This window comes from Pseudomonas serbica (assembly GCF_028823535.1).
Lineage (GTDB): Bacteria > Pseudomonadota > Gammaproteobacteria > Pseudomonadales > Pseudomonadaceae > Aquipseudomonas > Aquipseudomonas serbica.
In genome coordinates this window covers 113,532-227,704 of the sequence record NZ_JAQIYM010000011.1, presented here as the reverse complement: position 1 = coordinate 227,704, position 114,173 = coordinate 113,532, and the positions used below count along the sequence as shown (strand labels likewise).

The 114,173-nt window shown below is 60.6% G+C and carries 107 protein-coding genes, 1 tRNA gene and 1 pseudogene (2 of these 109 cut by a window edge); 48 read left to right on the top strand and 61 right to left on the bottom strand.

The features are described 5' to 3' along the window. Positions 1-1,710: the 5' portion of a sensor domain-containing diguanylate cyclase gene (locus NQL71_RS19900; RefSeq protein WP_046816193.1), read on the bottom strand. Its footprint begins 690 nt before the window's first position; only the first 1,710 of its 2,400 coding nucleotides appear in the window; the start codon lies at positions 1,708-1,710; its stop codon lies off the left edge, out of view. A 106-nt stretch (positions 1,711-1,816) separates the two neighbouring features. On the opposite strand from NQL71_RS19900, the pseudogene NQL71_RS19895 reads away from it, so the two are divergent. Next, positions 1,817-1,897 (top strand): annotated as a pseudogene (locus NQL71_RS19895) (outer membrane lipoprotein carrier protein LolA); the annotation flags it as partial. Between the two features lie 19 nt (positions 1,898-1,916). Here the strand turns inward: NQL71_RS19895 and rlmKL are convergent. Further along, positions 1,917-4,187: a bifunctional 23S rRNA (guanine(2069)-N(7))-methyltransferase RlmK/23S rRNA (guanine(2445)-N(2))-methyltransferase RlmL gene (gene rlmKL / locus NQL71_RS19890; protein WP_274643140.1), complete on the bottom strand. Its 2,271-nt coding sequence runs from the start codon at positions 4,185-4,187 to the stop codon at positions 1,917-1,919. 530 nt (positions 4,188-4,717) lie between these two features. Here rlmKL and rmf point away from each other — a divergent pair. Continuing rightward, positions 4,718-4,933 carry a ribosome modulation factor gene (gene rmf, locus NQL71_RS19885; RefSeq protein WP_003223300.1) on the top strand — a complete coding sequence of 72 codons (216 nt, stop codon included), beginning with the start codon at positions 4,718-4,720 and terminating at the stop codon, positions 4,931-4,933. A 191-nt stretch (positions 4,934-5,124) separates the two neighbouring features. Here the strand turns inward: rmf and NQL71_RS19880 are convergent, their stop codons facing one another. Then, positions 5,125-6,144 carry a quinone-dependent dihydroorotate dehydrogenase gene (locus NQL71_RS19880; protein WP_077185604.1) on the bottom strand — a complete coding sequence of 340 codons (1,020 nt, stop codon included), beginning with the start codon at positions 6,142-6,144 and terminating at the stop codon, positions 5,125-5,127. A 229-nt stretch (positions 6,145-6,373) separates the two neighbouring features. Here NQL71_RS19880 and NQL71_RS19875 point away from each other — a divergent pair, with 229 nt between their 5' ends. The 5 genes from NQL71_RS19875 (at position 6,374) to cobA (ending at position 12,153) form a co-directional block, all read left to right on the top strand. After that, the gene (locus NQL71_RS19875) at positions 6,374-7,585 is read left to right on the top strand and encodes a CmpA/NrtA family ABC transporter substrate-binding protein (protein WP_046816191.1); all 1,212 of its coding nucleotides are present in this window, start codon (positions 6,374-6,376) and stop codon (positions 7,583-7,585) included. A 15-nt stretch (positions 7,586-7,600) separates the two neighbouring features. Then, entirely contained in the window at positions 7,601-8,176 is a 576-nt protein-coding gene (locus NQL71_RS19870) for an ANTAR domain-containing response regulator (protein WP_008056396.1), read from the top strand. 271 nt (positions 8,177-8,447) lie between these two features. Then, complete coding sequence (locus tag NQL71_RS19865; RefSeq protein WP_077185574.1) at positions 8,448-9,659, top strand: nitrate/nitrite transporter; 1,212 nt, start codon at positions 8,448-8,450, stop codon at positions 9,657-9,659. Between the two features lie 7 nt (positions 9,660-9,666). Next, positions 9,667-11,337: a bifunctional protein-serine/threonine kinase/phosphatase gene (locus NQL71_RS19860; protein ID WP_274643139.1), complete on the top strand. Its 1,671-nt coding sequence runs from the start codon at positions 9,667-9,669 to the stop codon at positions 11,335-11,337. A gap of 51 nt (positions 11,338-11,388) precedes the next feature. Continuing rightward, positions 11,389-12,153 carry a uroporphyrinogen-III C-methyltransferase gene (cobA, locus tag NQL71_RS19855; protein ID WP_046816188.1) on the top strand — a complete coding sequence of 255 codons (765 nt, stop codon included), beginning with the start codon at positions 11,389-11,391 and terminating at the stop codon, positions 12,151-12,153. A 65-nt stretch (positions 12,154-12,218) separates the two neighbouring features. Here the strand turns inward: cobA and NQL71_RS19850 are convergent, their stop codons facing one another. The 8 genes from NQL71_RS19850 to ppsA form a co-directional block, all read right to left on the bottom strand. After that, positions 12,219-13,250: an OmpA family protein gene (locus NQL71_RS19850; RefSeq protein ID WP_046816187.1), complete on the bottom strand. Its 1,032-nt coding sequence runs from the start codon at positions 13,248-13,250 to the stop codon at positions 12,219-12,221. Positions 13,251-13,357: 107 nt separating this feature from the next. Beyond that, complete coding sequence (sigX, locus tag NQL71_RS19845; protein WP_075949123.1) at positions 13,358-13,948, bottom strand: RNA polymerase sigma factor SigX; 591 nt, start codon at positions 13,946-13,948, stop codon at positions 13,358-13,360. Between the two features lie 90 nt (positions 13,949-14,038). Continuing rightward, positions 14,039-14,863, bottom strand: a complete 825-nt coding sequence (locus NQL71_RS19840) for a mechanosensitive ion channel family protein (protein WP_034147984.1) — start codon at positions 14,861-14,863, stop codon at positions 14,039-14,041. 2 nt (positions 14,864-14,865) lie between these two features. Further along, the gene (locus NQL71_RS19835) at positions 14,866-15,114 is read right to left on the bottom strand and encodes a hypothetical protein (protein ID WP_046816186.1); all 249 of its coding nucleotides are present in this window, start codon (positions 15,112-15,114) and stop codon (positions 14,866-14,868) included. 63 nt (positions 15,115-15,177) lie between these two features. Further along, positions 15,178-16,173, bottom strand: a complete 996-nt coding sequence (gene cmaX / locus NQL71_RS19830) for a divalent cation transporter CmaX (protein ID WP_046816205.1) — start codon at positions 16,171-16,173, stop codon at positions 15,178-15,180. A 34-nt stretch (positions 16,174-16,207) separates the two neighbouring features. Then, positions 16,208-16,699, bottom strand: coding sequence for a ribonuclease E activity regulator RraA (gene rraA, locus NQL71_RS19825; RefSeq protein WP_046816185.1), 492 nt, complete (start codon positions 16,697-16,699; stop codon positions 16,208-16,210). A 137-nt stretch (positions 16,700-16,836) separates the two neighbouring features. Then, positions 16,837-17,826 carry an alpha/beta fold hydrolase gene (locus NQL71_RS19820; RefSeq protein ID WP_274643138.1) on the bottom strand — a complete coding sequence of 330 codons (990 nt, stop codon included), beginning with the start codon at positions 17,824-17,826 and terminating at the stop codon, positions 16,837-16,839. A 94-nt stretch (positions 17,827-17,920) separates the two neighbouring features. Then, positions 17,921-20,296 carry a phosphoenolpyruvate synthase gene (gene ppsA, locus NQL71_RS19815; protein WP_274643137.1) on the bottom strand — a complete coding sequence of 792 codons (2,376 nt, stop codon included), beginning with the start codon at positions 20,294-20,296 and terminating at the stop codon, positions 17,921-17,923. A gap of 174 nt (positions 20,297-20,470) precedes the next feature. On the opposite strand from ppsA, the gene ppsR reads away from it, so the two are divergent. Then, positions 20,471-21,289, top strand: coding sequence for a posphoenolpyruvate synthetase regulatory kinase/phosphorylase PpsR (gene ppsR / locus NQL71_RS19810; RefSeq protein WP_008048584.1), 819 nt, complete (start codon positions 20,471-20,473; stop codon positions 21,287-21,289). Between the two features lie 115 nt (positions 21,290-21,404). On the opposite strand, the gene prpD is transcribed toward ppsR, so the two are convergent. From prpD to NQL71_RS19780, 6 genes are all read right to left on the bottom strand, one after another. Further along, the gene (gene prpD, locus NQL71_RS19805; protein WP_046816182.1) at positions 21,405-22,889 is read right to left on the bottom strand and encodes a 2-methylcitrate dehydratase; all 1,485 of its coding nucleotides are present in this window, start codon (positions 22,887-22,889) and stop codon (positions 21,405-21,407) included. Positions 22,890-23,004: 115 nt separating this feature from the next. Next, entirely contained in the window at positions 23,005-24,195 is a 1,191-nt protein-coding gene (gene prpF / locus NQL71_RS19800) for a 2-methylaconitate cis-trans isomerase PrpF (RefSeq protein ID WP_274643136.1), read from the bottom strand. A gap of 67 nt (positions 24,196-24,262) precedes the next feature. Further along, the gene (gene acnD / locus NQL71_RS19795; RefSeq protein WP_274643135.1) at positions 24,263-26,857 is read right to left on the bottom strand and encodes a Fe/S-dependent 2-methylisocitrate dehydratase AcnD; all 2,595 of its coding nucleotides are present in this window, start codon (positions 26,855-26,857) and stop codon (positions 24,263-24,265) included. Between the two features lie 204 nt (positions 26,858-27,061). After that, positions 27,062-28,189: a bifunctional 2-methylcitrate synthase/citrate synthase gene (prpC, locus tag NQL71_RS19790; protein WP_046816179.1), complete on the bottom strand. Its 1,128-nt coding sequence runs from the start codon at positions 28,187-28,189 to the stop codon at positions 27,062-27,064. Between the two features lie 42 nt (positions 28,190-28,231). Beyond that, on the bottom strand, positions 28,232-29,122 hold the full coding sequence (gene prpB, locus NQL71_RS19785; protein ID WP_046816178.1) for a methylisocitrate lyase: 891 nt from the start codon (positions 29,120-29,122) through the stop codon (positions 28,232-28,234). Further along, positions 29,119-29,835: a GntR family transcriptional regulator gene (locus NQL71_RS19780; protein WP_178134434.1), complete on the bottom strand. Its 717-nt coding sequence runs from the start codon at positions 29,833-29,835 to the stop codon at positions 29,119-29,121. Before NQL71_RS19780 ends, prpB begins: the two co-directional genes overlap by 4 nt. Positions 29,836-30,138: 303 nt before the next feature. Here NQL71_RS19780 and rloA point away from each other — a divergent pair, with 303 nt between their 5' ends. The 4 genes from rloA to pabB all read left to right on the top strand — a co-directional run bounded on the left by rloA (position 30,139) and on the right by pabB (position 34,729). Next, positions 30,139-30,675, top strand: coding sequence for a retropepsin-like aspartic peptidase RloA (rloA, locus tag NQL71_RS19775; protein WP_046816176.1), 537 nt, complete (start codon positions 30,139-30,141; stop codon positions 30,673-30,675). Positions 30,676-30,680: 5 nt separating this feature from the next. After that, entirely contained in the window at positions 30,681-32,216 is a 1,536-nt protein-coding gene (gene rloB / locus NQL71_RS19770) for an osmotic stress tolerance membrane protein RloB (protein WP_046816175.1), read from the top strand. After that, positions 32,216-33,202 (top strand): alpha-L-glutamate ligase-like protein, encoded by a 987-nt coding sequence (locus tag NQL71_RS19765; protein WP_077185570.1) that lies wholly within the window; start codon positions 32,216-32,218, stop codon positions 33,200-33,202. The genes rloB and NQL71_RS19765 overlap by 1 nt, the downstream gene beginning before the upstream one ends. A gap of 189 nt (positions 33,203-33,391) precedes the next feature. After that, complete coding sequence (pabB, locus tag NQL71_RS19760) at positions 33,392-34,729, top strand: aminodeoxychorismate synthase component I (protein WP_046816173.1); 1,338 nt, start codon at positions 33,392-33,394, stop codon at positions 34,727-34,729. Between the two features lie 84 nt (positions 34,730-34,813). On the opposite strand, the gene thrH is transcribed toward pabB, so the two are convergent. Next, complete coding sequence (gene thrH, locus NQL71_RS19755) at positions 34,814-35,431, bottom strand: bifunctional phosphoserine phosphatase/homoserine phosphotransferase ThrH (protein ID WP_046816172.1); 618 nt, start codon at positions 35,429-35,431, stop codon at positions 34,814-34,816. Positions 35,432-35,594: 163 nt separating this feature from the next. Between thrH and NQL71_RS19750 the strand changes: the two genes are divergently transcribed. From NQL71_RS19750 to NQL71_RS19740, 3 genes are all read left to right on the top strand, one after another. Beyond that, complete coding sequence (locus tag NQL71_RS19750) at positions 35,595-36,335, top strand: phosphoadenylyl-sulfate reductase (RefSeq protein WP_046816171.1); 741 nt, start codon at positions 35,595-35,597, stop codon at positions 36,333-36,335. A gap of 498 nt (positions 36,336-36,833) precedes the next feature. After that, positions 36,834-38,375, top strand: a complete 1,542-nt coding sequence (locus NQL71_RS19745; RefSeq protein ID WP_077185568.1) for an NCS1 family nucleobase:cation symporter-1 — start codon at positions 36,834-36,836, stop codon at positions 38,373-38,375. Positions 38,376-38,431: 56 nt separating this feature from the next. Next, the gene (locus NQL71_RS19740) at positions 38,432-39,160 is read left to right on the top strand and encodes an aspartate/glutamate racemase family protein (RefSeq protein ID WP_274643134.1); all 729 of its coding nucleotides are present in this window, start codon (positions 38,432-38,434) and stop codon (positions 39,158-39,160) included. A 116-nt stretch (positions 39,161-39,276) separates the two neighbouring features. Here NQL71_RS19740 and NQL71_RS19735 read toward each other — a convergent pair whose 3' ends face one another. Next, positions 39,277-40,200, bottom strand: coding sequence for a LysR family transcriptional regulator (locus tag NQL71_RS19735; RefSeq protein WP_274643133.1), 924 nt, complete (start codon positions 40,198-40,200; stop codon positions 39,277-39,279). A gap of 126 nt (positions 40,201-40,326) precedes the next feature. Here NQL71_RS19735 and NQL71_RS19730 point away from each other — a divergent pair, with 126 nt between their 5' ends. Further along, the gene (locus NQL71_RS19730; protein WP_046816167.1) at positions 40,327-41,073 is read left to right on the top strand and encodes a 3-oxoacyl-ACP reductase family protein; all 747 of its coding nucleotides are present in this window, start codon (positions 40,327-40,329) and stop codon (positions 41,071-41,073) included. 27 nt (positions 41,074-41,100) lie between these two features. Here the strand turns inward: NQL71_RS19730 and NQL71_RS19725 are convergent, their stop codons facing one another. From NQL71_RS19725 to NQL71_RS19685, 8 genes are all read right to left on the bottom strand, one after another. Next, the gene (locus tag NQL71_RS19725) at positions 41,101-41,799 is read right to left on the bottom strand and encodes an HAD-IA family hydrolase (protein WP_274643132.1); all 699 of its coding nucleotides are present in this window, start codon (positions 41,797-41,799) and stop codon (positions 41,101-41,103) included. Between the two features lie 627 nt (positions 41,800-42,426). Next, positions 42,427-42,645, bottom strand: a complete 219-nt coding sequence (locus tag NQL71_RS19715; protein ID WP_046816165.1) for a hypothetical protein — start codon at positions 42,643-42,645, stop codon at positions 42,427-42,429. Between the two features lie 107 nt (positions 42,646-42,752). After that, positions 42,753-43,220, bottom strand: coding sequence for a glycine zipper domain-containing protein (locus NQL71_RS19710; RefSeq protein WP_046816164.1), 468 nt, complete (start codon positions 43,218-43,220; stop codon positions 42,753-42,755). Between the two features lie 113 nt (positions 43,221-43,333). Then, complete coding sequence (locus NQL71_RS19705) at positions 43,334-43,702, bottom strand: hypothetical protein (protein WP_046816163.1); 369 nt, start codon at positions 43,700-43,702, stop codon at positions 43,334-43,336. 392 nt (positions 43,703-44,094) lie between these two features. Next, the gene (locus NQL71_RS19700) at positions 44,095-44,283 is read right to left on the bottom strand and encodes a hypothetical protein (RefSeq protein WP_046816156.1); all 189 of its coding nucleotides are present in this window, start codon (positions 44,281-44,283) and stop codon (positions 44,095-44,097) included. Positions 44,284-44,426: 143 nt separating this feature from the next. Next, positions 44,427-44,747 carry a YbjQ family protein gene (locus NQL71_RS19695; protein ID WP_046816155.1) on the bottom strand — a complete coding sequence of 107 codons (321 nt, stop codon included), beginning with the start codon at positions 44,745-44,747 and terminating at the stop codon, positions 44,427-44,429. Then, positions 44,744-44,968 carry a hypothetical protein gene (locus NQL71_RS19690; protein ID WP_143512462.1) on the bottom strand — a complete coding sequence of 75 codons (225 nt, stop codon included), beginning with the start codon at positions 44,966-44,968 and terminating at the stop codon, positions 44,744-44,746. Before NQL71_RS19690 ends, NQL71_RS19695 begins: the two co-directional genes overlap by 4 nt. 199 nt (positions 44,969-45,167) lie before the next feature. After that, positions 45,168-45,257 (bottom strand) — tRNA-Ser (locus NQL71_RS19685). Positions 45,258-45,566: 309 nt separating this feature from the next. Between NQL71_RS19685 and NQL71_RS19680 the strand changes: the two genes are divergently transcribed. The 3 genes from NQL71_RS19680 (at position 45,567) to NQL71_RS19670 (ending at position 48,300) form a co-directional block, all read left to right on the top strand. Continuing rightward, positions 45,567-46,256: a crotonase/enoyl-CoA hydratase family protein gene (locus NQL71_RS19680; RefSeq protein WP_274643130.1), complete on the top strand. Its 690-nt coding sequence runs from the start codon at positions 45,567-45,569 to the stop codon at positions 46,254-46,256. 204 nt (positions 46,257-46,460) lie between these two features. After that, positions 46,461-47,183: a lysophospholipid acyltransferase family protein gene (locus NQL71_RS19675; RefSeq protein ID WP_274643129.1), complete on the top strand. Its 723-nt coding sequence runs from the start codon at positions 46,461-46,463 to the stop codon at positions 47,181-47,183. A gap of 145 nt (positions 47,184-47,328) precedes the next feature. Next, positions 47,329-48,300, top strand: a complete 972-nt coding sequence (locus NQL71_RS19670; RefSeq protein WP_046816152.1) for a magnesium and cobalt transport protein CorA — start codon at positions 47,329-47,331, stop codon at positions 48,298-48,300. A 52-nt stretch (positions 48,301-48,352) separates the two neighbouring features. Here NQL71_RS19670 and NQL71_RS19665 read toward each other — a convergent pair whose 3' ends face one another. The 3 genes from NQL71_RS19665 to NQL71_RS19655 all read right to left on the bottom strand — a co-directional run bounded on the left by NQL71_RS19665 (position 48,353) and on the right by NQL71_RS19655 (position 52,545). Further along, complete coding sequence (locus NQL71_RS19665; RefSeq protein ID WP_274643128.1) at positions 48,353-49,075, bottom strand: amidotransferase; 723 nt, start codon at positions 49,073-49,075, stop codon at positions 48,353-48,355. 95 nt (positions 49,076-49,170) lie between these two features. Then, positions 49,171-51,315 carry a 3-hydroxyacyl-CoA dehydrogenase NAD-binding domain-containing protein gene (locus tag NQL71_RS19660; protein ID WP_248687702.1) on the bottom strand — a complete coding sequence of 715 codons (2,145 nt, stop codon included), beginning with the start codon at positions 51,313-51,315 and terminating at the stop codon, positions 49,171-49,173. Between the two features lie 24 nt (positions 51,316-51,339). Then, positions 51,340-52,545 carry an acetyl-CoA C-acetyltransferase gene (locus NQL71_RS19655; RefSeq protein WP_274643127.1) on the bottom strand — a complete coding sequence of 402 codons (1,206 nt, stop codon included), beginning with the start codon at positions 52,543-52,545 and terminating at the stop codon, positions 51,340-51,342. 618 nt (positions 52,546-53,163) lie between these two features. Here NQL71_RS19655 and NQL71_RS19650 point away from each other — a divergent pair. Next, positions 53,164-53,964 carry a c-type cytochrome gene (locus NQL71_RS19650; RefSeq protein ID WP_166618650.1) on the top strand — a complete coding sequence of 267 codons (801 nt, stop codon included), beginning with the start codon at positions 53,164-53,166 and terminating at the stop codon, positions 53,962-53,964. 177 nt (positions 53,965-54,141) lie between these two features. On the opposite strand, the gene NQL71_RS19645 is transcribed toward NQL71_RS19650, so the two are convergent. The 7 genes from NQL71_RS19645 to NQL71_RS19615 form a co-directional block, all read right to left on the bottom strand. Next, positions 54,142-54,951 carry a transglutaminase family protein gene (locus tag NQL71_RS19645; protein WP_077185559.1) on the bottom strand — a complete coding sequence of 270 codons (810 nt, stop codon included), beginning with the start codon at positions 54,949-54,951 and terminating at the stop codon, positions 54,142-54,144. After that, complete coding sequence (locus NQL71_RS19640; RefSeq protein WP_046816145.1) at positions 54,948-55,898, bottom strand: alpha-E domain-containing protein; 951 nt, start codon at positions 55,896-55,898, stop codon at positions 54,948-54,950. Before NQL71_RS19640 ends, NQL71_RS19645 begins: the two co-directional genes overlap by 4 nt. 12 nt (positions 55,899-55,910) lie before the next feature. Then, entirely contained in the window at positions 55,911-57,320 is a 1,410-nt protein-coding gene (locus NQL71_RS19635; protein WP_046816144.1) for a circularly permuted type 2 ATP-grasp protein, read from the bottom strand. Positions 57,321-57,677: 357 nt separating this feature from the next. After that, a complete protein-coding gene (locus tag NQL71_RS19630; RefSeq protein ID WP_046816143.1) occupies positions 57,678-58,022 on the bottom strand; it encodes a ribonuclease E inhibitor RraB in 345 nt (114 codons plus the stop codon). Between the two features lie 217 nt (positions 58,023-58,239). Beyond that, a complete protein-coding gene (locus tag NQL71_RS19625) occupies positions 58,240-58,473 on the bottom strand; it encodes a hypothetical protein (RefSeq protein ID WP_046816142.1) in 234 nt (77 codons plus the stop codon). A gap of 86 nt (positions 58,474-58,559) precedes the next feature. Further along, a complete protein-coding gene (locus tag NQL71_RS19620; protein WP_008061810.1) occupies positions 58,560-58,751 on the bottom strand; it encodes a PLDc N-terminal domain-containing protein in 192 nt (63 codons plus the stop codon). 81 nt (positions 58,752-58,832) lie between these two features. Next, complete coding sequence (locus tag NQL71_RS19615) at positions 58,833-59,363, bottom strand: hypothetical protein (protein ID WP_046816141.1); 531 nt, start codon at positions 59,361-59,363, stop codon at positions 58,833-58,835. 178 nt (positions 59,364-59,541) lie between these two features. Between NQL71_RS19615 and NQL71_RS19610 the strand changes: the two genes are divergently transcribed. Next, on the top strand, positions 59,542-61,023 hold the full coding sequence (locus NQL71_RS19610; protein WP_248686146.1) for a methyl-accepting chemotaxis protein: 1,482 nt from the start codon (positions 59,542-59,544) through the stop codon (positions 61,021-61,023). Between the two features lie 120 nt (positions 61,024-61,143). Beyond that, positions 61,144-61,509, top strand: a complete 366-nt coding sequence (locus NQL71_RS19605; protein ID WP_046816139.1) for a DUF962 domain-containing protein — start codon at positions 61,144-61,146, stop codon at positions 61,507-61,509. A gap of 13 nt (positions 61,510-61,522) precedes the next feature. Here the strand turns inward: NQL71_RS19605 and NQL71_RS19600 are convergent, their stop codons facing one another. The 3 genes from NQL71_RS19600 to NQL71_RS19590 all read right to left on the bottom strand — a co-directional run bounded on the left by NQL71_RS19600 (position 61,523) and on the right by NQL71_RS19590 (position 63,657). After that, complete coding sequence (locus tag NQL71_RS19600; protein WP_274643126.1) at positions 61,523-62,320, bottom strand: acyl-CoA thioesterase; 798 nt, start codon at positions 62,318-62,320, stop codon at positions 61,523-61,525. Between the two features lie 238 nt (positions 62,321-62,558). Beyond that, on the bottom strand, positions 62,559-63,317 hold the full coding sequence (locus tag NQL71_RS19595; protein WP_046816137.1) for a CHAD domain-containing protein: 759 nt from the start codon (positions 63,315-63,317) through the stop codon (positions 62,559-62,561). Positions 63,318-63,378: 61 nt separating this feature from the next. After that, entirely contained in the window at positions 63,379-63,657 is a 279-nt protein-coding gene (locus NQL71_RS19590) for a hypothetical protein (protein ID WP_046816136.1), read from the bottom strand. 217 nt (positions 63,658-63,874) lie between these two features. Here NQL71_RS19590 and NQL71_RS19585 point away from each other — a divergent pair, with 217 nt between their 5' ends. Then, on the top strand, positions 63,875-64,915 hold the full coding sequence (locus NQL71_RS19585; protein WP_046816135.1) for a patatin-like phospholipase family protein: 1,041 nt from the start codon (positions 63,875-63,877) through the stop codon (positions 64,913-64,915). 115 nt (positions 64,916-65,030) lie between these two features. Here the strand turns inward: NQL71_RS19585 and NQL71_RS19580 are convergent, their stop codons facing one another. From NQL71_RS19580 to kdpF, 6 genes are all read right to left on the bottom strand, one after another. Further along, positions 65,031-65,729 (bottom strand): response regulator, encoded by a 699-nt coding sequence (locus NQL71_RS19580; RefSeq protein WP_046816134.1) that lies wholly within the window; start codon positions 65,727-65,729, stop codon positions 65,031-65,033. A 68-nt stretch (positions 65,730-65,797) separates the two neighbouring features. Further along, complete coding sequence (locus tag NQL71_RS19575) at positions 65,798-68,443, bottom strand: DUF4118 domain-containing protein (protein WP_046816133.1); 2,646 nt, start codon at positions 68,441-68,443, stop codon at positions 65,798-65,800. A gap of 96 nt (positions 68,444-68,539) precedes the next feature. After that, entirely contained in the window at positions 68,540-69,085 is a 546-nt protein-coding gene (kdpC, locus tag NQL71_RS19570; RefSeq protein WP_046816132.1) for a potassium-transporting ATPase subunit KdpC, read from the bottom strand. A gap of 141 nt (positions 69,086-69,226) precedes the next feature. Next, entirely contained in the window at positions 69,227-71,290 is a 2,064-nt protein-coding gene (kdpB, locus tag NQL71_RS19565; protein WP_410454546.1) for a potassium-transporting ATPase subunit KdpB, read from the bottom strand. Between the two features lie 4 nt (positions 71,291-71,294). Further along, entirely contained in the window at positions 71,295-73,004 is a 1,710-nt protein-coding gene (gene kdpA, locus NQL71_RS19560) for a potassium-transporting ATPase subunit KdpA (protein WP_046816130.1), read from the bottom strand. A gap of 8 nt (positions 73,005-73,012) precedes the next feature. Further along, positions 73,013-73,102, bottom strand: coding sequence for a K(+)-transporting ATPase subunit F (gene kdpF / locus NQL71_RS19555; RefSeq protein ID WP_007899818.1), 90 nt, complete (start codon positions 73,100-73,102; stop codon positions 73,013-73,015). Between the two features lie 356 nt (positions 73,103-73,458). Here kdpF and NQL71_RS19550 point away from each other — a divergent pair, with 356 nt between their 5' ends. Continuing rightward, positions 73,459-73,626, top strand: coding sequence for a DUF2897 family protein (locus NQL71_RS19550; RefSeq protein ID WP_020796133.1), 168 nt, complete (start codon positions 73,459-73,461; stop codon positions 73,624-73,626). 60 nt (positions 73,627-73,686) lie between these two features. Here the strand turns inward: NQL71_RS19550 and NQL71_RS19545 are convergent, their stop codons facing one another. The 3 genes from NQL71_RS19545 to NQL71_RS19535 form a co-directional block, all read right to left on the bottom strand. Further along, positions 73,687-74,691 (bottom strand): GNAT family N-acetyltransferase, encoded by a 1,005-nt coding sequence (locus NQL71_RS19545; RefSeq protein WP_274643125.1) that lies wholly within the window; start codon positions 74,689-74,691, stop codon positions 73,687-73,689. An 87-nt stretch (positions 74,692-74,778) separates the two neighbouring features. Further along, entirely contained in the window at positions 74,779-75,573 is a 795-nt protein-coding gene (locus NQL71_RS19540; RefSeq protein WP_178134213.1) for a substrate-binding periplasmic protein, read from the bottom strand. 88 nt (positions 75,574-75,661) lie between these two features. Beyond that, complete coding sequence (locus tag NQL71_RS19535) at positions 75,662-76,285, bottom strand: TetR/AcrR family transcriptional regulator (protein ID WP_046816128.1); 624 nt, start codon at positions 76,283-76,285, stop codon at positions 75,662-75,664. A gap of 178 nt (positions 76,286-76,463) precedes the next feature. On the opposite strand from NQL71_RS19535, the gene NQL71_RS19530 reads away from it, so the two are divergent. From NQL71_RS19530 to ppnP, 8 genes are all read left to right on the top strand, one after another. Then, positions 76,464-78,266, top strand: a complete 1,803-nt coding sequence (locus NQL71_RS19530; protein WP_274643124.1) for an acyclic terpene utilization AtuA family protein — start codon at positions 76,464-76,466, stop codon at positions 78,264-78,266. Between the two features lie 12 nt (positions 78,267-78,278). After that, entirely contained in the window at positions 78,279-79,148 is an 870-nt protein-coding gene (locus NQL71_RS19525) for an SDR family oxidoreductase (protein WP_274643123.1), read from the top strand. A gap of 3 nt (positions 79,149-79,151) precedes the next feature. Then, entirely contained in the window at positions 79,152-80,765 is a 1,614-nt protein-coding gene (gene atuC, locus NQL71_RS19520; protein ID WP_166618643.1) for a geranyl-CoA carboxylase subunit beta, read from the top strand. An 84-nt stretch (positions 80,766-80,849) separates the two neighbouring features. Next, positions 80,850-82,007, top strand: coding sequence for a citronellyl-CoA dehydrogenase (gene atuD, locus NQL71_RS19515; protein WP_077185554.1), 1,158 nt, complete (start codon positions 80,850-80,852; stop codon positions 82,005-82,007). Further along, the gene (locus tag NQL71_RS19510; protein WP_274643122.1) at positions 82,004-82,801 is read left to right on the top strand and encodes an enoyl-CoA hydratase/isomerase family protein; all 798 of its coding nucleotides are present in this window, start codon (positions 82,004-82,006) and stop codon (positions 82,799-82,801) included. The genes atuD and NQL71_RS19510 overlap by 4 nt, the downstream gene beginning before the upstream one ends. Positions 82,802-82,919: 118 nt before the next feature. Beyond that, the gene (locus tag NQL71_RS19505) at positions 82,920-84,881 is read left to right on the top strand and encodes an acetyl/propionyl/methylcrotonyl-CoA carboxylase subunit alpha (RefSeq protein WP_274643121.1); all 1,962 of its coding nucleotides are present in this window, start codon (positions 82,920-82,922) and stop codon (positions 84,879-84,881) included. Between the two features lie 71 nt (positions 84,882-84,952). Further along, complete coding sequence (locus NQL71_RS19500; protein WP_077185551.1) at positions 84,953-85,495, top strand: 3'-5' exonuclease; 543 nt, start codon at positions 84,953-84,955, stop codon at positions 85,493-85,495. Between the two features lie 69 nt (positions 85,496-85,564). Continuing rightward, positions 85,565-85,849 carry a pyrimidine/purine nucleoside phosphorylase gene (ppnP, locus tag NQL71_RS19495; RefSeq protein WP_045058110.1) on the top strand — a complete coding sequence of 95 codons (285 nt, stop codon included), beginning with the start codon at positions 85,565-85,567 and terminating at the stop codon, positions 85,847-85,849. Between the two features lie 67 nt (positions 85,850-85,916). Here the strand turns inward: ppnP and NQL71_RS19490 are convergent, their stop codons facing one another. Next, entirely contained in the window at positions 85,917-86,723 is an 807-nt protein-coding gene (locus tag NQL71_RS19490) for an MOSC domain-containing protein (protein ID WP_166618639.1), read from the bottom strand. Between the two features lie 203 nt (positions 86,724-86,926). Further along, a complete protein-coding gene (locus tag NQL71_RS19485) occupies positions 86,927-87,862 on the bottom strand; it encodes a chemotaxis protein CheV (protein WP_274643120.1) in 936 nt (311 codons plus the stop codon). A gap of 448 nt (positions 87,863-88,310) precedes the next feature. Here NQL71_RS19485 and NQL71_RS19480 point away from each other — a divergent pair, with 448 nt between their 5' ends. The 3 genes from NQL71_RS19480 (at position 88,311) to NQL71_RS19470 (ending at position 90,797) form a co-directional block, all read left to right on the top strand. Continuing rightward, positions 88,311-88,781 (top strand): hypothetical protein, encoded by a 471-nt coding sequence (locus tag NQL71_RS19480; RefSeq protein WP_046816118.1) that lies wholly within the window; start codon positions 88,311-88,313, stop codon positions 88,779-88,781. 466 nt (positions 88,782-89,247) lie between these two features. Continuing rightward, a complete protein-coding gene (locus NQL71_RS19475) occupies positions 89,248-90,141 on the top strand; it encodes a sensor histidine kinase (protein ID WP_166618649.1) in 894 nt (297 codons plus the stop codon). Then, entirely contained in the window at positions 90,138-90,797 is a 660-nt protein-coding gene (locus NQL71_RS19470) for a response regulator (RefSeq protein WP_046816116.1), read from the top strand. Before NQL71_RS19475 ends, NQL71_RS19470 begins: the two co-directional genes overlap by 4 nt. On the opposite strand, the gene yegS is transcribed toward NQL71_RS19470, so the two are convergent. Continuing rightward, entirely contained in the window at positions 90,781-91,698 is a 918-nt protein-coding gene (gene yegS, locus NQL71_RS19465; protein WP_046816115.1) for a lipid kinase YegS, read from the bottom strand. The two genes, NQL71_RS19470 and yegS, sit on opposite strands and share 17 nt — an antisense overlap. A gap of 214 nt (positions 91,699-91,912) precedes the next feature. On the opposite strand from yegS, the gene NQL71_RS19460 reads away from it, so the two are divergent. Continuing rightward, the gene (locus NQL71_RS19460) at positions 91,913-92,224 is read left to right on the top strand and encodes a hypothetical protein (RefSeq protein WP_046816114.1); all 312 of its coding nucleotides are present in this window, start codon (positions 91,913-91,915) and stop codon (positions 92,222-92,224) included. Between the two features lie 63 nt (positions 92,225-92,287). Here NQL71_RS19460 and NQL71_RS19455 read toward each other — a convergent pair whose 3' ends face one another. Both NQL71_RS19455 and moaB read right to left on the bottom strand, forming a co-directional pair. Continuing rightward, on the bottom strand, positions 92,288-93,514 hold the full coding sequence (locus NQL71_RS19455) for a molybdopterin molybdotransferase MoeA (protein WP_274643119.1): 1,227 nt from the start codon (positions 93,512-93,514) through the stop codon (positions 92,288-92,290). Next, on the bottom strand, positions 93,498-94,037 hold the full coding sequence (moaB, locus tag NQL71_RS19450; protein ID WP_046816112.1) for a molybdenum cofactor biosynthesis protein B: 540 nt from the start codon (positions 94,035-94,037) through the stop codon (positions 93,498-93,500). Before moaB ends, NQL71_RS19455 begins: the two co-directional genes overlap by 17 nt. Positions 94,038-94,118: 81 nt before the next feature. Here moaB and mobA point away from each other — a divergent pair, with 81 nt between their 5' ends. Both mobA and NQL71_RS19440 read left to right on the top strand, forming a co-directional pair. Continuing rightward, positions 94,119-94,721: a molybdenum cofactor guanylyltransferase MobA gene (gene mobA / locus NQL71_RS19445; protein WP_274643118.1), complete on the top strand. Its 603-nt coding sequence runs from the start codon at positions 94,119-94,121 to the stop codon at positions 94,719-94,721. A gap of 75 nt (positions 94,722-94,796) precedes the next feature. Then, a complete protein-coding gene (locus tag NQL71_RS19440; protein WP_046816110.1) occupies positions 94,797-95,018 on the top strand; it encodes a YgdI/YgdR family lipoprotein in 222 nt (73 codons plus the stop codon). A 75-nt stretch (positions 95,019-95,093) separates the two neighbouring features. Here NQL71_RS19440 and NQL71_RS19435 read toward each other — a convergent pair whose 3' ends face one another. From NQL71_RS19435 to NQL71_RS19415, 5 genes are all read right to left on the bottom strand, one after another. Continuing rightward, positions 95,094-95,372 (bottom strand): PA2433 domain-containing protein, encoded by a 279-nt coding sequence (locus NQL71_RS19435; RefSeq protein ID WP_046816109.1) that lies wholly within the window; start codon positions 95,370-95,372, stop codon positions 95,094-95,096. Positions 95,373-95,472: 100 nt separating this feature from the next. Next, complete coding sequence (locus NQL71_RS19430) at positions 95,473-96,363, bottom strand: pseudouridine synthase (RefSeq protein ID WP_274643117.1); 891 nt, start codon at positions 96,361-96,363, stop codon at positions 95,473-95,475. Between the two features lie 71 nt (positions 96,364-96,434). Next, on the bottom strand, positions 96,435-96,752 hold the full coding sequence (locus NQL71_RS19425) for a transcriptional regulator (RefSeq protein WP_046816107.1): 318 nt from the start codon (positions 96,750-96,752) through the stop codon (positions 96,435-96,437). Positions 96,753-96,922: 170 nt separating this feature from the next. Continuing rightward, complete coding sequence (locus tag NQL71_RS19420; RefSeq protein ID WP_046816106.1) at positions 96,923-97,159, bottom strand: glutaredoxin family protein; 237 nt, start codon at positions 97,157-97,159, stop codon at positions 96,923-96,925. Between the two features lie 73 nt (positions 97,160-97,232). Then, the gene (locus NQL71_RS19415; protein WP_077185545.1) at positions 97,233-98,441 is read right to left on the bottom strand and encodes an ammonium transporter; all 1,209 of its coding nucleotides are present in this window, start codon (positions 98,439-98,441) and stop codon (positions 97,233-97,235) included. A gap of 327 nt (positions 98,442-98,768) precedes the next feature. Between NQL71_RS19415 and NQL71_RS19410 the strand changes: the two genes are divergently transcribed. The 9 genes from NQL71_RS19410 (at position 98,769) to NQL71_RS19370 (ending at position 110,597) form a co-directional block, all read left to right on the top strand. After that, entirely contained in the window at positions 98,769-99,083 is a 315-nt protein-coding gene (locus tag NQL71_RS19410) for an ElaB/YgaM/YqjD family protein (RefSeq protein WP_046816104.1), read from the top strand. A gap of 2 nt (positions 99,084-99,085) precedes the next feature. Further along, positions 99,086-99,475 carry a phage holin family protein gene (locus NQL71_RS19405; protein WP_046816103.1) on the top strand — a complete coding sequence of 130 codons (390 nt, stop codon included), beginning with the start codon at positions 99,086-99,088 and terminating at the stop codon, positions 99,473-99,475. Beyond that, on the top strand, positions 99,472-99,816 hold the full coding sequence (locus NQL71_RS19400; protein WP_248686160.1) for a hypothetical protein: 345 nt from the start codon (positions 99,472-99,474) through the stop codon (positions 99,814-99,816). The genes NQL71_RS19405 and NQL71_RS19400 overlap by 4 nt, the downstream gene beginning before the upstream one ends. Before the next feature lie 129 nt (positions 99,817-99,945). Further along, positions 99,946-101,109, top strand: coding sequence for an EAL domain-containing protein (locus tag NQL71_RS19395; RefSeq protein WP_046816101.1), 1,164 nt, complete (start codon positions 99,946-99,948; stop codon positions 101,107-101,109). Between the two features lie 68 nt (positions 101,110-101,177). Further along, entirely contained in the window at positions 101,178-102,506 is a 1,329-nt protein-coding gene (locus NQL71_RS19390) for a deoxyguanosinetriphosphate triphosphohydrolase (RefSeq protein WP_077185543.1), read from the top strand. Positions 102,507-102,684: 178 nt separating this feature from the next. Continuing rightward, positions 102,685-103,092, top strand: coding sequence for a response regulator (locus NQL71_RS19385; protein ID WP_046816099.1), 408 nt, complete (start codon positions 102,685-102,687; stop codon positions 103,090-103,092). Positions 103,093-103,308: 216 nt separating this feature from the next. Continuing rightward, entirely contained in the window at positions 103,309-103,935 is a 627-nt protein-coding gene (locus NQL71_RS19380) for a response regulator transcription factor (RefSeq protein WP_046816098.1), read from the top strand. Positions 103,936-103,943: 8 nt separating this feature from the next. Then, a complete protein-coding gene (locus NQL71_RS19375; RefSeq protein ID WP_274643116.1) occupies positions 103,944-107,603 on the top strand; it encodes a transporter substrate-binding domain-containing protein in 3,660 nt (1,219 codons plus the stop codon). A 48-nt stretch (positions 107,604-107,651) separates the two neighbouring features. Continuing rightward, complete coding sequence (locus NQL71_RS19370; RefSeq protein ID WP_274643115.1) at positions 107,652-110,597, top strand: HD domain-containing phosphohydrolase; 2,946 nt, start codon at positions 107,652-107,654, stop codon at positions 110,595-110,597. Here NQL71_RS19370 and msrC read toward each other — a convergent pair whose 3' ends face one another. Both msrC and NQL71_RS19360 read right to left on the bottom strand, forming a co-directional pair. Further along, on the bottom strand, positions 110,598-111,080 hold the full coding sequence (msrC, locus tag NQL71_RS19365; RefSeq protein ID WP_077185679.1) for a free L-methionine (R)-S-oxide reductase MsrC: 483 nt from the start codon (positions 111,078-111,080) through the stop codon (positions 110,598-110,600). Next, a complete protein-coding gene (locus NQL71_RS19360) occupies positions 111,077-111,967 on the bottom strand; it encodes an ATP-binding protein (RefSeq protein WP_046816094.1) in 891 nt (296 codons plus the stop codon). Before NQL71_RS19360 ends, msrC begins: the two co-directional genes overlap by 4 nt. A 117-nt stretch (positions 111,968-112,084) precedes the next feature. Between NQL71_RS19360 and NQL71_RS19355 the strand changes: the two genes are divergently transcribed. After that, a protein-coding gene (locus NQL71_RS19355; RefSeq protein WP_248686162.1) for a hybrid sensor histidine kinase/response regulator crosses the window boundary here: on the top strand, positions 112,085-114,173 show its 5' portion. It continues 275 nt past the right edge of the window; only the first 2,089 of its 2,364 coding nucleotides appear in the window; its start codon is at positions 112,085-112,087; its stop codon lies off the right edge, out of view.

Sequence of the window (114,173 nt, the reverse complement as noted above, 5' to 3'; positions counted from 1 at the left end):
AGTATCCTGAGGATGAATCCGCGTGAAGATCGCTTCGGCGTTGAGCAGCAACACATCGGGCTCCAGCTCATAGATCTCGCGGATGCCGTCGCTGGCGTAGATCACGCTGAAACGCCCGTCGAACTCCATCTTGAACTGGTAGATCCCTCCGGGCACATGGGCACTGAGCTTCTTCAGCAACAGGTCCCGTGCAGCCAGGGCCTCATGCACACGCTTGCGTTCGGTGATGTCGATGCAGATCGCCAGGTGCCCAACCCACAGGCCCTGCTCATCGAAGACGGGAGTCGCCAGCATGTTGACGATCAGATGCCTGCCATCGCACCGCACCAGCGTCCACTCCCGCCCCTCATGGCCGCCCTCCACACGCCCCTCGACCAGCATCGCATGGCAAGTCGGTACCGGCTTGCCGTAACGCGCGCTCAGTTCTGCCGAGCGTATCGCGAGCTCCCGGGGCAAGTGCAGGTTTTCCAGGGTCATACGCCCTACCACTTCGGCGACGGTATAACCGAGCATCTGTTCAGCGCCGGCATTGAAGGTGCTGATAACCCCGCGCAGGTCCGTGGCGATGATGGCAACCTGGGTCGCGGCATCCAGCACCCCGCGCAACTGGCCATGGGTGCCGCGCAGCTCCTGCTCGCGGGCGCGCAGTTCCTCGGTCCTTTGCTCGACCATTTTCAGCGCCCGTTGCCGCTGACTGACCAGTACATAGAGCAAGGCGCTGAGCAACACGCTGAGCAGGCCACCGAGCACGACCAGCGTGGTCACTGAAGAGTGATTGGCCTTGAGGAAAGCCTCGCTGGGCTGGATGTCGACCTGATAATCGTGATCGGCCAGGCGTAACAGGCGCGTCGCAGACAAGTCGCTGGCCGCCGCCGGGTTGGGCGACTGAAACAGCACCTCATGCTGCTCATCAACCGACAGGTCGAGAATGCGCACCGAGAGATAATCACGCCCCGCCTCCGGCAACCCGTCCGCCAGCAACTGACGCATGCTGATCACCGCCATCACATAACCGAACGGTTTGCTCGTGGCGTCGGCGGCGCCACTGCGCAGCATGACCGGGGCCACCAAGAGTACGCCTCGCGCATAAGCCGGCTCGATATTGACCAGGTGCATCGGTTGCGACACGGCCATGCCCCGGCGTTGATCGGCCCGCTCCAGCGCGGCGCGGCGCAACGGCTGGGCCAGCAAGTCATAGCCCAGCGGCGCGCCGAGGTTGCTTTGAGTCTGGCTGTACAGCACCGCCACGTACTCATCCCGCTCACCGGCCAATCGCAGCTGCCCATCGGCACTCAGTTCGCGCAGAGTGAACTCATCCAGGCCCTCCTCGCGCGCCCGACGCTCGAACGCTGGCCGCTGGTCTCGGGTGACCCGCTCGGCGAACGAGTACGCCTGGGTCCGGTGCAACAGGGGTTGGGTGTAGCCGTCGAATTCCGCGCGGGAGACCGCATCGGAGTTGGCAAAGAACCGACGCAGGCCATCGAGGCGCTGCTCCTGATCCTGGAAACGTTCTTCGATACGGCTGTAGCGTTCGCTGGCCAGCAACTGGAAGCGTTGCCGCAATTGATGGTGAAACAGGTTAAGCGTCGACCAGGCGAGCATCGCCGTGAGAATCCCGCCGACGAGCAAGACCATGAGCGCGATCAGCCCGGCCGAGACATCTTCTCTGAAAAAACCCAGGATCTTGGGGCGCACGGCGTGCAACGACATAGACGCAACTCAGAACGCCATGTGCGGGAAAGCCCATTGGCCATGAGTTGAGTTATAGCTATTAGCCACTAATTTGACCAGTACCGTAGGAGCGAGCCTGCTCGCGATGGTCGTCAACGATAACGCTGAAAACCTGACGCCCCGCGGCGCTCTCAGGTTCATCGCGAGCAAGCTCGCTCCTACAGTGGACCAGACCCGTGGATCATTCAGCGAGCGGTGATTTTCCACGCGCGATGGATCTTGGCGTTACGGGAAAAGTCCGCATCGATGGTCTGGGCAGTGATCTCTTCGATCGCGTAGCGCTCGATCAGGTTGGGCTCGAGTTCGAACTTGCGGAAGTTGTTGGAGAAGTACAACACCCCGCCCGGTGCCAGGCGCGCCATGGCCAGGTCGATCAGTTGCACCTGGTCACGTTGCACGTCGAAGATCCCTTCCATGCGCTTGGAGTTGGAGAAGGTCGGCGGGTCGATGAAAATCAGGTCGTACTCTTCACGACAGGCTTCCAGCCAAACCATCACATCACTCTGCTCCAGGCGGTTCTTGTCGGAGAAACCGTTCAGCGACAGGTTGCGACGCGCCCAGTCCAGGTAGGTTTTCGACAGGTCGACGCTGGTGGTACTGCGCGCGCCGCCCTTGGCCGCATGGACACTGGCGGTGGCGGTGTAGCAGTACAGATTGAGGAAACGCTTGCCCTCGGCCTCTTTCTGGATACGCATGCGCATCGGCCGGTGGTCGAGGAACAACCCGGTATCGAGGTAATCGGTGAGGTTGACCAGCAGCTTCACCCCGCCTTCGTTGACCTCGACGAACTTGCCTTGGGCCGCCTGGCGTTCGTACTGTTTGGTACCGCTCTGACGCTCGCGACGCTTGACCACCACGCGGCTCTTGTCGACGTTCAGGGCCTGGGGGATCGCCGCCAGGGCGTCGAACATGCGCGCCGAGGCCTTCTCCGGATCAATGGATTTCGGCGCGGCGTATTCCTGGACGTGGACCCAGTCGTGGTACAGGTCGATGGCCATGGAGTATTCCGGCATGTCGGCATCGTAGACGCGATAACAGTCGATGCCTTCACGCTTGACCCACTTGCCCAGCGCCTTGAGGTTTTTCTGCAGGCGGTTGGCAAACATCTGCCCGCCTTCGCTCAGGCGTGGCTGCTCGATCACTGGCGCCGGGGCCGGCGTCGGTTTGATCGGGTTGCCGTTCTTGTTGTACTGGCGCTCTTGCGGCTCACTCGGCGCCTGATCGTAGGCCGCCTGTTCACGCTCGGCCTGACGCTGTTCCGGAGTACGCCGTTCGCCGGTGACGAATTGATCCGGCAACACCTTGATCAGCAACAGCTTGCACGGCAAGGCGCCGTTCCAGAACGAATACTGTTTGTGGCTGCGGATACCCATGCGCTTGCCCAGGTCCGGAGCGCCGGTAAACACTGCGGCTTCCCAGTTGAGGCAGGCCTGACGCAGGCGTTCACCGAGGTTCTGGTAGAGGTAGAGCAAGCTCGCCTCGTCGCCCAGGCGCTCGCCGTACGGTGGGTTGCAGATCACCAGGCCTTTCTGGTTCTGGTCCGGACGCGGCTCGAAGGTCGCGACTTCGCCTTGATAGATCTTGATCCACTCGCTCAGGCCGGCACGTTCGACGTTGTTGCGACCCGGCTGGATCAGGCGCGGATCGGCTTCGTAACCGCGAATCCACAACGGTGGCTTGGCCAGGCCGGCCGCCGCACGCTCACTGGCTTCTTCATGGAGTTTTTTCCACAACGCCGGCACATGGCCGAGCCAGGCGGTGAAACCCCATTGCTCGCGGCGCAGGTTCGGCGCGATGTCGGCAGCGATCATCGCCGCTTCGACCAGAAAGGTGCCCACCCCGCACATCGGGTCAGCCAGGGCGCCACCTTCCGCTGCAATACGCGGCCAGCCGGAACGGATCAGGATCGCCGCTGCCAGGTTTTCCTTCAGCGGTGCCGCACCTTGCTGCAGGCGATAGCCGCGCTGGTGCAGGCTATGGCCGGACAGGTCGAGCGAAAGGATCGCTTCACCGCGATCCAGGCGCAGATGGATGCGCAGGTCCGGGTTGAGCTTGTCGATGGACGGACGATCGCCCTGCGGGGTGCGCAGTTTGTCGACGATGGCGTCCTTGACCTTCAAGGCGCCGAAGTGGGTGTTGTCGATGCCTGAGCCGTGACCGCTGAATTCGACGGCCAGGGTGCCGTCATTGAGCATATGGTCTTGCCACTCGATGTCCAGCACGCCGTGGTACAGGTCTTCGGCGTCTTTCATCGGGAAACGCTTGAGTACCAGCAGTACCCGGTTGGCCAGGCGCGACCACAGGCACAGACGGTAAGCGGTTTCCATGGTGGCCATGCCACGCACGGCAGACGTGTGCTCACGCGCTTCCTCAAGGCCAAGCCCGACGGCTTCCTCGATGAGCAGGCCTTCAAGGCCTTTAGGGCAAGTGAGGAAGAGTTCGAAACGATCGGACATGAGAATTCGGAGCCTTTGCTGAGTGGACCGGCAACGCATTGCCGGACCGGTTTTCAATCAGGCGCTTTTCTCGAAGAGCGCCCGCGTGGCACGAAGGTGTGCCGGTTCCACCCTTGCTGCCCGGGTTAAATGAGCTTAGATGCAAGGACAGATAAAAAAGTTGATGCAACAAAATGACATAAGTCGACCCTTCGTCGAATAGTCCGTCCCGGCAACGGGAGGCATTCTCAGCAAAGGATTAACCTGATCATCCAACGCAGGGCCGATCATACCGGGGTTTGATCAATAAAGACGCCACAAACATCATGTTACTTAGTGCCATACCACCTTAACGGTTACGTCCTTATGACAAAACGATCATTCCCTCGATGTGACGCATTGGTTAGAACTCAACACAGGTTGGCGCCGCAATGACGTCAACACCTTGGCTCGTCACGCCGGCAACGAGCCCCCAACGGCAGAGTTTTTTCTGCCAGACCTCGATTGAGGTCGACGCGATAAATACAGTCAACAAGTGAGGGCAACACCCTATGAGAAGACTTAAGCGTGATCCGTTGGAAAGAGCATTTTTGCGCGGATATCAATATGGCGTTGGTGGTAAATCCCGTGAGCTTTGCCCATTTACTCTACCGTCGGTACGCCAAGCCTGGATTAACGGCTGGCGAGAAGGACGCGGCGACAACTGGGACGGTATGACCGGCACTGCGGGAATCCACAGACTCAACGAACTTCACGCCGTCGGCTAACACAGGGCAGACACTCCGACACACAATCTGATTATGTAGCGAATTAACCACGCACGTCCCATCCGGACGGCGGGCTACGGCCCAGGGGCTCCTTTAAAGGGGCCCTTTTTTATGCCTGTAATTCGAGACCCGGCTTGCTGGCGATGGCGTCCTTGAGATCGTCATCGCCGGCAAGCCGGCTCCTATAGGGATCAGCGCAGGGCAGCGATGGCGTCTACCGACTCGCGGATGAGCGCCGGGCCCTTGTAGATAAAGCCGGAGTAGATCTGCACCAGGCTTGCACCGGCGTTGATCTTCTCGGCGGCGTGTTTGCCTTCGGTGATGCCACCCGCTGCGATGATCGGCAAGCGGCCACCCAGCTCCGAAGCCAGAACCTTCACGGTGTGGGTGCTCTTGTCACGCACCGGTGCGCCGGACAGACCACCCGCCTCGTCACCATGCTCCATGCCTTCCACGCCCACGCGGCTCAGGGTGGTATTGGTGGCGATGACCGCGTCCATTCCGGTTTCGATCAACGCCTGTGCAACCTGAGCGGTTTCTTCGTCGGTCATGTCCGGCGCAATCTTGATCGCCAGCGGCACGTGCCTGCCGTGGCGCAGCGCCAGCTCGGCCCGACGCGTGGCGAGGTCCGCCAGCAGTTGCTTGAGCGAGTCACCGAACTGCAGGCTGCGCAGGCCCGGGGTATTGGGCGAGCTGACGTTGACCGTCACATAGCTGGCATGGGCGTAGACCTTGTCCAGGCAGATCAGGTAGTCGTCGACCGCGCGTTCGACCGGGGTGTCGAAGTTCTTGCCGATATTGATGCCCAGCACGCCCTTGTACTTGGCGGCTGCCACGCGGGCCAGCAGGTGATCGACGCCCAGGTTGTTGAAGCCCATGCGGTTGATGATCGCCTCGGCCTCCGGCAGACGGAACAGGCGCGGCTTCGGATTGCCCGGTTGCGGGCGCGGGGTAATGGTGCCGATTTCGACAAAACCAAAACCCAGTTGCGCAAAGCCGTCGATGGCGGCGCCATTCTTGTCCAGGCCGGCGGCCAGGCCCACCGGGTTCGGGAACTCCAGGCCCATGACATTCACCGGCAGTCTTGCCGGGGCCTTGCACAGCAAACCGTTGAGCCCCAGGCGTCCGCCCGCGCCGATCAAGTCCAGGGACAGATCGTGAGAGGTTTCCGGGGAAAGTTTGAACAACAGCTGACGGGCCAGGGTGTACATGGGCGGGCTTGACTCGATTGGCGGCGAAATGAGGCGGCGATTATACCCGCGCATCGGGGTCGCAAGCGAGGCGCGCGACAAAATCAGCGGGCGCTGGCATATGCCTTGCACCAGCACAGGCATCAGCACGCAGGCCAACGGCGGAATGCGTGTCAGGACAATGGCGTCGTCAGCCGGCCCTGCTCATAAGGGATCCGGGACGACGTTTTTTTTGGAAGGTGCGAAATCGATGAACGAACCCTCAACCGGCCCCCTGGCCTGGGTCAATGGCAGCGATGCCCCGGAAAAGACCGAAATCAACCTCGGCTTCATGGCCCTGAGCGACTGCGCTTCGGTCGTGGTCGCCGCCACCCAGGGCTTCGCCCAGCCCTACGGACTGACCTTGAACCTCAAGCGCCAATCGTCCTGGGCCAACCTGCGGGACAAACTGGTCAGCGGTGAACTCGATGCCGCCCACAGCCTCTACGGCCTGATCTATGCGGTACACCTGGGCATTGGCGGCGTGGCCTCCACCCCTATGGCGGTGCTCATGGGCCTGAACCAGAACGGCCAGAGCATCAATCTCTCCCACGGCTTGCAGGCCGCTGGCGTGACCAGTCCTGAAGCACTGGACCGTCACGTGCACCAAAGTCGCCCAAAACTGACCTTCGCCCAGACCTTTCCGACCGGCACCCATGCCATGTGGCTTTATTACTGGCTGGCCAGCCAGGGCATTCATCCGTTGCACGACGTCGACAGCGTGGTGGTGCCGCCACCGCAAATGGTCGCGCACCTGCAAGCCGGGCGCATCGACGGCTTCTGCGTCGGCGAGCCCTGGGCGGACAGTGCGGTGAAGCAGAACCTCGGGTTTACGATGGCCACGTCCCAGTCCATCTGGCCCGATCACCCGGAAAAAGTCCTCGGCTGTACGCGCGCCTTCGTCGAGCAATACCCCAACACCGCCCGGGCGCTGGTGATGGCCATCCTCGAAGCCAGCCGCTTCATTGACGACAGCACCGAGAATCGCCGCAGTACCGCGCAATTGCTCAGCGCGCCGCAGTACCTCGATGCGCCGCTGGCGTGCATTGAACCGAGGCTGCTGGGTAACTACGACGACGGCCTGGGCAACCAATGGCAAGATGCGCACGCGCTGCGCTTCCATGGAGAGGGCGCGATCAACCTGCCCTACCTGTCCGATGGCATGTGGTTCATGACCCAGTTTCGTCGCTGGGGCCTGCTGCGCGACGACCCCGATTACCTTGCCGTAGCCCGCCAGGTGCAACAACTAGACTTATACCGTGAAGCCGCCAGCGCCGTCGGTGTCGCCGCCCCACGCAATGAGATGCGCAGCAGCCAGTTGATTGACGGCAAGGTCTGGGACGGTTTGGACCCGGCCGGTTATGCGCGCAGCTTCAAGCTGCACGCCTTGAACGACAGCTCGCCACTTCTCGCCAGCCGCTGACAGGAGACTGCGAACATGCTGCGTATCCTGCTGATCAACGACACTGCAAAAAAAGTCGGACGCTTGAAGGCTGCCCTCACCGAGGCCGGTTTCGAGGTCATCGACGAATCCGGGCTGACCATCGACTTGCCCGAACGCGTCGAAACGGTGCGCCCGGACGTGATCCTGATCGATACCGAGTCACCGAGCCGAGATGTCATGGAACAAGTGGTACTGGTCAGCCGCGACCAGCCACGGCCGATCGTGATGTTTACCGACGAACACGATCCCGATGTGATGCGCCAAGCGATCAAGTCCGGGGTCAGTGCCTACATCGTCGAAGGCATCCACGCGCAACGCCTGCAACCCATTCTTGACGTGGCCATGGCGCGCTTCGAAAGCGACCAGGCCTTGCGCGCCCAACTGCACGCCCGCGACCAGCAACTGGCCGAGCGCAAGCGCATCGAACTGGCCAAGGGGCTGCTGATGAAGATGAAGGACTGCAACGAAGAAGAGGCCTACACCCTCATGCGTCGGCAGGCGATGAGCCGCCAGCAGAAGCTGATCCAGGTGGCGGAGCAGATCATTGCCATGAGCGAATTGCTTGGGTGAGCTTCGTGGTGCCTTTGAAGGCCTCTACGCGAGCAGGCTCGCTCCCACATGAATGGCATTCCCCTGTGGGAGCGAGCCTGCTCGCGAATGGCCGCGACTCGGTCTCAACTGTTGGCACAGATCTGGCTTAGTAATCCCTACAGGTAACCAACGGCGGTTGCCCCACCTACGACAAAGACGTCGCTCACCTCATTTGCCCCTTGGCGAATCAGGTGGCGGCGTTTTTTTTGTTTTGGCCCCCGTTCGAGACTCCTACCACCTGAGGTGCGCGATGAATTCAAGCTTCTGGAAATCCGGCCATACCCCGACACTGTTCGCAGCCTTCCTCTATTTCGACCTGAGCTTCATGGTGTGGTACCTGCTTGGCCCGCTGGCCGTGCAGATTGCGGGCGACCTGCACCTGACCACCCAGCAACGCGGGCTGGTGGTGGCCACACCAATTCTGGCCGGGGCAGTACTGCGCTTTGTGATGGGAATGCTGGCTGATCGCCTGTCACCCAAGACCGCCGGCCTGATCGGTCAGGTGATCGTCATCTGCGCGCTGTTCGGTGCCTGGAAACTCGGCATCCACAGCTACGAACAAGCCTTGCTGTTGGGGCTGTTCCTCGGCATGGCCGGCGCGTCCTTCGCTGTCGCCCTGCCCTTGGCATCGCAGTGGTATCCGCCACAGCATCAAGGCAAGGCCATGGGCATCGCCGGGGCCGGTAATTCCGGCACCGTACTGGCGGCGCTGATTGCACCGGTCCTGGCAGGCGCCTTTGGCTGGAGCAACGTGTTCGGCTTCGCGCTGATCCCGTTGATCCTGACGCTGATCGTCTTCGCCTGGCTGGCGAAAAACGCGCCTGAGCGGCCGAAAGCCAAGTCGATGGCCGACTACTTCAAGGCCTTGGGCGACCGCGACAGCTGGTGGTTCATGTTTTTCTACAGCGTGACCTTCGGTGGTTTCATCGGCCTGGCCAGCGCCCTGCCCGGTTACTTCAACGACCAGTATGGCCTGAGCCCGGTCACCGCCGGTTACTACACGGCAGCCTGTGTGTTCGGCGGCAGCCTGATGCGTCCGTTGGGCGGCGCCCTGGCCGATCGCTTCGGCGGCATTCGCACCCTGCTGGCGATGTACACCGTGGCGGCCATCTGCATCGCTGCCGTCGGTTTCAACTTGCCGAGTTCCTACGCCGCGCTGGCCCTGTTCGTGTGCACGATGCTTGGTTTGGGTGCAGGTAACGGTGCAGTGTTCCAGTTGGTGCCACAGCGTTTCCGTCGCGAGATCGGCGTCATGACCGGGCTGATCGGCATGGCTGGCGGCATCGGTGGATTTGCCTTGGCAGCCGGCATGGGCGCGATCAAGCAGAGCACCGGCAGCTACCAGATGGCTTTGTGGTTGTTCGCCAGCCTGGGCGTTCTCGCCTGGTTCGGCCTGCATGGCGTAAAACGTCGCTGGAGGACCACCTGGGGTTCGGCTGCCGTAACGGCTGCACGGGTCTGACACCGCCATGAGCCTGCAACTGAGTTTCGCCCAAGCCAGCGCCATCGGTCCGCGCGAAGAGAATCAGGATGCCTTGCGCCTCGTCACGCCGGCCCCGGCGCTGGCGGCCAGCAAGGGCTACCTGTTCGCCATCGCCGATGGCGTCAGCCAGTGCGCCGACGGTGGCCTGGCAGCTCGCTCGACCTTGCAGGCTTTGGCGCTGGACTACTACGCCACTCCGGAAACCTGGGGGGTCGCCCAGGCCCTGGATCGCTTGCTGCTGGCGCAGAACCGCTGGCTGCAGGCCAACGGTGCAGGTCAGCCGTTGCTGACCACCGTCAGCGCCCTGGTCCTGCGCGGCCGGCGCTTTACCCTGGCCCATGTCGGCGATTGCCGGGTGTACCGCTGGCACGCCGAACAGTTGCAACGGGTCAGCGAGGATCACGTCTGGGACCAACCGGGCATGCAGCATGTCCTCAAGCGTGCACTGGGACTGGATCAGCACCTGGTGCTGGATTTTCTCGATGGTGAATTGCGCATTGATGAAAGCTTCGTGCTGCTCAGCGACGGTGTCTGGGCGGTTCTGGGCGACACCGCCATTGCGGCGATCCTGCGCGATCAACCGGACCTCGACAGCGCCGCGCAGACCCTGGTCAACGCCGCGCACCTGGCGGGCAGCCAGGATAACGCCAGCGCACTGCTGGTGCGGGTCGATGCCTTGGGTGAAGCGAGTATCGGCGATGCTTTGATTCACCTGCAGCAATGGCCCCTGCCTCCGGCACTGAAACCGGGCCAGGTTTTCGAAGGCTGGCAGATTGAAGGGATTCTCAGCCAGAGCCAGCAATCCTTGCTCTACCGGGTACGCGACAGCCAACAGCAACCCTGGCTGCTGAAAACCCTGCCCGCGCACTTGCACGACGATCACCAGGCCGGGCAGGCATTGCTGTCCGAAGAGTGGTTCCTCAAACGCGTGGCCGGGCGGCACTTCCCTGAAGTGCATGCGGCCAGCCAGCGTCAGCATCTGTACTACGTGATGCGTGAATATCCGGGCTCGACCCTGGCGCAACTGCAAGAACAGATCGGCCCCCTGCCCCTGGCCCAATGGCAGGACATCGCTGAACGCCTGCTGCGGGCCGTCGGCATGCTGCATCGACGGCAGATCCTGCATCGCGATATCAAGCCGCAGAACCTGCTGTCAGGGGACGACGGCGAGTTGCGCCTGCTGGATTTCGGCCTCGCCTACTGCCCCGGCCTGTCTGAAGATCAACCCAGCGTGTTGCCCGGGACTCCCAGTTACATCGCCCCGGAAGCCTTCCGCGGCGACGCACCGACCCCGCAACAAGACCTGTATGCGGTTGGGGTGACTTTGTACTTTCTGCTCACAGGGCAGTATCCCTACGGTGAAATAGAAGCCTTTCAGCGCCCCCGGTTCGGCGTACCGGTCAGTGCCAGTCGCTACCGCCCCGACCTGCCGGAATGGCTGGCGCAAAGCCTGGAACGCGCAGTTGCCCCGGACCCGGCCCAGCGCTTTGAAACGGCAGAGGAATGGTTGCGGCTGCTGGAGCAGGGGGAGCGACACAGTTTAAGCGTAAGGCCCAGGCCTCTACTGGAACGCGAACCGCTGAAGGTATGGCGCACGTTGGCCCTGTTGTCGCTGGTGGCCAACCTGGCGTTGCTGTTCCTGGTGTTCCATGGCTGAGCCTGTTTTGTTCTTAAAACCTATCACCGTCATCTCGTGAGGAAAAACACCATGAACGCAAAAGTCTGGCTGGTGGGTGCGGGTCCTGGTGACCCTGAATTGCTGACCCTCAAGGCCGTGCGCGCATTGAAGGAAGCGGATGTGGTGCTGATCGATGACCTGGTCAATGGCGTGATACTCGAACACTGCCCGGATGCACGGATCGTAGCGGTGGGCAAACGCGGCGGTTGCCGCTCCACGCCCCAAGCGTTCATCCATCGCCTGATGCTGCGTTACGCCCGCCAGGGCAAATGCGTGGTGCGGCTCAAAGGGGGTGATCCGTGCATTTTCGGGCGTGGTGGCGAAGAGGCGCAGTGGCTGCGTGAGCGCGGGGTCGAAGTGGAGCTGGTCAATGGCATCACTGCCGGGCTCGCGGGTGCCACGCAATGCGATATCCCGCTGACCCTGCGCGGTGTAGCGCGTGGCGTGACACTGGTCACCGCCCATACCCAGGACGGCAGCAGCCTGAATTGGCAGGCTTTGGCCCAGGGCGGTACGACCCTGGTGATCTACATGGGCGTGGCCAAACTCAGCGAAATCCGCGAGCAGCTGTTGGCGGGCGGGATGGCCGCGGGCACGCCGGTGGCGATGATCGAAAACGCTTCAATGCCGCAACAGCGCGAATGTAGGAGCGATCTGACAGCCATGGAGGAAGATGCCTACGCCTTTGAGCTGAAAAGCCCGGCCATTCTGGTGATCGGTGCGGTGGCGGCGGGCAGCTGGCGAGAAGATCAAAAGATCGCAGCCTGCGGCAGTTCCTACACGGGTCCCGCGTAAACCCTCAAATCGCAGGCAAAGAAAAGCCCGGCCTGAGCCGGGCTTTTCTCGTAGCTGCGAGCTAATTACTTAGCTTGAGCTTCAACCTGCGCTTCTACGCGACGGTTTACAGCACGGCCAGCGTCAGTAGCGTTGTCGGCAACTGGGCGGGATTCGCCGTAGCCAACAGACTGAACGCGGGACGATTCAACACCGTACTGGTTGGTCAGAACCTGCTTAACGGCGTTTGCACGACGCTCGGACAGTTTCTGGTTGTAAGCGTCAGGACCGACGGAGTCAGTGTGACCTTCAACAGTGGTGCTGGTGGATGGGTACTGCTTCATGAAGTCAGCCAGGTTCTTGATGTCGCCGTAGCTGTTAGGCTTGACTACCGACTTGTCGAAGTCGAACTTCACGTCCAGCTCAACACGAACAACTTCAGCAACTGCTGGGCAGCCGTCAGCGTCAACAGTTACGTTGGCTGGGGTGTCCGGGCACTTGTCAACGTTGTCGCAAACGCCATCGTTGTCGCTGTCGGAGCAGACTTCTGGAGCTGGAACTGGAGCAGGAGCTGGTTTGGAGCCGCCACCGAAGTTCACACCGATACCGACGCTAGGAGCCCACTCGGTGTTGCCCTGGTCGATGTTGTATTGAGCTTCAACGCCAGCACGGGCGTAGAAGTTCTCGGTGAAGTACAACTTGGCACCGCCGCCAACGTTGGCGAAGGTGGAGTGGTTACGACCGTTCGAACCGTTCTGGTCGATGCTCTGGTGGGAGAAACCACCGGAGAGGTACGGACGAACCATGTCGCCTGGGTTGTTGAAGTGGTACAGACCGTCCAGAGCTGCGTTCGAGCCCTTCACGTTCTGGCCATCATCGGTAACGGCGTTGTGAACTTCGTCGTAGGACAGACGCAGTTCAACGTCGTCAGTCAGGAAGTAACCGATCGAACCGCCCGGCAGGATGCCGTCGTTCTTGAAGTTACGGTCGCTATCGAAATACTGCTTCTTTGCGTAGCCTTCGATTTCAACTGCGCCTTGGCCCTGTGCCAGAGCGCCGATGGAAGTGGCGGCAATAAGAGAACCAATGGCCAAGCCCAAGGTGTTTTTCAGTTTCATCCGTTAAATCCCCATCTGGTGATTGTGAAGCAGTCCCGCAAACCGGGGGACAACTCGGCGGCAAGTCTATCAGAACTTGCCTACACGTAAGAGATATTTGCGCCGAACTAAGTTTCAGCAATGCCTGCAAATTTCTCACGCAATTTATCTAGAGCGCGTTTGTACCGCATTTTTGTTGCGCTCAAGCCCATGTGCATGATGTCTGCGATCTCCTGAAACTCTAGCTCTGCGACAAATCGTAGCACCAGAATTTCCCGGTCAATCGGGTTCACATACACTAACCAGCGATCAAGTCCACCCTTCTCCTCGGGTTTCGGCGCCTTTTCTTCGGACGCTTCCTCGAGGGGGTCAAGACTCAATGCGTCCATCAAGCGACGCTTTCGCCGTTCCTTTCGATACTGCGTAATGCACTCGTTGTACGTGATGCTATATAGCCATGTCTTGAACTTCGATTTTCCCTCGAAGTTCTTCAGGCCGTACAGAACCTTCAACATGACCTCCTGACAGACATCGTCAGCGTCGCGATCGTTCCCGAGATACCTTGCACAGACGTTAAATAATGTTCGTTGGTAACGCCGCATCAGTTCTTCATAGGCGCGCGTCACGTGAAACAGCTCGGTATGCGAGCGCGCGACCAACTCCTCATCAGAGAGCTCGCGGGGGTCGTAGCGCATGGATAGCGATTGGGCTTTATTCAAAACAAGTCGTGCCGACAGTCAGGTCAATGTCCGCCGCAGCCAGCATCAGGCGGCATTTTACGGCGGCATACATTAGCAGGGTTTGCCGGGTTAGCGGCTACTCACATGCTGCTCGAGGAGGATCCGATTGGAGAGAGAGACTAGCTCACCCTCATCGGTCAGCAATGTGGTTTTAACCGTGCCGATCTCTTCGATCTGCCCTTCGACCTCTCCAACTCGCACTTGTTGCCCAACCTGGTACAACTCACGCACATAGATTCCCGCAAGAATCTGACCGGCAATTTCCCGGCTTCCCAATCCCATGGCCAGCGCAACCGCCAGACCAACGGTAATCAATACGATCACGATCACATGGTTGAGCAGGTCAGTCTTGACCTCCAACTGACTGATCGCGACCGAGATACTGATGATGATCACCAGGCCCTGGGCAATTCTCCCAAGCCCTGAAGCGTAGTCCAGTCCTACGCCTTCTGCCGCGCCGCGCACCAGCCCGTTGGCCAATTGTGCCAGCAAGACACCCACCAGCAGTACCAGCGCCGCGCCGAATACTTTCGGCAAATACAACGCAAGCATATCCAGCGTAGCTGAAACTCGCTCAAGTCCAAGTGATTCTGCGGCAGAAACCAGAAAAATAAGCAGAACGAACCAATAGACGATCTTGCCTATCAGCGTCGAAATGGGAACTTGAAGCCCGGCGCGGGACAACAGTTTGGTCAAACCGGTACCGCCCATCAGGCGATCCAGACCCAGTTTGGCGAGCAATTTGGACAGCAGGGTATCCAGCAACTTGGCGACGACAAAACCGAGCAGGAGCACAACCAGTGCGCCGAACAGGTTCGGAATGAAGTTCGCAATCTTGGTCCATAACGCAGTCATTGCAGTGACGAGGCTCTGTGTCCAGAGATCAAGTTCCATATTCAATCAGCCTTATCAGCAGTGCGGGCGGTAGGTTTACGAAGACGGGAGACCGGCGAGACATGGGCCGAACCGCTATTGAGGGCGATCATCAGGGCGGGCAACCAGCGGCCCAGCAGGCTGAACAAATCACCGGCACCCACCTGGCGATTGGCGGTTTTCAGGACACGTCCCAGGCACGCATCGTCGTCCCGGGTGGACGGTGATGCCTTGAGCATGTCGCGCAAAGACTGTTCAAACGGATCGTGCATACGCACCTCTCGTGATGTCTGTGAAAGACGCGATCAAATTTGCTCGGGTCACATGGCGCATTTTCAAACCCAGCGCAAACGTCGGAATAACCACCACTGCCCCAGCGCCACCGAGAGCATCAGCAGGCAGGCGACGAGGAAGCCGTAGGGGCTTTGTGAAAAAGGAATGCCTCCAACGTTGATCCCCAGAAGGCCGGTCAGAAAACTCATCGGCAAAAAAATCCCGGTGATGATGCCGAAGCGATACATCGTACGGTTCATGCGCACGCTCAACCGTCGGTCTTCAGCCTCCAGGACCAGCCCCACGCGCTCCCGCGTCAACTCAAGCTCTTCCAGATAACGGGTCAGGCTGTTGTTCAATTCGTTCCAGTAATCGCCATCGTCCTCGACGAACCAGGGCAGCTTGATCCGCGTCAGTTGACCAAAGATATCCCGCTGCGGAGCGAGGAAACGCTTCAACGCAGCCGCCCGACGACGGATCTGTAAAACAGCCCCGTGCTCGGGCGTATACCGTTCGTCGGAATCCAGCTTTTCTTCTTCCTCATCGACCACTTCCGAGAGGCAACTGACCAGATCCTGCACCTTGTTGGTGAGGTACTGAGCCATGTAGAGAATGAGTTCGGAGGCAGTTTTCGGCCCCTTGCCCTCCTCCAGTTGCACCAGTAATTCTTCGGTGGCGCGCAACGGACGTAGCCGCAGGGATATCACCCGCTGGGCGGAGCCGAAGATCCGCACCGAGACCATGTCTTCAGGCTCGGCCCCCGGATTGAGGTTTACCCCACGCAGAAACAGCAGCAGTTCGCTGTCCGAAAGCTGCAGGAGGCGCGGACGGGTGTTTTCTTCAAGCAGGAGGTCGCAGCTGAACTCACTCAGGCCACTGGACTTGCGCAGCCAGGTCTGGGTTTGCGGGTGACTGCGATCCCAGTGCAGCCACAGGCTTTCGTGAGCCTGCAGCTGCAATTCGTCGAGTTCTGTCCGGGCTATCGAACGCGCACCGCCTTTTCCGTCCAGCACCAGGGCATGTACCAGCCCCCACTGCGCGTTTTCTTCCTCGAACATCCGCATCCCATTCTTCAAAAAAGTCGGCTACAGCTTACTCAGGCATTTTCAGCGGGCTGGGCGAGATGATCACGCCATTGTTATCCGCATAGATGTAGTGACCTGGATGAAAGGTCACGCCGGCGAAGGTCACGGCAACGTTCAGGTCGCCAAGCCCGCGCTTGTCGGTTTTCATCGGGTGGCTGGCCAGTGCCTGAACCCCCAGGTCGGTTTGCGCGATGACGTCGACGTCACGGATGCAACCGTAGATCACCAGCCCTTCCCAACCATTTTTTGCAGCTTTCTCGGCGATCATATCGCCCAGCAGCGCTCGGCGCAGGGAGCCACCGCCGTCGACCACCAGCACTTTGCCATTACCCTTGAGCTCGGCCTGCTCCTTTACCAGCGAGTTGTCTTCGAAGCACTTGATGGTCACGATTTCGCCGCCGAAGGAGTCCCGGCCACCGAAATTGCTGAACATCGGTTCCAGCACCTGCACTAACTCCGGGTAGGCGTCGCACAGGTCAGGCGTGAGGTAATGGTTCATCGAGAAACTCCTGTAAAGAGGAAGAAAGCACGAACATCACTACTGACTCAGTCATCGAAAATGACCAGAACAGCTCAATGCGTCATATCTTAGCCGCAAGCCGACCAGAGCGAAATGCCCTTGATAGAGCGTCCAGCTTAGATCGCCGTGGCCAGATCCGCTTGATCACCGAGCAACGGCGTGTGTTGATCCGTCAACCAGCGTGCCACCAGGGGCCAGACCTCAACCTGGGCGGCTTTGCTGACCAGCATTTCCACATGGCCGAAATTATCGGCAAAACCCTGCTCGCGTCCAAGGTTAATGAATTGCTTGTGCTCGGAACCCAGCTGATCGAACAACTTGCGGCACGCCCAGGCCGGGTCCTGATGATCGCCCACGGCGCTCACCGCCAGCACCGGCACCTTGACCTCGGCCAAGCCCGCCCACCAATCTTTGTCAGCATCGCCAAAGCGCCCGAACAGGCCGTACCAGCGCATGCTTTCCAGGGCCAGGCCGATCGGCTCGTCCTCCGGGCCACGCTTGAGCCGTGAACCGGACAGCTGGGCAAAACGCTTGAGGATGAAACGACCGCTCCATTCCACCGGCGGAAACTTCAGCGGCCAGTAGGTGCGGCTGACTTGCGTGCCAAAGAATGCCGCGGAAGCGACCACGGGCTCGCCAATGTATTCGCCCCCCAGCGCGGCCGCCAGGGTAATGCCGCCCAGCGAGTGGCCGATCCAGTGCGGGACCTGGCCGCTTTGCTCGCGCACGAACGCGCCAATGGCCGGCAGATCGTATCGCGCATAGTCGGCAACACGGTTCTTGCGATAGTTCTGGTTGCGCTGGGACAGGCCGTGACCGCGCATTTCGGCGATCCAGACATCGAACCCCAGGCGCGCCAGATAGGCACCCAGGCCCAGCCCCTTGGGGGAGAACCAGAAACGTCGATTGGAAAAACTGCCGTGCAACAGGATCACCGGCACGCCACGGGATACCGACTCATCAGCCATGCCGAGGCGCGTCACCGCCACTTCTACGGTGCCGTCGGGGCTGTTACCGGGTTTCAACCGGTAGACATCTTCGCTCAGATCGTCGCGCCGCTCGGCGCTGATCAGAGCGACAGGAAACAGGTTGCTGCTGCTTTGCATAATCTCTTGCACAAAAAAGGGCGGCATCCAGAGGAGCCCGCCCTACTTGAATCTCAAAAAAGGCCGCCCCCTAGGGAACGGCCCGTTCACACCCTCAAGCCTGCGCTTGACCTTCCGCCAGGAAGAACCAGGTTTCGAGTACGGAATCAGGGTTCAGCGAAACGCTTTCGATGCCCTGTTCCATCAGCCACTTGGCCAGGTCCGGGTGGTCCGAAGGGCCCTGGCCGCAGATGCCGATGTACTTGCCAGCCTTGTTGCAGGCGGCAATGGCGTTGGCCAGCAGCTTCTTGACCGCCGGGTTACGCTCGTCGAACAGGTGCGCGATGATTCCGGAGTCACGATCCAGGCCCAGGGTGAGCTGGGTCAGGTCGTTGGAGCCGATGGAGAACCCGTCGAAGAACTCGAGGAACTCTTCCGCCAGGATCGCGTTGGACGGCAGTTCGCACATCATGATGATGCGCAGGCCGTTGTCACCACGCGCCAGGCCGTTTTCGGCCAGCAGATCGATCACCTGGCTGGCTTCGCCCAGGGTACGGACGAACGGCACCATGATTTCGACGTTGGTCAGGCCCATCTCGTTGCGCACGCGCTTGAGGGCACGGCACTCGAGTTCGAAGCAGTCACGGAACGATTCGCTGATATAACGCGAAGCACCGCGGAAGCCCAGCATCGGGTTCTCTTCTTCCGGCTCGTAGAGCTTGCCGCCGATCAGGTTGGCGTATTCATTGGACTTGAAGTCCGACAGGCGCACGATGACTTTTTTCGGCGTGAACGCTGCAGCCAGGGTGCTGATGCCTTCGACCAGTTTGTCGACATAGAAGTCGACCGGATCGCTGTAACCGGCGATGCGCTTGTCGACGCTTTCCTTGATGTCCTGCGGCAGGCCGTCGTAGTTCAGCAGCGCCTTGGGGTGCACGCCGATCATGCGGTTGATGATGAACTCGAGGCGGGCCAGGCCCACACCGGCGTTCGGCAACTGCGCGAAGTCGAAGGCGCGGTCCGGGTTGCCGACGTTCATCATGATCTTGAACGGCAGGTCCGGCATGGCGTCCACGGAGTTCTTCTTGATGTCGAAGCCCAGTTCGCCTTCGAAGATGAAACCGGTGTCGCCTTCAGCGCAGGAAACGGTCACGCCCTGGCCGTCTTTCAACAGCTGGGTGGCGTTGCCGCAACCGACCACGGCCGGGATGCCCAGCTCGCGAGCGATGATCGCCGCGTGGCAGGTACGACCACCGCGGTTGGTGACAATGGCGCTGGCGCGCTTCATGACCGGTTCCCAATCCGGGTCGGTCATGTCCGACACCAATACGTCGCCTGGCTGGACCTTGTCCATCTCGGACACGTCCTTGATGATGCGAACCTTGCCGGCGCCGATACGCTGGCCAATGGCACGGCCTTCAACCAGCACGGTGCCGGTTTCCTTCAACAGGTAACGTTCCATGACGTTGGCCTGGGTACGGCTCTTAACGGTTTCCGGACGGGCCTGCACGATGTACAGCTTGCCGTCGTCACCGTCCTTGGCCCATTCGATGTCCATCGGGCACTTGTAGTGCTTCTCGATGATCATCGCCCGCTTGGCCAGCTCGCTGACTTCGGCGTCGGTCAGGCAGAAACGCGCGCGATCGGCCTTGTCGACGTCGACGGTCTTGACCGAACGACCGGCCTTGGCCTCGTCGCCGTAGATCATCTTGATGGCCTTGCTGCCCAGGTTGCGGCGCAGGATCGCCGGACGACCGGCAGCCAGGGTGCCCTTGTGGACGTAGAACTCATCCGGGTTCACCGCGCCTTGTACGACGGTTTCACCCAGGCCGTAGGCGCCGGTGATGAACACCACGTCACGGAAGCCCGACTCGGTGTCGAGGGTGAACATCACGCCGGCAGTGCCGGTCTCGGAGCGGACCATGCGCTGCACGCCAGCCGACAGGGCGACCAGCTTGTGGTCGAAGCCCTGGTGCACGCGGTAGGAAATGGCGCGGTCGTTGAAAAGGGAAGCGAACACCTCTTTGGCGGCGCGAATGACGTTTTCGACACCACGGATGTTCAGGAAGGTTTCCTGCTGGCCGGCGAAGGAAGCATCCGGCAGGTCTTCGGCAGTAGCGGAAGAGCGCACGGCCACGGCCATGTCAGGGTTGCCGGCGGACAGCGTGGCGAACGCGGTACGGATCTCGGCATTCAGTTTTTCCGGGAACTCGGCTTCCATGATCCATTGGCGGATCTGGGCACCGGTCTTGGCCAGGGCATTCACGTCGTCGACGTCCAGGGCATCCAGGGCGTCATGAATCTGCTGGTTCAGGCCGCTCAGCTCGAGGAAATCACGATATGCCTGAGCGGTCGTGGCGAAGCCACCGGGCACCGATACACCGGCACCCGCAAGATTGCTGATCATCTCGCCCAGGGATGCGTTCTTGCCCCCCACGTGCTCAACGTCGTCTTTGCCGAGCTTGTCGAGGGAAACTACGTACTCTACCAAGGTGATCTCTCCACTAACTGTGTTGGAAAAGCTCAGAAACCGGCGGCTCAAGGGAGCGTTTGCCAGTTGTATGGCCTGGACCTGGAAAATAAGTGAGAATGCGGGCCATTGGCGGCCGGCAAATCGCGCCTATCATATCCAAGATTCGTTACTAGCTTAAGGCCCAAGGTGCAAATGAAACGATCTGCTTTCTTTATCTCCGATGGCACGGGCATTACCGCCGAAACCCTCGGCCAAAGCCTTTTGGCGCAGTTCGAAAACATTACCTTCAGCAAAGTCACGCGGCCGTACATCGACAACGTGGACAAAGCGCGGGCCATGGTACAACAAATCAACAAAGCCGCCGAAACCGACGGTTTCCGTCCGATTATCTTCGATACCATCGTCAATCAGGACATTCGTGAGATCCTCGCGACTTCCAATGGTTTCATGATCGACATTTTCTCGACCTTCCTGGCGCCCCTTGAACAGGAACTGACCGAGCATTCTTCCTATACCGTGGGCAAATCCCACTCCATCGGGGCCAACACCAATTACATGGAGCGTATCGAGGCGGTGAACTTCGCTCTCGACAACGACGACGGTGCCCGCACGCACTATTACGACAAGGCCGACCTGATCCTGGTGGGCGTCTCGCGCTGCGGCAAGACCCCGACCTGCCTGTACATGGCCATGCAATTCGGCATTCGCGCGGCCAACTACCCGCTGACCGAAGACGACATGGAGCGCCTGCAACTGCCAAGCGCCCTGCGTGCCCACCAGCACAAGCTGTTCGGCTTGACCATCGACCCGGACCGCCTCACCGCGATCCGCAACGAGCGCAAGCCCAACAGCCGCTACTCGAGCTACGCCCAGTGCGAGTTCGAAGTGCGCGAAGTGGAAAACCTGTTCCGCCGCGAGAACATTCCGAACATCAACTCCACGCATTTTTCCGTGGAAGAGATTTCCGCGAAGATCTTGGTGGAAAAAGGCGTCGAGCGGCGCTTCAAGTAGATTTACAGCGCCTGCCCCGCCGCCTTCGCGAGCAAGCCCGCTCCCACACTGGATCTCCAGTGATCGCACGATCTGTGGGAGCGGGCTTGCTCGCGAAGAACGATAACGCGGTCTCCTAGATCACAAACAAATCCATAAACCGGTTCACCGGTGTCGCCTCAAGCCTCTGCTGATCCTTGCACAACGCAAAAATCTCCTCGCTACGCTGACGGGTGAATCGTGTCAGCAAGTTCGCCCTGAACTTGTCCTCCAACAATGGAATGCCCTCGGCACGACGCCGACGATGACCAATCGGATATTCCACCACCACGTTTTCGGTGCTCGACCCATCCTTGAAAAACACCTGGATCGCATTGGCGATCGAGCGTTTGTCGGCTTCCAGGTATTCGCGGGTGAAACGCGGATCTTCGACAACGGTCATCTTGTTGCGCAGCACATCGATGATCGGATGCGCCTTGTGAAAATCATCTTCGTAGTGCTCGGCCACCAGATTGCCGAAAGCCAGCGGCACAGCGGTCATGTACTGGATGCAGTGATCGCGGTCAGCGGCGTTGGCCAACGGGCCAACCTTGGAAATGATGCGGATCGCCGATTGCTGCGTGGTGATGACGATCCGGTCGATTTCATGCAGGCGATTGCGCACCTGCGGGTGCAAGGTGACCGCTGCTTCACAGGCCGTTTGCGCGTGGAACTCGGCAGGAAAACTGATCTTGAACAGCACGTTTTCCATCACATAGCTGCCGTACGGTCGGGAAAAACTGAATGTCCTTTTATCCTCGGGCTTGAGTGCCAGATCGCTGTTGGTGTGGCTGAACAGTACGTCGTAAAAGCCCCACTGCCTGGCACTCAACACACCCGGAATGCCCATCTCGCCGCGCAGGGCGATGTCTGCCAGGCGCACACCTCGACTGGACGCATCGCCCGCCGCCCAGGATTTGCGCGAGCCGGCATTTGGCGCGTGGCGATAGGTGCGCAAGGCCTGGCCATCAGCGAACGCATGGGACAAGGCCGAGAGCAACTGCTCGCGATTGGCGCCCATGAGTTTGGCGGTGACTGCCGTGGAGGCGACTTTAACCAGGATGACGTGATCGAGGCCGACACGGTTGAACGAGTTTTCCAACGCGATCACACCCTGGATCTCATGGGCCATGATCATCGCTTCAAGCACCGTGCGAAGGGTCAACGGCGCTTCGCCGTTGGCCGAACGCTTTTGCGACAGGTGGTCAGCCACCGCGAGAATGCCACCGAGGTTATCCGACGGATGGCCCCATTCGGCCGCAAGCCAGGTGTCGTTGTAGTCGAGCCAGCGCACGATACAGCCGATGTCCCAGGCCGCCTTGACTGGATCCAGCCGATAGCTGGTGCCGGGCACGCGGGCGCCGAACGGGACGACGGTGCCTTCGACCATGGGCCCCAGGTGCTTGGTACATTCCGGAAACCGCAGGGCCAGCAGGCCGCAGCCGAGGGTGTCCATCAGGCAGTTGCGGGCGGTATCGAGGGCTTCCCGGGACTCGATCTTGTAGCTCAGGACGTAATCGGCAATGTCCTGCAGGACCTGGTCGTAGTCGGGGCGGTTGTTGAGGTCGACGTTGGCGCTCATGTTCGATTCACCTTGTAGGAGCTGGCTTGCCAGCGAAAGCGGTGTCACAGATAACAATGATGTTGAATTTGACGGCCTCTTCGCTGGCAAGCCAGCTCCTGCAGGGGGTGCGTCGTTAGAGCGAATCGCCTGGCACCCGGACGTAACCTTCCATCAGCACCCGCGCACTGCGGCTCATGATGGCCTTGTTCACGGTCCATTCGCCGTTGACCTGGCTGGCTTCGGCGCCAACGCGCAAGGTGCCCGACGGATGGCCGAAACGCACTGCATTGCGTTCGACACCGCCCGCCGCAAGGTTGACCAAGGTGCCGGAAATCGCTGCCGCGGTGCCGATGGCGACCGCCGCGGTGCCCATCATCGCGTGGTGCAGCTTGCCCATGGACAGTGCGCGCACCAGCAGGTCGACATCGCCCGCCGCAACCGTCTTGCCGCTGGAAGACACGTACTCCGCCGGCTTGGCCACGAACGCCACTTTCGGCGTGTGCTGGCGCTTGGCCGCTTCGTCGACGTTGGAAATCAGGCCCATGCGCAGTGCGCCATAGGCGCGGATGGTTTCAAACATCAGCAATGCTTTCGGATCGCCGTTGATCGCACCTTGCAGCTCGGTGCCCTTGTAGCCGATGTCTTCGGCGTTGACGAAAATCGTCGGGATACCGGCGTTGATCATGGTTGCCTTGAGGGTCCCGACGCCAGGCACTTCCAAATCATCGACCAGGTTGCCGGTCGGGAACATCGAACCGCCACCGCCCTCTTCTTCCGCGGCCGGGTCAAGGAATTCGACCTGCACTTCCGCCGCCGGGAAGGTCACGCCGTCGAGTTCGAAATCGCCGGTTTCCTGCACTTCACCGTTGGTGATCGGCACGTGGGCGATGATGGTCTTGCCGATGTTGGCCTGCCACACGCGCACCACGGCAATGCCGTTGTGCGGGATGCGGCTGGCGTCCACCAGGCCGTTGCTGATGGCGAACGAACCGACCGCTGCGGTCAGGTTGCCGCAGTTGCCGCTCCAGTCGACGAACGGCTTGTCGATCGACACCTGGCCGAAGAGGTAATCGACGTCATGATCGGCCTTGACGCTTTTCGACAGGATCACGGTTTTGCTGGTGCTGGACGTCGCGCCGCCCATGCCGTCGATCTGCTTGTCGTACGGGTCGGGGCTGCCGATCACGCGCAACAGCAGCGCATCGCGGGCCGGGCCTGGAACCTGGGCCGACTCCGGCAGATCCTTGAGGCTGAAGAACACGCCTTTGCTGGTACCGCCGCGCATGTAAGTAGCGGGAATTTTGATTTGCGGTGCATGAGCCATGGTGTTGCTTACTCCTTAGCTAGAAAACAGACACGGGACTCAAAGTCCCGTGTCGGCGCAGCAAGTGTTAAACGGCGACCGCCGATTCTTCGAGGAAGTCCTGGGCGAAGCGTTGCAACACGCCGCCAGCCTCGTAGATCGACACTTCTTCAGCGGTGTCCAGGCGGCAGGTCACCGGCACATCGACGCGCTCGCCGTTCTTGCGATGGATCACCAGCGTCAGCTCGGCACGTGGGGTGCGGTCGCCGATCACGTCGTAGGTTTCGCTGCCGTCGATGGCCAGGGTATGACGGTTGGTGCCCGGCTTGAACTCCAGCGGCAACACGCCCATGCCCACCAGGTTGGTGCGGTGGATACGCTCGAAACCTTCGGCGGCAATCGCTTCGACACCCGCCAGGCGCACGCCCTTGGCCGCCCAGTCGCGGGACGAACCCTGACCGTAGTCGGCACCGGCGATAATGATCAGCGGCTGCTTGCGATCCATGTAGGTTTCGATCGCTTCCCACATGCGCATCACTTTGCCTTCCGGCTCGACGCGGGCCAGGGAGCCCTGCTTGACCTTGCCGTTTTCCTGGACCATTTCGTTGAACAGTTTCGGGTTGGCGAAGGTTGCGCGCTGCGCGGTCAGGTGGTCACCACGGTGCGTCGCGTAGGAGTTGAAGTCCTCTTCCGGCAGGCCCATTTTCGCCAGGTATTCGCCGGCGGCGCTGTCGAGCATGATCGCGTTGGATGGCGACAGGTGGTCGGTGGTGATGTTGTCCGGCAGTACTGCCAGCGGGCGCATGCCCTTGAGCGGACGCGCGCCGGCCAGTGCGCCTTCCCAGTACGGCGGACGGCGGATGTAGGTGCTCTTCTCGCGCCAGTCGTACAGCGGCTCGACTTTCGGGCCAGTGTCTTCGTGGATGGCAAACATCGGGATGTAGACCTGGCGGAACTGCTCCGGCTTCACCGAGGCTTTCACCACGGCGTCGATTTCTTCGTCGCTCGGCCAGATGTCTTTCAGGCGGATTTCCTTGCCATCAACCACGCCCAGCACATCCTTCTCGATATCGAAACGGATGGTACCGGCGATCGCGTAAGCGACGACCAGCGGCGGCGAAGCGAGGAACGCTTGTTTGGCGTACGGGTGAATCCGGCCGTCGAAGTTACGGTTGCCGGACAACACGGCAGTGGCGTACAGGTCGCGGTCGATGATCTCTTGCTGGATCACCGGATCGAGCGCGCCGGACATGCCGTTGCAGGTGGTGCAGGCGAAGGCCACTACGCCGAAACCGAGCTGTTCCAGCTCATCGGTCAGGCCGGCTTCGTCGAGGTACAGGGCGACGGTTTTCGAGCCCGGTGCCAGGGACGATTTGACCCAAGGCTTGCGGGTCAGGCCGAGCTTGTTGGCATTGCGCGCCAGCAGGCCGGCGGCGATCACGTTGCGCGGGTTACTGGTGTTGGTGCAGCTGGTGATGGCGGCGATGATCACCGCGCCGTCGGGCATTTGCCCCGGCACATCGTCCCACTGCCCGGAGATGCCTTTGGCAGCCAGGTCCGATACGGCCACACGGGCGTGCGGGTTGCTCGGGCCGGCCATGTTGCGCACGACCGAAGACAGATCGAAGGTCAGGCCGCGCTCGTATTGCGCGCCCTTGAGGCTGTCTGCCCACAGGCCGGTGGTCTTGGCATAGTTCTCGACCAGTTGCACCTGCTCGTCTTCACGACCGGTGAGCTTGAGGTAGTCGATGGTCTGCTGGTCGATGTAGAACATCGCCGCGGTGGCGCCGTATTCCGGAGCCATGTTGGAAATGGTCGCGCGGTCACCCAGGGTCAGCGCCGCGGCGCCTTCACCGAAGAACTCCAGCCATGCACCGACCACTTTCTGCTTGCGCAGGAACTCGGTCAGCGCCAGCACCATGTCGGTGGCGGTGATGCCCGGTTGCAGTTTGCCAGTCAGTTCAACGCCGACGCTTTCCGGCAGGCGCATCCAGGAGGCACGGCCCAGCATCACGCTCTCGGCTTCCAGGCCACCGACACCAATGGCGATCACGCCCAGCGCATCGACGTGCGGGGTGTGGCTGTCGGTGCCGACACAGGTGTCAGGGAATGCCACGCCGTCACGTACCTGGATCACCGGAGACATTTTCTCCAGGTTGATCTGGTGCATGATGCCGTTGCCTGGCGGGATCACGTCGACGTTCTTGAACGCCTTCTTGGTCCAGTTGATGAAGTGGAAACGGTCTTCGTTGCGACGGTCTTCGATGGCGCGGTTCTTCTCGAACGCCTCCGGATCGAAACCACCGCGCTCGACGGCCAGGGAGTGGTCGACGATCAGTTGCGTCGGCACCACCGGGTTCACTTGCGCAGGGTCGCCACCCTGTTGGGCGATAGCGTCACGCAGGCCGGCGAGGTCGACCAGCGCGGTCTGGCCAAGAATGTCGTGGCACACCACACGGGCCGGGAACCACGGGAAGTCGAGGTCGCGCTTGCGCTCGATGAATTGCTTCAGGGATTCGGTCAGCGTGGCCGGGTCGCAGCGACGCACCAGGTTTTCCGCCAGCACGCGGGAGGTGTACGGCAGGGTGTCATAGGCGCCGGGCTGGATGGCCTCGACCGCCGCGCGGACGTCGAAGTAATCCAGGTGGCTGCCGGGAAGCGATTTACGGAATTTTGTGTTCATCGTCGGGACTCGGTCACGGTAGTTTCAAAAGGCGGGGCCTGACATGGCTCCTGAATTGAACGCGGACCTCTGTAGGAGCCGGCTTGCCGGCGAATGCGGTGGGTCAGGCAACAACGCTGTTGAATGACAAACCGCCTTCGCTGGCAAGCCAGCTCCTACAGGGTCACCGGTTCATTCAGTGACCTGTGCAGGCATTCCCACCATTCAGCGTTGTTCGATTGGCACGAACTTGCGCTGTTCGACGCCGGTGTACTCGGCGCTCGGGCGGATGATGCGGTTGTTGGCACGTTGTTCGTACACGTGGGCCGCCCAGCCAGTCAGGCGCGAGCAGACGAAGATCGGTGTGAACAACTTGGTCGGAATGCCCATGAAGTGGTACGCCGAGGCATGATAGAAGTCGGCGTTCGGGAACAGCTTCTTCTGTTCCCACATGGTGGCGTCGATGGCTTCGGATACCGGGAACAACACCTTGTCGCCCACTTCGTCGGCCAGTTTTTTCGACCAGCCCTTGATCACCTCGTTGCGCGGATCGTTGTCCTTATAGATCGCGTGGCCGAAGCCCATGATCTTGTCCTTGCGCGCCAGCATGCCGAGGGTGCCCTCGACCGCCTCTTCAGGCGACGAGAAGCGCTCGATCATTTCCATCGCCGCTTCGTTGGCGCCGCCGTGCAGCGGGCCACGCAGCGAGCCGATGGCCGCAGTGATGCACGAATACAGGTCGGACAGGGTCGACGCGCACACACGGGCGGTGAAGGTCGAGGCGTTGAATTCGTGCTCCGCGTAGAGGATCAGCGAAACGTTCATCACCTTGACGTGCAACTCGCTCGGCTTCTTGCCGTGCAGCAGGTGCAGGAAGTGACCACCAATGGACTGCTCGTCGCTGACGCACTCGATGCGCTTGCCTTCGTGGCTGAAGCGGTACCAGTAGGTCATGATCGCCGGGAAAGCAGCCAGCAGGCGGTCAGTCTTGTCGTGCTGCTCGGAGAAGTCGTTTTCCGGCTCCAGGTTGCCCAGGAACGAGCAGCCCGTGCGCATCACGTCCATCGGGTGGGCGTCGGCGGGGATGCGTTCCAGCACTTCCTTGAGCGCTTGCGGCAGGTCACGCAGCTTGCTCAGCTTGGCGATGTAGGCGCTCAGTTGCGCCTTGCTCGGCAGTTCGCCGTACAGCAGCAGGTAAGCGACCTCTTCGAACTGCGCGTCAGCCGCCAGTTCACGTACGTCATAACCACGATAGGTCAGACCGGCACCCGACTGCCCCACGGTGGACAGTGCGGTTTGCCCGGCTACCTGGCCACGGAGCCCGGCGCCACTGAGTACTTTTGCTTCGGCCATTTCTGCCTCCAATTTCTTGAATTTATTAGGGAGTTAATCGACTTACTTTTTCGCGGCGAACAACGCATCGAGCTTCTGCTCGAAGGTGTGGTAGTCGATGCGATCGTAAAGCTCCATGCGGGTCTGCATGGTGTCGATGACATTCGCCTGCGTGCCATCGCGGCGCAGCGCGGTGTAGACGTTTTCTGCGGCCTTGTTCATGGCGCGGAAGGCCGACAGCGGGTACAGCACCAGCGACACATCGACAGCCGCGAGTTGTTCGGTGGTGTACAGCGGCGTCGCGCCGAATTCGGTGATGTTGGCCAGGATCGGCGCTTTCACACGGCTGGCGAACAGCTTGTACATCTCAAGCTCAGTGATGGCTTCCGGGAAAATCATGTCGGCGCCAGCTTCGATGCAGGCAGCAGCGCGATCCAGGGCAGATTCCAGGCCTTCCACCGCCAGGGCGTCGGTACGGGCCATGATCACGAAGCTGTCGTCGGTACGGGCATCGACTGCAGCCTTGATGCGATCGACCATTTCCTGCTGGGTGACGATCTCTTTATTAGGACGGTGGCCGCAACGCTTGGCGCCGACCTGATCCTCGATGTGAATCGCCGCGGCGCCGAACTTGATCATCGACTTCACGGTACGGGCTACGTTAAAGGCCGAGGAACCGAAACCGGTGTCCACGTCCACCAGCAGCGGCAGGTCGCAGACGTCGGTGATGCGGCGCACGTCGGTCAGCACGTCATCCAGGCCGGTGATGCCCAGGTCCGGCAGGCCGAGGGAGCCGGCAGCCACCCCGCCACCCGACAGGTAGATCGCCTTGAAACCGGCGCGCTTGGCCAGCAGCGCGTGGTTGGCGTTGATCGCGCCGACCACTTGCAATGGATGCTCGCTGGCGACCGCATCGCGGAAACGCTGGCCTGGAGTGCTCTTGTTCAAACTCATGACTCACCTCGTTTGGCTGTCGGGTTGGCGCCGTCCTGATAATGACGGGCGATGTTGCGTTTGGAGGCGCCGATGTGACGGCGCATCAACAACTCGGCCAGTTCACCGTCACGGTCGGCGATGGCATCGAGAATTCGGTGGTGCTCGGCAAAGGCCTGGTGTGGCCGATTGGGCGTGGTGGAAAACTGGATGCGGTACATGCGCACCAGTTGATACAACTCGCCGCAGAGCATTTGCGTCAGGGTGCGGTTACCGCTGCCCTGGATAATCCGGTAGTGGAAGTCGAAATCGCCTTCCTGCTGGTAGTAACCGCGACCGGCCTGGAAGGCCTCGTCGCGCTCGTGGGTTTCGAGGACGCGGCGCAGTTCGTCAATCTCTTCGACGCTCATGCGCTCAGCGGCCAGGCGACAAGCCATGCCTTCAAGGGATTCGCGGATTTCGTAGAGCTCGATCAACTCGGCATGATTGAGCGACACCACCCGCGCCCCGACGTGCGGCACGCGCACCAGCAGACGCTGGCCTTCCAGACGATGGATGGCCTCGCGCAGCGGGCCACGACTGATGCCATAGGTCCGGGCCAGCTCCGGCTCGGAGATCTTGCTGCCCGGAGCGATATCACCCTTGACGATGGCCGCCTGAATGCGCCGGAAGACGTTCTCGGAAAGTGTTTCCGAGTCATCCTGAACGATGAGTGGGGGATCCAGTTGATCCAACATATTGTCGACACCTTGAAAGCCAGTGCCGGAAAAACTAACCAAAACAGCCGCTCCAGTCAAAGGATAATTAGATATTGTCGACAATCGTCTAATAACCGCCCGCACCATAACCACGCACGACCCTCTGGTTATAGCTGCCCGCCAGCGGTGGCGCCATCAACCCACCGTGCTAGAATGCCGGCCGCATTTGTCTGTCACATCTGCACGGCTTGTCATAAGTTGCTGATAGGCCTACGAGGGAGCTTGCGCAGCGATGCCAGGGCCTTGAACCGAAATACGCACCGCTGCGCACCAGGATTTATGAGACTCAAGCCCTTCTCCACACTCCTTTATTGTCTTTGCCTGCCCGGTTTTGCCGTGGCGGGGGAAAAGACCGTATATGGCCTCAATGAATACGCATCGCTGGGTGGCATCGACCTCGAAGTCGCCGCCAAACTCGATACCGGCGCGAAAACCGCGTCCCTGAGTGCTCGCGACATCAAGCGATTCAAACGCAATGGCGAGTCCTGGGTGCGCTTCTACCTGGCCATCGACGCGGCCCATTCGCACCCGATCGAACGACCGCTGGCCCGTGTCAGCAAGATCAAGCGCCGGGCCGGTGACTACGATCCCGAAGAAGGCAAGAAGTACACCGCCCGTCCGGTGATCGAGCTGGATATCTGCATGGGTTCGGCTTTACGCAGCATCGAAGTGAACCTGACCGACCGTAGCGCGTTCCAATACCCGCTCCTGATCGGCTCCGAAGCACTCAAACGCTTCGATGCGCTGGTCGACCCCAGTCTTAAATACGCTGCCGGCAAACCCGCCTGCGCCACCGACGCTCATACCGCCGAGTAATTCAAATGCGCTCTCTTACCCTTCATCTGAAAATGCTGATCGCCATCCTGGTGGTGTTGGGCATTTCAGTCACGGCCTACCAGATCTTCGTACTCGGCATTCCCGTGACGGAAGACGCCACCGACGACTTGTGGAACATCGACGCCAAGGTCGAGTTCGTCGCCAGTGCCAAGGACCCGGTCAAGATCCAGATGTTCGTGCCACCGCTGAGCCGCGATTACGTGAGCCTCAACGAAAGTTTCATCTCCAACAACTACGGCGTGGCCGTCAACCGTGTCGACGGCAACCGCAAGGTCACCTGGTCGGCACGCCGGGCCAAAGGCAACCAGACTCTTTATTACCGCCTGGTGCTGACCAAGCGCTACACCGCGGAAAAAGCCAAGATCAAGGGCCCGACCTTCCGCGACAGCATTGCCGTGGAAGGCCCCGAGAAACTCGCCGCCGAAGCGCTGTTGGCACCAATTCGCCAGCACTCGGCGGACGTCGAGACGTTCATCAGCGAAGCGATCAAGCGGGTCAACAACAGCAACGACGACAATGCCAAGATGCTTCTGGCCGGCGACCCGACACCGGCCCATAAGGCGAAGATCGTCGAGCTGCTGTTGTCCATCGCCCACGTCCCGGTGGAAAAAGTCCACACCATTCGCCTGGTGGCTGACCAGCCGCAAACCCCGGAACTCTGGCTGCGCAGCTTCAACGGCACCGACTGGCTGTACTTCAACCCGGAAACCGGCGAACAGGGCCTGCCCACCGACCGCCTGTTGTGGTGGACCGGCGACGAAAACCTGATCACCGTCGATGGCGGCAAGAAGGCCACTGTGACCTTCAGCATGAACAACAGCGAGATGAACGCCATTCGCCTGGCCAAGCTGACCGACGAGAACACCGACGCCAACTTCCTCGAATACTCGCTGTACGGCCTGCCGCTGCAAACCCAGCAGACCTTCATGATCATGGTAATGATCCCGATCGGCGTGCTGGTGATCCTGATCCTGCGCAACCTGATCGGCCTGCAGACCCTCGGTACCTTTACCCCGGTGCTGATCGCCCTGGCTTTCCGCGAGACCCAGCTCGGCTTCGGGATCGTGCTGTTTACCATCATCACGGCGCTGGGACTGTCGCTGCGCTCCTACCTTGAACACCTGAAGCTGCAAATGCTGCCGAGGCTGTCGGTGGTGCTGACGTTCGTGGTGGTGCTGATCGCGGCCATCAGCCTGTTCAGCCACAAGCTCGGCCTGGAACGCGGACTGTCGGTGGCGCTGTTCCCGATGGTGATCCTGACCATGACCATCGAACGCCTGTCGATCACCTGGGAAGAACGCGGCGCCAGCCATGCCATGAAAGTGGCGATCGGCACCTTGTTCGCGGCCTCCCTCGCGCACCTGATCATGAGCGTTCCGGAACTGGTTTACTTCGTGTTCACCTTCCCGGCGATCCTGCTGATCCTGGTGGGCTTCATGCTGGCCATGGGTCGTTATCGCGGCTACCGCCTGACCGAACTGGTACGTTTCAAAGCCTTCCTGAAGAAGGCTGACGCTTGATGTTCGGCTTCTGGAAGACCTGGAAAGCCCTGGAAGCCCGGGGCATCATGGGCATCAACCGGCGCAACGCAGACTATGTGCTCAAGTACAACAAGCGCAGCCTGTATCCGATCGTCGATGACAAGATCATCACCAAGGAACGCGCGATTGCCGCCGGCATCCATGTGCCGCAACTGTATGGCGTGATCTCCACCGAGAAAGAAATCGACAAGCTCGACGAGATCATCGGCGAGCGCAACGACTTCGTGATCAAGCCGGCCCAGGGCGCTGGCGGCGACGGCATCATTGTCATCGCCGACCGCTTCGAGGGCCGCTATCGCACAGTATCCGGGAAGATCATCAGCCACGAAGAGATCGAGCACCATGTCTCCAGCATCCTGACCGGGCTGTATTCCCTCGGCGGGCACCGCGACCGGGCATTGATCGAATACCGGGTGATTCCGGACCAGATCTTCAAGAGCATCAGCTATGAGGGCGTGCCGGACATCCGCATCATCGTGCTGATGGGCTACCCGGTGATGGCCATGCTGCGCTTGCCCACCCGCCAGTCCGGCGGCAAGGCCAACCTGCACCAGGGCGCCATCGGCGTCGGTGTCGACCTGGCCACAGGCCTGACCTTGCGCGGCACCTGGCTGAACAACATCATCGCCAAGCACCCGGACACCACCAACGCGGTGGATGGCGTACAACTGCCCTACTGGGACGGTTTCATGAAGCTCGCCGCGGGCTGCTACGAGCTATGCGGGCTGGGCTACATCGGTGTCGACATGGTGCTGGACCAGGAGAAAGGCCCGCTGATTCTCGAGCTCAACGCCCGGCCGGGTTTGAACATCCAGATTGCCAATGATTGCGGGCTGACGTTGCGTACCCATGCCGTCGAGGCGCGGCTGGAAGAGCTGAAGGCCCGTGGTGTGACTGAAACCGTAGAAGAGCGGGTGGCGTTTGTGCAGGAGATGTTTGGGCATATTCCGCCGGTTGAGGGCTGATCCGAGACCGCGTTGCTGCCATCGCCGGCAGGCCAGCTCCCACAACCCTGTAGGAGCTGGCTTGCCAGCGATGGCGGCCGAATTGCCAATGAAGTACCCAACCTGCCAATCCCCGACATACCCTCTAGGAGCAATTCCCCGAGAGGACTACAATCGCCACCCCGCCTCCATGGCTGATCTCTCCCGCCCATGCCGACCTGTTCCGTACACCCGCTGCCCTATCGCGCCAACCCCGCCGACTACTTTGCGGCCATTCGTCATGCCCCCGGTGCCGTGCTGCTCGACAGCGGCCGGCCCAGTGCCGAGCGCGGGCGCTTTGACCTGCTCAGCGCCTGGCCGCTGGACGAATTGACGGTCGCGCCTGACGAACGTGGCAGCGATTTCCTGCAACGCCTACGCAATAATCTGGCGCGCCTGGGCGAAGCGACGCTTGCCCATGACCTGCCTTTCGCCGGCGGCTTGATCGGCTACCTGAGCTACGACTTCGGCCGCCACCTGGAAAACCTGCCGAGCCGAGCCCTGGATGACCTGCATTTGCCGGATGCGCGGTTCGGCCTGTACGCCTGGGCACTGATCAGCGATCACCAGCAGGCCACCAGCCAACTGGTGTTCCATCCGACGTTGGCCGACAGCGAACGTCAGCGTTTGATCGAGCTATTCACCCAGCCGACCGCGGACGCGACTGAGCCATTCAGCTTGCAGGCGCCAATGCATGCCGACCTGAGCGCTGAACAATATCGCCAGGCGATCGAGCGCATCCAGCAATACATCCAGGCCGGTGACTGCTATCAGGTCAACTTCGCCCAACGCTTCCGCGCGCCCTGCCAGGGTGATCCATGGACAGCATACTGCGCGTTGCGCCTGGCTTGCCCCACGCCGTTTTCCGGCTTCCAGAGCCTGCCCGACGGCGGTGCGGTGCTGAGTCTGTCGCCGGAACGTTTCGTCAAAGTCAGCGAGCGCCTGGTTGAAACCCGCCCGATCAAAGGCACGCGCCCACGAGGCCTCACGCCAGCCGAAGACGCGGCGAACGCCGCTGAACTGCTGGCCAGCCCCAAGGACCGCGCGGAAAACCTGATGATTGTCGACTTGCTGCGCAACGACCTCGGCCGCACCTGCCGCACCGGCTCGGTTCGTGTGCCTGAGTTGTTCAGCCTGGAAAGCTACCCGAATGTGCACCACCTGGTGAGTAGCGTGACCGGCGAACTGGCGGATGATCGGGATGCGCTCGACCTGATCGCCGGCAGCTTCCCGGGCGGCTCGATTACCGGCGCACCGAAAATTCGCTCGATGCAGATCATCGACGAGCTGGAACCCACCCGACGCGGCCTGTATTGCGGTTCATTGCTGTATCTGGACGTGCGCGGCGAGATGGATAGCTCCATCGCCATCCGCAGCTTGCTGGTCAAGGATGGACAGGTGTGTTGCTGGGGCGGCGGTGGAATCGTCGCGGACTCCGAGTGGCAGGCCGAGTATCAAGAATCGATTACCAAGGTGAAGGTGCTGCTCGATACCCTGCAAGGCCTTTAAAGCTTCGCCGGCAAGCCGGCTCCTGCAGGGATCGTGATGCTCCTGCAGGAGCCGGCTTGCCGGCGAAGGAGTCAGTTCAGACGACTACAGACTCAAGGTACGGTTGGAAGCCTTGATGAATTCCTGCTTCAGCTCTTCAAACGTATGCACCGCCGGAAACTGCGGGAATTCGGCGATCACGTTATCCGGCGCATGGAACAGAATCCCGGCATCCGCCTCACCCAGCATCGTGGTGTCGTTATAGGAATCCCCCGCCGCGATTACCCGGTAGTAGAGGCTCTTGAAGGACAACACAGACTGGCGCTTGGGATCTTTCTGGCGTAACTGATAGCCCGTGACGCGCCCGCTGTCGTCAGTGACCAGACGATGGCAAAGCAAGGTCGGGAAGCCCAGCTGACGCATCAGCGGCTGGGAAAACTCGTAGAAGGTGTCCGACAGGATCACCACCTGGAAGCGCTCGCGCAGCCAGTCGACGAACTCGACGGCACCGTCCAGCGGCTTGAGGGTCGCGATCACTTCCTGGATGTCGGCAAGCTTCAGGCCGTGTTCGTCGAGAATCCGCAAGCGTTGCTTCATCAGCACGTCATAGTCGGGAATGTCCCGAGTGGTGGCCCTGAGGGATTCGATCCCGGTTTTTTCCGCGAAGGCGATCCATATTTCCGGGACCAGCACACCTTCAAGATCCAGACAGGCAATTTCCACAAGACACTCCCATTGGTATTGTTCATTGAGTCGAGCGAGCCCGAACTCTAGCGACAACTCCACCACCGCGCAACGCAGAGGACGCCCCGGCCCCTGCAGCTTTTTGTTACCATCGGCCCCATATAGAGCGCCAAGCGCCACCGACCTGTAGGAAGCCGCCCTGATGAGCCCAACGTTCGACGTCGTGGAACTCGCCACGACCTATGCCAACAAATCTGCCCAGGACATTCTCAAACTCGCGTTTGCCGAGTTTGGCGATGAACTGTGGATATCTTTCAGCGGCGCCGAAGACGTGGTGCTGGTGGACATGGCCTGGAAGCTGAACAAAAACGTCAAGGTATTCAGCCTCGACACCGGCCGCTTGCATCCCGAGACCTATCGCTTCATCGATCAGGTGCGCGAGCACTACAAGATCGATATCGAACTGGTGTCGCCGGACTACACCAAGCTGGAACCGTTCGTGAAGGAAAAAGGCCTGTTCAGTTTCTACAAGGACGGTCATGGCGAATGCTGCGGCATCCGCAAGATCGAGCCGCTGCGTCGCAAGCTGTCTGGCGTGAAGGCCTGGGCTACCGGCCAGCGCCGCGACCAGAGTCCCGGCACGCGCAGCGCCGTAGCCGTGATGGAAGTCGATACCGCGTTCTCCACCCCGGAACGCACCCTGTACAAGTTCAACCCCCTGGCACAAATGACCAGCGAGGAAATCTGGGGCTATATCCGTATGCTCGAACTGCCGTACAACAGCCTGCACGAACGCGGGTTCATCAGCATCGGATGCGAGCCGTGCACCCGCCCGGTGCTACCGAACCAGCACGAGCGTGAAGGTCGCTGGTGGTGGGAAGAAGCCACGCAGAAAGAATGCGGGTTGCATGCCGGCAATATCATCAGCAAGTCCAAAGCCTGATCTCTCTGCAAATCCCCCTGTAGGAGCAAGCTTGCTCAGGATTCGTGACCGAGCCGATAAATGTGTACACAGGAATGTCACCATAGGTGCCATTTATGTGTGCACTTTTAGTTTACACGCCCCAAAAAGTTACATCCTCCTTTCCTGACTTCCCCAGTCGATCAAACCCAACAATCCCGCTGAAAAATAAATACCTGTTCAAACGGTCAATTTATATTTCCGATTTTTCAATCACTTGGCGGAAATCCATAACAAAACGAAATGAGCAGCGCATTTCATATATCTCCCGACTGGCACGCATCTCGCTTAAGTGCATACATGTTTTGTATACAATAAATCCAAAACATAAAAACACTTAGATCCGCAAGCCTGAAGCGCCCTATCCCGTACAGGCTGCAGATGCCCCGTAACCAATGATATTCGCCACCCGCGACGAAGATTGCCGAGCAAAGGCTCAAGCACAGTCATCGCGGCGTCGAGCATCAGGAGCCTGCCGGAATGCGTACAAGTCTCTCCAATAACAATGTCGCGCTGGATCTACCCTCCTCCCACGTCACCCAGACAGCTTTTGGGCAATCGCTTGAATCCTCTGTCGTGCTCAGCCCCCGCCTGCACAACAAGGACCTGGCGCCAACGAAGGCGGAAGGCCGGCGCTGGGGTCGCTACAGCATCTTCGCGTTGTGGACCAACGATGTGCACAACATCGCCAACTACTCGTTTGCCATCGGCCTCTATGCCCTGGGCCTGGGCGGCTGGCAGATTCTCCTGTCCCTGGGCATCGGCGCGGCGCTGGTGTATTGCTTCATGAACCTGTCGGGCTACATGGGCCAGAAAACCGGGGTGCCGTTTCCGGTCATCAGCCGCATCAGTTTCGGCATCCACGGGGCACAGATTCCCGCTTTGATCCGCGCTGTGATCGCCATCGCCTGGTTCGGCATCCAGACCTACCTGGCCTCGGTGGTCTTTCGGGTGTTGCTGACCGCCATCCATCCCGGTTTCGCCGAGTACGACCACGACTCGATCCTCGGTCTGTCGACACTGGGTTGGGTGTGTTTCGTCTCGATCTGGTTGGTGCAGTTGGCGATCCTCGCCTATGGCATGGAGATGGTGCGGCGCTACGAAGGGTTTGCCGGGCCGGTGATCCTGCTCACCGTCGCCGCCCTTGCCGCCTGGATGTACTTCCAGGCCAATGCGACCATCGCCTGGTCGATCCGCGAGCCGCTGGGCGGTGGCGAGATGTGGCGCAATATCTTTGCCGGCGGTGCGTTGTGGCTGGCGATCTACGGCACGCTGATCCTCAACTTCTGCGACTTCGCCCGCTCTGCGCCGTGCCGCAAGACCATCAAGGTCGGCAACTTCTGGGGCCTGCCGGTGAACATCCTGGTCTTCGCCGCCATCACAGTCCTGCTCTGTGGCGCGCAATTCCAGATTAACGGCCGGATCATTGAAAGCCCGACCGAGATCATCGCCTCGATCCCAAATACCTTCTTCCTGGTCCTGGGTTGCCTGGCGTTCCTGATCGTCACCGTGGCGGTCAATATCATGGCCAACTTCGTCGCCCCGGCCTTTGTCCTCAGCAACCTGGCGCCCAAGTACCTGACGTTCCGCCGTGCCGGGCTGATCAGCGCGACCATTGCCGTGCTGATCCTGCCGTGGAACCTCTACAACAGCCCACTGGTGATCGTCTACTTCCTCTCCGGACTCGGCGCCCTGCTCGGCCCGCTGTACGGCGTGATCATGGTCGACTACTGGCTGGTGCGAAAAGGCCAGGTCAACGTGCCGCAGTTGTACAGCGAAGACCCCAACGGTGCCTATTACTACAGCCGCGGGGTCAACCTGCGCGCGGTGGCGGCCTTCATTCCCGCCGCGCTGATCGCCATCGTCCTGGCACTGGTACCGGGTTTCCACCTGGTGTCGCCGTTCTCCTGGCTGATCGGCGCCGGGATTTCCGGGATGCTCTACCTGATCATCGCCAAGCGCCAACCCCACTACGCCGACGTCAGCGGTGAAGCCATCGCCGTGGACAACGTCAGCCACTAACTCCCTCGCGGCCCGGTTGCATCGGGCCGCTGAACCACCCGCTAGAAGGATTTCCCATGCGCATTCTCGTGGTCAACGTCAACACCACCGAATCCATTACCCAGGCCATCGCCTGCTCGGCCCAGGCCGTGGCCGCGCCCGGCACGGAGATCGTTGGCCTGACGCCGTACTTCGGAGCCGACTCGGTAGAAGGCAACTTCGAAAGCTACCTGGCCGCCATTGCGGTGATGGATCGGGTGATGGCCTACGACCAGCCCTTCGATGCCGTGATTCAAGCCGGCTACGGCGAACACGGCCGCGAAGGCCTGCAGGAATTGCTCAACGTACCGGTGGTGGACATCACCGATGCGGCCGCGAGCACCGCGATGTTTCTCGGTCACGCCTACTCGGTCGTTACCACCCTCGACCGCACTGTGCCGCTGATCGAAGATCGGCTGAAGTTGTCCGGGCTCTGGGACCGCTGTGCTTCGGTGCGGGCCAGCGGCCTGGCGGTGCTGGAACTGGAACACGAGCCGCAACGCGCACTGGAGGCCATCGTGCATCAGGCTGAACTGGCGGTGACCCAGGACAAGGCCGAAGTGATTTGCCTGGGCTGCGGCGGCATGGCCGGGCTGGATGAACAGATCCGCCAGCGTACTGGCGTGCCGGTGATCGATGGCGTGACGGCGGCGGTGACCATCGCCGAATCACTGGTGCGACTGGGGTTGTCGACGTCCAAGGTGCGGACTTATGCGACGCCACGGGCGAAGCACATCATTGGCTGGCCGGGGCGGTTTGGGCGCTGAATTCCCAACCTTGAACCGAGTCGCCCTCATCGCGAGCAAGCCCGCTCCCACAGGGGATTTGTGCAAGCCGCAGATCCAATGTGGGAGCGGGCTTGCTCGCGAAGGGGGCGCCTGGTTCATACCGCACTAAAACGCTGCCCCAACCCCCGCTCCGCAAACTGCTCAATAATGAAATCCACAAACGCCCGGGTCTTGCCGGGCAGCAGTTTGTGTTCGGCGTAATAGATGGAAATATTGCCATCATCGACATACCAGTCCGGCAGCACCCGCTGCAACGTCCCCGCCTCCAGATAACCCACCGCAAAGGGCATGCTCACCAGTGCAACGCCCAAACCCTGGACGGCCGTGGCGCAAGCCGCTTCCGAATCGCTCATGGTCATCCGTGCGTCGAGGGTCAAGGGACTGTGTTGCCGGGTGCGGCTGGTCAACTGCCAGGAGCGCACGCGACCGGTCTGCGGCGAGCGGATGAGGATGCCGTCGTGAAGCTTGAGATCGTCAGGCTCAAGGATCGCTTCGCGCGCCGCCAGGTAATCGGCAGAGGCCACCAGCACGCGATGGGCCGGTGTCAGCTTGCGTGCAACCACACCCTGCGGCAGTTCGAAACCGCCCCCGATCGCGGCATCGAAGCCCTGGGCGATCAGGTCTACCTGACGGTTATCGAAATGCCAGTCCGGATTGATCGCGGGAAAGCGCCGCAAAAATTCACCGAGTAACGGCACGATGTATAAACGCCCGAACACGGTGCCCATGCTGACCTTCAGGGTACCCGCCGGTCGACCTTCGGCGCTGGCCAGATTGGCCACGGCATTCTGGATCGTGAGCAGGCTGCCGCTAACTTCATCGAGAAACAGCTGACCGGCCTCGGTCAGCGTCAGGCTGCGGGTGCTGCGCTGGAACAGCCGCACGCCCAGTCGCGCTTCGAGCTTGGCCACGCTTTTACCTACGGCCGCCGGGGTCAGGCTCAACCGCCGTGCAGCCTCGGCAAAGCTGCCAACCTCGGCGCTGCGTACAAAGCATTCGATACTGCTGAAGGTTTCCATAGAGGGCCATTATAAACTTCTGGTTTATACAGACTATCGCAATTACCCCCTACTCAGCCTGCAATCCTGATTCGATACTAGGCTCCATCAACCGGGACATCTCGCCTCGGGATTTTGGAGATCGATATGACTACTCAGAACCTCAGTGGCAAAGTGGCTTTGATCCAGGGCGGTTCCCGCGGCATCGGCGCAGCCATCGTCAAACGCCTGGCCGCTGAAGGCGCGACTGTCGCCTTTACTTATGTGAGCTCCACGGCCAAGGCCGAGGAATTGCAAGACAGCATCACCACTGCTGGCGGTAAAGCCCTGGCCATCAAGGCCGACAGCGCCGACGCCGATGCCATTCGTGGTGCCGTGAACGCTACCGTGGAAGCCTTTGGCAAGCTGGATATCCTGGTCAACAACGCTGGCGTGCTGGCTGTTGCACCGCTGGAAGATTTCAAGCTCGAAGACTTCGATCAGACCTTGGCCATCAACGTGCGCAGTGTGTTCATCGCCACCCAGGCTGCCGCCAAGCACATGACCGAGGGCGGTCGGATCATCAACATCGGCAGCACCAACGCCGACCGCATGCCGTTCGCCGGTGGCGGCCCTTACGCCATGAGCAAATCAGCGCTGGTCGGATTGACCAAGGGCCTGGCCCGCGACCTCGGCCCCAAAGGCATCACCATCAACAATGTGCAGCCGGGCCCGGTCGATACCGACATGAACCCTGCCCACGGCGACTTCGCCGACAGCCTTATTCCGTTGATGGCAGTCGGGCGTTACGGCAAGGCCGATGAGATCGCCAGTTTCGTGGCTTACCTGGTCGGCCCCGAAGCCGGCTACATCACTGGTGCGAGCCTGACCATCGACGGTGGTTTTGGCGCCTGATTCTTGCAGGAGCGAGCTTGCTCGCTCCTACGACGCCCAGTCCAGTGCCGGCAAGCCACAGGCACCCGGCACAAATGCCTTCAACGAACGAAGAATGCCATCAGCATGGGCGTATTTTTCGTCGGCCATCGCTGCATCCGGAATCGCAATCGCCGTCATCCCCGCCGCTTTCGCTGCCGTGACACCAAATGGCGAATCCTCGAATACCAGGCAATCCTGCGGCTCGACACCCAAGCGTCGCGCTGCCGTGAGGAAGATATCCGGCGCCGGTTTGGCCGCACCGACTTGCGGATCATCGGCGGTGACGATGAAGTCGAACAAGGCGAACCAGTCGCGGTGCAAGGTGGTCTTCTGGCCGAACGACTGGCTCGAGGAACTGGTACCCACCGCAATGGGAATGTTATGCGCCTTCAAGTGCCGGACCAGTTGTTCTGCACCCGGCATCGCCTGCGCCGTCGGAAAACGTTCGCGCATCAGCGGTTCGCGAATCACCAGAAACTCTTCGGCGCTGATCGGCAAGTCCAGCGCCTGCACCACGTAGCGCGCCAGATCACCTGCACCACGGCCGATGATGTTCTGTTTCACGCTCCAGTCGAACGTGCGTCCATAACGCGCGGCAATCGTGGCCGTGACCTCGGTATAGATCCCCTCGGTGTCCAGCAACAAGCCATCCATGTCGAAAATCACAGCCTTGATCGGGCCGAACTCCTTGCGCAGTAAATTCATCGCATCTGATCCGTTTTCATGGCATCCCAGGCGGCTCAGGTACGGCCGGCTCCGCGACAGATTAAAGGTTTCAGCAGCATAACGATCAGCCGCGACCAAGAGCAACGGAGGATGACGCAAAAAGCCCGGCAAATCGCCGGGCTCGTCATTTCACTGTGGTTGATTCCTCAGCGGACTAACCGCCCGCTTTGCCATCCGCAGGCAGTGTGTCTGAGCCTTTGTCGGAAGCACTACCTGATCCTCCAGACCCACTCCCAGAACCGCTCCCCATCGAAGCGCCACCGCTGGTCGAACCATTTCCCGTCTCCGGGCGGGTGCTGCTCCCATTGGCATCGCCTGCATTGCCCTTATTGATGGAGCCAGGAGGCAGCGTATTCTCCGGGCTAGAGCCTGCATTCATTTCGGTGGACGGTGGCATCCCGCCCTTGTCGACGGGTGCATCGTTGCCAGAGGACTGGGAAAGTGCCATGCCTGACCCGAGCGACAACAGACCAGCCACTGTGAGGGCCATCCATCTTGACCTGGTCATGGTGCGTCTCCTTTACGAGTTGCATACCTTATGTCTGGCAGCAGCGCGATGGCGTGGTTGCCATTCATTCGACAGACGGTCTCGCACGAAGACGCGGATCAACTTGGCTCGCCGGAGGCATCCTCGCCAGCAATGTCCGGATCACTCGGGTCTGCTTCAACATCAGGGTCGGCGCGCTTGAGATCATCATTGGGAACCTGCTCGACCCCGGGCTCATCATCGGGCGGGCGCTGATCCCGACTCAAGGAATCGGTGGGCGAAGGCAGGGGGTATTCAGGGGTTTCGTCGATGTCGGAGACTTTTGGATCAGCGTGCATAAGACACCTCTCTAAGGGCCTGAAAGGCAGGCCCTGAACGTTGGAGGGGATAGTCGATCGTCAGGTTCGATCAAAGAGACCATCGGTTACATCGCAGATCGATGCCGTCAGTGATGCTTGTTTTTATGTTTGTTCTTGTGTTTATGGCCGCCACCGGAGTGGGATCCGCCATTGTCGCTGCCCAGATTGTTGCCCACCGCACCACCGGCCGCGCCACCGAGGCCTGCACCAATGGTTGAACCGGTGGAGCCGCCCAGGCTGTTGCCAATCACCGAGCCACCCGCCGAACCCAAGCCACCACCCAGTGCGGCTTCGGTGCGACTGCCCTTGGGTGCGCCGATTGCACTACCGGCGGCACCGCCGACACCAGCACCAACCGCCGCGCCTGTGCTGCCGCCCATTTGTCCGCCCACTACGTTGCCCAATGCACCGCCAATGCCACCGCCAACTGCTGCAGTACCGTCTCCTGCCGCCAGTACGAACGGTGTAAACAACAATCCAAAAACAAGCGCCGGCAACGTCAAGCGTTGAGTACCTGGGTATCGCACTGCATTGCCTTTGGTTTTCGGGGTCATGGTATGCCTCGCATTCTTCGGGGGTATGAAGCATTCGAGGCGTTAACTGCAGAAACGTTCAAAAACGCAAAAGCCCGGCATCGAGCCGGGCTTTTGTCGTGAACCCTTAAGGATCAGTGACGCTTGTGGCCGTGGGCCAGATTGCTGCCTACGCCACCGCCCAACGCGCCACCCAGGCCTGCGCCGATGGTCGAACCGGTCTTGCCACCCAGGCTGTTGCCGATCACCGAACCACCGGCAGCGCCAACGCCACCACCGATGGCAGCACTGGTACGGTGGCCTTTCTTGGCGGCAACCGCGCTGCCGGCTGCGCCTGCGACACCAGCACCAATCGCGGCACCGGTGCTGCCGCCCATGCTCTGACCAACGACGTTACCCAGTGCGCCACCCAGGCCGCCACCGATGGCAGCCGTGCCGTCGCCGGCCATTGCACCTTGAGCAACCAGAAGACCCAGAACCAGAGCAGGCAGTGTAAAACGCATGACAGAAACCTCAAAAATAGGGGATGAAATTCAAAGGGGCGAGATTGAATGCTTTAGAGGAGACAAAGTCCAGACATGCGCGCGCTCAAACCCGTTGTAAGCGACGGTTGGACAGCATTTTTGGAAAAGGTTTTATGGCAGGCAAAAAAAAGCCCGCTGGGGAACGGGCAGGATGTTGCTTCTAACGGATGAGTTGAGCCTACGTAGCGCCCTGTGAAAAGTTTGTGAAAACTTTCCCAATTAAATATTCATTCACATTTGCCCGCGATGGACGCTGACGATAACGCGTGTTTCCCGACGGAACGTGTCGCCTTCAAATCCATCGCGAGCAAGCTCGCCCCTACACACACAAAAAACCCCGTTCGTTGACGGGGTTTGCTCGCGGGTACAATTTACTGCCTGGCCGGTTCTGTAAGCTTGGGTAGGAATTTCCCCTTCAACACTCGACAAGCCTTGGTCTTTATCTTGAGGACCTTGGCCTGGTCTTCGCCGAAGCTGGCCACGTACTCCGTCTGGCCGCACTGAACGTAGTTGTTGATCGGATATTCTGCGCCGTCGTCTTCGATATACGGTTCAGTCATCGCTTCACCCCTCTCAAATACGCGATCGACACCGGCAAGCCCTTTGCACGAAAAATATCGATCACCAAGGATTCTGAGACTAGCCGGTCATTAACGGACTTGTAGTTCAGATGAGCGAATGCCCGACGAATGGGCAGGAACTTTCACCCCAGCCTGACCGCCGTTCCGGACGCAAAAACCACAACCATGCCGCCCTTCCCGGCGGGCATGCTGATCTGGTAATCAAGCCCTACCACCGCATCCGCTTGCAGTGCCCGCGCTCGTTCCCTGATCTCGTCGGTGGCCTGGATACGCGCCTCTTGCAACGCCCGCTCCAGGGTCTGGGAGCGCCCACCGAAAATATCCCGCATCCCGGCGAAAAGGTCGCGGACAACGTTGACGCCCTGGACGGACTCGGCACTGACGATGTCCAGGTAGGCAGTGATGTGTCGGCCTTCGACCGTGTGGGTTGTCGTCGTGATCATGGAATGTCCTTGTTGTTGCCCGCTTCGGCGTTCAGCTTGCGCTGTTCAGCCATCAGCTGGACGATTTTCACATGGACCTTTTCAAGTTCGGCCTGCTTCATGGTGAATTCCTGCATGGCGGTTACCTTTCCATCCTGGAGTGGGTCGCGTTGGGGGCTGTCATTTATTGTGCACCCGGAAAACATAAAACCAATACCCATTTCCCAGGCGACTTGTTTCAAGTGGCAGCCCCTATGAAAGCAGCTATCCATTTGATTCTTCCGGATGACGTCCCACACGCCGATCCCGTTTCCTACGGAAATTTCAGAATTGTCTTCGCTCTGTGACCTGACGCAACTCTGCACGCGCGTAATTTGACACGCCCAAAAACACAAAACCCCCGGCTTCTCTCGAAACCAGGGGTTCTGTCTACATCGAATGTGGCGGTGAAGGAGAGATTCGAACTCTCGATACAGTTTCCTGTATACACACTTTCCAGGCGTGCTCCTTAAGCCACTCGGACACTTCACCGTATCTCTTCAAACATGTTCTGTCTGTCGAGGCGCGCTAATGTAGTCGAAAGCTTTTCTGTTGGCAAACATTTTTTTGAGAATTTTCATGCGCTTAAGGCGCTTGGGTGTTTTTGGTTGCCCAGGCTAATGGCAAACCGGCCAATCTTCGGCCTGGCACCCCACCTCTATATAGCAGGCGATCCGCGGCAGGCGTGCCGGGTGACGCTGGACGAGCGGGAAAAGGGTGACTGGCGAGTCAGTCACGGCGCTTTACCTGGCCGATGCCGGTGAGTAACTTCTGCCCTACTTTATTGAAAGGACTAGCGTCATGAGTGAGTTGATTTCCTACCACCTCGAAGACGGTATCGCGACCCTGACCTTGAGCAACGGCAAGGTCAATGCCATCTCTCCGGACGTGATCGCGGCGTTCAACGCTGCGCTGGACCAGGCAGTGACTGATCGCGCGGTGGTGATCATTACCGGTCAGCCAGGGATTCTCTCGGGCGGGTACGATCTGAAGGTGATGACCTCCGGTCCAAAGGAAGCCGTATCGCTGGTGACATCCGGCTCGACGCTGGCCCGTCGCCTGCTGTCGCACCCCTTCCCGGTCGTCGTCGCCTGCCCTGGGCATGCGGTGGCCAAGGGTGCATTCCTGCTGTTGTCGGCGGATTATCGCCTGGGTGTCGATGGCCCCTTCAGCATTGGCCTGAACGAAGTGCAGATCGGCATGACCATGCACCACGCCGGTATCGAGATTGCCCGCGATCGCCTGAGCAAATCGGCGTTCCAGCGTTCCGTGGTCAACGCTGAGATGTTCAACCCGCAAAGCGCCGTGTCTGCCGGTTACCTGGATGTCGTGGTCGCGGCTGAAGAGCTGCAAGGCGCGGCGCTGGCGACGGCTCGACAGTTGAAGAAAATCAACATGACGGCCCACAAGAACACCAAGCTGAAAGCGCGCAAGGCGCTGCTGGACGCGTTGGACAACGCGATCATCCAGGATCAGGAACATCTGGGCTGAGCCCGATGCTGCATTAACCCGGGAGCCCGACCGTCGTGTCGGGCTTTTGCGTTGAAAACGCTGGGACCGCTCTAGGACAAGTCTGACCCACCAGTCGGAAACATGCACTTAAACATCGTCCTTCTCCCGCCTATATAGCGGCAATTGCCGAAAACAGTGCACATCCGTACACTGCGCCACCTTTTGTCCCGGTGGGGCCTGCAAATGCTGTTCGCTTTACGTATGTCATTGATGGGTCTGCACTTTATTGTGGCGGGTGTGTTGGGCGTGGTGCTTGGCCTGTGTCGCCCGTTCAATCCGGACAACAGCCGCCTGTGCGCGCGCCTCTATGCGTGGCCGGCAATGTGCATCTTGCGCCTGCGGGTAAAAGCCGAAGTCGGGCCGTTGATGGATAAACCCGACAGCTGCGTGATCATTGCCAATCACCAGTCCAACTACGATTTGTTCGTGTTTGGAAATGTGGTGCCCCGCCGAACCGTGTGCATTGGTAAAAAAAGCCTGAAATGGGTGCCATTGTTCGGTCAGTTGTTCTGGCTGGCCGGCAATGTGCTGATCGACCGCGGCAATGCGCAGAAAGCGCGCCGGTCGATGTTGACCACCACCCATACCCTGCAGAATAAAGACACTTCGATCTGGGTTTTCCCGGAGGGCACGCGCAACCTGGGGGAAGAGTTGTTGCCATTCAAGAAAGGCGCCTTCCAGATGGCCATAGCGGCCGGGGTGCCGATCGTTCCGGTGTGTGTCAGCACTTACGTCAAACACATGCGATTGAACCGCTGGCGCAGTGGGAAAATTCTGATCCGCTCCCTGCCGGCCATTCCTACGGCGGGATTGAGCCTGGACGACATGCCCATGCTGATCGCCCAGTGCCGCGAGCAGATGCGCGAGTGCATTGAATCGATGGATCGGCAACTGCAGGCTGCTTGAAAAAGCAGTCTGTCAGCCGATAGATCCATCGACTGAATGGCCGCCTTCGCCCGCAAGCCGGATTGGCACACCGCAAAATTTCACTGACTCTCAAGTAGCAGACAAGGCTAAGCTGAACGCTGCCAAGAAGAAGTGAATCAACATCATGGGTAGAGTTGTTGCTGCTGCGGTTTACAGCGCCGGTAAGAAAGTCACCAATATAACCCTCGACGAAGGCGCGGCCTGGGCTGCGAAGCCTGGGCACTTCGTCTGGATCGGCCTGGAAGAGCCGAATGAAGAGGAGCTGTACAACCTGCAACGCCAGTTCAACCTGCATGAGCTGGCCATTGAAGACGCCCTGGAAAAACACAGCCGCCCGAAGCTGGAAACCTTTGGCGATGCGCTGTTCATCGTCACCTATTCGCCCATCCGCGAAGAAGGCAAACTCAAGTTCATCGAGACGCATATCTTTGCTGGCAACGGCTACATCATTACCGCGCGCAACGGTCATTCGGCGTCCTACGCTTATGTCCGCCAGCGTTGTGAGGCGCGTCCGCTGTTGCTGGAGCACGGGGAAGATTTCGTACTCTATGCCATCCTCGATTTCGTCATCGAAAACTACCAGCCAATGGGCGAAGCGATCCATGCCGAGATCGATGAGCTGGAACGCAACGTGATGTGCGGCTCACTGAATGAGCGCGACATTCAAAAGCTCCATAGCTTGCGCCGCGATGTATTGCGCTTGCGCCGGTTTGCCGCGCCGATGGTGGAGATCGGCGAGGAACTGCAAAAGCTGAGCTTCCCCTTTATCGACAAGAACATGCGCCCGTATTTCCGCGATGTGCAGATTCATGTGACGCGGCAGATGGAAGACCTGACGACCCTGGCGGACATTGCCAGCCAGACCATCGAGGTCGGGGTGTTGCTGGAGGCCTCACGCCAGAGTGTGGTGCAGCGCAAGTTCGCGGCCTGGGCGGCGATCCTGGCGTTCCCGACGGCGGTGGCGGGGATCTACGGAATGAACTTCCAGAACATGCCGGAGCTGACCTGGCATTACGGCTATTTCGCAGTGTTGGGGTTTATCGCGGTGGGGTGTACGGGTTTGTGGGCGAGTTTCAAGAAGTCGGGGTGGTTGTAGGGAATCGCTGGCAATCCAGCTCCCTGTAGGAGCCGGCTTGCCGGCGAAGCTTTTAAACGGTTTCTGGCTTGTGCGCCACAAAACGCATCATCCACTCGGCGACGGTCGTGCCGTGGTGCTCCTGCTCCAGGCTGGCCATGCCTTTCGAATAAATCTGCTCGCCCAACGCCTGCTGGCGAATTTCCAGCAACGCCCGGGAATAGTCGTGGATAAATTCCGGATGCCCCTGGAAGCACAGCACTTGATCGTTGATGTGGTAGGCGGCAAACGGGCAGAAATCGCTGGAGGCGATGACCGTGGCGTTTTCCGGTAGCGAGGTGACCTGATCCTGGTGGCTGATCAACAGGGTCAGTTCTTCGCGCACCGGGCTCATCCATGGTGCCTTGGCGGCGAGCTTGTAGTTATGGGTCCCGACACCCCAGCCTTGGGCCGCACGTTCGCTTTTGCCACCCAGCAACAGCGCCAGCAACTGATGGCCGAAACACACGCCCAGCAGCTTGTCGCCGCGCTCGTAACGCTTGAGCAAGTAAGCCTTGAGGGTTTCGATCCACGGGTCAGTGCCAAAGGAATCGGCCTTGCTGCCGGTCACCAGGTAGGCATCGAAGGTCAGGTCATCGCTGGGATACTCGCCCTGCATCACGTTGTAGACGGTGAACTCGGCGGCGATGGGTTGCTGCGAAAACAGGTGTTTGAACATCTGCCCGTAGCCCTGATATTGGTCAACCAATTCCGGACGCAGGATGTCGGTTTCCAGAATGCAGATGCGTAACGACATAAAAAATACCTGACACGTGATGGGAATAATGCACACCCCCAGAGCCTGCCTTGAAACACCGTGACAAGGCAAGCCCCGCAGCGTGTCACCGATCCCTAAAAAGCCTCCCCTGTGGCGGCTTTCTCCAGCAACAAGGCCGGCGGTGCGAAACGCTCGCCGTATTGCCTGGCCAGATACTGGGCGCGGGCAACGAAGTCCTTGACCCCGTACTGATTGATGAACTGCAGTGCTCCACCGGTCCAGGCGGCGAAGCCGATGCCGAAGATCGAGCCAACGTTGGCATCCGCCGTGGAGGTCAGCACGCCCTCCTCCACACAGCGCACGGTTTCGATGGCTTGCACGAACAGCAGGCGATCGCGCACATCCTTTGGCGAAATTTGCCCATCGGCCTTTTCGAAGCGGGTTTTCAGTTCCGACCACAAATGTTTTTGGCCTCTCCCGGGGTACTCGTAGAATCCCCCCCCGGCGGCCTTGCCCGGACGCTTGTATTCGTTGAGCAGCAAGTCAATCACGGCGTACGCCGGGTGGTCGATCAGCGCCTTGCCTTCTGCCTGTAAGTCTTTGGCGGTTTGCTGACGGATGTGGTTCATGAGGCTCAGGGAAACTTCATCGGCGATCGCCAGCGGCCCGACCGGCATGCCGGCCTTGCGCGCCTCGGTCTCGATCATCGCCGCGCAGACGCCTTCACCGAGCATGGCAATACCTTCGTTGGTGAAGGTGCCAAACACCCGGGACGTGAAGAAACCACGACTGTCATTGACCACGATCGGGGTTTTCCGGATCTGCAGGACGAAATCGAAGCCACGAGCCAGGGTCTCTTCGCTGGTGCTGGCGCCCTTGATGATTTCCACCAACGGCATTTTTTCCACGGGGCTGAAGAAATGCAGGCCGATGAACTTGCTCGGGTCGGGCACTGCAGTGGCCAACCCACTGATCGGCAGGGTCGAGGTATTGGAGGCAATCACCGCATCCGCACCCACGACTTTTTGCGCGGCCGAGGAGACCTTGGCCTTCAACTCACGGTCCTCGAATACTGCTTCGATAATCAGGTCGCAACCTGCCAGGTCGGCATCGCTGTCGGTAGTATGGATGCGCGCCAGCACGGTTTCACGCTGCTCGGCATTGATCTGCCGGCGCGCCACTTTTTTGTCCAGCAATGCCGTCGAGTGCGCCTTGCCCTTCTCGGCCGCCGCCAGGGTGATGTCCTTGAGCACCACATCGATACCGGCCGACGCGCTGACAAAAGCGATGCCCGCCCCCATCATCCCGGCGCCGAGCACCCCGACTTTTTTCGTCACATGGGGCGCGAAACCTTGCGGACGCGAACCTCCGGCATTGATTTCGTTGAGCTGGAACCAGAAGGTGCCGATCAGGTTTTTCGCGACCTGGCCAGTGGTCAGCTCGGTGAAATAACGGGTTTCGATCAGTTGCGCCGTGTCGAAATCCACTTGGGCGCCCTCCACCGCAGCGCAGAGGATTTTCTCCGGCGCCGGCAGCGTACCTTGGGTTTTACTGCGCAGGATCGACGGCGCAATCGCCAGCATCTGTGCAACTTTCGGGTTAGACGGCGTACCACCGGGAATCTGGTAACCCTTCACGTCCCAGCGCTGAACCGCCGTCGGGTGGGCAATGATCCAGCTGCGCGCCTTGCTCAGCAGTGCCTCGCGATCCCTCGCCAGTTCATCGATCAAGCCTGCCTGCAAGGCCTGCTGCGGGCGGACTTTCTTGCCTTCGAGCAAGTACGGCAGGGCTTTTTCAATGCCGAGCATCCGTACCATACGCACTACCCCGCCACCGCCCGGCAGCAGGCCGAGGGTCACTTCCGGTAAGCCCAGTTGTACGGAGGGATCGTCCAGCGCGATGCGGTGGTGGCACGACAGGCAGATTTCCCAGCCGCCGCCCAACGCCGCGCCATTGATCGCGGCGACCACGGGTTTACCAAGGGTTTCCAGGGTGCGCAATTGCCCCTTGAGGGTCAGCACCCTGTCGTAGAACGCCTTGGCTTGGGTTTTGTCGACCTTGATCAGCTCATTGAGGTCACCGCCGGCAAAGAAGGTTTTCTTGGCCGAGGTGATGATCACACCCGCGATGTTGTCCTTGTCGGCTACCAGGCGGGCGACACAGTCAGCCATGGCCTCGCGGTAGACCGCATTCATGGTGTTGGCGCTCTGGCCGGGCATGTCGACGGTCAGCACGACGATCTGGTCCTGGCCTTTTTCGTAGCGAATGGCTTGGTTCATGAACAGGTTCCTTGAAGTGCGGGATCAAAGGCGTTCGATGATGGTGGCGATGCCCATGCCGCCGCCGACACACAAAGTCGCCAGGCCATAACGCAGGTGCCGGGCCTGCAGTTCATCGAGCAGCGTGCCGAGAATGGCGCAGCCCGTGGCGCCCAACGGGTGGCCCATGGCAATGGACCCGCCGTTGACATTGACCTTGTCCGGGTTGACGGCCATGTCCTTGATGAACTTCAGCACCACCGAGGCAAACGCCTCGTTGACCTCGAACAGGTCGATGTCTTCGACCCGCAGCCCGGCCTTGGCCAACGCCTTGCGGGTGGCCGGCGCGGGGCCGGTGAGCATGAGGGTCGGATCGGTGCTGGTGACCGCCGTGGCGACGATCCGCGCCCGTGGCTGCAGGCCCAGCGCCCGCCCCTTGGCTTCGGAGCCGATCAACATCAACGCCGCGCCATCGACGATCCCGGAACTGTTGCCGGGTGTGTGGACATGATGGATCCGCTCCACATGGCTGTAGGCCCGCAACGCGGTGGCGTCGAAACCCATTTGCCCGATCATTTCGAAGCTCGGCTTGAGCTTGCCCAGGCCTTCCAGGGTCGATTCAGCACGGATGAACTCATCATGGTCGAGCAGGATGATGCCGTTCTGGTCCTGAACCGGCACCAATGACTGTTTGAACGAGCCATCGGCCCGCGCCCGTGCGGCTTTTTGTTGCGAGTGCAGCGCGTAGGCATCGACGTCCTGCCGGCTGAAGCCTTCCAGCGTGGCAATCAGGTCGGCGCTCACCCCCTGGGGAATGAAATGACTGTGCAGGTTGGTTTCCGGGTCCAGCGCCCATGCCCCGCCGTCGCTGCCCATGGGCACTCGCGACATGGACTCGACGCCGCCGACCACCACCAGGTCCTCGAAACCGGAACGGACTTTCATCGCCCCCAGGTTCACCGCCTCCAGCCCCGAGGCGCAGAAACGATTGATCTGTACACCGGCCACGCTGACATCCCAATCCGCCATCTGGACCGCAGTCTTGGCGATGTCAGCACCTTGATCGCCAATCGGCGTCACGCACCCGAGCACCACGTCATCAACCTGACTGGAGTCAAGGTCGGTTCGCTGTTGCAGCGCGGTGAGCAACCCGGCCACCAGGCTCACCGGCTTGACGCCGTGCAAGGCGCCGTTGGCCTTGCCTTTGCCACGGGGCGTACGTAACGCGTCGAAAATAAAGGCTTGGGTCATGACGTCCTCGAACCTGATGGTGGCTGCGATCTTCCAAAGAGCCTCCACCTTATTCCGAGCGGCCGGCGATTCAATGACCGCAGCGCTCAAGGACGTTGACGCTCACGCTCAGACGGACGGTCGTCCAGCCGCCAGTGAACCGGTTCAGGACACGCAGGTGTCTAGCAAAAGGCCGCCCAAGAAGCTGGCAATAGGCCTCATGCCTTTTTAATAGCATATTGCGTTAACACCATACTAAATGGATCTAAACCAAGCGTGACGCGGGCTCTAAGGTGAAGGTGTACGAAGTTGTCGTCGGGTTTTGCCGAGGCGCTCGTCCTACAGGAAGTGCAGCGTTTGCCGTCAGGAGATGTGCAGGCAGGCATCAGGAAATAACAAAAAAAAGGCGGTCAGCCATGTTCAAACAATCGAAAGTTCGTCAAGCCGGGCTCATTCTTTTCGCCACCACTCTGTTGTTGATTTTGCCGAACCTGACCAAGGTAATCGGATAGCCGTTTTTGGAATACGGCGCCAGAAGTCTTATCGCCACGTAAAAATGTGACTGGCTTCCTTCCCGGGCCAACGTAGCTGTGCCAACCTTTGCGGCACTTGCACGACACGGATGGCGATCTTTTGAAAATGCTCATAGTGGTCGGGGCGTTGCTGCTCAGCACGCCTCTACATGCCGCACAGCTGAACCTGGAGCTGGGCGCGACCGGTCGCACGTGGCAAACCGAGGAGCTGCTCAAGCACCCTCAGGTGCAGACCATCAGCATCAGCAATGACGTGTCCTACAAGCGTGACATGACCTACCGCGCCGTGCCGCTGGCCGCGCTGCTGACCGACATCAAGCCTGACGACCACCTGCAAGCCGTGGCGCTGGACGGCTTTGCCGCCGAACTTTCGGCCGCACCGCTGCTCAACACCGAGGGCGCACGTGCCTGGCTGGCCATCGAAGACCCCGCCAAGCCATGGCCACCGCTGGCGCAAGGCAAGCACAGCGCCGGGCCGTTTTACCTGGTCTGGACTGACCCGCAGGCGGGCAACATCAGCCCGGAACAATGGCCGTTCGAGGTCGCCAGCATCAAGCGCATGGCCCCGGTGGCAGAGCGCTTCCCTGCCCTGCTGCCGGATCCTGCGCTGAAGGCCGATGACCCGGTCAACCAGGGCTTTGCGCTGTTTCAGAAAAACTGCCTGGCGTGTCATCGCTTGAATGGCGCCGGGGATGCGCAGTTCGGCCCGGACCTGAACATTCCGTATAGCCCCACCGAGTACTTCGGCGCGGACTTCCTCAAGCGCTATATCCGCGATCCGCAGAGTTTGCGCCAGTGGCCGCAGGCGAAGATGCCGGGGTTCTCGGCCGAGGTGTTGCCGGATGAGGATCTGCGGATGCTGGTGGGGTATTTGCAGCACATGGCCAGGCGCAAGGTTAAACCTTGACACCGACCCTGTAGGAGCCCGGCTTGCCGGCGAAGGCGCCCGGGAATTCGCCGCAAGACTCAAGGCAGCCTTCGCCGGCAAGCCGGGCTCCTACAAAGGAAGGTGCACGGAAGACCAGTGCAATGTTTAAGGACGCCTTCGCCGGCAAGCCGGGCTCCTACAGGGGTGTGCAGCTGATTACTGTTGTTGCACTGAGATGACCGGTGCAGGCGTCGGCGAAACAAACACTTTGGCGTGCATCTGCTCACACCCGCCACCGCGGCGCATGCCGCGCACCGGGCAGGCGTCCAGGTAATCAAGGCCCACCGCCAGTTTCAAGTGACGCTCGGGTCGCGCCAGCTCATTGGTCACATCGAAGCTGTACCAGGCGTCATCGAGCCAGGCTTCGGCCCAGGCATGGCTGGCCAGGTGTTCGCTGTTCTCGCTGTACAGATACCCCGACACATAACGCGACGGGATGCCCAGGCTGCGGGCGCAGGCGAGGAACGCGTGGGTGTGGTCCTGGCACACGCCCGAACGCCCGGCGAAAGCCTGTGCGGCGCTGGTGTCCACTTCGGTGGCGCCCGGCGTGTAGGTCATGTGCTGGTTCAGGCCGTGCATCAAGTCGATCAGCGCCGTGCGATCGCGGCGCTGCTTGCACGCCTTCTCGGCGAACGCGCGCAGCGCCTGGTCGGCCTCGGTCAACCGGGTGAAGCGCAGGAACGGCAATGCCGACTGGCTTTCATGTTCCGCCTCACGCAATTCATCGATGTCGACCTGGCCGCGGGCGCCAATGATGATCGCCTCGTGGGGCTCGTCCATGGTCAGCACATGCAGGATGTTGCCGAACGGATCAAGTTGCGCACGCACCGGCCGCGGCAGGTCGAGCTGCCAGCTGAGCACGTGCTGGCGCTCGCTGTCGTGGGGGGTCAGCCGCAGGTACTGGATGCTCGCCCGCACCTGATCCTCGTAGTGATAGGTGGTCTCGTGGCTTATGGAAAGTCTCATGCAGCCTCCAGGTAGGAACTGTGTATGGCGTTACCCAACTGGCGCACCAGCGGGATGAACTCGGTGAGCCAGGCGTGCAGGCCCTCGTCAAGGATTTCGGTGATGCCGGTGTAGCGCAATCGCGCGTCTATCTCCGCGGCCAGGCGCTGCGCCGGACGGCCATTGGCCCCCGGTAGTTGGGCGAGGATCTGGTCGATTTCTTCGGTGCAGGCGCGCAGGGAGCGCGGCACATCGGCCCGCAGCAACAGCAATTCGGCCACATGCCGGGCACCGGGTGCGTCACGGTAGATCTCGGTGTAGGCCTCGAAAGAAGACAAGGCGCGCAGCAACGCACTCCACTGGTAGTAGGCGTGGGCCGTGCCGTCGCTGACCGCTTCGGCCTGATCACCCGCCATTTCATAGCGGGCATCGAGCAGGCGCAGGGTGTTGTCGGCCCTTTCGATGAACGTCCCCAGGCGAATGAAGCGGAACGCGTCATTGCGCATGATGGTGCCGTAGGACGCACCGCGAAACAGGTGGGAACGTTCCTTGATCCACTCACAGAAGCGGCTCATGCCGTAGCGACTCAAGCCCTGTTCGGCGATGCCGCGAATTTCCAGCCAGGTGGCGTTAATGTTTTCCCACATGTCGGCGGTGATGCGCCCACGCACTGCGTGGGCACTGGCCCGCGCGGCGCCGAGGCAGCTGTAGATGCTGGCCGGGTTGGCCGCGTCCAGGGCAAAGAAATGCAGCAGCCGTTCGGCATGCAACGCGCCGTGGCGTTCGAGGTAATCGTCCAGGGTGCCGGTAATCAGCAGCGGCATGGCCAGTTCGTGCAGGCCGTCGCCGCGACCATCCTGCGGCATCAGCGACAGCGAATAACTGATGTCGAGCATCCGTGCGAGGTTTTCCGCCCGCTCCAGATAACGCGACATCCAATACAGATCCGAGGCAGTTCTACTTAACATGTCAGGCTTCCTTCAATCCTCGACCACCCAGGTGTCCTTGGTTCCGCCGCCCTGGGAGGAGTTCACCACCAGGGAGCCTTCGCGCAGGGCGACACGGGTCAAACCGCCGGGTACGACCCGGGTTTCGCGGCCAGACAATACAAACGGACGCAAGTCGATGTGGCGTGGCGCGATGCCGCTTTCGACAAAGGTCGGACAGGTCGACAGCGACAGCGTCGGCTGCGCGATATAGGCGTGGGGCTTGGCAATGATTCGCGCGCGGAAGGCTTCGATTTCCGCCGCCGTCGCCGCTGGCCCCACCAACATTCCGTAGCCGCCGGAGCCCTGGGTTTCCTTGACCACCAGCTCTGGAAGATTGGCCAGAACGTGGGAAAGTTCAGAGGGATTACGACACTGCCACGTGGGCACGTTCTTGAGGATCGGTTCTTCGTCCAGATAGAAACGGATCATGTCAGTGACGAACGGATACACCGATTTGTCGTCCGCCACCCCGGTCCCGATGGCGTTCGCCAACACGACATTGCCGGAACGGTAGGACGACAGCAGCCCCGGCACGCCCAGCATCGAGTCGGGATTGAACGCCAGCGGGTCGAGGAACGCATCGTCGAGACGGCGGTAAATCACGTCGACGGCTTTTGGTCCGTCGGTGGTGCGCATGAACACCTTGTCGTCACGCACGAACAGGTCTGCGCCCTCCACCAGCTCCACGCCCATTTCCCGCGCCAGGAACGCATGCTCGAAAAATGCGCTGTTGAAGCGCCCCGGCGTCAGCACCACGACACTCGGGTTATCGATCGGGCTCGAGCTTTTCAGGGTGTCGAGCAACAGGTTCGGGTAATGGTCGATCGGGGCAATGCGCTGGGCCGCAAACAGCTCGGGGAACAGGCGCATCATCATCTTGCGGTCTTCGAGCATGTAGCTGACGCCGCTCGGTGTACGAAGATTGTCTTCGAGCACGTAGTACGTGCCGTCGCCGTCGCGCACCAGGTCGACGCCGGAAATGTGCGAATAGATATCACGGTGCAGGTCGAGCCCTTGCATCGCCAACTGGTACTGCTCGTTGGCCAGCACCTGCTCGGCCGGAATGATCCCGGCCTTGATGATGCGTTGCTCGTGGTACAGGTCGGCGAGGAACATGTTCAGCGCCTTGACCCGCTGAATGCAACCGCGCTCGACCACACGCCATTCACTGGCAGGGATGCTGCGCGGGATGGTATCGAAGGGAATCAGGCGCTCTGTCCCCTGCTCATCACCGTAGAGCGTGAAGGTAATCCCGGCGCGATGAAATAACAGATCGGCCTCGCGTCGCCGTTGTGCCAAAAGCTCGTCAGGCGTTTCGGCCAGCCAACGGGCAAACTCCCGATAATGCGGGCGGACCTGGCCGCCGGCATCGTACATCTCATCAAAATAGGTGCGGATCATGCCGTACTCCTTGTCACCCGGACATCCAGGCCTTCGCAAGGCCCGTGCCATCGGCAGAAACGCTTATTTTTCAGTCGGTTGGATAACCACTGCGCGAGCGCCGCACCAATCCTGTGCGGCAAATGCCCCAACCTGACTGCCCCCGCTTCATTGCAAGGCGTTGTTGTCGCCTGTCACAGCATAGTCCGTAGGAGCTGGCTTGCCGGTGAAGACGTCATTAAGTCATGCGTCGTTCTTCGGCGACGCCTTCGCCGGCAAGCCGGGCTCCTACAAAGCGTGATGAATTTCCCTGCGGCACAAACGAAAACGGCCAACCCGAAGGTCAGCCGTCATTGCCGATTGTTACTGTTCATAAGATTATGCGAGTCGCCCTCGTACCTCCTGTTTCACACCCCAGCCTTCAATGATGCCGCCCAGAGGCTCGACCACTGCCTCGAAACCCTGTTCGAAATCGCCAATGTCGTCGTAGGTGGCATACATGACCTTGCACAACTCCAGCGCCCAGGCGCCATCGTCGCGCACACTGACTTGCGCATCCAGGGATTCACCACGGTGGAAATGACCTGCCGCCCTGCGTGCCCGCTCCTCGTCCGGGAAAATGGCGTAGAACTCGATGGGATGGAACCTGGAAAAGTCGAAACCGCCTTCTTTCATGCGGCGCAGTACATTGCTGCTGATGTCTTCTTGATAGGCTGTGCTCATGAAACGTCCTCCTCAAACTGATGGATAGACTTTCCGTACTCCCGAGGTGCGCAGCCCAAAGGTGCGCACGAATCGACAACCAGATGCCGATGGGAAACAAGCATGGAGCTGACAAGACCAGACCTTAGCGATCCTTTCGCTGATCTCGAGTGCAGAGTAGCCCCAAGATAGAGGCGCTGCCAAGGCCTGGTTGCTGCTGTAAATGACGGGAAGAGAATCAGATGGGGGTAATACTGTGGATTTCGATACTGTTCTGGGTTTTCAGGCTTTTCACGCCTGCATCGGTGGTTCGCCCCTCCAGATCGTTCAGATCCAGTTCGGCGGCCACAGGAAGGAGCCGTTCCTTGATGAGCCTGGCGGCCTTCTCATGACTCGGACACTCCTCGCACTCGAAGACTTCGTCGATTACTTCACCATGATCATCCACGAAAGTGACTTTCCACTTTTGCATCGGTGCCTCCTCGATAAAACCCATGAATGGGCTTACATCTATTTCGACTCTGAACGCCGGACAAATGTTCCGGCGAGTGATCTCCGTCAAACGCGCACATTGCCTCGCGGCCCTGCGATGGCCCAGATGATCAAGCCCAGAACCGGCAGCAACAGGATCAATAGCACCCAGAAAATTTTCATCCCTGTCTCGGCGCCGCTTTTGAGCACGTTGATGATTGCCCAGATGTCCAAGGCAAGAATGATCAGGCCAACCAGGCTATTGAACGTGGAACCCATGATGACGCTCCCGAAGAGTGGTATGCCCTCTTAGGATAGCCGGCACTGACCAGGGTTCCCTTTTTTTGACAGCTTTAACGGTCAGACGTGGATTGCCACTTTCAAGGCTTCGAGCGAGGGAGCGGCAGCGATGCCGATTTCGGCGCACAACTCCAGTACCCGTGGCACAGCATTGCCGTAGACCAAAACCACTTGCAGTTCATCGTCCAGCAACTGGCTGAAGTTCATCAGCGTGTAACCGCCGTTTTCCTTGTTCAGGCTGCTCATCTGCACCTGGATGCGGTTCAGCGCGGTCAGGGCTTCGGTCTTGGCCAATTGCTTGGGTTTGAGATTGAATTCCACCCCCGGGCCGAACGAGGCAACGATCTGGGCAAACAGGTCCATATAGGTGTCGGCCTGGAACAGCACCGTCTCAGGCAAACTGCCAACGACCACCCATTCACCGAGCGGGATCGGGAAGCTGTCGTCGTAGTTGATGTCCGGGTTGGCGCTCAGGAAAGCGGCTGGATCAGCGTAAGCCTGGGCCGCTTCGTCAGCGACTTTCTCGATTTCGTCATCGCCCATGCACCCGGAGCTGATGTTGCTGATGAGTTCGATGAGTGCGGCTTTCATGGGGGCGGATCCTGTAGCAAGAAAATTTTGAGGGCGCGCAGGATAGCGCATTACGCCCAGGGAAGGCGGCATGCAAGCATGGCTCGTTATCTTGACCCACATCAAGCGCTCAACCGAAGCGTAGCGGCACAATAATGGCACCTTGCCAAAACTGTTTCCGCTATCAGAGAAGACCTCCATGGGTGCCTGGCTTAGCAACATCTCGTTGAAGTACAAATTCTGGGCGGTCAATGCCGTCGCCTTCGTCACCACGCTACTGCTGGTGTTTTATGCCGTGCAACTCGAACAACAGGCCCGCAGCCATGCCGCCCAGGCATCGGCCCAGGCCCAGGCACGATTGCTCGCGGCCTGGCCTGCCGGGCAGCCGCTGCCCATAGCCGATGATCTGCTGGCCTTCAGTCACGGCCAGGCACCGCAGGTGAACGGGCAGACGGTGCCGGGATTGGCCGATGCCAACGGCTGGGTCAAGATCGATGCGCTGCCATATTTCGGTGACAACCTGCCGATCGGTGCCGAAGTCTTCACCCGTGCGGATGGCCAGCGGGTCGCGTTGATTGCCCATGGCCCAAGCCTGGCCCAGGTGTTCGGCGAGCGGTTTGCCAACTATGCGGCGGCGGTGTTCATCCTGATGCTGGCGATGCTCGGTGCCTCACAGTTGTTGATCCGTTTTTTGCTCAGTCAGCTCAACACCTTGAAGGATGTGATGCTTCACGTTGAAAAAACCGGCGACCTGGCGGCCCGTGTGCCGCTGACCTGCAGCGACGAAGTCGGACAGATGGCCAACGCATTCAATGCCATGCAGGCCGGTTACCAGCGTGTGGTCAGCACCGTCGCCAGCACGGTCCGACAACTGGACGACGGCGCCGCACGCCTGGCATCGAGCATGAATGAAGTGCGTCACGGCATGCTGGGCCAGCAGAGCGAAACCGATCAGGCGGCGACGGCCATCAATGAAATGACCGCCACCGTCTACCACATTGCCCAGCATGCGGGTGCCACCCGCGACCTGTCGCAATCGGCCGACACCCTGGCCGGCAGCGGCCAGGAAGTGGTCATGCGCGTGCAGCGATCGATTGCCGGGCTGTCCACCGGGGTGCAACAGACCGCCGAGATGATCCAGCGCCTGGCCCAGGAAAGCCAGAAGATCAATGGCGTGGTCAATGTGATCCACAGCATTGCCGAGCAGACCAATCTGCTGGCGCTGAACGCAGCGATCGAAGCGGCCCGGGCCGGGGAAATGGGCCGCGGGTTTGCGGTGGTCGCCGATGAAGTGCGCAACCTGGCCAAGCGCGTGCAGACCTCCACCGATGAAATCACCGTGATGGTATCCGCATTGCAATCGGGCACTCGCGATGCGGTGGACTTCATGCGGGAGAGTTCATTCAAGGCCGACGAATGCGTGCAGCAGGCCCAGGAGGCCGGGGCCGCGCTGGCACACATCACCGGGGCAGTGGCGCAGATGCGCGAAAGCAATACCCAGATCGCCGTGGCGGCCGAGCAACAGAGCCAGGTGGCCGAAGAGATGAACCGCGCGGTGGTGAGCATCCGCGACGTCACCGAGAACACGGTACGCCAGACCGTCAGCTCGGCCACCACCAGTGATGAGCTGGCGGCGTTGGCCGGTCAATTGAGCAAGGCGATAGGGCAGCTCAAGCTATAACGGGCAATATCAAGAATGCCCATGATCGCTATCGCTTCGATAGCCAAGCTTGATTCGCCGCCTGCATTTACCGGGCCTATCCTTGATTCATGAGTTCAACATGGATCGAGGATCAGCATCATGGGTAAACGTCACCCCAACCTTCCCGCCTGGCAATGGCGTGCCTACCCGAACAATCATCAGCACCCGACCAACCTGGTGCTGCACCTGATTGCCGTGCCGTTGTTCATCGTCGCGTTCCTGCTGATCGTCAGCGGGGTGTTCGGCCTGAACCTGGCGAACTTCGCCATCGGCATCATTGGTGTGATCGCCGCACTGGGTTTGCAACGTCACGGCCATACCCTGGAAGCGCAAGCCTCCGAGCCGTTCAGTGATCGTAAGGATGCGGTATCGCGCCTGCTGGTCGAGCAGTTCCTGACCTTCCCGCGATTTTTCCTCAGCGGCGGTTGGTGGCGCGCCTGGCGGGAGCGCCACCGTCGGCATTGATCAGGCGAACTGATCAGGCGAAGACCGTCACCGTCTGCCGGCTCATGGCAATCAGCCGCCCCTGCTCATCCCACAGCTTCGCGGCGGCATGGCCGTAGCCGTCAGCGGCGTGTTCGGTTTCAACCAGGTATTTGCACCAGTCCAGGGTACTCAGCGCCAGTAACGGCTGGACGAATTCGATGGTCCAAGTCAGCGTGCTGCCCATCGCCGGTTGCTTGAGAAACGGCATCAGGGCCGGTGGCCAGGCATCGACCAGCGCCAGGATGTGTGCCTCGGTAACCGGCTCCTCCTTCACATCGCCGCGCAAGCGCACCCAGCCGCCCATCTGACGGGATGTATTGCCGGTGAACGGCAACCCGCCAACACTCCAGCGCATCGCCAGATGTTGCATGAATTGCGGAACCACGCCCTTGATGAACGGCAGTTCCTGGCACTGGTCCCAATGCTTCATCTCTGGCGCCGGCTCCGCCTGCACCTTCACTTGCGACGCACGCGAGGCGCCGAAGCTGCCCTGGACCAGGGTCACTACCTGGCCCTTCTGCATCGCGCGACCCAGCACCTGGCTGACGGCCTTGCCCTCGCGCAATACATCGACTTCAAAATTGACCGGCACGTCGGGTTCGACCGGGCCGACAAAGGTGATTGCCAGCGAGCGCACCGGTCGGTCCGCCGGCACCTTCGCGCGCATGGCTTCGTATTGCAAGGCAGCCACCAGGCCGCCGAAACTGGCTCGCCCTTGCGCCCATCCGGCCGGGATAGACAGTTCAAATGGCTGACAGCGGACAGCATCGAGCAGATCGCAAAAGCGCATGAAGACCTCAAGAAAAGGAAAAAGATGACGAGATCTTAACCAGCTCACGGAGGCTGTACACTGCCTATTCCGGTCAAATTGACTGACAGATCAGCCGCCTGTGCCGCTGTAGGAGCGAGTTTGCTCGCGATGAATGTCAACGATATCGCGGGAAACCTGATACCCCGCGGCGTTCTCAGGACTTTCGTCGGAACGCCCCCCGGAGCAAGCTCGCTCCTACGGGGGGTCCGTGTGGGCTTCAGGATTTGAAGCAGTCGGCGCTGAGCTTGTCCAGCACTCGGTCGGCACGTTGTTCGGCCTTGGCCATGGCGGTCTGCCAACTGGCTACAAACGGCTTCAAATCAGCTTCTCGCTCAGCCAGGGCCAGCCATTGCATACAGTCGTGCCAATCACCCAAGGCCCCCTGCGCCGCTTTCAATCGGGGCATGGCGGCCTTGGGCAGGCGATCCAGTTCGGGATAGGCGTCGATGCCATAACGAACACGCTTGATCAGCAGGCGCAAACGATGACGGTCATGGGCGGGATCGTGCAGGGCGGTGTCGAGTTTCTTCCACTGCTTGCCCAGGCGTTTTTCAATGCGCTTGACGAGCCCCTTGAGCAACCCCTGGCGCTGGGCGGCGCGCAGGAATCGTGGAAAGGCGTCGAGGATCATCAGTAGCTGCGCAAGCTCTGTACTGGTTGCCACCGCAGGATAAGCCTGGGCCATTTGCGCCATGCGTCGCTGTGCGGCTTCTGTTTGACCGTGTTCAAGCAAGTAGGCCGCCATGACTTCGCGATCGCGCAAAGGCGTGGTCAAGTCGCCAACCCCGGAAGCCGCCTCTTCCAGCTGCTCGACGCCGGGAAGGCCACGCAAGGGACGCAACAAGCTGCGCAACCGGCGCACCGTGGTGCGCAAGTCGTGCAAGGCTTCAGGGTCGGTGTGAGCAATCAAGCGTGCCTGACAGGCCAGCAGACGTACTTCCAGGCCCAGGACGCGAGCCACCAGCCGGTTGATCATGGGATTTACTCCGTAAAGAGCTGCAAGCATCAAGCTGACAGCTTATTACTTGTAGCTGCTTCTATCGCCCTGCGCGCGATTCACGAATGTAGAAACGTGCCTTTTCGGCCTTTTTCGCGCAGCCCTCGAAGCCTTCGAACTGCTGCTGGGTCTTGGCCGCGGTCAGCAGCGACAACGCCTTGGAGTAGCTGACGGTGCCGGCGAAGCCTTCGGCCTTGGCCAGGTCCAGCTCATGCCAGGCGGCATCGAGTTGGCTGCCGCAGCTGTCGCGATAGGCGGTTTTGCCGGCACAACCGGCCAGTGCCAGGGCAATCAGTGGCACACAGATCCAGGCTTTCATTTCTTACACCTCAAAATAGGTAAACAGTCATGCAGGTAGGACGGTCTGACGGGCAAAAAGTGCCGTTCATCGCCAACGTAAATCCTGAAGTGCGAGAATAACCATCTGCCGCCATGGAGTGTCGAAAAAACGACCCATTCGCGCAGCCGAACGACCTGACGATTGAAGCGTGCCCCTTGAAGGGTGCATTGTTGAACCATTCAAACGAGGGCGATCAATGAAAAAGCGTGTCGCACTGGTGTTGGGCTCGGGTGGAGCCCGGGGTTATGCCCATATCGGGGTTATCCAGGAAATCGAACGGCGTGGCTACGATATCGCCTGTATCGCCGGTTGTTCCATGGGCGCGGTGGTCGGCGGGATCTACGCCGCCGGCAAACTCGATGACTATCGCGACTGGATCGAGAGCCTGGATTACCTCGACGTGCTGCGCCTGGTAGACGTCAGTTTTCGCCTGGGGGCGATCCGCGGGGAAAAAGTCTTCGGACAGATCCGCAAGATCGTTGGCGAAATCAACATCGAAGACCTGCGCATCCCCTATACGGCGGTGGCCACCGACCTGACCAACCAGCAGGAAATCTGGTTCCAGGAAGGCTGTCTGCACCAGGCCATGCGTGCCTCGGCGGCGATTCCCAGTCTGTTTACACCGGTGATGCAGGGCAATCGCATGCTGGTCGATGGCGGCATCCTCAACCCGTTGCCGATCGTCCCGGTGGTGTCGAGCCATTGCGACCTGATCATCGCGGTCAACCTCAACTCCACCAACCAGCGTCATTACCAGTTGCCGGTGATCCAGCGCCCGGCCGCGTTCAAGACCCGCTTCGACAGCCTGATCAGTTCCCTGGGTTCGAAGATGCCGTTCCGACGCAAGCAGGCCGAACAATTGCTGCTGCTGGAGAAGGAAGCGTTGATGGCCGAGGCGGCGGAGATCAACCCCTGGGTCGAGTCGGCCAAGCCTGACTCGCAACAACCGGCGGCTGCGCCCGAACAGGACGGCGCACCGAAGTCCGCCACCGGGTCGTTCATCATCGACAATGTGGGGCCGGCGTCACTGCTGGATTTGATCAACCAGAGTTTCGAGGTGATGCAGACCTCGTTGGCGCAATACAAGATTGCCGGGTATCCGCCGGACATCCTGATCAACGTGCCGAAGCGGGTGTGCCGGTTTTTCGAGTTCTACAAGGCGCCGGAGTTGATCGCGCTGGGGCGGGAGATCGCGCGCGACACCCTGGACCGGTATGAGAATGAGCGGGATTCCTGAGGTTCTCGGGTGAATGTCAGGGCCTCTTTGCTGGCAAGCCAGCTCCTACAGGGATCTCAGCGTCCTCTGTAGGAGCTGGCTTGCCAGCGAAGAGGCCGGATCAGACAACACGAATTCAAAGGCTGCCCTCACTCAACAACCGATACCCCACCCCCGCCTCGGTCACGATGAACCGCGGCTGGGTCGGGTCATCGGCCAGTTTCTGGCGCAGGTGCCCGACCACGATCCGCAAGTAATGCGTGTCTTCGGTGTGGGTCGGCCCCCAGATGTCCTTGAGCAGTTGCTGCTGGGTGATGACCCGTCCGGGATGCCGTGCCAGTTGCGCCAGCACCGCGTATTCCTTGCGGGTCAGCGCTATTTCACTGCCTTCGAGCAATACCCGGCGGTAGGCCAGGTCCACCGTCAGCGGGCCGAAAGTCAGCGCCGCTTGCTGGACTTCGCCTACCGGGGCCTGGCGCAATAGCGCACGTATCCGCGCCAGGAATTCCTGGATGCCGAATGGCTTGGTCACGTAGTCATTCGCGCCGCCATCCAGCGCCTCGACTTTCTGCCCTTCAGCGGCTCGCACCGACAGCACCAGCACCGGTACCGTCGACCACTCGCGAAACTCGCGCAACACCTGTTGGCCGTCCATGTCCGGCAAGCCGAGGTCGAGCACCAGCAAGTCCGGTTTGTTCAGCGCCGCTTGCGCCAGGCCTTCGGTGCCGGTGCCAGCCTCCAGTACTTTGTAACCTTGGGAAACAAGGCTGATGCGCAGGAATTTACGGATCTGCGGTTCGTCGTCGATGACCAAAATGGTCGCGGTCTGGCTCATGAATTCACATCAACACAAAGAAGTGGCAAGAGAGTAGCGCAAGCACGATCAGGCTTCACTTTCGGCCCTTAATTTTCAAAGGCCGGCTGCGCCTGCAACGGCAAGTGCAAAGTGATGCAGGTGCCGCGGCCCTCGATACCGTCGGCGACACTGATGCGCCCGCCATGGGCACCGACCATGCCCTGACAGATTGCCAGCCCCAGTCCGGTACCCTGCCCACCACGGTCGCCACGGGCGGCGGTGTAGAACATGTCGAAAATCTTCTCCCGATCGGCCAGCGGAATCCCTGGGCCTTCGTCGCTCACCGAGAAAAACAGCTCGGTGTCGTCTGCCCCGACTCGCAGTTGCAGGCGTCCATGGGCTGGGGAAAACCGCGCGGCGTTTTCCAGCACGTTGATCAGCGCCTGTTCGATCAGCGCCGCATGCACGAACAGCAACGGCAGCTCCCCCGGTACTTCAGTGCTGACCTGCAACGGCGCCAGCACCGCGCGCAGGCGATTGAGCGCACTGCCGACGATGTCCGCCGGTGAGACCCAGTCACGTGCCAGCTTCAACGCGCCGTGACCGAGGCGGGTCATGTCCAGCAGGTTTTGAATATAGCGATCCAGGCGTTCGGCTTCATCGCGGGTGCCTTCCAGCAGTTCACGGCGATCCTCCAGTGGAATGGCCTCGCCGAGGGCCAGCAGGCTATCGATGCTGCCGCGCATGGAGGTCAGGGGCGTGCGCAGGTCGTGGGACACCGACGCCAGCAAGGCACTGCGCAGTTGCTCGGTTTCGCCGTGCAGCCGCGCGGCTTCCAAGTCATCGACCAATTGTGCGCGGGCCAGGGCCTGGGCCAGCGGCTGGCTCAATGCGGTCAACAGACGGCGACGCTGGCCGCTCAAGGCCTGGCCCTCTTTCGCACACACACCGAGCAGCGCCAGTGGACCGTCCTCCACCGACAAAGGCCACCACCACCAACGGCCAAACGGCAAAGTCCCGGTGCCTGCGCCCGCCGGCTGATCGTGTTGCCAGGCCCAATCGGCGGCGGCGCGTTCGGCTTCGGTGAATTCCAGCGGGCCACCGGTTTCGACTTTCCAGCCGTTCGGTCCGTCGCGGTTGAGCAGGCACAGCTGTACATCATTCCAGCCGTTGAGGTGCTGGGCTGCCGCGCTGACCACGGCCTGGCGATCGGTGGCGGCGGTGAGTTTGCGCGACAGGTCGAGCAGTTCGCTGGTCTCTTCCTGGGTGTCGCGCAGGGCCTGCAATTGCCGGCGCTGGCGTGCCGCAAGATTGCCGGTGAGGGCCGCCATCAGCAGGAAGAACAGCAAGGTCAGGACGTCTTCTTCGCGCTGGATGCTGAAGGAGAAATTCGGCGGAATGAACAGGAAGTCGTAGGTCAGGAACGACAATGCCGCACAGGCCAGTGCCGGGCCAAGACTGCTTCGCACTGCCACCAGCAACACGGCGGCGAGGAACACCAGCGAGATGTTCGGCAACGGCAATATACCCGCCACCGCCCAGGCCAGGGCACTGGCCAACACTGTCGCCACCACGGCCAGGGCGTAGTCGAACCATACCAGCGACTGCATCGATCGCTGGCGTGGCGGGTGCTGTTCATGCTCGGTGTCGAGCACGTTGATTTCCAGCCCGCGGGCGTTGCGCAGCAGGCGCGCCGCCAGGCCGCCACCGAACAACCGACGGCGCAGGCGCGGCCGGGACTGTGCGACCAATATCAGGCTGGCGCGGCGTTCGACAGCGTGCTGGATCAAAGTTTTCGCCACCTCGCCGGCCCGCAGCAGCACCACTTCACCGCCGAGGCGTTCGGCCAGTTGCTGGGCACTTTGCAGGCGCAGGCGCGACTGCTCGTCACGCACGCTGCCGTTGTCCACATGCACCAGGCTCCATGGTAGATGCCGACGCTGCGCGACCCGACTGGCGTGACGCACCAGGCGCTCGGCCTGGGCATCGCCATCGACACCGACCAACAAGCGACCGCGCACCGTGGGCGCCGCCTGCCCCATCTGGCGATAGCCCTGGGTCAGGTCGTTATCGACCTGGGCGGCGGCCGTTTGCATCGCCAGCTCACGCAGGGCGGTCAGGTTGGTCTGGGAGAAAAACGCATCGATCGCCGCCCGTGCCTGCTCCGGCACATAGACCTTGCCGTCGCGCAGGCGCTCGAGCAACTCCCGTGGCGGCAAGTCGATCAACAACAGTTCGTAGGCTTCCTGCAGCACCCAGTCCGGCAGGGTTTCGCGCACCTGCACGCCCGTGATGCCGCGCACCTGATCGTTAAGGCTTTCCAGGTGCTGGACGTTGACCGTGGTGTACACGTCGATGCCTGCGGCGAGCAGTTCCTGAATGTCCTGCCAGCGTTTTTCGTGACGGCTGCCGGGGGCGTTGGTATGGGCCAGTTCGTCCACCAGCACCAACCTAGGTTTGGCCGCGAGCAGGCCGTCGAGGTCCATTTCCTCAAGCTCCACGCCACGGTATGACGAGCGCACCAAAGGCAATTGCGGCAAGCCGCTGAGCAAGGCTTCGGTCTCGAAGCGGCCATGGGTTTCGACCACGCCGGCGATGACTTTCACGCCTTGGCGCAGTTGGCTATGGGCGGCTTGCAGCATGGCGTAGGTCTTGCCCACGCCGGGCGCGGCACCGAGAAAGACCTTGAGCCGGCCACGGCCATCGCGGGGCAGGTCTGCTAACAGCGCGTCGGCGCGGCCGGAGTCGCTCATGCTTGGGGGTCTCTTTCTTCAGAGGTTAATGGGTTGATTGCGAGGCCGTCTTCGCGAGCAGGCTCGCTCGCACAGGGGGACGGCCGCGCCACGGACCTACAGCTTTTCCAACGCCAGGTTCAACTCAAGCACATTCACCACCGGTGGGCCTACCAATGGCTGCTCGATATGGGCATCCAGCAGTTGTTGCAGTGTCGCCAGCGGCAGATTGCGCGCCGTCGCGACACGCGCCAGTTGATAGGCAATCGCGGCCGGTGGCAAGTGCGGATCGAGGCCGCTACCGGAGGTGGTGAGCAGTGCCAGCGGTACCGGCCCCTGCCCTGCCACCTGCAGTTTATTGGCCTCATCGATCACCCGAGTGGCCAGGGCCGGGTTGCTCGGCGCCAGGTTGCTGGCGCTGCTCGACACGGTGGCAAAGGCACCGGCCGATGGCCGTGGGTGGAACCAGGCATCGCCGACGAAATCCTGGGCGATCAGCGCCGAGCCGCGAACCTTGCCATCGGCATCGCGCACCAGGCTGCCATTGGCCTGACCCGGGAAGGCGACCTGGGCCACGCCGGTGACCACCAGGGGATAAGCGACGCCAGTGATCAGGGTCATCAGGACCAGCAGGCTCAGGGCCGGGCGTATCAATGTGGACATTTCAAAATCCTCGAATTCGTATTTATTCAGGTGGACCGTGTTGCATTCTTCGCGAGCAAGCCCGCTCCCACAGGGGGAATGCATTTCAAATGTGGGAGCGAGCCTGCTCGCGAAAGCGGTGCATCTGGCACCCTGCGAAGGTCAAACCAGATGCAACGCCGTCAACAGCATGTCGATCGCCTTGATCCCCACGAACGGCACCAGAATCCCGCCCAGGCCATAGATCAGCAGATTGCGCCGCAGCAAAGCTGCCGCACTCGCCGCCTGCACCCGCACACCCCGCAGCGCCAACGGAATCAACACGACGATGATCAGGGCGTTGAACACGATCGCCGAGAGAATCGCGCTCTGCGGGCTGTGCAGCTGCATCACGTTCAGCACGCCCAGTTGCGGGTAGATCGCGGCGAACAGGGCCGGCAGGATGGCGAAATACTTGGCCACGTCGTTGGCGATGGAAAAGGTCGTCAGCGCACCGCGGGTCACCAGCAGTTCCTTGCCGATCTGCACCACGTCCAACAGCTTGGTCGGGTCGCTGTCGAGGTCGACCATGTTCGCCGCCTCGCGCGCCGCCTGAGTGCCGTCGTTCATCGCCATGCCCACGTCCGCCTGGGCCAGGGCCGGGGCGTCGTTGGCACCGTCGCCGCACATGGCCACCAGGCGTCCGTCGTTTTGCTCGTGGCGGATGCGCGCCAGTTTTTTCTCCGGCGTGGCTTCGGCCAGCACATCGTCCACGCCCGCTTCAGCGGCAATCGCCGCCGCGGTCAGCGGGTTGTCGCCGGTGACCATGACCGTGCGGATCCCCAGTTTGCGCAGCTCGGCGAAACGCTCGCGGATGCCTGGCTTGACCACGTCCTTGAGGTGGATCGCGCCGAGCAGTTTACCGTCGACACAGACCAGTAACGGCGTGCCGCCGCTCTGGGCGATCCTGTCGATTTCAGCGGACAGCGCCGGCGCCAGCTCGGCGCGCTTGAGGCCCACGAACGCCAGCAACGAATCCACCGCCCCCTTGCGATACACGCGGCCCTGATAGTCGACACCGGACAGGCGGGTTTCGGCGCTGAACGGTACGGCTGTCAGCAGTTCGGCGGACGGCTCGGGCTGTGGATGAAGGCCGCGCAAGTACTCGACGATGGACTTGCCTTCGGCGGTGTCGTCGGCCAGGGACGCGAAAAGCGCACCCTCGGCCAGCTCCTTGCTGCTCACACCCGGCGCGGCATACACAGCCGAGCAACGACGGTTGCCAAAGGTGATGGTGCCGGTCTTGTCCAGCAGCAGGACGTGCACATCCCCCGCTGCCTCCACGGCGCGACCGGACTTGGCAATCACGTTCAGGCGCACCAGGCGGTCCATGCCGGCGATACCGATGGCCGACAGCAAACCACCAATGGTGGTCGGGATCAGCGTGACCAATAAAGCCACCAGGAACACCAGCGGCAGACTGCCGTTGGCGAAGTGGGCGAACGGCTGCAGGGTGACCACCACCAGCAGGAAGATCAGCGTAAGGCCGATCAGCAGGATGTCCAGCGCCACTTCGTTCGGGGTTTTCTGGCGCTTGGCGCCTTCAACCAGGGCGATCATGCGATCCAGGGTCGACTCGCCCGGATTGGCGGTGATCTTCACCAGCAGCCAGTCCGAGACCAGGCGAGTGTTGCCGGTCACGGCCGAGCGGTCGCCCCCGGATTCACGAATCACCGGCGCCGATTCACCGGTGATCGCCGCTTCGTTGACCGCCGCGATGCCTTCGATCACTTCGCCGTCACCGGGGATCATCTCCCCCGCTCCGACGCGCACCACATCGCCTTTGCGCAGGTTGGCGGCCGGCACTACCTCAAAGGTACCGTTGCTGGTTCTGCGCCGAGCGCTCAAGCCTTCGCTACCGGCCTTGAGGCTGTCCGCGCGGGCCTTGCCGCGACCTTCGGCCAGGGCCTCGGCGAAGTTGGCAAACAGCACGGTGAACCACAGCCACAGGGCAATTTGCGCGGCGACGAAGGTCGGCACCGCCGTGTCGGGAATGAAGCACAGGACGGTGGTCAGGATCGCCGTCAGTTCGACCACCAGCATCACCGGCGCACGCTGCAATTGCCGCGGGTCGAGCTTGACGAAGGCTTGCACCAGCGCCGGGCGCCAGAGGGCCGAGATCGCGGTTTTTGCTTGTTCAGGCGCCTTGACAACGGCGGCTTTTGTTGCGGGCATATTCATCATCAGCTCCTCAGCTCTTTAACCCAAAAGCAGCCATGTTCAAATGTTCAGCGATAGGGCCGAGCGCCAGGGTCGGCAGGAAAGTCAGGCCGCCCACCAGCAAAATGGTCACGGTCAGCAGGGTCACGAACAGCGCACCATGGGTCGGGAAGCTGTTCTGGCCAATCGGTGCGGTCTTCTTCATCGCCAGGCTGCCGGCCAAAGCCAGTACCGGCAGGATGTAACCGAAGCGACCGATCAACATGCCCAGGCCCAGCATCAGGTTGTGGTACGCGGTGTTGGCGCCGAAACCCGCGAACGCCGAACCGTTGTTGGCACTGGCCGAGGTGTAGGCATAGAGCAATTGGCTGAAACCATGGGCGCCGGGATTGCTCACCGCGGCCACGGGCCCTGGCAGGCTGGCGGCCAGCGCACTGAGCACCAGCACGCCGATCGGCATGACCAGCAGGGTCACCACCAACAGTTGCACCTCTCGGGCCTGCAGTTTCTTGCCGAGGTATTCCGGGGTCCGGCCGATCATCAGGCCGGCGAGGAACACCGCGATCAGCACGTTGAGCAACATGCCGTAGAGCCCGGCACCGACGCCGCCGAAGATCACTTCGCCGACCATCATGTTCACCAGCGCGACCATGCCGCTGAGCGGATTGAGGCTGTCATGCATGCCATTGACCGAACCGTTCGAGGCCGCCGTCGTAGTCACCGACCACAGCACCGTCGCGGTGGTACCGAAACGCGCCTCCTTGCCCTCCAGCGGAGCGGTCTGTTCGACGGCGACGTTGGCCAGGCTCGGGTTGGGCTGGTACTCGGCCCATAGCGAGGTGGCGCCGCCGATCAGGAACAACGCGAGCATGCAGGCGATGATCGCGCGGCTTTGCCGCAGGTCCTTGACGTAATGGCCGAAGGTGAACACCAGCGCGACGGGAATCAGGATGATCGACGCCACTTCGAACAGGTTGCTCCAGGCTGTCGGGTTCTCGAACGGATGCGCCGAGTTGACGCCGAAGAAGCCGCCGCCGTTGGTACCCAGTTGCTTGATCGCGATCTGGCTGGCGGCCGGACCCAGTGGGATCACCTGATCGACACCCTGCATCGTCAGCGCATTCACATACTGCGCGAAGGTTTGCGGCACGCCCTGCCAGACCAGGAACAGCGCCAGCAGCAGGCACAGTGGCAGCAGGCCGTAGAGGGTGGCGCGAGTCATGTCGACCCAGAAGTTACCCAGCGACGCCGAGGACTTGCGACCGATGCCGCGGCAGAGGGCAACCAGTACCGCCAGGCCGGTGGCCGCGCTGACGAAGTTCTGCACGGTGAGGCCGACCATCTGGCTCAGGTAGCTCAACGATGCTTCGCCGCTGTAGCCCTGCCAGTTGGTGTTGGTCATGAAGCTGACGGCGGTGTTGAACGCCAGCGTCCACTCCTGGCCCGGCAGGTTTTGCGGGTTCAGCGGCAAGTGGTCCTGGAACAGCAGGATCGCGAACAGCAACAGGAAACCGGCGAGGTTGAAGGCGAGCAAGGCCAGGGTGTACTTCTGCCAGCTCTGCTCGGCCTGCGGATCGACGCCGGCCAGGCGATAGCAACCGCGCTCCACGGGCCCCAGGATCGGCGTCAGCCAGGTGCGCTGGCCTTCCATGACCCTGTAGTAGAACCGACCCAGGAACGGCGCCGGGACCAATACCAGGGCGAAAAACGCCAGGATCAGCCAATAGTCATAACTGTGCATAGCCGCTCCTAGTTCCGGTCCGCGCGCAACAGCGCAACCAACAGATAAATGAACAGTCCCACTGCCAGCAGCAGTGACACTCCGTCCAGAACGCTCATGGAAGTTCTCCGTGTTACGGCGTATTGCCGCGTGTGGAGGTATTGTCGGCAGGGAGGCTGTAAAGGAACGAGACCGAGGGCGCGCGCGGGGCATAAAGAAGGCGTAAAGAGTGGGATTACGCCTTGGTTACAGTGTTGTCCTGGCTGGCCTCTTCGCGAGCAGGCTCGCTCCCACAGGGAATGGGTTCGGCCAGACACTGCAAATACCTGCTCGCGAAGGGGGCAGGAAACATCGCAGGGGTGATCGACGCAGAACAGGCATAGAATGGAACCACTGCGAAATCCAATCGCTCAAAGTGGTATGCACGTTCGGCAGGCGAAGCCCTCTCCCGCCGACCGGCTTTCAAGGAGGTCCCATGCCCTGGTATGCCTGGTTGATTCTGGTAGTGGCCATTGGCTCTATCGTTGGCGGTCTGATGATGCTGCGCGACACCGCCCACAAGGTTGAGCTGACCGATGAACAGCGCAAGCGCGTCGCCGAACGCAATGCGGAAATGGACGCCAAGGAAGCGCAGGACCGCTAGCGGCGAAATCGTCCGAAGCCGCCCATGGCGTTCGGACGATTTTTCTGCGGTTGCCCCGGTTCAGGTCAACGAACAGCGATCAAAAAACCGCTCGCGCTCCAGCGCCATCAATGCTGCACGCTTGTGTGGAAAGTCGAATTCCTTCTGGCAATAAAACCCCTGCCCCTGCATGTAGCCGATCATCTTCGTGTTGTCGGCACGGGGCTCGGCGACCACCCGCTGGGTACGTGGATCATCGAGAAACAGGTAGTGCACCAGCGCCGACAGCCAACTCGCTACCTTGTGCGGCCCCCGGTGCTGTTCTTCCCCCACCAGCATATGAATGCCACGGTCGTAGGCATCCGCCCCATAGAACGGCGCGATGCGGTCTTCCCTGGCCCAGTAGGCTTCGAAGTAGGCAAACGGCTGATCGTCGAAACAGCCGATCAAGGTCAGGGTATGGGGATCGTCCTGGAGTTTGCTCAGGTACTCTCGATGCTGCTCGAGACTGCCTTGCTCCTGCCAGAAACTCGCCACTCGCGGGCTGTTCTGCCAGCGATTGAAACGCCCAAGATCCTCGTCGATGTCCACCGTGCGCAGGGAAATCCACGCCCCCAGCCGGGCATCGAAACGCCGATACACCTCGCCCCTAGGCTTGGGCGGGCGTAGCGGGTGACGCTTGCCGTCACTGACAACCATCTGCTGCGGGTAACAACCCATCGGCGAATGACCCAGCCAAGGCTGCGGTAACTGCCAGAACAGTGTGCGTTCGCTACGATACTGGCCGGCCGTTTCGGCAGGGACCAGCAAGGCGCCGAGCAAGGCTTCAGCCGGCGCTTCATCGAGTTGCCAGAGCAGTCGCTGGCAGCCAGGGTCACGGGCGAACAACCCGTAACACGTAGCCCAGACGGCTCGGCTGTCGAGGCGTACAGCGCCCTCGGGCAATTGCAACTGCAACTCGGGCTCACGGGTCAGGCGCAGCTGGATCAGCGGCTGGCCTTCAAGGCTCAGGCTCAGACCGGTTCCGGTTTCATCGGCTACAAGACGGCTGCCGTTTGGCAAAGGCAGGACATTCGCATTGGACATGGGTCAGGCTCACGATTCGTCGACAGGTCAACGGTTGACGTGAGCCGGGCGGGGAAATTTAACCAATACGCGACTTGCGGTGTCCGCTCAGTGATCAGGCGCTGGCAAAACCGCGATTTTATAGGGGTCGAAAATCTTCAGCATCTGGCCATTGTCGCGCAATCCTTGCAGCAACTTGCCAAAGGCCTCGCCGCTGATCGGCGCGGCCGGGCGCAAGATGGCGTAGTGGTGATAGATCTGGTCGACGCGCTCGGACACCAGTAACTCTGCGGCGACCTGCTGGTTGCGCAGAAAGTAGTCGCTCAGGTAGGACCGCGTGACCAGGGCGACATCGGCGCGCCCACGCAGCACCATCAGCAGGTTGCTGTCATGGGAGTAGGTCGATGTGGCGTTGTAGTGAGTGGCGAGGTACTTGGGGTCGGCATTGAAGTTGGCGAATTCGTAGTGGTAGCCGCTGAACAACGCCAGGCGCTTGCCGCTGAGGTCGCTGAAGTAACTTTGCTGGCGTTCCGGCAGGCGCTGGGCGACGAAGATTTCGGCATCTTCCAGGCCCATGTCGACGCTGGCGTGGGGAATGTCCTTCCAGCCCCAGTTGGGGTTTTCGAAGATGGCCATGTCCACCCGGCCTTGCTTGAAGTCGCCAAAGCGGCGGGGAATGGAAGTGGGTACCAACACGAACCGGTAGTCGCTTTGCTGGTTATTGAGAGCCTCGACCAATTGCGGCAACAGGCCGGTATCGGCCCCGGACTCCGGGCGCACCGTGTAGGGCGGAAAATGTGCGGCACCGATACGCACCAGTTGTGCGGCCTGGGTTGGCAGAACCGATGACGCCGCGAGCACCGCCAGTAAAAGCCGCGAAGCCGTCCGAATTGGCGAAGACATCAAAACAACCCACTCCCCGAAATACTGCATCAATGCATTGAAGCTAGGCGGTTTCGCCCAGTTAGCCAGTTTCCTGCCGCACCGCGCCTTATTTTCCCGCGAGCACCAGAATCAAGGCCTCCTCGGCCAGTTGATCCAGGCTCATGCTGCCACCGGCACGAAACCAGGTGGTGGTCCAGGACAGCGCCCCAGTCAGGAAGCGCCGGGTGATAAACACATCGCCGCGGATAAAACCGGCGCTCTTGGCTTCACCCAGCACCTGCAGCCAGATGTCTTCATAGATATCGCGCAACGCCAGGACCTGGGCCTGGCCCTCCTCGGACAGCGACCGCCACTCGTAGACCAGCACGGCCATGGCCTCGCCACTGCCGCCCATGATCGACTGCAATTCGCAGCGGATCAGCGCCAGGACCCGCTCGCGCACGTCGCCCGCCTCAGCGATGGCCGCCCGCATCAAGGCGGTGTTGTAGCGAATGGTCTCCTCCATCACCGCCCGCAAGATCTCGTCCTTGCTCTTGAAGTGATGAAAAATACTGCCCGACTGGATACCCACGGCACCGGCCAGGTCGCGCACGGTCGTGCGCTCGTAACCCTTGTTGCGAAACAGGTGGGCCGCCACTTGCAGCAGCTTGCCACGGGCGCTGTCCGGGTCGGTCAATTGCCCGTTGTCGACCAACTCGCGCATGACGCTCAAGGCTTTTTGCTCATCCACCCGTTCTCTCCTACAGTCGATCAATCCAATGCCGCCCTCCCCGCGAAAACATTGGGGTTGCGCTGGCAATTTAAGCAACTGGCGACAACCAAGCAAGCGCTCGGGTCGAAGATAGTTCAGCCGTTTACAAACCAAGCGCTTGCTTGGTAGTCTCCAAGCATTGTTGCCGGAGGTAGTTATGGAGTTGACTGCGCCAAGAACGATTCGCATCGGTTGCGCCAGCGCCTTCTGGGGCGACACCTCGACCGCCGCCGCGCAACTGGTGGAAGACGGGCACCTGGACTATCTGGTCTTCGACTACCTGGCCGAAATCACCCTGTCGATCATGGCCGGCGCCCGGCTGAAAGATCCCCAGGCCGGGTACGCCAGTGACTTCGTCGAAGTCCTCGGCCCTCTCCTCCCCCAACTCGCCGAACAGAAAATTCGTGTCATCAGCAATGCTGGCGGCGTCAATCCGCAAGCCTGTGCCGCCGCCCTGCAAGCGGCCTGCGACAAGGCCGGAGTGGCATTGAAGATCGCCGTCCTGTCGGGTGATGACCTGCAATCGCAGTTCAAGCAACTGAGCAGCCTTGGCATTCGCGAAATGTTCAGCGCCGCCCCCCTGCCACCGATGTGTGTCTCGACCAACGCCTACCTTGGCGCGCCCGGCATCGTCGAAGCCCTGCACCTGGGTGCGGACATCGTGATCACCGGGCGCGTGGTCGACAGTGCCGTGGTCAGTGCGGCGCTGGTGCATGAGTTCGGCTGGTCGTGGCACGACTACGACAAACTGGCCCAGGCGGCGCTGGCCGGGCACATCATTGAATGCGGTGCCCAGTGCACCGGCGGCAACTTCACCGATTGGCGCGATGTGCCCGACTACGAGCACATCGGCTTTCCCATCGTTGAAGTCAGTGCCGACAGCCAGTTCATCGTCAGCAAGCCCGAAGGCAGCGGCGGACTGGTCACTCCGTTGACCGTGGGCGAACAGATGCTCTATGAAATCGGTGACCCCCGGGCTTATCTGCTGCCCGACGTGATCTGCGATTTCACTCAGGTCAAACTCGTGCAACAAGGCAAAAATGCGGTCAGGGTGCATGGCGCAAAAGGCTTGCCGCCCACCGCCCAGTACAAGGTCAGCGCCACCTACCCCGATGGTTTCCGCTGCACCGCCAGTTGCCTGATCGCGGGCATCGATGCGGTGGACAAGGCCCGGCGTGTCAGTCAAGCCATCATCAACAAGACCTCACAGATGTTCAGCCAGCGTGGCTGGGCGCCCTACAGTGAAGTGAACATCGAACTGCTCGGCAGTGAAGCCACCTACGGTCCCCACGGCCAGCGCCAGGACAGCCGCGAAGTGGTGATCAAGCTCGCGGTGCGCCATCCGCTTAAACAGGCCCTGATCCTGTTCTCCCGGGAAATCGCCCAGGCCGCCACCGGCATGGCGCCGGGGCTGACCGGAATTGTCGGTGGCCGGCCAACGGTGTATCCGCTGATCCGCTTGTTTTCGTTCCTGATCGACAAAACCGCCTGTACGCTGGAAATTGATCTCATGGGCCAGCGCCACCCCTGCGCCCTGCCCACCCTCGATGTGCTCGACAGCACCGACTTGCCGGTGCCAGTCGAGCCACCCAGGCCTTCGGGCCCGGCCGACGCCAGCGTCGCCCTGGTCAAGCTCGCGGTCGCGCGCTCGGGCGACAAGGGCAACCACAGCAACATCGGTGTCATGGCCCGCGACCCGCAGTACCTGCCGTGGATCGCCGAGGCCCTGACCCCGGAGGTGATCGTCGACTGGATGAGTCACGTCCTCGACCCGATCCACGGGCGTGTCGAGCGTTGGTACTTGCCCGCCACCCACAGCCTGAATTTCCTCCTGGAAAACGCCCTGGGTGGCGGTGGCGTGGCCAGCCTGAGGATCGATCCGCAGGGCAAGGCCTTCGCCCAGCAGTTGCTGGAAATCCAGATTCCGGTGCCTCAGCGCATCGCCGACCAGGTCAACTAGAGGATTGCCGCCATGGCCTACGATTCGATTTTCAAAGCCGATCTGTTTGCCGGCCAGACCGTCATCGTCACCGGGGGCGGCAGTGGCATCGGCCGTTGCACCGCTCACGAACTGGCGGCCCTCGGCGCCCATGTACTGCTGATCGGGCGCAAGGCCGACAAGCTGAAAGCCGTTGCCGCCGAAATTGCCGAAGATGGCGGCAAGGCTGACTGGAGCACCTGCGATATCCGTGAGGAAGAAGCGGTCACGCACCTGGTCAGCGAACTGATCCGCAAGTACGGCCCGATTCACGGCCTGGTCAATAACGCTGGTGGCCAGTACCCCTCGCCACTGGCCTCGATCAACCAGAAAGGTTTCGAAACGGTAATGCGTACCAACCTGCTGGGCGGATTCCTGATGGCCCGGGAAGTGTTTAACCAGTCCATGAGCAAGCACGGAGGCGCCATCGTCAACATGCTCGCCGACATGTGGGGCGGCATGCCCGGCATGGGTCACTCGGGCGCAGCGCGCTCGGGCATGGACAACCTGACCAAGACCGCGGCCTTCGAATGGGGTCACGCCGGGGTCCGGGTCAACGCCGTGGCACCGGGCTGGATCGCGTCCAGCGGCATGGACACCTACGAAGGTGCGTTCAAGGCGGTGATTCCGACCTTGCGTGAACACGTGCCGCTCAAGCGCATCGGCACCGAATCGGAAGTCAGCGCGGCGATCGTTTTCCTGCTCAGCCCGGCCGCGGCGTTCATCAGCGGCAGCACCCTGCGCATCGACGGTGCAGCCAGCCTCGGCGGGCGGGCGTGGCCGATCCACAAGGCGACCCACAGCGAGTCGTACAACGGCTTCCACCGCGCGTACTTGCCCGATGTGCTCAAGGACAAGGAATAAGCCATGCCGGTGATCCAGTCGCAACTCGATCCCCACAGCGAACAGTACGCCCGCCATCGCGCGGCCATGCTGGGCGCAGTCGAGCAGGTCCGCAACCTTGAACAGAACCTGCTGGACAAGGCCGCCGACGCCAGGCCCAGGTTCGAAAAACGCGGTCAATTGCTGCCCCGTGACCGCCTCAACCTGTTGCTCGACCCTGGCGCACCGTTTCTCGAACTGGCGAGCCTGGCCGGCTACAAGCTGCACGATGACAAGGACGGCAGTTCGGCCGGCGGCGGCTTGATCGCCGGGATCGGCTACGTGTCGGGTGTGCGGGTGCTGGTGGTGGCGAACAACAGTGCGATCAAGGGCGGCACCATTTCCCCCTCGGGCCTGAAAAAATCCCTGCGCCTGCAACAGATCGCCATGGAAAACAAACTGCCGGTGATTACCCTCGCCGAGAGCGGCGGCGCCAACCTCAATTATGCGGCGGAGATTTTCGTCGAAGGCGCGCGCACCTTTGCCAACCAGGCACGGATGTCGGCCATGGGCCTGCCGCAAATTACCGTGGTCCATGGCTCGGCGACGGCCGGCGGCGCCTACCAGCCGGGGCTGTCGGACTATGTGGTGGTGGTACGCGGCAAGGCCAAGCTGTTCCTGGCCGGCCCACCGCTGTTGAAAGCGGCCACCGGCGAAGTCGCCACTGACGAGGAACTGGGTGGCGCCGAGATGCACGCGCAAACCGCCGGCACCGCCGAATACCTGGCAGAGAACGATGCCGACGGCGTTCGACAAGTGCGCGAGATCGTCAGCCTGCTGCCCTGGAACACGCGCTTGCCGGTGTTGCCAGCCAGGCAATGGCAGGAGCCGCTGTACCCCATCGACGAATTGCTCGGCTTGATCCCCGATGATCCGAAAAAGCCCTACGACGTGCGCGAAATCATCGCCCGAATCGCCGACGGCTCTAACTTCCTGGAGTTCAAGGCCGAGTTCGATCAGCAGACCGTTTGCGGTCAATTGAAAATCAACGGGCACGCCTGCGGGTTCATCGGCAACAACGGTCCGATCACGCCCAAGGGTGCGAGCAAGGCGGCGCAGTTCATTCAGCTGTGCGACCAGAGCCAGACGCCGCTGCTGTTTTTCCACAACACCACGGGGTTCATGGTCGGCACCGAATCGGAGCAGCAAGGGGTGATCAAGCACGGCGCCAAGATGATCCAGGCCGTGGCCAATGCGCGGGTGGCGAAACTGACCATCGTCGTGGGCGGCTCCTATGGCGCCGGCAACTACGCAATGTGCGGCCGTGGCCTGGACCCGCGCTTCATCTTCGCCTGGCCCAACAGCCGCACCGCCGTGATGGGCGGCGCCCAGGCGGGCAAAGTGCTGCGCATCGTCACCGAGGCCAAGCAGGCCAAGGAGGGCCTGGTGCCTGACCCGAAAATGCTCGATATGCTCGAACAGGTCACCGCACAGAAACTCGACAGCCAGTCCACGGCGCTCTATGGCAGCGCCAATCTGTGGGACGACGGGCTGATCGATCCAAGGGATACCCGGACCCTGCTCGGTTACTTACTCGATATCTGTCAGGAGGCCGAGGTGCGGCCGCTGCAAGCCAACAGTTTTGGTGTAGCCCGGTGATCGTTCCCACGCTCCGCGTGGGAACGCAGCCAGGGACGCGCGGCGTCCCGATCAGCGATCAGATTCGTCAGGAGAACAATAAAAATGATCTTCACCCAGGAACACGAAGCACTGCGTCGCACCGTTCGCCAATTCGTCGACCACGAGATCAATCCGCACGTAGAGGAATGGGAAAAGGCCGGGCGTTTTCCGATCCACGAGATCTTTCGCAAGGCCGGCGACCTGGGCCTGCTGGGCATTTCCAAACCGGAAAAGTTCGGCGGCATGGGCCTGGACTACAGCTATTCGATCGTCGCCGCCGAAGAGTTCGGCACCATTCATTGCGGCGGGATTCCCATGTCGATCGGCGTGCAGACCGACATGTGCACCCCGGCCCTTGCCCGCTTCGGCTCCGATGAGCTGCGCGATGAGTTCCTGCGCCCGGCCATCAGCGGCGAGCAAGTCGGCTGTATCGGCGTCTCCGAAGTCGGCGCCGGCTCCGACGTGGCCGGCTTGAAAACCAGCGCGCGCAAGGACGGCGACGATTACGTGATCAACGGCAGCAAGATGTGGATCACCAACTCGCCGAGCGCCGACTTCATCTGCCTGCTGGCCAACACCTCGGACGACAAACCGCACATCAACAAATCGCTGATCATGGTGCCGATGAACAGCCCCGGCATCAGCCTCAGCTCGCACCTGGACAAACTGGGCATGCGCAGCTCGGAAACCGCCCAGGTGTTTTTCGACAATGTACGGGTGCCACAGCGCAACCGCATCGGCCATGAAGGCGCGGGGTTCATGATGCAGATGCTGCAGTTCCAGGAGGAACGCCTGTTCGGTGCGGCCAACATGATCAAGGGGCTGGAGTATTGCGTCGACAGCACCATCGAATATTGCAAGGAGCGCAAGACCTTCGGCAGTGCGTTGATCGACAACCAGGTCATTCACTTTCGCCTGGCCGAACTGCAAACCGAGATCGAATGCCTGCGGGCGCTGGTCTATCAAGCCACCGAGCAATACATCAAGGGCCAGGACGTCACGCGCCTGGCGTCCATGGCCAAGCTCAAGGCCGGTCGCCTGGGCCGCGAGGTCAGCGACAGCTGCCTGCAATATTGGGGCGGCATGGGCTTCATGTGGGACAACCCGGTGGCCCGCGCCTACCGCGATGTGCGCCTGGTGTCGATCGGCGGCGGCGCGGACGAAATCATGCTGGGGATCATCTGCAAGCTCATGGGCATCCTGCCGGGGAAAAAGAAATGAGTACCCTGCCGATTTGCCAGACCCTGCTGCTCGAACTGCACAACGCTGTGCTGCACATCACGCTCAATCGACCCGACAGTCGCAACGCCATGAGCTTGCAAATGGTCAGCGAGCTGCGTGCGGTGCTGGCGGCGGTGCACGATGACCGGGCAATTCGGGCCTTGGTGATCGGCGGTGCCGGCGGACACTTCTGTGCCGGCGGCGACATCAAGGACATGGCCAACGCGCGTGCCCAGGGCCCAGGCGCGCACCGCGATCTGAATCGGCTGTTCGGTGCGTTGCTGCAAGAGGTGCAGCATGCGCCGCAAGTGGTGATCACGGTATTGCAAGGCGCGGTGCTCGGCGGTGGCTTCGGTTTGGCTTGTGTCAGCGACATTGCCCTGGCCGATCACCAGGCGCAGTTCGGCCTGCCGGAAACCAGCCTCGGCCTGTTGCCAGCGCAGATCGCGCCGTTCGTGGTCCAGCGCATCGGCCTGACCCAGGCACGCCGGCTGGCCCTGACGGCGGCACGTTTCGACGGCACCCAGGCGCGGCGGATGGGGCTGGTGCATTTTGTCGAGCACGATGCCCAGGCGTTGGCCGAGCGGCTCGATGAGGTGCTGGCCCATGTGTTGTGTTGTGCGCCGGGGGCGAATGCGGCGACCAAAAAACTGTTGCTGGCCAGTGTGGGCCAGCCGTCGGATGAGCTGCTGGATCAGGCGGCCGAGTGGTTCAGCGAAGCGGTGACCGGGGCTGAAGGCGTCGAGGGAACCCTGGCCTTCGTGCAAAAGCGCAAGCCGGGGTGGGCCCCTTAAAAGCTTCGCTGGCAAGCCAGCTCCTACAAGGGTCTGCGTCGACCACTCATCCCCTGTAGGAGCTGGCTTGCCAGCGAAGAGGCCCTCACATTCACCGCAAAAACCCAGGGAATAGAACATGCCCGGATTCAGCAAGATCCTGATCGCCAACCGCGGTGAAATCGCCTGCCGCATCCAGCGCACCGCCCAGGTCCTGGGCTACCGCACCGTCGCCGTCTTCAGCGATGCCGACGCCGACGCCCTGCACGTGCACATGGCCGACGAAGCGGTAAACATCGGCCCGGCCCCGGTGCAACAGTCCTACCTGAACATCCCGGCGATCATCGACGCGGCCCGACGTACCGGGGCCGACGCCATCCATCCGGGCTACGGTTTCCTCTCGGAAAATGCCGGTTTCGCCCGCGCCTGCCAGGACGCCGGCATCACCTTCATCGGGCCCAGCCCCGAAGCCATCGAACTGATGGGCAGCAAACGGCTGTCGAAACTCGCCATGCTCGACGCCGGTGTGCCCTGCATCAACGGCTATCAGGGCGCCGAACAGGACGACGCGACGCTCAGCCGCGAAGCCGAACGCATCGGCTACCCGCTGATGATCAAGGCCAGTGCCGGCGGCGGTGGACGTGGCATGCGCCTGGTGCACGATGCCGGCGAGTTGCTGGCGCAGATCCGCACCGCACGCTCAGAAGCCCTGCATGGATTCGGCAGCGATGAACTGATCCTCGAACAGGCATTGATCGACCCGCGTCACGTCGAGGTGCAACTGTTCGGCGATCACCAAGGCAACCTCATCTACCTGGGCGAACGCGACTGTTCCATCCAGCGCCGCCATCAGAAAGTCATCGAGGAAGCGCCCTGCCCGATCATGACCGCCGAGCTGCGCCAGGCCATGGGCGAAGCGGCGCTCAAGGCCGGTCGTGCGGTGAACTACGTCGGCGCCGGTACCGTGGAATTCCTCCTCGATGCCCGCGGACAGTTCTATTTCCTGGAAATGAACACCCGGCTGCAGGTGGAACACCCGGTCACCGAACTGATCACCGGGCTGGATCTGGTGGCCTGGCAACTGCACGTGGCCGAAGGTCTGCCGCTTGCGTTGCGCCAGGAGCAGGTGCTAATCAGCGGTCACGCCATGGAAGTGCGCTTGTACGCCGAAGACCCGGCCCAGGGCTTTGTTCCGCAAACCGGGCGCATCGCCTCCTGGGAACCGGCGCTGCAGAGCGGCGTACGCATCGACCATGGGCTGACGCAAGGGCAGCACGTCAGCCCGTTCTACGATTCGATGCTGGGCAAGATCATCGCCCACGGCGCGACCCGTGAAGAAGCCCGACGCAAGCTGCTGCGCGCGGTGCAGGACAGCGTCCTGTTGGGCCTGCCAAGCAATCAGCAGTTGCTGGCGGGCCTGCTGCAACATCCGCAGTTCATCAGTGGCGAATTCAGCACCGGGTTCATTGCGACCCATTTCGCCGACCATGCCTGCCTGCAGGCCCATGTACCCAGCGCCGAAACGCTGGCGATTGCGGCGGCGCTGTTCTATCACGGGTCGGCACGGATTCATCCGGCCGCGCTGGCCGGTTGGCGCAACAACGCCAGTGTGCCGCTGCACTACCGCATCGGCCTGGAGGGTCAGGACTGGCCCGTGCAACTCAACACGGTGCCAGGGCAACCGTACCGGATTCAAGTCGCCACACAGATGCTCAACCTGAACGTCATCGAGTGCGATGGTCGCTGGGCCACCCTGGAAATCGACGGCATCCGCCAACGTCATGCCTACCGTCTCGAAGCCGGACGACTCTGGCTATTCACCCGCCCCGGCAGCCTGCAACTGGTGGATCGCACTCAAGCACCGGTTCGCAGCCAGGCCAACGTCAGCTGCGGCACCCTCAAGGCGCCCATGGACGGTGCGGTCATCGACGTGCTGGTCAGTGAAGGCAGCAAGGTCAGCAAAGGCCAATTGCTGGTGGTGCTGGAGGCGATGAAAATGGAACACCCGCTCAAGGCAGGCATCGACGGCGTGCTCAAGCGCTTGCAGGTACAAATCGGCGATCAGGTGAAAAACCGTCAGATTTTGTTGGAGGTCGAATAAGTCGCTAGGCGTAACTGTCGGGTTTGGCTACGCTCAAGCCCTATCAGCACGCGGATACCGGGAACCCTGCGATGCCTCACTGGTTGGTCATTGATCTGGAAGCCACCACCGATGAGGGTGGTTGGCCCATAACGGAAATGGAAATCATCGAAATCGGTGCCACCCTGGTGGATCGCAAAGGCCGCGAGCTGGATTACTTCCAGCGTTTCGTGCGCCCGTTGCGCCGCCCCCTGTTGACGCCGTTTTGCCGGGAGCTGACGCACATCACCCAGGCCAACATCGATGCCGCACAGCCCCTGGGCGAGGTCTGGCCATTATTCGAACGCTGGTTGGGCCAGCACCACTCACGGCTTGAAGGCTGGGTCAGCTGGGGCGACTACGATCGCAAACAGTTGCTCCAGGAATGGCAGCGCCTGCCCTTCGACAGCGTTTTGAGCAACGTGCCGCACATGAACCTCAAACAGCGCTTTGCCAAGGCCCGGCGCCTGGAACGACCGCTGGGGCTCAACGGCGCCCTGCAGCTGGCGGGGCTGCAGTTCACCGGCCAGCAACACCGGGCGCTGGAAGACGCGCGCAATACCGCACGCCTGTTGCCCCTTGTCCTGCCGCTCTAGAGAGGTGACTCGGCCTTGGGCCTTGTGCATACTGGCCGGCCCTTTTAAGCCCTTTTCGAGGAATCGCCCATGTTTAAAGTCAACGAGTACTTCGACGGCACCGTCAAGTCGATCGCCTTTGGCACTGCCGAAGGTCCAGCGACCATCGGCGTCATGGCCCCGGGCGAATACGAATTCGGCACCAGCCAGCGTGAAATCATGCACGTGGTATCCGGCGCCCTGACCGTCAAGCTCCCGGACAGCACCGATTGGGAAACCTTCGCTGCCGGCAGCCAGTTCAACGTGCCTGCCAACAGCAAGTTCCAGCTCAAAGTGGCCGTCGACACGGCCTACCTGTGCGAATACCGCGGCTAAAACCCCGGGTTTACCGCGAAAAAAATGCCCGTGTCCATCGACACGGGCATTTTTCATTGAAGGGCGTTTATTCGAGAACGGTAACCGGCATGCCGACTTCGAGCCAGCCATTACCGTCGTTGACCAGGTTCTGCCCGAACATCGCGCCATTGGCTTCGGTACGGTACTTCTGCAACGTGGCAAAGGGTTCGCGGTCAGCGCTACGCTCGCCGGTTTGCGGATCGACGGTAGTCATGATGCAGCGTGAACAGGGCTTGACCACGCGGAACTCGACATCGCCAATGCGCAGGCGCTTCCAGCCATCCTCGGCATACGCCTCGCAGCCCTCGATCACCAGGTTTGGCCGGAAACGCAGCATTTCCAGCGGGCGGCCGACGCGTTGCGACAGGTCTTCCAGCGACGCCTGGCCAATCAGCAACAGCGGGTAGCCATCGGCGAAGGCCACCTGATCGTCGTCCTTGCCATAACCCGATTCGGTGATCCGTGCACGATCCAGCGGCACCTGCACCAGGCGCGTCGGCTTGCCGATGAACCGACTGACCCAGGCACCCGCCGCGTCGCCGGCATCGGGTACGCGCAAGCTGTCACGCCAGATCGTCACGCCACGCAATTGAGCGTCACTGGCGGGCAAGGCGACCTCGATCGGCGAATGGCCGGGGGCGTCGAGGGTCAAGCCACCTTCGGCATTCCACAACGCCGACAGCTGGCTCATCTGCGCCACTGCGCGCTGAGTCAGGAAACGCCCACTGGCTTCATCCACCAGCATCCAGCGTCGATCACCGTCCAGGCCCAGCTTGTCGAGGCCGACCTGCTGCAGGATCTCGCCTTTGCCGGATTTCAACGGATAACGATACAGCGCGCTCAGACGCAACATGACCAACTCCCTGATGGACAAAAACGCCACCCTATACGAGCTTGATCAGCGAATCAAAGGTCGCCGCATTGCCACGATGGCGGCCCGACAGCCGCCCCATCTATCGCGGCCATACCCGATCCACTGTAGGAGCTGGCTTGCCAGCGAAGGACGTCAACGATGACGCGCGCTGTTTAGTAACCGCGTTGTCCAGAGGCCAGCTGTCAGGCCGGCACCACATCCCGCACCAAACGCTGACGCACCACATCAACCAACTTGTCCGGCTGAAACTTGGAAAGAAAGTCGTCACAGCCAACCTTCTTCACCATTGACTCGTTGAAGCTGCCGGACAGGGACGTGTGCAGCACCACATAAAGGCCACGCAGCCGCGGATCGTTGCGGATTTCGGTGGTCAGGCGATAGCCGTCCATTTCCGGCATTTCCGCGTCGGTGAATACCATCAGCAGTTTGTCGGTCATGTTGACGCCTGTGTCCGCCCAGGCCTTGAGCATGTTCAGTGCCTTCAAGCCATCGCTGGCGATGTGCATCTTCACGCCCAGTTGCCCCAGGGTATCGCGCAACTGCGCCAGCGCCACATTTGAGTCGTCCACCAGCAGCACTTCGCGGCCACGGGCGCGTTCCAGCACCGGATCTTCGAGTTTTTCCCGGGAGACCCTGGCGTTGTAAGGCACGATTTCGGCGAGGACTTTCTCGACGTCGATGATCTCCACCAACTGATCATCCACCTTGCTGATAGCGGTCAGGTAATGTTGCCGACCGGCGCTGCTCGGCGGCGGCAGGATTGCCTCCCAGTTCATGTTGACGATACGGTCCACGCCCCCGACCAGGAAGGCCTGGACCGAGCGGTTGTACTCGGTGACGATGATCGTGCTGCCAGGGCCTGGCACCAGCGGACGCATGCCGATAGCCTGGGACAGGTCGATGACCGGCAGGGTCTGGCCGCGCAGATTGACCACGCCGCACACGAAGGGGTGGCGCTGGGGCATCAGGGTCAACTTCGGCAGTTGCAGGACTTCCTGCACTTTGAACACGTTGATCGCGAACAATTGCCGCCCGGCAAGGCGGAACATGAGAATTTCCAGGCGATTCTCACCCACAAGTTGCGTACGCTGGTCTACCGTATCGAGAATGCCGGCCATCAATCACTCCTGGGCTTGTTCGGATGAATTCACTGGATAGAGGGGTATCGGCTGCTATTGCCGGACCTTGACCCCTTGGCAAATGCCACGCCCGGGCATTGATGTCAAATTAACATCATGCTTTACTGGCCTTGTCATTTCATCCGCTGCATTCTTCTCGCCGCGACCGTAGTTTGCGCAGTTGGTTCCCCACCGTAAGGGATTCCCCTAGCAACAATCAGGTGCAACCTGATATTCGCACTATCCAATAGCCATTAATGTGATGCCATTCTCATTGCATGAATGGAGTCGGGCATTTGTCTGCGATTGCAAACCAGTGGCCCAACGCCCTTTCAAGCGTTCAGCCCACCCTTGAGCCGTACAGACGAACTCAAGACAACAGGTATGGATCGTCCTCGTCGACACACATGACACCCTCCTCATTTGACATGACGTTGTGGAGATAAGCATGCCGAACAATCGTAACGAGTGGGCCCAGCGTATTCCGGAGTTTCTCGTCGAGGCTGAAACATTGCTGGCCAGGACCGAAGAATGCCTGAGTCATCTGCAATTGATCAGCAATGACCCGGACGCCATAGACTGCATGCTCAGCACCCTGCTCAAACTGGCCTGCAAGGCGGATGCTCTTGCCCTCGCGGCCGTGTCAGAGTTTTCATTACACATTCATGGCCTGCTCAGTCACGCCCACATCCACATGGAACTGCACGATGAGGCCCTGGATGCGCTCAAGAACTGCCTGACACTGATCGCCTGGCAGCTTGAACTGATTGACCAGAAAACCGGTCAGCTGAGCCTCGATGAAACTGAACAGACCTCCCTGATCGAAGCCTTCGCGTTCCAGGTCGGCCAGAGTCAATTTCGCCCCCCGGTTAACTCCAGGCCGTACACACTCGTTTCTTATTCGCAGCGTCAGGCTTAACTTTGCGCAAGTAGACGTCAGCTGCGGATATGCCTGCCGCGCAAAATTCCTGTCGCAATTGACTACTTCATATCTACCAGCGACACCTCAATACAAGTTACTTTGACTTGTACAACGTGTTCACCTGCCTGAGCCGATTTTGTCTGAGTGTAACGACACGGATAATCGAAACCTTGACGCCGTTATCTAAGGTTCATGCCCGCTATTTCTTGACCTTCCGGACATTTAGCACAGGCGCGACCAATGGTTTGCGAAGTGGTATTATGCCGCCGATTAGTTGACGTCAATTAACGACAACGCGATTGCATACAACTCAGCTAACAATTTTCAGGTTTGATTTCTTATACAAGACCCCGGTTTTTCTTATACAAAAACCGTTGAAGTCGAAGCTGACATAAAAAATCATTGATCTGTCAGCGAACATGACCGATCAGCCCGCAGCGAACATCCATTGGCTCCATCTGCTATGTACGCCAGCCTCAAGTCAATCGCCCAGTGGCCACCCTCCCAGGAAAACGCGCGCCGGTTCACGTTGTTGCTATGCGGCGTCTCGACACTCGGCAGCCTGTTGGTCTACGGCCTGTCCACGCCCTTGCCGCTGGGTCTGCTGGTGTTGGATATTGCCGCCCTGGGCTGCGTCTGGATGCAGTACCGCCTGTCACGCAAGTCGATCAAGTTCCAACCTCAGGAGCTGGCCGAGCGGTTGCTGCAAGTCCAGGAAAACGAACGTCACCGCCTCAGTCGAGAATTGCACGACGACATTGGCCAGCTACTGACCGCGGCAAAACTGCAGAGTGACTGGCTCAAGCGCAGGATGCCCGAAGACCTCCAGGGGCAATGCTCGGTGCTGTGCGACACGCTGGAGGAGACCCTCGCCAAGGTTCGCGATGTATCGGCCATCCTCAACCCCCGACAACTGGCCAGCCTTGGGCTGGAAGCCAGCCTGCGGGCGCATCTGCTCAAGACGCTGAGCAACACCCCGGTGCACTGGAGCCTGGAGTGCCATCAACGACTGACCGGCATTCCCGAAGAAATGGCAGTGGCGGCCTTTCGCATCACCCAGGAGGCCGTCACCAACATGCTGCGCCATGCCGAAGCGCAAAACCTGCTTGTATCCCTGCAGCGTACGCCCCAGGGACTGGCATTGATGATCAGTGACGATGGCCAGGGTTTCGTACCCGCCACCGACCCGGGGCGTGAAGGACAACGCGGCATGGCCGGGATGACGGAACGGATCAAGCAGTTGGGCGGCACGCTGACCGTGACCAGCGAGCCCGGCAAAGGCACCCAAATCGAAGCCCTCTTCCCATGGGCGCCTCGCGCGTTCGAACGGGCCAGTACGAATAAGGTTATGCATTGACTTGTAACTTGCTTCTGGTGGATGACCACTCGCTGATCAGGGCTGGCGTGCGCGCTCTGGTGCTGGATCTTCCTGGCTACGCGGTAATCGGCGAGGCCAACGATGGCTCGCAGCTGCTCGAAATGGTCCAGCGTCTGTCCCCGGATATCGTGCTGCTCGATATCTCCATGAAGCAGACCGGTGGCCTCGAAGCCTTGCAACAGCTAAAGCGGGTTCGCCCGCAGAGCAAGGTCCTGATCCTGTCGATGCACACCGACCCGGCGCTCATCATGCAAGCCCTGGAATCGGGGGCCCATGGGTATCTGCTCAAGGACACCACGGCCACCGAACTGGAACACGCGCTGGAGGCCTTGCGTAACAATGAGCGCTACCTGAGCCCGGCCATCGCCCATACCGTGATCACCCAGGCATTGACCCGAACCCAGAAACACCAGGCGGACCCGACAGATTCGCACAACCTGACTGCGCGTCAGCTCGAAATCCTGCGGCTGATCGTGCGTGGCAAATCCACCCGGGAAATCGCCAACGGCCTGGGCCTGAGCGTCAAGACCGTTGAAACCCATCGCTCGCAAGTCATGAAGCGCTTGCAGATCTTTGACGTGGCCGGCCTGGTCTTGTTCGCCGTACGAGAACAGATCATCAGTCTTGACGACTGACAGCCTCGGTCCCGCTCAACAAGGGTGACTGCTCGGGCAAATGCACCCACAGCGCTGCCGGACGAGCCGAGAAACGCAGGCTGTCACCCTCGAGCGGTTCTCCATCGAGGTTGATGTAAAGGCCCTCCGAGGCTTTGATCTCAACCCATGGCAGACGCGCCCGAACGAACATGTTGTCGATTCCGAAGCCATCGGCCAGCAGGTCCTTTAAGGTGCCCAGCAGCTCCTGCGGGGCCGGCAGAATGCTGATGTCGAGCAGCCCGTCGTCAGCCAGGGCCTGCGGGCAGAGCTCATGCCCACCGCCAGCCTGCCGGCCGTTACCGATCCCCAAAGCCAGCAACTCGCCACTCCAGTGGAAATCGGGCCCCTGCAACTCTCCGTATGCCGCATGCAACTCACTGAATCGCGACAAGCCGGTGAACAGATACGCCGCACCACCCAGGACTTTCTTCAATTCTTCGGAGGTATTGGCCGTGACCTGACTGCCAAAACCACCGGTAGCCATATTCAAGAACACCTGCCCGCCAACTTCGCCTAGATCAATGGCGCTAGGTGCAACGTCCAGAAGCGCCAGTGCTTGATCCGGCTCCAGTGGAACGCCGGCAGCCCGGGCAAAATCGTTGGCAGTGCCCAGCGGCATCAGCACCAGGCTGGCCTGCTGCGACTGACCGGCCATGGCTTCAGCAATATCACGCAAGGTGCCGTCGCCACCACCGGCAATGATCTGCCGATAACCCGCCTGCAGCGCTTCGCCCACCAGCCGTTGCGCATCCCCGGCTTCCCAGGTCAACCGAACGGCCAGCTCCCAGCCTTGTTCACGCTTGCCCTCGACGGCGGCCCGAACCTCGTCGTTGAGCGCCTGCTTGCCATGCAAAATCAACAGCGCCTTGCGTTCGCTCATTGTCGTCACTCCCATTATTGAATGGCCTATGGGATATGTGACCTTCCCACGCTCCTGAAAAGTCGCAAAAAACTGAATTATTTACAGTGGAGTCAAATAAGGAGAATTTTCTTACAAAACGTGAGGAATTGGCTCAATTGACCAGAAAAGGCGATTGGTACACTTTTGTGTCAGCGGTTTTCAGTCATCAGCAGGACAGACACAAGGATGTGCAATGCAACCCCATGACATCAGGTCACCGGTGATTCCGGTGGTGCCGCTCGCAACGAAACGGGCCAATCATCAAGCTGAAATCGTCAGCAGAGCACAATCCAGCGGAGAAGTTGATATGCAACCTCGCGTCAACGAGCTTGAGACACACCTCGAAACCCTGCGAGGCGAACTGAAAAAGATTCGCAGTGACATCAGGTCCATCAGGCACAGGCTTGCCTATTCGGCGATCGGTACAGCCGTTGTCCTTGGGCTGCTGGGCTGGATCGCCAATAGCCGTTTCGACCAGGTCGTATCACTCCTGCTGGCTCACTGATGCGCCATGAATGCAAAACCCGGTTCAGTCGACCGGGCTTGCATTGACGCGCGGCGGCCAGAATCAGCTCAACACTTCGCTCAGCGGGATGAAGTAGACACTATCACCTGCCACCAGCGTTCGCTCCTCCATGACCTCGACCAGTCCATCGGCCCAGGCGGCGCTGCGCAGCACACCGGAACTCTGATTGTGGTAGATGATGGCCTGGCCGCTTTCCAGGCGACCGCGCAGGTACTCGCGTCGATTACCAGCCTTAGGCCAATCGAACCCTGCCGGCACTTGCACCTTCAGCGGCTCCACCTCCTGGACACCCAGGCGCCGCAGCAGATAAGGCCTTGCCAGCAAGGCAAAGGTCACCAGGGTCGAGGCTGGATTGCCCGGCAAGCCGATCACCGGCACACCACGAAAGTGGCCGAAGGTCAGGGGTTTACCGGGTTTGATGGCAAGCTTCCACAGCGCCAGCTCGCCCTCCTCCCTCAGGGCCATGCCCAGGAAGTCGGCCTCCCCCACCGATACGCCACCCGTCGAGAGGATCAGGTCGACATCCCCCAGCTCACCCAGGCGCATGCGCGTGGTGTCCAGGTTATCCGGCAGAATTCCGGCGTCGATCACCTCGCAACCCAGGCGCTGCAACCAGCTGCAGAGCAACACTCTGTTGCTGTTGTAGATCTGCCCCGGCCCCAGAGGCTGCCCCGGTTCGATCAATTCATCCCCTGTCGACAGCACCGCCACGCGAACCTTGCGGATCACATCCAGCTCGGCACATCCCAGTGAGGCTGCCAGGCCTTGTTCGATCGGCCCCAGCCGTGTGCCCGCCGGCAGGATCAGTTCGCCAACCGTGGTTTCCTGTCCTTGTGGACGAATGTTCTGCCCGATGACCAGGTTTTCGGTGAAACGTACACGTTCATCCGCCAGGACTTCGGCGTTCTCCTGCATCTCGACGCAATCGGCACCCGGCGGAACAGGGGCGCCGGTGAAGATTCGGGCACAAGTGCCTGGCGTCAACGCAGCAGGGGCCTGGCCGGCGAACACTTTCTGGCTGACGACCAGCGGCTCTGCGCTCCAGTCAGCTACGCGCAAGGCATAACCATCCATCGCGCTATTGGGCCAGGGCGGCAGATCGAGGGTGGACGGCAGATCGTCGGCCAGCACCCGGCCTTGGACCTGCGCCAACGGCAAACGCTCGCGCTCGACGATCCGCGAGGCATCCGCCATTTCCAGCAAGCGCGCCAAGGCCACCTCGACCGGCATCAGGCTGCCGGTCTTGCCCGGCTTACCCGCGGGATTCACAGGGTGCCGCCTGTTTCAGGTGAGTCACGAAATTGCACGGCCGATGGCGCGAATCCAGCTGCTCGCCAAGAATGCCGTCCCAGCCGGTTCGCACGGCATTGGTCGACCCTGGCAGGCAGCACACCAGCGTGCCGTTGGCGAGGCCGGCCAAGGCGCGGGACTGGACAGTCGATGTGCCGATGTCCGCCACCGATATCTGACGGAACAATTCGCCAAAACCATCGACTTGTTTGTCGAGCAGGCAACTCACCGCCTCCGGAGTACTGTCGCGACCGGTGAAACCGGTGCCGCCAGTGATCAGCACCACCTGCACGACCTCGTCGGCGATCCAGTTGGCAACTTGTGCGCGAATCTTGTAGAGATCATCTTTGAGCAAGACCCGGCATGCCAGGTTGTGTCCGGCAGCCGTCAGGCGGTCAACGAAGACCTGGCCTGAGGTATCGGTTTCCAGGGTACGGGTGTCGCTGACCGTCAGCACCGCGATGTTGAGCGGCGCGAAAGGTACATCAGCCTTGGCTTTCATAGGCTCGTCCAGTTGTAGGAGAAACAGCCCGGTGTTATATCACAGCGACCCCATTTTTCGCCGCCCCCATGGAGGCTTGCCATGACTTCGAACCCAGCGTTGCCACCCTGCTCCATTCTGCTCCTCGCAGGCGGCCGCGGCCAACGCATGGGCGGCCAGGACAAGGGATTGCTGGAATGGCATGGCGAACCGCTGATTGCCCATCTGCATCGCAAGACACGCGCGCTGAGCGATGACCTGATCGTCTCGTGCAACAGGAACCTGGAAAAGTACGCGCCTTACGCCGATCAATTGGTCCATGACGATGAAGGCAACTTTCCCGGACCACTGGCGGGCATTCGTGCCGGTCTCAACGCGGCCCGTCACACTCATCTGCTAGTCTTGCCTTGTGATGTCCCGCGCATAGACCAGGCTCTGCTCAGCAGCATGCGCGAAGCCGCCAGCCAGCATCCCGACAAACCCTTGATGCTGCGCCATGACGGCCACTGGGAACCGTTACTGTGCATTATTCCAGTGGCACTGCGCGCTGATTTCGAAACCGCCTGGAAGGAAGGTGAACGCAGCCCTGGTCGACTCATGCGCAAGCTGGGCGCTACTGCATTGCAGTGCCCCGACAACGATCCGCGCCTGGCCAACCTCAACACGCCTGAACTGTTAAGCATGCCGGACACTGTGTCAGACTGAATACCAAGGAACTTGCACGCGCTGTTTACGTCTCAAGCCCAGTAACCAAAAGAATTCATTTACGGAGACACTTCCATGACTCAACGGACCCTGGCCACTTTCATGCTCGCATTGGGCCTCGCTACCCTCGCCGGTTGCGCATCGCCTACCGTGATCACCTTGAATGACGGTCGCGAAATCCAGGCCGTCGACACGCCAAACTACGACGACGAATCGGGCTTCTACGAATTCGAACAACTGGATGGCAAGCAGACCCGCATCAACAAGGATCAGGTTCGTACCGTCAAAGAGTTGTAATCTTCGCGGTGACTACCGGATACACGAAAATGCCCCGACTTGTCGGGGCATTTTTTTGCCTGTGGAAAACCCAAGCTATGGGTTCGGCTCATTGTTCAGCTTATCCACCCGTGCCAGCGCCTGCGTGGCTTCGGTGATACATTTCTTGTCATCCTTGGCGGCCCGGGCCGCTTCAGCGCTGGCCTGCATCCGTTTGATTTCCATGGTGGTGTTTTCAGACGTGGCGGGCAGGCTGGTGACCTTGTCCTTGAGCTCCTGGAGCTTGATGGTGCACAGGTCATTGTCTGCGGCGAATACGGGAGAGGCCAGGATGGCGGTGCAAATCAACATTCCAGCGAAAACAATGCGTTTCATGAATATCTCCTTGCATGGGAGGTATCGAACGCCACAGGCGTGGCGCCTGATCAAAAGACTGCAGAGCTGGGCATAAATTCGATTTTTCTCCAGGCACCGCTCACCATTGCAACGTGATTGCGCTCTCGAACTCCCTGCCCTCTCCGGTCACCGGGTCCACGAACTTCAACCCCTGGGCCAGCAGTTTCAGCGGATTGGCATAGTCATCCGCCACGTCCTTGAGCACCTCGGGATAAAACGGGTCGTTGCAGATGCTGGCGCCCAGGGCGGTCATGTGCACCCGCAACTGATGCTTCTTGCCCGTCACCGGGTAAAGCCCATAGCGCCAGAGGTCGCCGTTCTTTTCCCGAACTTCCACAGCCGTCTCGGTGTTGCTGGCGCCCGGCCCTTCCTGCATGCGGAAGAAGGGCTCGCCATCGATCATTCGGCTTGTATGGACCAATGGAAAGTTCAGCTCGGGCAGTGCCGGGGCAATGGCTTCGTAGCGCTTTTCGATCTGCCGCGTTGGAAACAGCGACTGATACGCCGAACGGCTCTGCGGGTTGGCGGAAAACAGCACCAGTCCCGCCGTGTGTCGGTCAATGCGATGCAACGGCACCAGATGAGGGTTATCCAGACGACGGATAAGGCGGCGCAGCAAGGTCTGCTCGACGTATTCACCCGCCGGGGTCACGGGCAGGAAATGTGGCTTGTCAGCCACCACCAGATGTTCGTCCGCGTACAGGATCGACTCGACCACCGGGATCGGTTTTTCGTCCGGCACTTCGCGAAAATAGTGAATCCGCAAGCCTTCCTTGTAAGGCAGATCGAGGGCAATGGGTGCGCCCTGCCCATCAAGGACGCGGCCACGAGCGATTCTGTCCAGCCACTGTTCACGACCGATGGCGCTGAAGTGCTCGCACAGGCAATCGAAAACGGTCTGCCACGGGCCAGGCGGCAAGTACAACGTGCTGGCCTGGCTGTGTGCAGCAGAAAATGAAGAAGTGGACATACAAAAGCTCTTACCTGGAATGCAGAGCGGCATTATCCAACAGCGGCGCCAACGAACCTAGCGCAGAATCCTCACGCCGGTATCTGCGCGCGGCCAGCCGCCTCGGTGTACTCCTTGAGCCAGCGCAGCACATCGACCGCCTCCCAGCGACCCGGGTCATAAAGTGCGTACAACAACCCCTGATAACCCACGACATCCAGCTGCCGGTGATAGCCCGCTCGCTGGAACAAGGCTTCGATTTCGGCAAAACAGGTGTTGAAATGCAGCTTGTTGAAGGGCGTTTTCCCCTCCGTCACCAAGCCGTCCAGACGCAGTTCGGCGACGGCTTCGCGTATCACCTCCACCGACATGCGGTTAACGCTGCTTTTCAATTGTTCGACATTGACCACGACTCATCCCTCTCACGCCCGGGTCGGCCTCGCTCAATGCCTGGAATCGGCGACAGCAAGGCAGTAATCCGGATAACTGTATACGCATACAGTATCCGAATCGCGTCGGTTAAGCCAAGGGGATCGCTTCTAAAGTTCGACGGGCGGAACCTGTCCACCCACAAAACCGTTTAACGCAGGAAGGCAACCACTTCGTCGGCACTGAAAGGCCAGCCCAGTTCCGCGCCGGTGTCGACCCGACGCAGCACCGGAATCCGCAGGCTGTAGGCTGAGAACCATGATTCGTCGTCGGCGATGTCCACCAGCTCCACCAGCAGGCCTCGCTCGACAAACTCCATCAACATGGCTTCGGCCACTTCACAGAGATGGCACCCAAGAGTGCCGAACAGCTGACATTCAGGAAGCATGAGCGCTCTACCAAAAAATTGAGTGCTTATTCTAGGCCTGCCCCGAAATGGCGTCGAGCCAATGAGCCCACGGCTAATCCTGGCTGACGGCGCCGATCTTGTGCACCGACAAATCCGCGCCGTAATACTCTTCTTCCTGACTCAGGCGCAGGCCATGCAACGCCTTGATCACGCCATACACCGCGAAGCCACCGGCCAGCGCCACCACCACACCCAGCGCCGTGCCGATCAACTGGCTGACAATGCTCACACCACCCAGCCCACCCATGGCCGTCTGGCCAAAGATACCGCAGGCGATGCCGCCCCAGGCGCCACACAGACCATGCAGCGGCCAGACACCCAACACGTCATCGATGTGCCACTTGCCTTGCGCGGCCGTAAAACACCAGACAAACAGCGCCCCGGCGATGGCACCGGTGACCAGGGCTCCCACTGGATGCATCAGGTCGGAACCGGCACAGATCGCCACCAGGCCCGCCAGCGGCCCATTGTGCAGAAAGCCCGGGTCATTGCGCCCGACGATCAGCGCCGCCATCGTGCCGCCGACCATGGCCATGAGCGAGTTCACCGCAACCAGCCCGCTGACACCCTGCAGGGTCTGCGCACTCATCACGTTGAAGCCGAACCAGCCGACAATGAGGATCCACGAGCCCAACGCCAGGAACGGGATGCTCGACGGTGCGAACGCCACCAGCCGCCCTTCGCGATAACGCCCGTTGCGTGGCCCAAGCAACAGCACCGCTGCCAGCGCCAGCCAACCGCCCATGGCATGGACCACCACGGAACCGGCGAAATCATGGAAGCTGGCGCCAAAACGCTCAAGCAGCCAGGCCTGCAATCCGAAGTTGCCGTTCCAGATCATGCCTTCGAAGAAGGGGTAGATGAACGCCACGATCATCGCAGTCGCGCACAATTGCGGAATAAACCGGGCACGCTCGGCGATGCCACCGGAAATGATCGCCGGGATCGCCGCGGCAAAGGTCAGCAGGAAGAAAAACTTCACCAGGCCATAGCCGTGATCGGCATTGATCACGGCCGCCGGTTGCATAAAAGTGACCCCGTAGGAAATCCAATAGCCTATAAAGAAGTAGGCAAGGGTCGAAACGGCAAAGTCGCTGAGAATCTTCGACAGGGCGTTTACCTGGTTTTTTTGCCGGACCGTCCCGACTTCCAGAAAGGCGAAGCCGGCGTGCATGGCGAGCACCATGACCGCACCGATGAGGATGAACAATGTGTTGGAGCTATGGACCAGCGTGTCCACAGCGCTTTGCAGATTTTCCATGGATTTGGCAGACCTTAAGGCTGAAAAAAGCACCAAAGCAGTTCGCGCGGGCCATCCATGCACCAAGTTGAGACCTTGTCGAAATGAACAGGTCTCTTCCGATGAACCGTTTTGAAGCACAGGGTTCATCAAGGCCATTCACGACCGGGACATTTGCGCGGGTTTTGATTGTTTGAGTTAAGGTTTTACTGGAATCTTGCCCAGCAACAGCGCAACGGTGTGAACCGACGCACCACGACACAGCAAAAGTTGTACCAGTCATTTGTACTGAACCTTCGTACAAGGCTCATACTCGAACGATTCAGACGCCACTTATGGAGATCACCCATGGCCAGCATCAAGGCAAAGACTGCTCAAGAAATCCTGATGAGCGATTTTCAGACACTGGTCAGCGATACCGAACGGTTGCTGGAACACACCGCCTCCCTGGCGGGTGACCAGGCCGATGAATTGCGCGACCAGATCCACGACAGTCTGCTGCGTGCACGGGAAACCCTGAAACTGACCGAAGAATCCCTGCGCGAGCGCGGCAAGGCTGCCGTCACCGCCACCGAGGACTATGTCCAGGCCAATCCATGGCAATCGGTCGGTATTGCCGCGGGTGTGGGTTTCCTGATTGGCCTGCTGGCAACCCGGCGCTGATCATGGCGATCGATGAAATCGGCGCGTCCGAGACGGGCGCAAGTTCCTCATCGCGACGCCTGGGCGCCGCTGTCCTTGGGTTATTGCACAGTCACGTCGAACTGTTCGGCATCGAATTGCAGGAGCAAAAAGCCCGTACTGTAAGCCTGTTGCTGTTTGCAGGCCTGGCGCTGGTGTTCGCGTTATTGCTGTTGGTAGGGCTGTCGACACTGGTGTTGATCCTGTTTTGGGACACCTATCGCCTGCCCGCCATCATCTCGCTCTGCGTGTTCTACACCCTTGCCTGCGTGTTCTGCGGGATCCGTCTGAGAGCGGCCATCTTCGATGAGTCCTCGCCCTTCCATGGCACCCTGGAAGAACTGGCCAATGATCGGGAGCGCCTGTTGCCATGAACCTGCCTGAACTGCCTCGAAACAGCTCGCGCACGGAAATGCGCAAGGCACTGATCCGCCTGCGCATGGAAATGCATCGCCAGGAAATCCGTCACGAATCCGGGCAATTGCTGCAACCCCTGCATCGGCTGCGCGGCATGAGCCAGAACCTGCACGACGGGCTCGGCATCAAGCATGCACCGCTGTGGGGCGTGGCGGCCGTCACCCTGCTGGGCTTCCTGACCGGCAAGGGCACCCGCAGCGGCACGGGCCTGGGCAGCCTGACCCGCCTGATCCGACTGGGCACCACCCTGGGGCCTCTGGTCAAGCTGGTCATGCAAGGCTCTACACGTAAACACTGACCCTGTCAGTTTCTGGCTACATTCTTGCAATACCCACAGGATTGAACCTCCTCATCGAGGGGGTCAATCCTGCGTGCCTACCCGGTGACCAGGCTTTATCCAATAACAAGAACCATCCAAGGAGGCCTTGTGATCGACGGGCAACCGCTCGCCTGCTTTCAGCCGTTCATCGATACCGCCACCGGCCGTATCGCCGGTGTGGAAGCCCTGGGCCGACTGCGCCAAGCCGACGGCCAACTGGCTTCAGTGGGACCGCTGTTCGCCGATCCCCGAACAAACGCCGTTGCGTTGCGTCGCCTGGACCGTCAGCTGCGCGATAACGCGTTGAGCCGTTTGCATGAGGTGCCTGGCGACTGGTTTCTCAGCCTGAATATTTCCCCACGGTGGATCAGCCGCCTGCGTCCGGACCAACCGTTGCCGAGCCTGGGCCAGCTGCAAAAGCATGGTATAGACCCGCAGCGAATCGTTTTCGAAATTACTGAACTGGGCGGTGACATCCAGCGCTTGGCACAAGTGGTGGCGCGTTACCGGCAAGCCGGCGCACGAATCGCCATCGATGATTTCGGCGCCGGCTACTCTCAGCTCGATCGGGTACTGGCGTTGCAACCGGACATCCTCAAACTCGATATGCGCCTGTTCCAGGCGGCGGCGCTGGGCGGGCCCAGTAGCGACGTGGTCAAGGCCCTGGCACAAATGGCGGAAAAAACCGGTTGCTGGATCATTGCCGAAGGCGTGGAAACCGAAGCACAACTGAATTTCGCCCTGGAGTGCGGCTCCCGTTACGTCCAGGGGTTCCTGTTTGCCGGGGCACAGGTGGATTTTTTTGCCGCTGACGCCTTTGTCGAGCGCTTTGCGCACCTGCGTCAGCGCTATGTGCAGCAAAAACTGGCCGAGCGCGGTCGCCTGATGATCATGCGCCAGCAACTGGGCGAGCTGATGGCGATCCTGCAGGCCTGGGCGCAGACTTGCGCCCCCTTGAGCGCCCTGCCACAACTGGACGCCTTTCCCTGGCTGCTGCGTTTCTATCAATGCGACCGTCACGGCACGCAGCTGACGCCCAACATGGAATGGCGCAACAACGGCTGGGTCGCAGACAACCGCTACCTGGGCCATAACTGGTCCTGGCGTCCGTATTTCTATCACCTGCTGGCGCAAGGCTGGGATGAGCCCCTGTTGACCCTTTCCAATACCTATCGCGACGCCACCAGCAATCAGTACTGCCTCACCGCCGGGCAATTTTTCGACAACGGCGAACGCCTGCTGCTCATCGATATCGATGCGGTGGGCCTGTAGTGACACTTGCAGGTACCGTTGCGAACCGGGAAGCTAGTCAATCAGTCACCTGACGGAGCGACCCAGCCTTGGATTGGCCTACCCTGCTTACCCGCGAACGCCTCGGAAAGCCCTTGCACAGCCCGGAAGAACTGGGCCGCAGTCCTTTTCACAAAGACCATGACCGAATCATTTTCTCGGGGGCGTTCCGCCGTCTCGGACGCAAGACTCAAGTTCATCCTGTGCACAGCAACGACCATATCCACACGCGCCTGACCCATTCGCTGGAAGTCAGTTGCGTCGGCCGCTCGCTGGGCATGCGCGTCGGCGAAACCATCCGCAGCGCCCTGCCCGACTGGTGTGAACCCAGTGATCTGGGAATGGTGGTGCAATCGGCCTGCCTGGCCCATGACATTGGCAATCCGCCTTTCGGCCATTCCGGCGAAGACGCGATCCGGCACTGGTTCCAGCAAGCTGCCGGACGAGGCTGGCTGGACGCGATGAATGATGCGCAACGCAATGACTTCCTCAACTTCGAAGGTAACGCCCAGGGCTTTCGGGTACTGACCCAGCTTGAATACCACCAGTTCGACGGCGGCACCCGGCTGACCTATGCCACCTTGGGCACTTACCTGAAGTATCCATGGACCGCCAGGCACGCCGACTCGCTGGGGTACAAGAAACACAAGTTCGGTTGCTACCAGACCGAGCTGCCGCTGCTGGAGCAGATCGCGCTTAAGCTTGGCCTGCCGCAGCTTGAGGAGCAGCGCTGGGCGCGCCATCCGCTGGTGTACCTAATGGAGGCCGCCGATGACATCTGCTATGCGTTGATCGATCTGGAAGACGGCCTGGAAATGGAATTGCTGGAGTACGCCGAAGTCGAGTCGCTGTTACTGGATCTGGTGGGCGACGATCTACCGCAAACCTATCGCCTGCTCGGCCCGCAGGATTCACGCCGGCGCAAACTGGCGATCCTGCGAGGCAAGGCCATCGAGCACCTGACCAATGCCGCAGCCCGCGCCTTTGTCGAGCAACAGGACGCGCTGTTGGCCGGCACCCTGGCTGGCGACCTGGTGGAACACATGCACGGCCCGGCCAAACGCTGCGTGCTCAATGCCAAGGACATGGCGCGACAGAAGATCTTCCAGGACAAGCGCAAGACCCTGCATGAGATCGGCGCCTATACCACCCTGGAAATCCTGCTCAACGCTTTCTGCGGTGCCGCACTGGAGCAACACAACGGTCGAACGCCGTCCTTCAAGAGCCGACGGGTTCTCGACCTGCTGGGCAACAATGCACCCGATCCGAATGGCCCTTTGCACCACTCGTTCCTGCGCATGATCGATTTCATCGCCGGCATGACTGACAGCTACGCCAGTCACATGGCCCTGGAAATGACCGGTCGATCCAGCCACTGACGATGAACGGTTGATCAGCCATTACCCCCTTGGTAATGGCCGATCAGTCCTGAAAATCCAAAAACATTCAACCAATGCTGAATTTGCCTACAGAACATGTCGAGTGCACTGATCGCATGCCCGGTCCTGCCGGGAAACAATCACGCCTATCGGTTCCGAAAGAAGAAGCGTGAACAATATGATCAATGACAATCTGCGCATCATGCTGGTGGAAGACCATCCGTTTCAGCTCAGGGCCACCCAATGCCTGCTTGAGAGTTACGGCTTCACTCAGTTGACCACCTCGGACTGTGCCACAGGCGCATTGCAACACATGGTCAAGGCCGAGCAGCCCTTCGATATTCTGTTATGCGACCAATGCCTGCCCGAAGTTTCCGGGATTGACCTGATAAAAATTGCCAGTCATCGGGGAATGATCAAGCAGGCAATACTTTTAAGCAGCCTGACATCCATTGAATTGATTGAACTTGAAAACCTGGCAATCCTCAAGGGACTGCCATTACTTGGTTACTTGATAAAACCATTGAACCAGTGCGAACTGAGACAGTTATTGACATTGATTCCGCAAACCTGCAATGACTTGTAAAGTCTGCAGTCCAAACATCCCCGCCTCGAGTTTTATAACTAAACCACAACACTAATTGTGGTAACTTCGCCAAAAAAACCGATTGACACGTAAGGCAATTCCTTTTCCCACGTAGGAACATTCCTATATTGCCACGACAGACCCGTCAGTTCATACGTCCACTCAACTATCTGAGCTAAGGTGCGCGCTTTATCTGAGCTCGCATGGGATTTGATTATGAACTCCGTTTTTATTGTCGACGATCACCCAGTCATCCGGCTTGCCGTTCGTATGTTGCTTGAACACGAAGGCTACAAAGTCGTCGGTGAAACCGATAATGGTGTCGATGCCATGCAGATGGTTCGTGAATGCATGCCCGACCTGGTCATTCTCGATATCAGCATTCCCAAACTGGATGGTCTGGAAGTACTTGCCCGTTTCAACGCCATGAGTACGCCTCTGAGAATCCTGGTATTGACCGCTCAAAGTCCCACCCTGTTTGGTATACGCTGCATGCAATCCGGCGCCTCGGGATATGTTTGCAAACAGGAAGACCTGAGTGAGCTGGTAAGTGCCATTAAAGCGGTACTGTCTGGTTACAACTATTTTCCAAGTGAAGCCTTGAACCCTGCCCGGGGTGACGATGCACGCTGCGCCGAACTTGAACTATTCAAGTCAGTCAATGACCGGGAGCTCATGGTATTGCAACTTTTTGCACAAGGTCGCAGTAACAAGGAAATTGCCAAAGGCATGTTCCTGAGTAACAAGACAGTCAGTACTTATAAAAAACGACTCATGCAGAAACTCAAGGCCAAATCCCTGGTTGAACTCATCGAGATGGCAAAACGTAACGCATTGGTGTGAGACACAGAATGCACAGCCGCTTGAAGGACTATCTGCTGATCATGACCACAGGCTTATGCCTGTGCACTTCGTTACACGCTGCGCAGGAGCATGAGCAATACACCTTGCTCAGTCGTTCAGCGCTCCCGCTTGAAGTCCAGCTGGACCCATCACAACGACACTGGATCGAGGGTAAAACCGAACTGATCCTGGGTACCTCGGCACCAGACTACCCCCCCTTCGACCTCACCAGTAGCGGCCATGACTACGAAGGATTTACTGCCGATTACGCGGGCATACTGGGCAAGGCCCTCGGCCTGCCCGTCAAGGTTCAGCGTTTTGCCTCCCGGGGAGCTGCAATCGAAGCGCTCGAAAACGGCGAGGTCGACCTGCTGGGCACCGCCAACGGATTTGAGGCGAGCAATGAGGACATCGCACTTTCCACCCCCTACGCGGTAGATCAACCGGTCCTGGTGACACGTGAAGGCGAAACCCGTCCGCTCAACGATGGCCTGGCCGGTTTGCGACTCAGCATGGTGTATCACTACTTGCCCCTGGAAGAGATCAAGGCCCTCTACCCGAAGGCAATCATCACGTCCTACCCGTCCTACCAGAACGCAATCAATGCGGTTGCCTTCGGCCAGGCAGATGTTTTTCTCGGCGACACCATTTCAACCCATTACATGATCAACAAGGGCTACCTGAACAACATTCACATGGCCAGTTTCGGCAAACACGAAGCCCACGGTTTCAGCTTTGCCGTGCAAAAGAACAATCCACAACTGCTCGACATCATCAATACGACGCTCAAGGCTATCCCCGCCAGCGAACGGGAAAACATCGCCAAACGCTGGAGTGCCGGGAGCGATATCCTGCTTACCGATCAAAAACTGGAGCTCAGTTACAGTGAGGAGCGTTGGCTGGCGCAACATCCGGTGGTCCGGGTGATCGTCAATGAAGCCTATGCGCCGCTGACGTTTTTCGACAGTGCCGGCAACTTCCGCGGGATTGCCGCGGATCTGCTGGAGCTGATCAGATTGCGCACCGGCCTGCGCTTCGACATTCAGCGCAGCCGCAGCGACAGCGACATGATCGAGCGAATCAAGACCGGTCAGGCCGACCTGATCGCCGCACTGCTCCCCAGCGCGCATCGGGATAGCTTGCTGACATTTACCCGCCCGTACCTGCAAAACTCTTACGTCCTGCTGACACGCAAGGCGCACGACAGTCCGACAAACCTTGCACAGCTTCAGGGCAAGAGCCTGGCCATTGCCCGTGGCAATCCCCTGATGGACTACCTGCGCAGCGAATACCCGCAGATCCGGTTGATCAAGACAGCGGACACTTTCAGCGCGGTAGAAATGCTCGCCGAAGGCCGGGTGGAAGGGGCGGTGAATTCGCTGGTGATCGCCAACTACTTCATCGCCTCGCAACTGTTCGAAACCCAATTGCAAATCAGCACCACCCTAGGCACCCAGCAGGCGGCGTTCTCCCTGGCAACCGATCGCGAGGCCAAGGAACTCAATGACATCCTCAATAAGGCACTGTTGAGCATCGCACCGCAGGAACTGGGCGTGATCAACAGTCGTTGGCGCGGCTATTCGGCTTCCTCGCAAAACACCTGGCGCAAATTTCAGCGGGTGTTCTATCAGATCGTCATCGGGGCCGGATTGCTGCTGTTGATCTCCGTGACCTGGAACGCGTACATGCGCCGCCAGATCAATCAACGCAAGGCGGCCGAGCGAGCGTTGAACGATCAATTCGAATTCATGCGCTCATTGGTCAACGGCACGCCTCACCCGATTTATGTGCGCGATCGTCAAGGACTGCTGCAAAGTTGCAATGACAGTTACCTGCAAGCCTTCAACGCAAAACGCGAAGACGTGATCGGCAAGAGCGTGATCCAGGGCACCATGAGCAATGCCTTCGAAGCGCAGGAGTACCAGGCCGATTACCAGCGTGTTGTGGCCGAGGGTACGCCGATGATCCTTGACCGGGCGCTGCACATTGGCGGCCGCCGGTTGACCATCTATCACTGGATTCTCCCTTACCGCGACTCGAGCGGTGAGGTGCAAGGCATCATCGGTGGCTGGATCGACATCAGCGAACGGCGGCAATTGTTCGATGACCTGCGCTGCGCCAAAGAGCGAGCCGATGAAGCCAACCGGGCCAAGAGCACATTCCTGGCAACCATGAGTCATGAAATCCGTACCCCGATGAATGCCGTCATCGGCATGCTCGAACTGACCCTCAAGCGCATCGAACAGCACAATCCGGATCGCCCCGCCATTGATGTGGCGTACCACTCGGCGAAAGACCTGCTGGAACTGATCGGTGACATTCTCGATATCGCCCGCATCGAATCCGGGCACCTGAGCCTGAACCCGGAACGGGTCGATCCGCAGGAAATCGTCGCGTCGGTGGCGCGTATCTTCGACGGGTTGGCCCGGCAGAAGGGGCTCGAGCTGCAACTGGAATTCAACCCGGCCAATCCGGTGATCGACGTGTTGCTCGATCCCCTGCGCTTCAAGCAGGTGTTGTCGAACCTGGTCAGCAATGCCATCAAGTTTACCGAACAGGGTCAGGTGAGGATTATCGTGGCCCTGCACCTGACCAGCGAGCCCAACCAGGTTCAAATGCTGTTGCTGGTCGAAGACAGCGGCCCGGGGATCAGCCATGAGGATCAGCAACGCCTGTTCGAACCTTTCGCCCAAGCCGGTCATACCGGGCAGTCGGCCAGGGGCGGTGCCGGGCTTGGACTGGTGATCAGTCGCAGCCTGTGCGAATTGATGAACGGCAGCCTGCAGTTGAGCAGCCAGTCAGGCGTCGGTACCCGGGTGAGAATTTCGTTGCGACTACCCACGCTGCCCCGCGAATCCAGGGAGCAAATAGCCGAGCCCGCCATCCACTGCGCCACAGTTCCCTTGAATGTGCTGGTGGTCGACGACCATGCGGCCAATCGCCTGCTGATGTGCCAGCAGCTGGAGTTCCTGGGCCATCGATTCAGCGTCGCGGCAGATGGCAAGGCGGGATTGGACGCGTGGAAATCCGACGTATTCGACCTGGTGATCGCCGATTGCAACATGCCGGTCATGAACGGATACGAACTGGCCCAAGCCATTCGTCGAGATGAACAGGACAGGCAACAGCCGCGCTGCACCGTCCTGGGCTTTACCGCCAACGCGCAGCCGGAAGAAATTCAACGCTGCAAGCAAGCCGGTATGGACGACTGTCTATTCAAGCCCTTGTCCCTGGCCGCTTTGAGTCAATGGGTCATGGGAATCAAGGGGATAAAGGAAATCAAGCCCAGCGTCATCACCCCGGCCTTCAGCCTGCAAGGCTTGCATTTACTGACGGGGGGCAATCCGGCGTTGAACCTGCGCCTGCTGACGGAACTGTTGAACAGCAACCGCCTGGATCGACAGGAACTGCTGGCGCTGTCCGAGACACCGGACGACCCGCAGGCATTTCTCGACATTGCCCATAAAATCAAGGGTGCCGCCCGAATCGTTCAGGCCACTCGGTTGATCGACAGCTGCGAGGCGCTCGAAGCCACCTGCCATGAAGGGTTTTCAGCCGAAAACGTCGCCGAATGCTGTGCCGCCGTGGAGCGCGCCCTGCTCGAACTGGAGCAGGCATTACTGCAACAAATCGGACAAAACGACAAAGGCACAATGACCGAGCCTTAACTATGCTTGGACGCGGAGCAGTGTGTTAACCATCACGGAGTGACCTGCATGCCCAGCCCACTGCGCCCGGATCAACGGCAGTTTCCCCTGCACGTTCATATCAGCGTGATGTTCACGTTCCTGCTGTTGCTGACTGGGGTCGTGCTGAGCCTGTTCCATTACCGGCAAACTACCCAGATCATTCTTTCGAGCAGTGAGAAACTGTTCAGTCGAATTGAGCAGGATGTGCGCCTGGACCTGCACGCCACCTATGAGCCGATTCGACACCTGCTAAGCCTGTTGATGCACAACCCCGCAGCCCAGGCCCCCGACCTGCAACAGCGCCTGGCGCTGCTCCAGCCCTTCAGCCAGTCGCTCAAGGACAATCCCGACCTGGCGTCGCTGTACCTGGGGTACGACACCGGTGACTTTTTCATGGTGCGCCCGCTGCGCACGCCGGATCTGAAGGCGCTGCTCAAGGCCCCGGACACCGCGGCCTACCAGGTATGGAGCATCGAGCGAAACAGCAGTGGCCAGGTGCATTCGCAATCGTTGTTTTTCAATCAGGACCTGACGCTGGTCAGCCGTCAGGACAACCTCGACGAAACCTATGATCCGCGTAGCCGTGGCTGGTTTACCAGCGCCAGCCAGGACGTGAACCAGATCACCACTGAGCCCTACGTTTTTTTCTCGACCCACAATGTCGGCACCACCCTGGCGCGACGCAGCGGCGAACATGCCGTGATCGCCGCCGACCTGACCCTGGCCGAGCTCTCGGCCACCTTGGCCAAACACGTGGTGACGCCCGCTACCGAGATTGTGCTGTTCAATGCCCAGGGCAACGCCATCGCTTATCCCGACAGTCGTCGCCTGATCGTTGACGATCAAACCGCCCGCCTGGCCAAGGCCGCCGACCTGAGTCCCGCCCTGGGCGCACTGCTCGACACCCCCCGGCCTGGCAATCGCCTGACCGCCATGGGCAGAAACTGGATCGTTGCCCGCAGCAGCATGCAGGAAGGCGGCCCCCAGGGGCTGCAACTGGCAATGCTGGTACCGGAAGATGAATTACTCGTCGACGCCTACCGCATGCGCTGGCAAAGTGCGCTGATTACCCTGGCAACCCTGCTGTTGTGCGTGCCAATTGGATGGCTGACTTCCAGGATCCTGGTCAAGCCCCTGCGCGCCCTGGTGCAGGAGGCGGACGCCATTCGCAGTTTCAATTTCAACTTTCCGGCCGCGCGCCGCTCACCGGTGCTCGAGGTCGACCAACTGAGCGTGTCAATGACACGCATGAAAGACACACTGGCAAGCTTCTTCCAGATCACTGACAGCCTGAGCGCCGAGACCCGATTTGCCCCCTTGCTGGAGCGGGTGCTGTTTGAAACGGTGAGGATTGGCCAGGCCCAGGCCGGCCTGATCTACCTGCGTGAAGGGGACGGCGATCTGATGGAACCCCAGGGCCTGGTGATCAACGACACGGCACAAACCCTGTCTTCATTCGACCTTGGCGCCCACGGGTTTCAGGACGCCCGCAGCCCCGCTTGGCTGCAGCAGCTGTCGAGGGCCGATAACGTCGTCACTCACCTGGGCTTCGAGCAGGCGGGGGATCTGCAGAAAGTCCTGCTGGCCATGGCTTGTCCCCGGGTTCACCTGATCGGCATCCGTTTGCACAATCGCCACAACGAAACCGTCGGCCTGCTGGTGTTTCTGCTGGCCGACAGCGGCAACCAGAGCGACCTGGACAAACTGCGTCCCGACCGCATCGCGTTCCTCCAGGCGGTGTCCGGTGCGGCCGCCGTGAGTATCGAAAGCCAGCGCCTGCAAGACCGGCAAAAACAGCTGCTGGACGCCTTCATCAAACTGCTGGCCGGCGCGATCGATGCCAAGAGCCCCTACACCGGTGGCCATTGCCAGCGAGTCCCGGCCCTGACGCTGATGCTCGCCCAGGCCGCGGCCGCCAGCCAGGACCCGGCCTTTCGCAGCTATCAGCCCACGGACGATGAGTGGGAGGCGCTGCACATCGCCGCCTGGCTGCATGACTGTGGCAAGGTGACGACCCCGGAATACGTGGTCGACAAAGCCACTAAACTGGAAACCCTGAACGACCGCATCCACGAAATACGCACCCGCTTCGAAGTGCTCAAGCGCGACGCCTGGATCGACTATTGGCAGGCCATTGCCCAAGGAGGCGACGAGCAATCGCTGGCGCCACAGCGAGAGGCCACCCTGACGGCCCTCGATGACGATTTTGCCTTCATCGCTCGCTGCAACCTTGGCGGCGAGGCCATGGCCGAAGCCGACCTGCAGCGCCTGGGCAGCATCGCCCAGCGAACCTGGACACGCACCCTGGATGACCGGCTGGGTGTTTCCTGGGAAGAAAACCAGCGCCAGGCGCGCACGCCGGCACCGACCCTGCCAGTGCGCGAGACATTGCTGGCGGACCGGCCCGAGCATCTGCTGGAACGCCCCGAAGCCGAATTGATTGCCGAAGACAATCCCTGGGGTTTCAAGCTCGATGTGCCGCGCTACAAGTACAACCGCGGCGAGCTCTACAACCTGAGCATCACCCGGGGCACCCTGACCCGGGAGGAGCGCTACATCATCAACCACCACATGGTGCAGACGATCCTGATGCTCAACCACCTGCCCTTCCCCGAGCACCTGCGCAACGTCGCGGAGATTGCCGGCGGCCACCACGAAAAAATGGACGGCAGCGGTTATCCGAAGCGCTTGAAGCGCGAGCAGATGAGCCTGCCGGCGCGGATGATGGCGATAGCCGATATCTTCGAGGCGTTGACCGCCGCCGACCGCCCCTACAAGAAAGCCAAGACCCTGAGCGAAGCGCTGGGCATCATGGCCAACATGTGCCGGGACGCCCACATCGACCCGGAGTTGTTCGGGCTGTTCATCAACGCGCAGATCTATCTGCAGTACGCCCGGCGTTTCCTCGACCCACGGCAGGTCGATGCGGTGGATACCTCAAGCCTGCTGATCAAGGCAGGCTTGAAGGGTTGATCAGCAGTCGGTCAGGCGCAGGAAAATAGCCGCCAGTTGCTCGATACCGGCCTGATCCTGCTCGGTGAAACGCGCCAGGTGCGGGCTGTCGAGGTCGAGCACGCCGATCAACCGACCGTCCTTGACCAGAGGCACCACCAGTTCGCTGTTCGACGCGCTGTCGCAGGCGATATGCCCGGCAAACGCGTGCACGTCTTCGACCCGCTGGGTCTGCAAGGTCGCCGCCGCCGTGCCGCACACGCCCCGACCGAACGGAATGCGCACGCAGGCGATCTGCCCCTGAAACGGCCCCAGCACCAGCTCTTCGTTACGATTGATGTAGAATCCGGCCCAGTTCAAGCCCTCGAGCTGATTGAACAGGAACGCCGAGAACTGCGCGGCGTTGGCAATGAAGTCGCGCTCGTCCGCCAGCAGGGATTCCAGCTGCGCGTGCAGCATGCCGTAGCCCTCGAGGCCCTGGCCGCTGTTTTGTAAATCGATCATGCCTTGTGCTCCAACAGTTTTAGCCCCACCCAATAGCGGGCAAATTGATACGCGCAACGTCCGTTGCGATTGCCCCGCCCCGTGGCCCAGCGCACCGCGAGGATGTCCAGCTCTTCGCTGCGTTGCCACGCCAGGCCGGCCTTGTCGGCCAACTGGCCGATCCAGTGTTCGACCACGTCGAGGAAATGCTCCTGGGTGAACGGATAGAACGACAGCCACAGGCCGAAACGGTCCGACAGGGCGATCTTGTCTTCCACCGCCTCGCTGGGGTGCAATTCGCCGTCGACGCGCTTCCAGTTTTCGTTATCGCTTTCCTTTTCCGGCACCAGGTGGCGACGGTTGGAGGTGGCGTACAGCAACACGTTGTCCGGTGCCTGTTCGAGCGAACCGTCGAGAACGCTTTTGAGCACGCGATAATCGCCCTCGCCCGACTCGAACGACAGGTCATCGCAGAACAGCACGAAACGCTGCGGTAGCTTGGCGATCTGCTCGACCACCCGCGGCAAGTCCGCCAGGTGATCACGCTCGATTTCGATCAGGCGCAGCCCGGCCTCGGCGTGCTCGGCCAGCAAGGCGCGCACCAGCGACGATTTGCCGGTGCCGCGCGAACCCCAGAGCAGCGCATGGTTGGCCGGCATGCCATCGAGGAACTGGCGGGTATTACGCCCCAGTTGTTCCACTTGGCGGTCTACGCCGATCAGGTCGCTCAGGCGCATGTCCAGGCTGACCTGCAGCGGCAGCAGGAAACCACTGCGTCCCTCGCGCTGCCAGCGCGCAGCCAGGCAATGGTTCCAGTCGATGGCTTGCCGAGGGGTGGGCAGCAGCGGCTCGATACGGGCCAGAACGGCATCGGCACGTTCAAGAAAAGCATTCAATCGGGAATCCACGTCTTCTCCTCGGGCACGTTCACAGTAATGATGGCGATACAGACACGACATAAAGCGTTCGATGAACGGTCAACCGCCCTGCAGCAGGGCTCACGGGAACACCCTGCATGATCGACTATGCTTGAGCAGCGAAGGAATACGGAAGTGATTCAACACCCCATGGATATCAAGTTCACCAACCGCCTGTCCTACAAACAAGCGCGGCTAACCGTGCTGGTCGGTTTCGTCCTGGGTATGCTGCTCAGCGTGCTGCAAATAGGCATCGATTATGCCAGTGAAGACGCCTCCATCAATCGGGAAATACTGTCTTTGCTCGAAATCAGCCACAACCCCGCCTCACGCATCGCCTACAACATCGACGCCGAACTCGCCCAGGAACTGACCCTGGGCCTGCTGCGCTCGCCCGCGATCATCGGTGCGAAACTGACCGACAACAACGGCAATATCCTGGCCAACGTCAAGCGTCCCGGCCTGCAAAGCGGCTATCGGGTATTGAGTGACCTGCTGTTCGGCGCCAATCGGCAGTTCGAAGACCGCCTGTACCTGGATCATTTGCCCAGCGAATCCCTGGGCACGCTGCAACTGGACGTCGACACCTACTCCTTCGGCTACCGCTTCCTGCGGCGGGCCGAGGTCACCCTGATCAATGGGTTCGCCCGCAGCCTGCTGCTGAGCGGCATCCTGCTGGCGCTGTTCTACGTGATGCTGACCAAGCCGTTGGTGCGGGTCATCCGCGAACTCAGTGGCCGCGATCCGCGCAGCGCGGAACCGACATCGCTGGAGTGTCCGGCGGGCCACGCCAACGATGAAATCGGTGTGCTGGTGAAGGTCGCCAACCAGCAATTCGAAAACATCGCCACCGAAATCCAGCAGCGCCGCAACGCCGAAAATCGCCTGACCGACTATCTTGCCCAGCTGGAAAACATCGTTTCGGCGCGCACGATGGAACTCAAGGCCATCAATGCCCGGCTTAGCCAATCCAATCAAGAGCTGGAAGTCGCTCGCAGCACCGCCCTGGACATGGCCGAAGCGCGCTCGGTGTTCCTGGCCAACATGAGCCACGAAATTCGCACGCCCCTCAATGGCCTGCTGGGCATGATCGCGCTATCGCTGGACGGCCCTCTGAGCGCCGAGCAACAGCAACAGCTGGCCATCGCCCATGACTCGGGCAAAGTCCTGGTGGAATTGCTCAACGATATTCTTGACCTGTCTAAATTCGATGCCGGCCAGCTGGAACTCGAACACATTCCCTTCGACCTCGGCTCGCTGGTAGAAGACACCGCCAACCTGCTGTCGCAGAACGCCGCGCCGAGTGTCGAGCTGACCTGCCTGATCGATCCGGACTTTCCCGCGTTGGTGCTCGGCGATCCGACACGGGTCCGCCAGATCGTCAGCAACCTGTTGTCCAATGCGCTCAAGTTCACCCGTTTCGGTCGGGTCGATGTTCGTCTGTCTACCTACCAGGACGGCGTCAAAATCGAAGTCTGCGACACGGGCATCGGCATCCCTCGGGAGGCTCAGGTCAAGATCTTCCAGCCCTTCACCCAGGCAGGAGCGGGGATCACCCGACAATTTGGCGGTACCGGGTTGGGCCTGGCCCTGACCTACAACCTGTGCGAAGCCATGCAAGGTCGCCTCACTATCAGTTCTGAAGCGGGTTTCGGCAGCCAGTTCTGCGCGCAACTGCCGCTGCCCAGTCATACCCGGACACTGGCCCCGGCGCCCCTGCAGGGCAAGGTCGTTGCAATTACCGCCGCCGGCAGCGGTTTGGCGGAGCTGTTGGGCAGCGTGTTGCCCGGTTGGGGGATTGAATATCAGCAGCGCTCGATGGATGACTCGTTGCTCGGCCTGGACCCCGATGTACTGATCACCGATTGCCCCGAATGCCTGTTCAACCTGCGCCCCACCTTGAGCGCGCCGATCCTGCTGGTGACCGCCTACGGCAACTTCATGCCCAGCGAACAAGCCACTGCCCTAGCGCCCCTGCAGCAGCAGGCACGCCCCCTGGCACGCAATGCGCTGCACCAGGCCTTGCGGCGAATCCTGCAGGCGCAATCCGACACGCCCAACGATACCCGGGTCGATGCGCTCGTCCCGCAACGACGGGCGCGGGTGCTGCTGGTCGAGGACAACCCGGTCAACCAACTGGTGGCCAAGGGCATGTTGGGTAAACTCGGCTGCGACGTGGTCGTCGCCGCGCACGGTG

Bases quoted from the DNA above. Each gene is read 5' to 3' on its own strand.
- mobA (WP_274643118.1), top strand. From the start codon at position 94,119: ATGACTTCGAACCCAGCGTTGCCACCCTGCTCCATTCTGCTCCTCGCA.
- NQL71_RS19700 (WP_046816156.1), bottom strand. From the start codon at position 44,283: ATGACTGAACCGTATATCGAAGACGACGGCGCAGAATATCCGATCAAC.
- NQL71_RS19730 (WP_046816167.1), top strand. From the start codon at position 40,327: ATGACTACTCAGAACCTCAGTGGCAAAGTGGCTTTGATCCAGGGCGGT.
- NQL71_RS19385 (WP_046816099.1), top strand. From the start codon at position 102,685: ATGATCAATGACAATCTGCGCATCATGCTGGTGGAAGACCATCCGTTT.
- rmf (WP_003223300.1), top strand. From the start codon at position 4,718: ATGAGAAGACTTAAGCGTGATCCGTTGGAAAGAGCATTTTTGCGCGGA.
- NQL71_RS19840 (WP_034147984.1), bottom strand. From the start codon at position 14,863: ATGGAACTTGATCTCTGGACACAGAGCCTCGTCACTGCAATGACTGCG.
- NQL71_RS19600 (WP_274643126.1), bottom strand. From the start codon at position 62,320: ATGCGCTTTTGCGATCTGCTCGATGCTGTCCGCTGTCAGCCATTTGAA.
- NQL71_RS19630 (WP_046816143.1), bottom strand. From the start codon at position 58,022: ATGAGCACAGCCTATCAAGAAGACATCAGCAGCAATGTACTGCGCCGC.
- NQL71_RS19580 (WP_046816134.1), bottom strand. From the start codon at position 65,729: ATGAGCCAGACCGCGACCATTTTGGTCATCGACGACGAACCGCAGATC.
- NQL71_RS19375 (WP_274643116.1), top strand. From the start codon at position 103,944: ATGCACAGCCGCTTGAAGGACTATCTGCTGATCATGACCACAGGCTTA.
- NQL71_RS19745 (WP_077185568.1), top strand. From the start codon at position 36,834: ATGCGTACAAGTCTCTCCAATAACAATGTCGCGCTGGATCTACCCTCC.
- NQL71_RS19750 (WP_046816171.1), top strand. From the start codon at position 35,595: ATGAGCCCAACGTTCGACGTCGTGGAACTCGCCACGACCTATGCCAAC.
- NQL71_RS19595 (WP_046816137.1), bottom strand. From the start codon at position 63,317: ATGATCAACCGGCTGGTGGCTCGCGTCCTGGGCCTGGAAGTACGTCTG.
- kdpA (WP_046816130.1), bottom strand. From the start codon at position 73,004: ATGCACAGTTATGACTATTGGCTGATCCTGGCGTTTTTCGCCCTGGTA.
- NQL71_RS19645 (WP_077185559.1), bottom strand. From the start codon at position 54,951: ATGAGACTTTCCATAAGCCACGAGACCACCTATCACTACGAGGATCAG.
- prpF (WP_274643136.1), bottom strand. From the start codon at position 24,195: ATGGCTCATGCACCGCAAATCAAAATTCCCGCTACTTACATGCGCGGC.
- NQL71_RS19695 (WP_046816155.1), bottom strand. From the start codon at position 44,747: ATGATCACGACGACAACCCACACGGTCGAAGGCCGACACATCACTGCC.
- NQL71_RS19415 (WP_077185545.1), bottom strand. From the start codon at position 98,441: ATGGAAAATCTGCAAAGCGCTGTGGACACGCTGGTCCATAGCTCCAAC.
- NQL71_RS19850 (WP_046816187.1), bottom strand. From the start codon at position 13,250: ATGAAACTGAAAAACACCTTGGGCTTGGCCATTGGTTCTCTTATTGCC.
- NQL71_RS19820 (WP_274643138.1), bottom strand. From the start codon at position 17,826: ATGCAAAGCAGCAGCAACCTGTTTCCTGTCGCTCTGATCAGCGCCGAG.
- NQL71_RS19710 (WP_046816164.1), bottom strand. From the start codon at position 43,220: ATGACCCCGAAAACCAAAGGCAATGCAGTGCGATACCCAGGTACTCAA.
- NQL71_RS19430 (WP_274643117.1), bottom strand. From the start codon at position 96,363: ATGTCCACTTCTTCATTTTCTGCTGCACACAGCCAGGCCAGCACGTTG.
- NQL71_RS19610 (WP_248686146.1), top strand. From the start codon at position 59,542: ATGGGTGCCTGGCTTAGCAACATCTCGTTGAAGTACAAATTCTGGGCG.
- NQL71_RS19765 (WP_077185570.1), top strand. From the start codon at position 32,216: ATGTTCGGCTTCTGGAAGACCTGGAAAGCCCTGGAAGCCCGGGGCATC.
- pabB (WP_046816173.1), top strand. From the start codon at position 33,392: ATGCCGACCTGTTCCGTACACCCGCTGCCCTATCGCGCCAACCCCGCC.
- NQL71_RS19670 (WP_046816152.1), top strand. From the start codon at position 47,329: ATGGGTAGAGTTGTTGCTGCTGCGGTTTACAGCGCCGGTAAGAAAGTC.
- NQL71_RS19665 (WP_274643128.1), bottom strand. From the start codon at position 49,075: ATGTCGTTACGCATCTGCATTCTGGAAACCGACATCCTGCGTCCGGAA.
- NQL71_RS19525 (WP_274643123.1), top strand. From the start codon at position 78,279: ATGGCCTACGATTCGATTTTCAAAGCCGATCTGTTTGCCGGCCAGACC.
- NQL71_RS19490 (WP_166618639.1), bottom strand. From the start codon at position 86,723: ATGTTGCGTCTGAGCGCGCTGTATCGTTATCCGTTGAAATCCGGCAAA.
- NQL71_RS19545 (WP_274643125.1), bottom strand. From the start codon at position 74,691: ATGTCCAATGCGAATGTCCTGCCTTTGCCAAACGGCAGCCGTCTTGTA.
- NQL71_RS19420 (WP_046816106.1), bottom strand. From the start codon at position 97,159: ATGCTTCCTGAATGTCAGCTGTTCGGCACTCTTGGGTGCCATCTCTGT.
- rraA (WP_046816185.1), bottom strand. From the start codon at position 16,699: ATGAACCATTACCTCACGCCTGACCTGTGCGACGCCTACCCGGAGTTA.
- NQL71_RS19865 (WP_077185574.1), top strand. From the start codon at position 8,448: ATGAATTCAAGCTTCTGGAAATCCGGCCATACCCCGACACTGTTCGCA.
- cobA (WP_046816188.1), top strand. From the start codon at position 11,389: ATGAACGCAAAAGTCTGGCTGGTGGGTGCGGGTCCTGGTGACCCTGAA.
- NQL71_RS19740 (WP_274643134.1), top strand. From the start codon at position 38,432: ATGCGCATTCTCGTGGTCAACGTCAACACCACCGAATCCATTACCCAG.
- NQL71_RS19715 (WP_046816165.1), bottom strand. From the start codon at position 42,645: ATGCACGCTGATCCAAAAGTCTCCGACATCGACGAAACCCCTGAATAC.
- atuD (WP_077185554.1), top strand. From the start codon at position 80,850: ATGATCTTCACCCAGGAACACGAAGCACTGCGTCGCACCGTTCGCCAA.
- NQL71_RS19605 (WP_046816139.1), top strand. From the start codon at position 61,144: ATGGGTAAACGTCACCCCAACCTTCCCGCCTGGCAATGGCGTGCCTAC.
- NQL71_RS19585 (WP_046816135.1), top strand. From the start codon at position 63,875: ATGAAAAAGCGTGTCGCACTGGTGTTGGGCTCGGGTGGAGCCCGGGGT.
- ppsR (WP_008048584.1), top strand. From the start codon at position 20,471: ATGAAACGATCTGCTTTCTTTATCTCCGATGGCACGGGCATTACCGCC.
- prpD (WP_046816182.1), bottom strand. From the start codon at position 22,889: ATGAGCGCCAACGTCGACCTCAACAACCGCCCCGACTACGACCAGGTC.
- NQL71_RS19550 (WP_020796133.1), top strand. From the start codon at position 73,459: ATGCCCTGGTATGCCTGGTTGATTCTGGTAGTGGCCATTGGCTCTATC.
- cmaX (WP_046816205.1), bottom strand. From the start codon at position 16,173: ATGTTCGAGGAAGAAAACGCGCAGTGGGGGCTGGTACATGCCCTGGTG.
- NQL71_RS19400 (WP_248686160.1), top strand. From the start codon at position 99,472: ATGAACCTGCCTGAACTGCCTCGAAACAGCTCGCGCACGGAAATGCGC.
- NQL71_RS19875 (WP_046816191.1), top strand. From the start codon at position 6,374: ATGAACGAACCCTCAACCGGCCCCCTGGCCTGGGTCAATGGCAGCGAT.
- NQL71_RS19860 (WP_274643139.1), top strand. From the start codon at position 9,667: ATGAGCCTGCAACTGAGTTTCGCCCAAGCCAGCGCCATCGGTCCGCGC.
- NQL71_RS19660 (WP_248687702.1), bottom strand. From the start codon at position 51,315: ATGAACCAAGCCATTCGCTACGAAAAAGGCCAGGACCAGATCGTCGTG.
- NQL71_RS19380 (WP_046816098.1), top strand. From the start codon at position 103,309: ATGAACTCCGTTTTTATTGTCGACGATCACCCAGTCATCCGGCTTGCC.
- NQL71_RS19705 (WP_046816163.1), bottom strand. From the start codon at position 43,702: ATGCGTTTTACACTGCCTGCTCTGGTTCTGGGTCTTCTGGTTGCTCAA.
- msrC (WP_077185679.1), bottom strand. From the start codon at position 111,080: ATGATCGATTTACAAAACAGCGGCCAGGGCCTCGAGGGCTACGGCATG.
- NQL71_RS19880 (WP_077185604.1), bottom strand. From the start codon at position 6,144: ATGTACACCCTGGCCCGTCAGCTGTTGTTCAAACTTTCCCCGGAAACC.
- yegS (WP_046816115.1), bottom strand. From the start codon at position 91,698: ATGAGCGAACGCAAGGCGCTGTTGATTTTGCATGGCAAGCAGGCGCTC.
- prpC (WP_046816179.1), bottom strand. From the start codon at position 28,189: ATGGCCGAAGCAAAAGTACTCAGTGGCGCCGGGCTCCGTGGCCAGGTA.
- rloA (WP_046816176.1), top strand. From the start codon at position 30,139: ATGAGACTCAAGCCCTTCTCCACACTCCTTTATTGTCTTTGCCTGCCC.
- NQL71_RS19835 (WP_046816186.1), bottom strand. From the start codon at position 15,114: ATGCACGATCCGTTTGAACAGTCTTTGCGCGACATGCTCAAGGCATCA.
- NQL71_RS19540 (WP_178134213.1), bottom strand. From the start codon at position 75,573: ATGTCTTCGCCAATTCGGACGGCTTCGCGGCTTTTACTGGCGGTGCTC.
- kdpF (WP_007899818.1), bottom strand. From the start codon at position 73,102: ATGAGCGTTCTGGACGGAGTGTCACTGCTGCTGGCAGTGGGACTGTTC.
- NQL71_RS19735 (WP_274643133.1), bottom strand. From the start codon at position 40,200: ATGGAAACCTTCAGCAGTATCGAATGCTTTGTACGCAGCGCCGAGGTT.
- NQL71_RS19370 (WP_274643115.1), top strand. From the start codon at position 107,652: ATGCCCAGCCCACTGCGCCCGGATCAACGGCAGTTTCCCCTGCACGTT.
- NQL71_RS19405 (WP_046816103.1), top strand. From the start codon at position 99,086: ATGGCGATCGATGAAATCGGCGCGTCCGAGACGGGCGCAAGTTCCTCA.
- NQL71_RS19590 (WP_046816136.1), bottom strand. From the start codon at position 63,657: ATGAAAGCCTGGATCTGTGTGCCACTGATTGCCCTGGCACTGGCCGGT.
- NQL71_RS19460 (WP_046816114.1), top strand. From the start codon at position 91,913: ATGCAACCCCATGACATCAGGTCACCGGTGATTCCGGTGGTGCCGCTC.
- NQL71_RS19510 (WP_274643122.1), top strand. From the start codon at position 82,004: ATGAGTACCCTGCCGATTTGCCAGACCCTGCTGCTCGAACTGCACAAC.
- ppnP (WP_045058110.1), top strand. From the start codon at position 85,565: ATGTTTAAAGTCAACGAGTACTTCGACGGCACCGTCAAGTCGATCGCC.
- NQL71_RS19440 (WP_046816110.1), top strand. From the start codon at position 94,797: ATGACTCAACGGACCCTGGCCACTTTCATGCTCGCATTGGGCCTCGCT.
- kdpC (WP_046816132.1), bottom strand. From the start codon at position 69,085: ATGTCCACATTGATACGCCCGGCCCTGAGCCTGCTGGTCCTGATGACC.
- prpB (WP_046816178.1), bottom strand. From the start codon at position 29,122: ATGAGTTTGAACAAGAGCACTCCAGGCCAGCGTTTCCGCGATGCGGTC.
- acnD (WP_274643135.1), bottom strand. From the start codon at position 26,857: ATGAACACAAAATTCCGTAAATCGCTTCCCGGCAGCCACCTGGATTAC.
- NQL71_RS19650 (WP_166618650.1), top strand. From the start codon at position 53,164: ATGCTCATAGTGGTCGGGGCGTTGCTGCTCAGCACGCCTCTACATGCC.
- rlmKL (WP_274643140.1), bottom strand. From the start codon at position 4,187: ATGTCCGATCGTTTCGAACTCTTCCTCACTTGCCCTAAAGGCCTTGAA.
- NQL71_RS19680 (WP_274643130.1), top strand. From the start codon at position 45,567: ATGAGTGAGTTGATTTCCTACCACCTCGAAGACGGTATCGCGACCCTG.
- NQL71_RS19620 (WP_008061810.1), bottom strand. From the start codon at position 58,751: ATGGGTTCCACGTTCAATAGCCTGGTTGGCCTGATCATTCTTGCCTTG.
- atuC (WP_166618643.1), top strand. From the start codon at position 79,152: ATGCCGGTGATCCAGTCGCAACTCGATCCCCACAGCGAACAGTACGCC.
- NQL71_RS19480 (WP_046816118.1), top strand. From the start codon at position 88,311: ATGCCGAACAATCGTAACGAGTGGGCCCAGCGTATTCCGGAGTTTCTC.
- NQL71_RS19625 (WP_046816142.1), bottom strand. From the start codon at position 58,473: ATGCAAAAGTGGAAAGTCACTTTCGTGGATGATCATGGTGAAGTAATC.
- NQL71_RS19410 (WP_046816104.1), top strand. From the start codon at position 98,769: ATGGCCAGCATCAAGGCAAAGACTGCTCAAGAAATCCTGATGAGCGAT.
- NQL71_RS19640 (WP_046816145.1), bottom strand. From the start codon at position 55,898: ATGTTAAGTAGAACTGCCTCGGATCTGTATTGGATGTCGCGTTATCTG.
- NQL71_RS19575 (WP_046816133.1), bottom strand. From the start codon at position 68,443: ATGAGCGACTCCGGCCGCGCCGACGCGCTGTTAGCAGACCTGCCCCGC.
- NQL71_RS19655 (WP_274643127.1), bottom strand. From the start codon at position 52,545: ATGACCCAAGCCTTTATTTTCGACGCGTTACGTACGCCCCGTGGCAAA.
- NQL71_RS19635 (WP_046816144.1), bottom strand. From the start codon at position 57,320: ATGATCCGCACCTATTTTGATGAGATGTACGATGCCGGCGGCCAGGTC.
- NQL71_RS19725 (WP_274643132.1), bottom strand. From the start codon at position 41,799: ATGAATTTACTGCGCAAGGAGTTCGGCCCGATCAAGGCTGTGATTTTC.
- NQL71_RS19615 (WP_046816141.1), bottom strand. From the start codon at position 59,363: ATGAAAGCCGCACTCATCGAACTCATCAGCAACATCAGCTCCGGGTGC.
- NQL71_RS19435 (WP_046816109.1), bottom strand. From the start codon at position 95,372: ATGAAACGCATTGTTTTCGCTGGAATGTTGATTTGCACCGCCATCCTG.
- NQL71_RS19500 (WP_077185551.1), top strand. From the start codon at position 84,953: ATGCCTCACTGGTTGGTCATTGATCTGGAAGCCACCACCGATGAGGGT.
- NQL71_RS19485 (WP_274643120.1), bottom strand. From the start codon at position 87,862: ATGGCCGGCATTCTCGATACGGTAGACCAGCGTACGCAACTTGTGGGT.
- NQL71_RS19505 (WP_274643121.1), top strand. From the start codon at position 82,920: ATGCCCGGATTCAGCAAGATCCTGATCGCCAACCGCGGTGAAATCGCC.
- NQL71_RS19675 (WP_274643129.1), top strand. From the start codon at position 46,461: ATGCTGTTCGCTTTACGTATGTCATTGATGGGTCTGCACTTTATTGTG.
- NQL71_RS19475 (WP_166618649.1), top strand. From the start codon at position 89,248: ATGTACGCCAGCCTCAAGTCAATCGCCCAGTGGCCACCCTCCCAGGAA.
- rloB (WP_046816175.1), top strand. From the start codon at position 30,681: ATGCGCTCTCTTACCCTTCATCTGAAAATGCTGATCGCCATCCTGGTG.
- NQL71_RS19530 (WP_274643124.1), top strand. From the start codon at position 76,464: ATGGAGTTGACTGCGCCAAGAACGATTCGCATCGGTTGCGCCAGCGCC.
- moaB (WP_046816112.1), bottom strand. From the start codon at position 94,037: ATGAAAGCCAAGGCTGATGTACCTTTCGCGCCGCTCAACATCGCGGTG.
- NQL71_RS19870 (WP_008056396.1), top strand. From the start codon at position 7,601: ATGCTGCGTATCCTGCTGATCAACGACACTGCAAAAAAAGTCGGACGC.